Origin of the sequence: Sphingobium limneticum (assembly GCF_008710165.1) — a bacterium.
GTDB classification, from domain to species: Bacteria; Pseudomonadota; Alphaproteobacteria; order Sphingomonadales; family Sphingomonadaceae; genus Sphingobium; species Sphingobium limneticum.
The window spans coordinates 56,357-169,086 of record NZ_VYQA01000006.1; the positions used below are offsets into that span (position 1 = coordinate 56,357).

At 64.0% G+C, this 112,730-nt stretch carries 107 protein-coding genes, 1 tRNA gene and 1 pseudogene (1 of these 109 cut by a window edge); 47 read left to right on the forward strand and 62 right to left on the reverse strand.

Annotated features, from left to right (window positions below; all coding sequences use genetic code 11):
- The first annotated feature begins 49 nt into the window (after positions 1-49).
- Entirely contained in the window at positions 50-913 is an 864-nt protein-coding gene (locus F4U95_RS09605) for an FAD:protein FMN transferase (protein WP_150425513.1), read from the forward strand.
- Positions 914-1,331: 418 nt separating this feature from the next.
- Here F4U95_RS09605 and F4U95_RS09610 read toward each other — a convergent pair whose 3' ends face one another.
- The 8 genes from F4U95_RS09610 to F4U95_RS09645 all read right to left on the reverse strand — a co-directional run bounded on the left by F4U95_RS09610 (position 1,332) and on the right by F4U95_RS09645 (position 10,423).
- Positions 1,332-2,015 carry a Fe2+-dependent dioxygenase gene (locus F4U95_RS09610; protein ID WP_120250731.1) on the reverse strand — a complete coding sequence of 228 codons (684 nt, stop codon included), beginning with the start codon at positions 2,013-2,015 and terminating at the stop codon, positions 1,332-1,334.
- Between the two features lie 15 nt (positions 2,016-2,030).
- Positions 2,031-2,723 (reverse strand): energy transducer TonB, encoded by a 693-nt coding sequence (locus tag F4U95_RS09615; protein ID WP_425505053.1) that lies wholly within the window; start codon positions 2,721-2,723, stop codon positions 2,031-2,033.
- Positions 2,724-2,959: 236 nt separating this feature from the next.
- Positions 2,960-5,503 carry a TonB-dependent receptor gene (locus F4U95_RS09620; RefSeq protein ID WP_425505051.1) on the reverse strand — a complete coding sequence of 848 codons (2,544 nt, stop codon included), beginning with the start codon at positions 5,501-5,503 and terminating at the stop codon, positions 2,960-2,962.
- A gap of 81 nt (positions 5,504-5,584) precedes the next feature.
- Complete coding sequence (locus F4U95_RS09625; protein ID WP_120250734.1) at positions 5,585-5,881, reverse strand: ribbon-helix-helix domain-containing protein; 297 nt, start codon at positions 5,879-5,881, stop codon at positions 5,585-5,587.
- The gene (gene phbB / locus F4U95_RS09630) at positions 5,881-6,603 is read right to left on the reverse strand and encodes an acetoacetyl-CoA reductase (protein ID WP_120252153.1); all 723 of its coding nucleotides are present in this window, start codon (positions 6,601-6,603) and stop codon (positions 5,881-5,883) included. Before phbB ends, F4U95_RS09625 begins: the two co-directional genes overlap by 1 nt.
- Positions 6,604-6,630: 27 nt before the next feature.
- Positions 6,631-7,629, reverse strand: coding sequence for a ferrochelatase (hemH, locus tag F4U95_RS09635; RefSeq protein WP_150425516.1), 999 nt, complete (start codon positions 7,627-7,629; stop codon positions 6,631-6,633).
- The gene (locus F4U95_RS09640) at positions 7,626-9,893 is read right to left on the reverse strand and encodes a xanthine dehydrogenase family protein molybdopterin-binding subunit (RefSeq protein ID WP_150425517.1); all 2,268 of its coding nucleotides are present in this window, start codon (positions 9,891-9,893) and stop codon (positions 7,626-7,628) included. The genes hemH and F4U95_RS09640 overlap by 4 nt, the downstream gene beginning before the upstream one ends.
- A 95-nt stretch (positions 9,894-9,988) precedes the next feature.
- Positions 9,989-10,423, reverse strand: a complete 435-nt coding sequence (locus F4U95_RS09645) for a CoA-binding protein (RefSeq protein ID WP_120252154.1) — start codon at positions 10,421-10,423, stop codon at positions 9,989-9,991.
- Between the two features lie 211 nt (positions 10,424-10,634).
- On the opposite strand from F4U95_RS09645, the gene F4U95_RS09650 reads away from it, so the two are divergent.
- Positions 10,635-11,093 carry a GNAT family N-acetyltransferase gene (locus tag F4U95_RS09650; protein WP_150425518.1) on the forward strand — a complete coding sequence of 153 codons (459 nt, stop codon included), beginning with the start codon at positions 10,635-10,637 and terminating at the stop codon, positions 11,091-11,093.
- On the opposite strand, the gene F4U95_RS09655 is transcribed toward F4U95_RS09650, so the two are convergent.
- Positions 11,094-11,879 (reverse strand): Mrp/NBP35 family ATP-binding protein, encoded by a 786-nt coding sequence (locus F4U95_RS09655; protein ID WP_246171560.1) that lies wholly within the window; start codon positions 11,877-11,879, stop codon positions 11,094-11,096.
- A 293-nt stretch (positions 11,880-12,172) separates the two neighbouring features.
- Between F4U95_RS09655 and hflK the strand changes: the two genes are divergently transcribed.
- The 12 genes from hflK (at position 12,173) to F4U95_RS09715 (ending at position 33,317) form a co-directional block, all read left to right on the forward strand.
- Positions 12,173-13,282, forward strand: coding sequence for an FtsH protease activity modulator HflK (hflK, locus tag F4U95_RS09660; RefSeq protein ID WP_120250739.1), 1,110 nt, complete (start codon positions 12,173-12,175; stop codon positions 13,280-13,282).
- Positions 13,282-14,130 (forward strand): protease modulator HflC, encoded by an 849-nt coding sequence (gene hflC, locus F4U95_RS09665; protein ID WP_120250740.1) that lies wholly within the window; start codon positions 13,282-13,284, stop codon positions 14,128-14,130. The genes hflK and hflC overlap by 1 nt, the downstream gene beginning before the upstream one ends.
- A gap of 136 nt (positions 14,131-14,266) precedes the next feature.
- Positions 14,267-15,781 (forward strand): Do family serine endopeptidase, encoded by a 1,515-nt coding sequence (locus tag F4U95_RS09670; RefSeq protein ID WP_120250741.1) that lies wholly within the window; start codon positions 14,267-14,269, stop codon positions 15,779-15,781.
- 166 nt (positions 15,782-15,947) lie between these two features.
- The gene (locus F4U95_RS09675; RefSeq protein ID WP_150425520.1) at positions 15,948-17,594 is read left to right on the forward strand and encodes a helicase HerA-like domain-containing protein; all 1,647 of its coding nucleotides are present in this window, start codon (positions 15,948-15,950) and stop codon (positions 17,592-17,594) included.
- Between the two features lie 34 nt (positions 17,595-17,628).
- The gene (locus F4U95_RS09680) at positions 17,629-18,018 is read left to right on the forward strand and encodes a hypothetical protein (protein WP_150425521.1); all 390 of its coding nucleotides are present in this window, start codon (positions 17,629-17,631) and stop codon (positions 18,016-18,018) included.
- A 971-nt stretch (positions 18,019-18,989) separates the two neighbouring features.
- On the forward strand, positions 18,990-20,294 hold the full coding sequence (locus F4U95_RS09685; RefSeq protein WP_120250744.1) for an MFS transporter: 1,305 nt from the start codon (positions 18,990-18,992) through the stop codon (positions 20,292-20,294).
- Positions 20,291-21,208 carry a cysteine synthase A gene (gene cysK / locus F4U95_RS09690; RefSeq protein WP_150425522.1) on the forward strand — a complete coding sequence of 306 codons (918 nt, stop codon included), beginning with the start codon at positions 20,291-20,293 and terminating at the stop codon, positions 21,206-21,208. Before F4U95_RS09685 ends, cysK begins: the two co-directional genes overlap by 4 nt.
- A 289-nt stretch (positions 21,209-21,497) precedes the next feature.
- Positions 21,498-22,748, forward strand: coding sequence for a cell wall hydrolase (locus F4U95_RS09695; RefSeq protein WP_150425643.1), 1,251 nt, complete (start codon positions 21,498-21,500; stop codon positions 22,746-22,748).
- A 67-nt stretch (positions 22,749-22,815) separates the two neighbouring features.
- A complete protein-coding gene (locus F4U95_RS09700) occupies positions 22,816-24,159 on the forward strand; it encodes an aminotransferase class V-fold PLP-dependent enzyme (RefSeq protein WP_150425523.1) in 1,344 nt (447 codons plus the stop codon).
- A 305-nt stretch (positions 24,160-24,464) separates the two neighbouring features.
- On the forward strand, positions 24,465-28,628 hold the full coding sequence (gene rpoB / locus F4U95_RS09705) for a DNA-directed RNA polymerase subunit beta (RefSeq protein ID WP_150425524.1): 4,164 nt from the start codon (positions 24,465-24,467) through the stop codon (positions 28,626-28,628).
- Between the two features lie 85 nt (positions 28,629-28,713).
- Positions 28,714-33,000, forward strand: coding sequence for a DNA-directed RNA polymerase subunit beta' (rpoC, locus tag F4U95_RS09710; RefSeq protein ID WP_150425525.1), 4,287 nt, complete (start codon positions 28,714-28,716; stop codon positions 32,998-33,000).
- 243 nt (positions 33,001-33,243) lie between these two features.
- Positions 33,244-33,317: transfer RNA gene (locus F4U95_RS09715), tRNA-Gln, on the forward strand.
- 131 nt (positions 33,318-33,448) lie between these two features.
- Here the strand turns inward: F4U95_RS09715 and F4U95_RS09720 are convergent.
- The 4 genes from F4U95_RS09720 to F4U95_RS09735 all read right to left on the reverse strand — a co-directional run bounded on the left by F4U95_RS09720 (position 33,449) and on the right by F4U95_RS09735 (position 38,918).
- Positions 33,449-35,071 (reverse strand): NAD(P)/FAD-dependent oxidoreductase, encoded by a 1,623-nt coding sequence (locus tag F4U95_RS09720; RefSeq protein WP_150425526.1) that lies wholly within the window; start codon positions 35,069-35,071, stop codon positions 33,449-33,451.
- Positions 35,072-35,106: 35 nt separating this feature from the next.
- Entirely contained in the window at positions 35,107-36,345 is a 1,239-nt protein-coding gene (locus F4U95_RS09725; RefSeq protein ID WP_246171549.1) for a PepSY-associated TM helix domain-containing protein, read from the reverse strand.
- The gene (locus F4U95_RS09730; RefSeq protein WP_150425527.1) at positions 36,345-38,366 is read right to left on the reverse strand and encodes a TonB-dependent receptor family protein; all 2,022 of its coding nucleotides are present in this window, start codon (positions 38,364-38,366) and stop codon (positions 36,345-36,347) included. The genes F4U95_RS09725 and F4U95_RS09730 overlap by 1 nt, the downstream gene beginning before the upstream one ends.
- A 141-nt stretch (positions 38,367-38,507) precedes the next feature.
- Positions 38,508-38,918, reverse strand: coding sequence for a DUF2946 family protein (locus F4U95_RS09735; protein ID WP_150425645.1), 411 nt, complete (start codon positions 38,916-38,918; stop codon positions 38,508-38,510).
- Positions 38,919-39,025: 107 nt separating this feature from the next.
- Here F4U95_RS09735 and F4U95_RS09740 point away from each other — a divergent pair, with 107 nt between their 5' ends.
- Together F4U95_RS09740 and F4U95_RS09745 are read left to right on the forward strand one after the other, a co-directional pair.
- Positions 39,026-39,436, forward strand: a complete 411-nt coding sequence (locus F4U95_RS09740) for a MerR family transcriptional regulator (RefSeq protein ID WP_120250752.1) — start codon at positions 39,026-39,028, stop codon at positions 39,434-39,436.
- A gap of 48 nt (positions 39,437-39,484) precedes the next feature.
- Entirely contained in the window at positions 39,485-41,287 is a 1,803-nt protein-coding gene (locus F4U95_RS09745) for an acyl-CoA dehydrogenase C-terminal domain-containing protein (RefSeq protein ID WP_150425528.1), read from the forward strand.
- A gap of 64 nt (positions 41,288-41,351) precedes the next feature.
- Here the strand turns inward: F4U95_RS09745 and F4U95_RS24780 are convergent, their stop codons facing one another.
- Both F4U95_RS24780 and F4U95_RS24900 read right to left on the reverse strand, forming a co-directional pair.
- Positions 41,352-41,507 (reverse strand): hypothetical protein, encoded by a 156-nt coding sequence (locus tag F4U95_RS24780; protein ID WP_170267485.1) that lies wholly within the window; start codon positions 41,505-41,507, stop codon positions 41,352-41,354.
- Position 41,508: 1 nt separating this feature from the next.
- Entirely contained in the window at positions 41,509-41,685 is a 177-nt protein-coding gene (locus F4U95_RS24900) for a hypothetical protein (protein WP_211364657.1), read from the reverse strand.
- A 223-nt stretch (positions 41,686-41,908) separates the two neighbouring features.
- Here F4U95_RS24900 and F4U95_RS09750 point away from each other — a divergent pair, with 223 nt between their 5' ends.
- Entirely contained in the window at positions 41,909-43,195 is a 1,287-nt protein-coding gene (locus tag F4U95_RS09750) for an amino acid permease (protein ID WP_150425529.1), read from the forward strand.
- A 77-nt stretch (positions 43,196-43,272) separates the two neighbouring features.
- On the opposite strand, the gene dnaJ is transcribed toward F4U95_RS09750, so the two are convergent.
- On the reverse strand, positions 43,273-44,421 hold the full coding sequence (gene dnaJ, locus F4U95_RS09755; RefSeq protein WP_120250756.1) for a molecular chaperone DnaJ: 1,149 nt from the start codon (positions 44,419-44,421) through the stop codon (positions 43,273-43,275).
- 65 nt (positions 44,422-44,486) lie between these two features.
- On the reverse strand, positions 44,487-46,388 hold the full coding sequence (dnaK, locus tag F4U95_RS09760; RefSeq protein ID WP_120250757.1) for a molecular chaperone DnaK: 1,902 nt from the start codon (positions 46,386-46,388) through the stop codon (positions 44,487-44,489).
- Between the two features lie 175 nt (positions 46,389-46,563).
- Between dnaK and F4U95_RS09765 the strand changes: the two genes are divergently transcribed.
- The 3 genes from F4U95_RS09765 to F4U95_RS09775 all read left to right on the forward strand — a co-directional run bounded on the left by F4U95_RS09765 (position 46,564) and on the right by F4U95_RS09775 (position 47,955).
- Positions 46,564-47,031, forward strand: coding sequence for a copper chaperone PCu(A)C (locus F4U95_RS09765; RefSeq protein ID WP_150425530.1), 468 nt, complete (start codon positions 46,564-46,566; stop codon positions 47,029-47,031).
- Positions 47,028-47,516 carry a vgr related protein gene (locus F4U95_RS09770; RefSeq protein WP_150425531.1) on the forward strand — a complete coding sequence of 163 codons (489 nt, stop codon included), beginning with the start codon at positions 47,028-47,030 and terminating at the stop codon, positions 47,514-47,516. The genes F4U95_RS09765 and F4U95_RS09770 overlap by 4 nt, the downstream gene beginning before the upstream one ends.
- Before the next feature lie 223 nt (positions 47,517-47,739).
- A complete protein-coding gene (locus F4U95_RS09775) occupies positions 47,740-47,955 on the forward strand; it encodes a hypothetical protein (protein ID WP_150425532.1) in 216 nt (71 codons plus the stop codon).
- A gap of 259 nt (positions 47,956-48,214) precedes the next feature.
- On the opposite strand, the gene F4U95_RS09780 is transcribed toward F4U95_RS09775, so the two are convergent.
- The 4 genes from F4U95_RS09780 to sdhC all read right to left on the reverse strand — a co-directional run bounded on the left by F4U95_RS09780 (position 48,215) and on the right by sdhC (position 51,937).
- Positions 48,215-49,267 carry an ATP-binding protein gene (locus F4U95_RS09780; protein ID WP_150425533.1) on the reverse strand — a complete coding sequence of 351 codons (1,053 nt, stop codon included), beginning with the start codon at positions 49,265-49,267 and terminating at the stop codon, positions 48,215-48,217.
- Positions 49,268-49,350: 83 nt separating this feature from the next.
- Complete coding sequence (gene sdhA, locus F4U95_RS09785) at positions 49,351-51,153, reverse strand: succinate dehydrogenase flavoprotein subunit (RefSeq protein ID WP_150425534.1); 1,803 nt, start codon at positions 51,151-51,153, stop codon at positions 49,351-49,353.
- Complete coding sequence (gene sdhD / locus F4U95_RS09790) at positions 51,150-51,542, reverse strand: succinate dehydrogenase, hydrophobic membrane anchor protein (protein ID WP_150425535.1); 393 nt, start codon at positions 51,540-51,542, stop codon at positions 51,150-51,152. Before sdhD ends, sdhA begins: the two co-directional genes overlap by 4 nt.
- Positions 51,542-51,937 (reverse strand): succinate dehydrogenase, cytochrome b556 subunit, encoded by a 396-nt coding sequence (gene sdhC / locus F4U95_RS09795; RefSeq protein WP_120250764.1) that lies wholly within the window; start codon positions 51,935-51,937, stop codon positions 51,542-51,544. Before sdhC ends, sdhD begins: the two co-directional genes overlap by 1 nt.
- Positions 51,938-52,135: 198 nt before the next feature.
- Here sdhC and F4U95_RS09800 point away from each other — a divergent pair, with 198 nt between their 5' ends.
- Genes F4U95_RS09800 through F4U95_RS09810 form a run of 3 tightly spaced genes read left to right on the forward strand, consistent with a single transcriptional unit; the run spans position 52,136 to position 55,233 of the window.
- Complete coding sequence (locus F4U95_RS09800; RefSeq protein ID WP_150425536.1) at positions 52,136-53,470, forward strand: methyl-accepting chemotaxis protein; 1,335 nt, start codon at positions 52,136-52,138, stop codon at positions 53,468-53,470.
- 39 nt (positions 53,471-53,509) lie between these two features.
- Positions 53,510-54,505 (forward strand): 50S ribosomal protein L11 methyltransferase, encoded by a 996-nt coding sequence (locus F4U95_RS09805; protein ID WP_150425537.1) that lies wholly within the window; start codon positions 53,510-53,512, stop codon positions 54,503-54,505.
- A gap of 11 nt (positions 54,506-54,516) precedes the next feature.
- Entirely contained in the window at positions 54,517-55,233 is a 717-nt protein-coding gene (locus F4U95_RS09810) for a dienelactone hydrolase family protein (RefSeq protein WP_150425538.1), read from the forward strand.
- Positions 55,234-55,253: 20 nt separating this feature from the next.
- Here the strand turns inward: F4U95_RS09810 and ruvC are convergent, their stop codons facing one another.
- Both ruvC and F4U95_RS09820 read right to left on the reverse strand, forming a co-directional pair.
- Positions 55,254-55,745, reverse strand: a complete 492-nt coding sequence (gene ruvC / locus F4U95_RS09815) for a crossover junction endodeoxyribonuclease RuvC (protein WP_150425539.1) — start codon at positions 55,743-55,745, stop codon at positions 55,254-55,256.
- Positions 55,742-56,017 carry an endonuclease domain-containing protein gene (locus F4U95_RS09820; protein WP_246171550.1) on the reverse strand — a complete coding sequence of 92 codons (276 nt, stop codon included), beginning with the start codon at positions 56,015-56,017 and terminating at the stop codon, positions 55,742-55,744. Before F4U95_RS09820 ends, ruvC begins: the two co-directional genes overlap by 4 nt.
- On the opposite strand from F4U95_RS09820, the gene F4U95_RS25110 reads away from it, so the two are divergent.
- Positions 55,943-56,167 (forward strand): hypothetical protein, encoded by a 225-nt coding sequence (locus F4U95_RS25110; RefSeq protein WP_246171562.1) that lies wholly within the window; start codon positions 55,943-55,945, stop codon positions 56,165-56,167. The genes F4U95_RS09820 and F4U95_RS25110 overlap by 75 nt on opposite strands.
- Before the next feature lie 24 nt (positions 56,168-56,191).
- Here F4U95_RS25110 and F4U95_RS09825 read toward each other — a convergent pair whose 3' ends face one another.
- From F4U95_RS09825 to F4U95_RS09840, 4 genes are all read right to left on the reverse strand, one after another.
- Positions 56,192-56,935, reverse strand: coding sequence for a YebC/PmpR family DNA-binding transcriptional regulator (locus tag F4U95_RS09825; RefSeq protein ID WP_120250769.1), 744 nt, complete (start codon positions 56,933-56,935; stop codon positions 56,192-56,194).
- 112 nt (positions 56,936-57,047) lie between these two features.
- The gene (locus F4U95_RS09830) at positions 57,048-57,374 is read right to left on the reverse strand and encodes a heavy metal-binding domain-containing protein (RefSeq protein ID WP_172598776.1); all 327 of its coding nucleotides are present in this window, start codon (positions 57,372-57,374) and stop codon (positions 57,048-57,050) included.
- A gap of 175 nt (positions 57,375-57,549) precedes the next feature.
- Complete coding sequence (locus F4U95_RS09835; RefSeq protein WP_056683669.1) at positions 57,550-57,792, reverse strand: DUF2312 domain-containing protein; 243 nt, start codon at positions 57,790-57,792, stop codon at positions 57,550-57,552.
- A gap of 48 nt (positions 57,793-57,840) precedes the next feature.
- Positions 57,841-58,140, reverse strand: coding sequence for a DUF1244 domain-containing protein (locus F4U95_RS09840; RefSeq protein ID WP_120250770.1), 300 nt, complete (start codon positions 58,138-58,140; stop codon positions 57,841-57,843).
- 110 nt (positions 58,141-58,250) lie between these two features.
- On the opposite strand from F4U95_RS09840, the gene pyk reads away from it, so the two are divergent.
- Positions 58,251-59,708: a pyruvate kinase gene (gene pyk, locus F4U95_RS09845; RefSeq protein ID WP_120250771.1), complete on the forward strand. Its 1,458-nt coding sequence runs from the start codon at positions 58,251-58,253 to the stop codon at positions 59,706-59,708.
- 185 nt (positions 59,709-59,893) lie between these two features.
- On the opposite strand, the gene ykgO is transcribed toward pyk, so the two are convergent.
- Positions 59,894-60,019, reverse strand: coding sequence for a type B 50S ribosomal protein L36 (ykgO, locus tag F4U95_RS09850; RefSeq protein ID WP_004210176.1), 126 nt, complete (start codon positions 60,017-60,019; stop codon positions 59,894-59,896).
- A 211-nt stretch (positions 60,020-60,230) separates the two neighbouring features.
- Here ykgO and F4U95_RS09855 point away from each other — a divergent pair, with 211 nt between their 5' ends.
- Both F4U95_RS09855 and F4U95_RS09860 read left to right on the forward strand, forming a co-directional pair.
- Positions 60,231-60,848 (forward strand): hypothetical protein, encoded by a 618-nt coding sequence (locus F4U95_RS09855; RefSeq protein ID WP_150425540.1) that lies wholly within the window; start codon positions 60,231-60,233, stop codon positions 60,846-60,848.
- The gene (locus F4U95_RS09860; RefSeq protein WP_150425541.1) at positions 60,845-61,975 is read left to right on the forward strand and encodes a M14 family metallopeptidase; all 1,131 of its coding nucleotides are present in this window, start codon (positions 60,845-60,847) and stop codon (positions 61,973-61,975) included. The genes F4U95_RS09855 and F4U95_RS09860 overlap by 4 nt, the downstream gene beginning before the upstream one ends.
- Positions 61,976-62,020: 45 nt before the next feature.
- On the opposite strand, the gene F4U95_RS09865 is transcribed toward F4U95_RS09860, so the two are convergent.
- The 6 genes and pseudogenes from F4U95_RS09865 to F4U95_RS09890 all read right to left on the reverse strand — a co-directional run bounded on the left by F4U95_RS09865 (position 62,021) and on the right by F4U95_RS09890 (position 66,535).
- A complete protein-coding gene (locus tag F4U95_RS09865) occupies positions 62,021-62,299 on the reverse strand; it encodes a DUF2218 domain-containing protein (protein WP_150425542.1) in 279 nt (92 codons plus the stop codon).
- 2 nt (positions 62,300-62,301) lie between these two features.
- Positions 62,302-62,955, reverse strand: coding sequence for a PadR family transcriptional regulator (locus tag F4U95_RS09870; RefSeq protein ID WP_150425543.1), 654 nt, complete (start codon positions 62,953-62,955; stop codon positions 62,302-62,304).
- Positions 62,956-63,048: 93 nt separating this feature from the next.
- Positions 63,049-64,298: pseudogene (locus tag F4U95_RS09875) on the reverse strand (threonine synthase).
- 104 nt (positions 64,299-64,402) lie between these two features.
- On the reverse strand, positions 64,403-64,957 hold the full coding sequence (grpE, locus tag F4U95_RS09880) for a nucleotide exchange factor GrpE (RefSeq protein WP_150425544.1): 555 nt from the start codon (positions 64,955-64,957) through the stop codon (positions 64,403-64,405).
- Complete coding sequence (gene hrcA / locus F4U95_RS09885; RefSeq protein ID WP_120250777.1) at positions 64,954-65,997, reverse strand: heat-inducible transcriptional repressor HrcA; 1,044 nt, start codon at positions 65,995-65,997, stop codon at positions 64,954-64,956. Before hrcA ends, grpE begins: the two co-directional genes overlap by 4 nt.
- A 31-nt stretch (positions 65,998-66,028) precedes the next feature.
- Positions 66,029-66,535, reverse strand: coding sequence for a DUF6438 domain-containing protein (locus F4U95_RS09890; protein WP_150425545.1), 507 nt, complete (start codon positions 66,533-66,535; stop codon positions 66,029-66,031).
- Between the two features lie 133 nt (positions 66,536-66,668).
- Between F4U95_RS09890 and rph the strand changes: the two genes are divergently transcribed.
- Together rph and rdgB are read left to right on the forward strand one after the other, a co-directional pair.
- Entirely contained in the window at positions 66,669-67,385 is a 717-nt protein-coding gene (gene rph / locus F4U95_RS09895) for a ribonuclease PH (RefSeq protein WP_120250779.1), read from the forward strand.
- Positions 67,386-67,503: 118 nt separating this feature from the next.
- Complete coding sequence (rdgB, locus tag F4U95_RS09900; protein ID WP_150425546.1) at positions 67,504-68,133, forward strand: RdgB/HAM1 family non-canonical purine NTP pyrophosphatase; 630 nt, start codon at positions 67,504-67,506, stop codon at positions 68,131-68,133.
- Positions 68,134-68,236: 103 nt separating this feature from the next.
- Here the strand turns inward: rdgB and F4U95_RS09905 are convergent, their stop codons facing one another.
- A complete protein-coding gene (locus F4U95_RS09905; RefSeq protein ID WP_150425547.1) occupies positions 68,237-69,013 on the reverse strand; it encodes a hypothetical protein in 777 nt (258 codons plus the stop codon).
- A 65-nt stretch (positions 69,014-69,078) separates the two neighbouring features.
- Positions 69,079-69,750 carry a CAP domain-containing protein gene (locus tag F4U95_RS09910; protein WP_150425548.1) on the reverse strand — a complete coding sequence of 224 codons (672 nt, stop codon included), beginning with the start codon at positions 69,748-69,750 and terminating at the stop codon, positions 69,079-69,081.
- Between F4U95_RS09910 and hemW the strand changes: the two genes are divergently transcribed.
- Positions 69,749-70,936, forward strand: coding sequence for a radical SAM family heme chaperone HemW (hemW, locus tag F4U95_RS09915; RefSeq protein ID WP_150425549.1), 1,188 nt, complete (start codon positions 69,749-69,751; stop codon positions 70,934-70,936). The genes F4U95_RS09910 and hemW overlap by 2 nt on opposite strands.
- Before the next feature lie 4 nt (positions 70,937-70,940).
- On the opposite strand, the gene F4U95_RS09920 is transcribed toward hemW, so the two are convergent.
- From F4U95_RS09920 to F4U95_RS09955, 8 genes are all read right to left on the reverse strand, one after another.
- Complete coding sequence (locus F4U95_RS09920) at positions 70,941-72,572, reverse strand: M56 family metallopeptidase (RefSeq protein WP_150425550.1); 1,632 nt, start codon at positions 72,570-72,572, stop codon at positions 70,941-70,943.
- The gene (locus F4U95_RS09925; protein WP_056683720.1) at positions 72,569-72,937 is read right to left on the reverse strand and encodes a BlaI/MecI/CopY family transcriptional regulator; all 369 of its coding nucleotides are present in this window, start codon (positions 72,935-72,937) and stop codon (positions 72,569-72,571) included. Before F4U95_RS09925 ends, F4U95_RS09920 begins: the two co-directional genes overlap by 4 nt.
- A gap of 832 nt (positions 72,938-73,769) precedes the next feature.
- Positions 73,770-74,102: a Grx4 family monothiol glutaredoxin gene (grxD, locus tag F4U95_RS09930; protein ID WP_150425551.1), complete on the reverse strand. Its 333-nt coding sequence runs from the start codon at positions 74,100-74,102 to the stop codon at positions 73,770-73,772.
- A gap of 56 nt (positions 74,103-74,158) precedes the next feature.
- Positions 74,159-74,392, reverse strand: coding sequence for a BolA/IbaG family iron-sulfur metabolism protein (locus tag F4U95_RS09935; RefSeq protein ID WP_093020889.1), 234 nt, complete (start codon positions 74,390-74,392; stop codon positions 74,159-74,161).
- Positions 74,393-74,403: 11 nt separating this feature from the next.
- On the reverse strand, positions 74,404-74,727 hold the full coding sequence (locus tag F4U95_RS09940; RefSeq protein WP_120250786.1) for a DUF1476 domain-containing protein: 324 nt from the start codon (positions 74,725-74,727) through the stop codon (positions 74,404-74,406).
- A gap of 58 nt (positions 74,728-74,785) precedes the next feature.
- Positions 74,786-75,382, reverse strand: a complete 597-nt coding sequence (gene leuD, locus F4U95_RS09945; RefSeq protein ID WP_120250787.1) for a 3-isopropylmalate dehydratase small subunit — start codon at positions 75,380-75,382, stop codon at positions 74,786-74,788.
- 109 nt (positions 75,383-75,491) lie between these two features.
- The gene (leuC, locus tag F4U95_RS09950; RefSeq protein WP_150425552.1) at positions 75,492-76,943 is read right to left on the reverse strand and encodes a 3-isopropylmalate dehydratase large subunit; all 1,452 of its coding nucleotides are present in this window, start codon (positions 76,941-76,943) and stop codon (positions 75,492-75,494) included.
- A gap of 89 nt (positions 76,944-77,032) precedes the next feature.
- Positions 77,033-77,719 (reverse strand): glutathione S-transferase family protein, encoded by a 687-nt coding sequence (locus tag F4U95_RS09955; RefSeq protein WP_150425553.1) that lies wholly within the window; start codon positions 77,717-77,719, stop codon positions 77,033-77,035.
- Positions 77,720-77,993: 274 nt separating this feature from the next.
- On the opposite strand from F4U95_RS09955, the gene F4U95_RS09960 reads away from it, so the two are divergent.
- Entirely contained in the window at positions 77,994-79,802 is a 1,809-nt protein-coding gene (locus F4U95_RS09960; RefSeq protein ID WP_150425554.1) for a DUF885 domain-containing protein, read from the forward strand.
- Positions 79,803-80,168: 366 nt separating this feature from the next.
- On the opposite strand, the gene F4U95_RS09965 is transcribed toward F4U95_RS09960, so the two are convergent.
- A complete protein-coding gene (locus F4U95_RS09965) occupies positions 80,169-81,764 on the reverse strand; it encodes an isocitrate lyase (RefSeq protein WP_150425555.1) in 1,596 nt (531 codons plus the stop codon).
- 142 nt (positions 81,765-81,906) lie between these two features.
- On the opposite strand from F4U95_RS09965, the gene F4U95_RS09970 reads away from it, so the two are divergent.
- Both F4U95_RS09970 and F4U95_RS09975 read left to right on the forward strand, forming a co-directional pair.
- Entirely contained in the window at positions 81,907-83,310 is a 1,404-nt protein-coding gene (locus F4U95_RS09970) for a helix-turn-helix domain-containing protein (RefSeq protein WP_150425556.1), read from the forward strand.
- Positions 83,311-83,343: 33 nt separating this feature from the next.
- Positions 83,344-84,375: a glycosyltransferase gene (locus F4U95_RS09975; RefSeq protein ID WP_150425557.1), complete on the forward strand. Its 1,032-nt coding sequence runs from the start codon at positions 83,344-83,346 to the stop codon at positions 84,373-84,375.
- On the opposite strand, the gene F4U95_RS09980 is transcribed toward F4U95_RS09975, so the two are convergent.
- The 7 genes from F4U95_RS09980 to F4U95_RS10010 form a co-directional block, all read right to left on the reverse strand.
- Positions 84,376-84,570, reverse strand: coding sequence for a hypothetical protein (locus F4U95_RS09980; RefSeq protein ID WP_120250794.1), 195 nt, complete (start codon positions 84,568-84,570; stop codon positions 84,376-84,378).
- 31 nt (positions 84,571-84,601) lie between these two features.
- Positions 84,602-85,540 (reverse strand): right-handed parallel beta-helix repeat-containing protein, encoded by a 939-nt coding sequence (locus tag F4U95_RS09985; protein WP_150425558.1) that lies wholly within the window; start codon positions 85,538-85,540, stop codon positions 84,602-84,604.
- A gap of 95 nt (positions 85,541-85,635) precedes the next feature.
- A complete protein-coding gene (locus F4U95_RS09990; protein WP_150425559.1) occupies positions 85,636-86,070 on the reverse strand; it encodes a DUF488 domain-containing protein in 435 nt (144 codons plus the stop codon).
- Between the two features lie 126 nt (positions 86,071-86,196).
- On the reverse strand, positions 86,197-88,797 hold the full coding sequence (metH, locus tag F4U95_RS09995; RefSeq protein WP_150425560.1) for a methionine synthase: 2,601 nt from the start codon (positions 88,795-88,797) through the stop codon (positions 86,197-86,199).
- A 114-nt stretch (positions 88,798-88,911) separates the two neighbouring features.
- Positions 88,912-89,958 carry a homocysteine S-methyltransferase family protein gene (locus F4U95_RS10000; RefSeq protein WP_150425561.1) on the reverse strand — a complete coding sequence of 349 codons (1,047 nt, stop codon included), beginning with the start codon at positions 89,956-89,958 and terminating at the stop codon, positions 88,912-88,914.
- A 94-nt stretch (positions 89,959-90,052) separates the two neighbouring features.
- The gene (metF, locus tag F4U95_RS10005; protein WP_150425562.1) at positions 90,053-90,973 is read right to left on the reverse strand and encodes a methylenetetrahydrofolate reductase; all 921 of its coding nucleotides are present in this window, start codon (positions 90,971-90,973) and stop codon (positions 90,053-90,055) included.
- Positions 90,970-91,941: an ArsR/SmtB family transcription factor gene (locus tag F4U95_RS10010; RefSeq protein ID WP_150425563.1), complete on the reverse strand. Its 972-nt coding sequence runs from the start codon at positions 91,939-91,941 to the stop codon at positions 90,970-90,972. Before F4U95_RS10010 ends, metF begins: the two co-directional genes overlap by 4 nt.
- Positions 91,942-92,170: 229 nt before the next feature.
- Here F4U95_RS10010 and F4U95_RS10015 point away from each other — a divergent pair, with 229 nt between their 5' ends.
- Positions 92,171-92,386, forward strand: coding sequence for a circumsporozoite protein (locus F4U95_RS10015; RefSeq protein ID WP_120250797.1), 216 nt, complete (start codon positions 92,171-92,173; stop codon positions 92,384-92,386).
- Between the two features lie 78 nt (positions 92,387-92,464).
- On the forward strand, positions 92,465-92,707 hold the full coding sequence (locus F4U95_RS10020; protein WP_150425564.1) for a hypothetical protein: 243 nt from the start codon (positions 92,465-92,467) through the stop codon (positions 92,705-92,707).
- A 69-nt stretch (positions 92,708-92,776) separates the two neighbouring features.
- On the opposite strand, the gene F4U95_RS10025 is transcribed toward F4U95_RS10020, so the two are convergent.
- A complete protein-coding gene (locus F4U95_RS10025; protein WP_120250798.1) occupies positions 92,777-93,214 on the reverse strand; it encodes a glycine zipper 2TM domain-containing protein in 438 nt (145 codons plus the stop codon).
- Between the two features lie 189 nt (positions 93,215-93,403).
- On the opposite strand from F4U95_RS10025, the gene F4U95_RS10030 reads away from it, so the two are divergent.
- The gene (locus F4U95_RS10030; protein ID WP_150425565.1) at positions 93,404-94,387 is read left to right on the forward strand and encodes an esterase-like activity of phytase family protein; all 984 of its coding nucleotides are present in this window, start codon (positions 93,404-93,406) and stop codon (positions 94,385-94,387) included.
- Positions 94,388-94,605: 218 nt separating this feature from the next.
- Here the strand turns inward: F4U95_RS10030 and rpmB are convergent, their stop codons facing one another.
- Positions 94,606-94,899: a 50S ribosomal protein L28 gene (gene rpmB, locus F4U95_RS10035; RefSeq protein WP_120250800.1), complete on the reverse strand. Its 294-nt coding sequence runs from the start codon at positions 94,897-94,899 to the stop codon at positions 94,606-94,608.
- A gap of 146 nt (positions 94,900-95,045) precedes the next feature.
- On the opposite strand from rpmB, the gene F4U95_RS10040 reads away from it, so the two are divergent.
- Together F4U95_RS10040 and F4U95_RS10045 are read left to right on the forward strand one after the other, a co-directional pair.
- Entirely contained in the window at positions 95,046-95,267 is a 222-nt protein-coding gene (locus F4U95_RS10040) for a hypothetical protein (protein ID WP_120250801.1), read from the forward strand.
- Between the two features lie 177 nt (positions 95,268-95,444).
- Positions 95,445-95,903 (forward strand): nucleoside deaminase, encoded by a 459-nt coding sequence (locus F4U95_RS10045; RefSeq protein ID WP_150425566.1) that lies wholly within the window; start codon positions 95,445-95,447, stop codon positions 95,901-95,903.
- On the opposite strand, the gene F4U95_RS10050 is transcribed toward F4U95_RS10045, so the two are convergent.
- Entirely contained in the window at positions 95,865-97,763 is a 1,899-nt protein-coding gene (locus F4U95_RS10050; protein WP_150425567.1) for a hypothetical protein, read from the reverse strand. The genes F4U95_RS10045 and F4U95_RS10050 overlap by 39 nt on opposite strands.
- A 45-nt stretch (positions 97,764-97,808) precedes the next feature.
- Between F4U95_RS10050 and F4U95_RS10055 the strand changes: the two genes are divergently transcribed.
- The gene (locus F4U95_RS10055; RefSeq protein ID WP_150425568.1) at positions 97,809-98,225 is read left to right on the forward strand and encodes a GtrA family protein; all 417 of its coding nucleotides are present in this window, start codon (positions 97,809-97,811) and stop codon (positions 98,223-98,225) included.
- 57 nt (positions 98,226-98,282) lie between these two features.
- Here the strand turns inward: F4U95_RS10055 and F4U95_RS10060 are convergent, their stop codons facing one another.
- A complete protein-coding gene (locus F4U95_RS10060; RefSeq protein ID WP_150425569.1) occupies positions 98,283-99,176 on the reverse strand; it encodes an AraC family transcriptional regulator in 894 nt (297 codons plus the stop codon).
- A gap of 176 nt (positions 99,177-99,352) precedes the next feature.
- On the opposite strand from F4U95_RS10060, the gene F4U95_RS10065 reads away from it, so the two are divergent.
- Entirely contained in the window at positions 99,353-100,084 is a 732-nt protein-coding gene (locus tag F4U95_RS10065; protein ID WP_150425570.1) for an SDR family oxidoreductase, read from the forward strand.
- A 225-nt stretch (positions 100,085-100,309) separates the two neighbouring features.
- Here the strand turns inward: F4U95_RS10065 and F4U95_RS10070 are convergent, their stop codons facing one another.
- From F4U95_RS10070 to F4U95_RS10080, 3 genes are all read right to left on the reverse strand, one after another.
- On the reverse strand, positions 100,310-101,110 hold the full coding sequence (locus F4U95_RS10070; RefSeq protein WP_120250806.1) for a LytR/AlgR family response regulator transcription factor: 801 nt from the start codon (positions 101,108-101,110) through the stop codon (positions 100,310-100,312).
- The gene (locus tag F4U95_RS10075) at positions 101,107-102,219 is read right to left on the reverse strand and encodes a sensor histidine kinase (protein WP_150425571.1); all 1,113 of its coding nucleotides are present in this window, start codon (positions 102,217-102,219) and stop codon (positions 101,107-101,109) included. The genes F4U95_RS10070 and F4U95_RS10075 overlap by 4 nt, the downstream gene beginning before the upstream one ends.
- A 180-nt stretch (positions 102,220-102,399) precedes the next feature.
- On the reverse strand, positions 102,400-102,882 hold the full coding sequence (locus tag F4U95_RS10080; RefSeq protein ID WP_120250808.1) for a winged helix-turn-helix transcriptional regulator: 483 nt from the start codon (positions 102,880-102,882) through the stop codon (positions 102,400-102,402).
- Between the two features lie 110 nt (positions 102,883-102,992).
- Here F4U95_RS10080 and F4U95_RS10085 point away from each other — a divergent pair, with 110 nt between their 5' ends.
- The 4 genes from F4U95_RS10085 to rplL all read left to right on the forward strand — a co-directional run bounded on the left by F4U95_RS10085 (position 102,993) and on the right by rplL (position 107,234).
- Positions 102,993-105,098 carry a RelA/SpoT family protein gene (locus tag F4U95_RS10085; protein WP_150425572.1) on the forward strand — a complete coding sequence of 702 codons (2,106 nt, stop codon included), beginning with the start codon at positions 102,993-102,995 and terminating at the stop codon, positions 105,096-105,098.
- Positions 105,099-105,139: 41 nt separating this feature from the next.
- Positions 105,140-105,583: a GNAT family N-acetyltransferase gene (locus F4U95_RS10090; protein WP_343032329.1), complete on the forward strand. Its 444-nt coding sequence runs from the start codon at positions 105,140-105,142 to the stop codon at positions 105,581-105,583.
- A gap of 692 nt (positions 105,584-106,275) precedes the next feature.
- Positions 106,276-106,791, forward strand: a complete 516-nt coding sequence (gene rplJ / locus F4U95_RS10095; protein WP_120250811.1) for a 50S ribosomal protein L10 — start codon at positions 106,276-106,278, stop codon at positions 106,789-106,791.
- A gap of 68 nt (positions 106,792-106,859) precedes the next feature.
- A complete protein-coding gene (gene rplL / locus F4U95_RS10100) occupies positions 106,860-107,234 on the forward strand; it encodes a 50S ribosomal protein L7/L12 (RefSeq protein WP_120250812.1) in 375 nt (124 codons plus the stop codon).
- 207 nt (positions 107,235-107,441) lie between these two features.
- Here the strand turns inward: rplL and F4U95_RS10105 are convergent, their stop codons facing one another.
- On the reverse strand, positions 107,442-108,848 hold the full coding sequence (locus tag F4U95_RS10105; protein WP_150425646.1) for a porin: 1,407 nt from the start codon (positions 108,846-108,848) through the stop codon (positions 107,442-107,444).
- Between the two features lie 250 nt (positions 108,849-109,098).
- Here F4U95_RS10105 and F4U95_RS10110 point away from each other — a divergent pair, with 250 nt between their 5' ends.
- Positions 109,099-110,589, forward strand: a complete 1,491-nt coding sequence (locus tag F4U95_RS10110; RefSeq protein WP_150425574.1) for an ABC transporter substrate-binding protein — start codon at positions 109,099-109,101, stop codon at positions 110,587-110,589.
- A 22-nt stretch (positions 110,590-110,611) separates the two neighbouring features.
- Positions 110,612-111,034: a DUF4112 domain-containing protein gene (locus F4U95_RS10115; RefSeq protein ID WP_120250815.1), complete on the forward strand. Its 423-nt coding sequence runs from the start codon at positions 110,612-110,614 to the stop codon at positions 111,032-111,034.
- Here F4U95_RS10115 and F4U95_RS10120 read toward each other — a convergent pair whose 3' ends face one another.
- Both F4U95_RS10120 and nadC read right to left on the reverse strand, forming a co-directional pair.
- Entirely contained in the window at positions 111,035-111,733 is a 699-nt protein-coding gene (locus tag F4U95_RS10120) for a ribonuclease T2 family protein (protein WP_246171551.1), read from the reverse strand.
- 1 nt (position 111,734) lies between these two features.
- Positions 111,735-112,583, reverse strand: a complete 849-nt coding sequence (nadC, locus tag F4U95_RS10125; RefSeq protein ID WP_150425576.1) for a carboxylating nicotinate-nucleotide diphosphorylase — start codon at positions 112,581-112,583, stop codon at positions 111,735-111,737.
- Positions 112,584-112,677: 94 nt separating this feature from the next.
- On the opposite strand from nadC, the gene F4U95_RS10130 reads away from it, so the two are divergent.
- Positions 112,678-112,730 carry the 5' end (the start) of a type II toxin-antitoxin system Phd/YefM family antitoxin gene (locus tag F4U95_RS10130; RefSeq protein ID WP_093013651.1) on the forward strand. 196 nt of this gene lie beyond the right edge of the window, so only the first 53 of its 249 coding nucleotides appear in the window; the start codon lies at positions 112,678-112,680; its stop codon lies beyond the right edge, outside the window.

Genomic DNA, 112,730 nt, shown 5'->3' on the forward strand with positions numbered 1-112,730 from the left:
GGTTGGGCGACAGCAGCCGGGCGCCATCCTTTCGTTTGGCGGGCCGACCATGGGCACCAGCTGGTCGGCGCAGATCGTGGCGCCGCCCGCAGGCTGCGCCGCCGCGATCGAAGCGGTGCTGGCCCGCATCATCGACCAGATGAGCAATTGGGAAGCGGACAGCGCCATCAGCCGCTTCAACCGCGCACCTGTCGGCGAATGGATGCCGCTACCCGCCGACATGCTGACCGTATTGCGCGCCGGGCTGGACATGGCCCGCCTGTCGCACGGCGCCTTCGATCCCGCGATCGGCCGGCTGGTCGATCATTGGGGTTTCGGGCCGAACGCCTTCGCCTCCCCCTATGCCATCGCGGCACCGTGGCGCCGGATAGAGCTGGAGCGCGGCCATGCCCGACGGCTGGCCGATGTGACGCTCGATTTCTCCGGCATCGCCAAGGGTTTTGCCGTCGATGCCGTGGCGGATGCATTGCTCGACATGGGCGTCACGAATTTCCTGATCGAAATCGGCGGCGAACTGCGCGGTGAGGGCATAAAGCCCGACCTCCAGCCCTGGTGGGTGGATGTCGAACCGCCGACCGACCTGCCCGTCCCCACGCTGCGCATTGCGCTCTGCGACCTGGCCGTCGCCACCTCCGGCGACTATCGCCGCTTCCGCATGCAGGACGGCGCCCGCCTGTCCCACAGCATCGACCCCGCAACCGGCCAGCCGATCGCACAGGGGGTCGCGTCGGTGACGGTGCTGCACGCTCAGGCGATGCTGGCCGACGCCTGGGCCACCGCCATCACCGTGATGGGGCCGGATCGCGGCATGCACCTCGCCACCCGCCACGGCCTGCCCGCGCGCCTGGTGATGCGCACGGCAAGCGGCGCGCAGGAATATATGACGCCGGCCATGGCCGCGATGCTGGATTGAGCGCGTTTTAGGGTGGGAAGCGGATGCTCCCAACATTCGTCACCCCGGACTTGATCCGGGGTCCCGCTGCCGTCTCGAAGCCATAGATTGGAAGAAAGCGGGATCCCGGATCAAGCCCGGGATGACGATATCGCGAATATCCGATCCCGCGCCTCCCCCTTCCACAAAACTTCCAAAGTAGGATTTTCTCTGATCTATCCTCACAGATGGACCAGCCCCATCCTTCCCCGCGAAGGCGTGACCTTCCCGTCGCAAAAGCGGCCCAAGCCTGTCGCGCCAACGGCGCAGCACTGGCGCATCTTCGTCACCCATGTGACGCGTCGGTGACGCCGCACGCGCGCTTCGCGAGCGCAAAAGGCCCCAAAAGGCCCTGCCACGGTGTGAACTTCGTTGGAGAATCGGGCCTGTGACCCTGAGATCAGGCGTCGGCCCAGCGGCGCAGCAGGTTGTGATACACGCCGGTCAGCCGGATCACCTCGTCATGGCCCTGCCCCATGGCGGCGGCGACGCCCTGTACGCTGCGATCGAGATCGAACAGCATCTGCCGCGCGCCATCGTCCCGAACCATCGACTGGAGCCAGAAGAAGCTGGCCACGCGCCGCCCGCGCGTTACCGGTTCGACCCGATGGAGCGAGGAAGAAGGATAGAGTACCGCATGCCCCGCCGGCAGCTTCACCTGCTGCACGCCGAAATGCGTCTCGATCGTCAGTTCGCCGCCATCATAGGCGTCCGGCGCCTCCAGAAAGACGGTGATCGACAGGTCGGAACGCACGCGAAAGCCGGTGCCGGCCTGGATGCGCACGGCATTGTCGACATGCACGCCGAAATTCTGCCCCCCGGCATAGCTGTTGAACAGCGGCGGAAAAATCCTGAGCGGCAATGCGGCCGCGATGAACAAGGGCGATCGACCGAGCGCATCCAGCACCATCTGCCCAGCGCGTTTCGCCGCCTCGCTATCCTCGGGCAATTGCAGGTTGCGCTTGGCAAGCGCGGACTGGTGGCCGGATGTGATGTTGCCATCCACCCAGTCGGCCGCATCGATCAGCGCGCGGATAGCAGCGACGCCGTCAGCGTCGATCAGGTCGGGTATGGCAATCAGCATGGAAAAGCGTGTCCGTCAGGCGGCGTCGGTCCGCAGGATGAAAGGAATTTCGACCACGCCCTTGACCCGCACGGCCTGACCGCTGCGCAGGATCGGCTTCCAGCGCCAGCCCTTCACGGCATCGCGCGCGGCATTGTCCAGCCGGGAAGAGCCGCTGCTCTGCGCCACGCTGATGCTTTCGACCGCGCCGTCCAGCCCGACGATCAGGCTGAGTACGACCGTGCCCTGTTCATGCTTGCGGCGGCTTTCGACCGGATAGCGCGGCGGCTTGCCCGCCACCATCTGCGCGCCGAGGTCGCCGCCCTGCACGATGCTGGGCGGGGCCGGCGGCGCGGCGGGCGCCGGTGGCCCCGGCACGGCCACCGTGACCGCGACGGGCGTGGGGGTCGGCACCGGGGTCGGATCGGGCGTCGTCTGTATCGTCTGGACCGGCACGGGTGTTTGCACGATGGGCGGCGGCGCGACCACTGCGGGCTTGGTCGGCGGTGGCGGTGGCGTCTCGGCGGCCGGGGGCGGTGGTGGCGGGGTCAGGTTGACGACCGTCAGCTTTGCCGCCTCCATGCGCTGCACATGGTTACGCACTTGAACGAGCGCGCCGATCGCCAGCGCGTGAAGGGCAAGAATGGCCGCAATGGCAGGAAGATTGGGCCGCGACCGTGCCCCATAGCGAGCGGCGGCTGGGCCGGAGGCGACCGGCGAACGGGACATGGCGGGCGCGGGCGCGATCGCCTGCTCCGAAATGGCATCATAATCGTCGATCGGCAGACTCGCGGCTTGCAGCATGACAGCGCCTCCCTTTCCGCGCCCATAACGCGAAGCCTAATGCGAATCAATTGCGTCCGAGCAATAATCAGCAAAGTTTGGGCGGCCGGCGACCCGATGCAGATTGCAATAATCGCCGCCCACCCCTTATTTTCTCCCCCGCGCAGCTGGGGATTTCAGGATCAGAACTGATAGTTCAGGCTGAACACGGCCGACCGGGTCGGCGCCGGCTGCGCCCAGCTATTGCCGATCGAGTTGCGGACCGTCGTCACATATTTCTCGTTCGTGAAATTCTGGACGTTCACCTGGGCCTTCAGATTGTCCGTGATCGGATAGTTCACCATCAGGCGATGGATGGTGTAGCTCGGCACATGATAGGCGATGTAATTGCCCGCCGTCAGCTGCGCCAGGGTCGGCTGGTTCATCAGGAACTTGCCCTGATAGGTCAGGCCATAACCCAGCTCCAGACCGAAGGCGAAACGATAGGTGGTGAACAGGCTGCCCGAATGTTTCGGCGTGTTGGTAAGGGCATAGCCCGCCGTGGGATCTGGGAAGGCCGCGCTGTTGGCGCAGGTGCCCGCCGCCGTGCTGATCGAACCCGGATTGTCCAGGCAATAGTCCGAAACGCCCTGTTTGATCTTCGACTTGAGATACATGTAATTGGCGGAAATCGTCCAGTTGCTGGTGATATTGCCCGATGCGCCGAAAGATATGCCTTCGACCCGCTGATGACCGTCCGTCGCCTGATCCGGCAGGGTCGGATCGCCCGATACGACCTTGATCTGGTCGCGATCGTTGCGGAATGCGGCCAGCGTCAGCAGCAGCTTCTTGTCGAACAGATCGGCCTTGGCGCCGATCTCGTAATTTTTGGTGGTCTCCGGCTTCGTAAAGCAAGTGCCGCTGCCGCCGGCCGCATTGCTCGCGGTGCAGCTGCCGTCGACCGATGCCTTGGACGGCAGCTTGCTGTTGCCATAGGCGACATAGAGGCTGGTGTCCGGCGTCGGCTTCACCACCGCACCGATGCGGTAGGAGAAGAGAGTCTCGTCCATGTTCGGCAAGCGGGTAACGGCGCCCGGCTGACCCAGCGCCGCGGAACCGGCGGTCGTGTTGTAGGCGAAGGTGCGGCTGAGGCCCTTCACCTTCTCATAGCGCAGGCCGCCGTTGATCTCGAAAAAGTCGCTGAACTTGACCGTGTCGAACAGATAGGCGGCATAGCTGGTCTGTTCACCCACGGCGTGGGTGGCCTGGATGAAGTTGACCGGGCCGACATAATTGTTGCTGCCATAGATGCGCGCCAGACCCGACGTGGCGGCAGGGCCGGTCACGACCTGCCCCGGAGTGGCGATGCTGACCAGCGGCTGGTAGAGGCCCAGGCTGGCGGCGGCATTATAGGTTGCGGTGGCCGTGCCGGCACCGGTCGCCGGCGCGCTGAACGGCGCGGCATAAGGATCGAAACCGTTGGCGGTGCGGCCAAGGCTGCCCTGACGCTGATCATAGCGTTCCCACAGCGCCGATGCACCCAGCACCAGTGTGTGGCCGATGCCGCCGGTATCGAAATCGGCACTCAGATCGACCTGATTATAGGCGGTTTCATTGGTAATGAAGCGCTGATTCCCGCGCCCGCCGATCGGAACATAATAGCCGACCGGGATGGTCAGCGTCTGCCCGGCCGCGGTCGAACCGATGCGCACGGTGCAGGCGCCGCCAGTATCCGGATTGAAACCACCCGCCGTGCCATTGTCCAGGCAGAAGGTGCCGTTGGGCTGGCTGGTGACGGTATCCTGCTTGATATTCTCATAGCGGGTCAGGTTGCGGATCTTCACGCTGTCGCTGAAGGCGTGGCTGAAGATCGCCTGAAGCGACTTGGTCTTGCTGTTCTGATGATCCAGATTGGCATAGCCATAATAGCCCGACCGGTCGAAATCCTTGACGATGCCGCCCAGCGCCGGGAAGTAGCGCATGCCATATTGCGGCATCGCCTTGTCATCCAGATATTCGCCCTGCAGCGTCAGGCTGGTGGGACCATCGATGCCGATGGTGATGGCGGGGGCGATGCCCCAGCGCTCATAATCCTCGACATCGCGGCCCGGCACATCGTTGCGATGATAGACGGCATTCAGGCGCACGGCGATCAGGTCATTGACGCGCGTGTTGCTGTCGATCGTGGCGCGATAATATTGATCGGTGCCAACGCCGGCGTTCAGGACCGTCTGGTCGTCGGCCAGCGGGCGCTTGGTGACGAGGTTGATCGTGCCGGCGACCGATCCACCGCCGTTCATGACCGAGTTGGCGCCGTTGGTGACTTCGACCTGCTCGATATTATAGACTTCGTTGCGATTGAGGAACGCGCCCGAACGGACGCCGTCGATCGTCACGTCGTTCTTGGCATCCTGTCCGCGCAGGATGATGCGGTCGCCATAGCCGAAGCCGCCCTCGCCCGCGCCGAAGGTGATGCCCGGCACGGTGGACAACACGTCGCGCAGCGTGAGCAGATTTTGTTGCTGGATCGTCGCCTTGCCGATCACCGTGATGGTCTGGGGCGTATCGAGCAGCGGGCGGGTATATTTGGGCGATTCCGCCTTCTCCACCTTGACCGTCGATTCATCGATCGCGCTGTCGGTAACGGTCACGCCGCCAAGGCGCGCGCCCTGTTCCCCGCCCTGTGCGCTGGCATTGGCCGCAAAAGCCATGGCGCCGACGCAGCCCAAAGCCAGAAAGGACGTCATATTCCCGGACTTTGACATGATAACAGATCCCCCTTTTGTAGTTGGAGAAGCTGCTATTGAGAGTCCTTCGCAGAGTCAACGCTATTGCGACTGATTATTACCTATGTTGCAAGATTGTTGCAGGAACAGCCAGCTGCGAATGGCGCTGGCCAGATTGGGTGGATGTGGCACGGCAAGCCGCGCCGCATCGATGCGGGCGACCAGGGCGTTGACGGGCAATTGATGTTGGGCAGCCTGGGCACGCAGGGCATCCCAGAAGATCGGTTCCAGACTGATGGCGGTCTGGTGCCCCGCTATGGTCACGCTGCGCTTGACCGGCGGGGAGAAGGGCGACCCTTCCGGCCCATCGGGGCCATGGTCAGGGTCGCCCCGCGTCATCAATACATATGCTGGCCGCCGTTGATCGACAGGGTGCTGCCGGTCACGAAGCCACCATCCTCACTGCAAAGGAACGCCACGCCGCGCGCGATTTCATGCGCCTGGCCCAGACGACCGACGGGAATCTTCGCCACGATCTTTTCCAGCACGGCCGGCGGCACGGCGGCCACCATGTCGGTGTCGATATAGCCGGGCGCGATCGCGTTGACGGTGATGCCCGACCGGGCGCCTTCCTGCGCCAGCGCCTTGGTAAAGCCATGGATGCCGGACTTGGCGGCGGCATAGTTGACCTGGCCATATTGGCCCGCCTGCCCGTTGATCGAACCGATATTGACGATCCGGCCCCAGCCGCGTTCCCGCATGCCACCGAACGTCGCCTTGGCCATGTTGAAACAACCGCCCAGATTGATGCGCATCACCTCGTTCCAGTCGTCGAAGCTCATCTTCGCCAGCACGCCGTCGCGGGTGATGCCGGCATTGTTGACGACGATATCGACCGGGCCGAGCGCTTCGGTCACCTTCGCCACGCCGTCGAGGCAGGCCTGATGATCGCCGACATCCCATTTGAAGGTCGCGATGCCGGTCTTCTCGGTGAAGGCCTTCGCCTTTTCCTCGTTACCCGCATAATTGGCAGCGACGGTGTAGCCCAATTCCTTCAGCGCCAGGCTTATCGCCTCGCCGATGCCACGCGTTCCGCCCGTCACGATCGCTACTCTCGACATCTGCGCATCCTCTTCCTGTAACAAGGGTCAGTCGATCCAACCCGAAAGCTCGCGGCTCATAAGCCTCTGATAGAGAGTGATAGCTTCCGCCGACGCGTTTAGACAGGGCAAATAGGCAAAATTTTCGCCACCCTGGCGCAAAAAAACCTCTTTCGCGCGCAACGCGATTTCCTCTAGGGTTTCAAGGCAATCCGCCGCAAATCCGGGCGTTACGACAGCAATATTTCGGACACCTTCCTGTACCAATTTGGCGAGCGTCGCTTCGGTTTCGGGTTCGAGCCATTTGGCCCGGCCGAAACGCGACTGGAAGCTCATATGGACCGGCAATGTCAGTGCCTCGCGCAGCAGGCGAACCGTCTTGACCGACTGGCAATGATAGGGATCGCCCAGATGCAAGGTGCGTTCGGGCATGCCGTGGAAGCTGGCAAGCAAAGCATCCGGCACGAAGTCCAGCGCGGCGACATTGGCGTCGATGGACGTCTTCAATGCGGCGATATAGGCCGGATCGTCATGATAGGGCGGCAGGGTGCGCACCGCCGGCTGCCAACGCATCGCCGCCAATGCGGCAAAGGCGGCATCGTTGGCCGTCGCCGTGGTCGCGCCGCTATATTGCGGATAGAGCGGCGCGAGCAGGACGCGATCGCAGCCCTGCGCCTTCATCGCGGCCAGCTTTTCGGCGATGGCAGGATTGCCATAACGCATCGCCCAATCGACCACGACATGCGGCATCGCCTGCTGCAACGCCTGCGAAATGGCGCGAGTATGGACGGCCAGCGGCGATCCTTCGGGCGTCCACACCTGTTGATAGGCATGGGCGGACTTCTTTGGCCGGGTGGTCAGGATCACGCCGTGCAGGATCGGTTGCCAGACGATTTTGGGGATTTCCACCACACGCGGATCGGACAGGAATTCCGCCAGATAGCGGCGCACCGATCTGGCATCGGGCGCGTCCGGCGTGCCGAGGTTGATGAGCAGCACGCCGACCTTGGGCGCGGGGATGACGGGATGATCGGCAGGCAGGGTCATGCGGTTCCTACTAAAGGCAGACTGCGCAGGCGCTGACCTGTCCAGGTATAAAGGGCGTTGGCGATGGCGGGGGCGACCAGTGGCGCGGCAAGATCGCTGACGCCGGCCGGCTCTGCGGTACTGCGCATCAGTTCCACCGTGACCTCCCCGATATCCGCCAGGCGCGGCAGGTTCATGCGGCCCAATATGGCGCGGGTCGGCATGCCCTTTTCATAAGGCACCGACGCGCCCATCGCATAGGCAAGGCCATAGATCAGGCCGCTTTCGATCTGCTGCCGGGCGATGTCGGGATTGACCTGATCGCCGGCATCGACCGCCGCGACGATGCGATTGACGCTCAGCGTGTCGCCATTCATCGCCGCCTCCACCATGACCGCGGCATAGGCGCCGTTCATCATATGGGTGGAAAGCCCCTGCCCGCTGCCTGGGATCCCGCCCTGCCAGCCACCCATGGACGCCGCAGTCGACAGGCAATGGGCAAGGCGCGGATTGCCGCCCAGCATCTGAATACGGAAGGACATGGCCTCCATCCCCGCCAGATGGGCCAGCTCGTCGATGAAGCTCTCCGTAAAGAAAGCCCCATGCAGATGCGCATTGCCGCGCACGAAGCCGAGCGGCAGGCCGACATCGGCCGGGAAATGATCGACCGCCCAGTTGGGAATGGCATAGGGCGGCACCATGCCCGCCACCGCCAGCCGCGTGACCGTGTCCGCCGCATCGGCCGCCGCCTCATGCGGCAATTTCCCGTCCGCGATGCGGGACCATGTCTGGGTCATCGCACAGGGCGCGGCCACCTTCGCCGACCAGCCCTCGATCGCGCCGTTGCGGCCCAGCTTTGCGGCCATGCGCGCGTGAGCCGGGGCGCTGGGACGATCCTGAATCACATCCTCCAGCCGCGACCAGAGCAGTTGCACCGGCCGCTTCATCTCCTGCGCCAGCAGCGCCGCCTGCACGCCGACATCCCAGTCCATGGCGCGCCCGAACGAGCCACCGGCATGCAGCGGATAGAGCGTCACCGCCCGTTCCGACAGGCCCAGCGCATCGGCGATCGCCGCACGGGCAAGGCCCGGCGCCTGCGTCGCCATCCAGACTTCGGCGCCATCGTCCGTCACCCGCGCGGTCGCGCAGGGTGGTTCGATCGCCAGATGCAGGCCGGCATCGACCTGATATTCGCTGGCGAGGATGGTCGCGCCTTCGAACACCGGGCCAAGATCGCCCTGCGCATAGAGGCGACGGCCGGCCGATCCTTCAAAGGCGGTTTCCAGCGCCTGCTCGATGCTGCCGCTACTGACCTGTGGTCCGCGCAAGGTGAAGACCGGATCGGCCAGATCCAGCGCCTTGTTGGCCGCCCACCAATTGCTGGCGACCGCCGCAACCCAGCGCTCCCGCCGGATCAGCCGGAGAAAGCCGGTGACGCCGCCAGCGGATTTTTCGTCCACGCCAGCCAGCAACGCGTCGCCGATCGGCCCCTGCCGGATCGAGGCATAGACCATGTCGGGCAGGCGGATGTCGGCAGCGAAATTATGGCTGCCGTCGATCTTCGAAGGCGTGTCGAGCCGCGGCAGATCCTGCCCCGACAGGCGGCCATCCTGCCCCTGTCGATAGGGCAATATGTCGGGCAGGTCGAAACGCGCGGCATCGGCGACGATATCGCCGATCTTCATGCGATGGGCCGCGCCATCGCTGATGATGCCGTCGGCGATATCGCAGCTTTCCCAGGGGATGTTCCAGCGCGCCGCCGCCGCCTTGCACAACAGCACGCGCGCCGCCGCACCGGCATCGCGATAGGCGTCGCGGAACATGGGAATGGAGGTGCCGCCGCCCGTCAGCATCAGCGCGCCGCGCGTCGCATATTGATTGAGCGCCCAGTCGCCCGCCCCGCCCAGCAACCGCGTCCAGTCGCTCGCCAGCCATTCGCGCGCCAGCAGCCTGTTGGCGTACAGCGGACTGACCGGCGCGCTCTGCACCGCGACCGTCCGCCAGTCCGCGCCCAGTTCGTCCGCCAATATCTGCGGCAGGACGGTCGTGACCCCCTGCCCCATTTCGGTCTGCGGCACGACGACGATGATCTGCCCCGACGCGTCGATCTTCAGGAAGGCGTTGACGATGGTTTCGTTCGCGCCGGCATTGAGATTGGGTTGGTAGCTGCGCGGCCAGACGCCCCAGGCGATCAACAGCCCCGCCGCCGCGCCGCCGCCCACCAGCAGGGTGCGGCGATCAATGCCTGTTTTCGTGCCGGATTGCTTCCGCGGGGTGCGCGCCATGCCTGCCTGATAGAGGCGGAAAAGCGTGCTGCCTAGAGCGTTTTCAAGGCAGGTTCACCTGCCGGCTCGGAAAACGCGACAATCCGGCTTACGCGTTATTCCGCAGCGATCGGCGCGACGCCGAAGCGGGGAATGTCGATCGCCGGGCAACGGTCCATCACCACCTGCAACCCCGCCGCCTCTGCGCGGGCGGCGGCAGCTTCGTTGATGACGCCCAGCTGCATCCACACCGCCTTCGCGCCGACCGCGACGGCATCATCCACCGCCTCGCCTGCCGCTTCGCTGCGGCGGAAGATATCGACCAGATCGATGGGCACGCCGATGTCGGACAGGCGGCCCCAGACGAATTCGCCATGCACATGCTCGCCGGCGATCTGCGGATTGACCGGCAGGACGCGATAGCCATGGTCCTGAAGAAATTTCATCACGCCATAGCTGGGCCGGTCCGGGCGATCGGAAATGCCGACCAGCGCGATGGTGCGGGTGCGGCCGAGCAAGGCGGCGATATCCTCCGGGGCTGTAAGCGGCATGATGATCTCCTTTCCTGCTGACATGGTGAAGACGCTGCCGCATGCAAGACGTTCCCATCACCGCGCGAACCGGTTATTCCCGCATGCGATGGGGCTGCCGCTTGTGACCTGTTCCCCGGCGGAGGCCGGGGTCCAGTTCAAAGGGTGGTACTGGACCCCGGCCTCCGCCGGGGAACCGCATCTTCATTGCTTGTTGGGATTAGTCTGCACCATGTTCGCCATCCGCCCCGACGACCTGACCGATCCGCAGACCCGCGCACTGCTGGCACTCCATCTGTCCGGTATGCACGACCATTCCCCGCCCGACGCCGTCTTCGCGCTGGACCTGTCCAGCCTGCAATCGCCCGATATCCGGCTATGGTCGGCCTGGGACGGCGAGCATATCGCAGGGGTCGGCGCGCTGCGGTTGCTGGACGCCGAGCGGGGCGAGATCAAGTCGATGCGCACCCATCCCGACTATCTGCGCCAAGGCGTGGGCACGGCCTTGCTGCTTCATGTCATCGACGCCGCGCAGGCAAACGGCCTGAAACATCTGAGCCTCGAAACCGGACGCGGCACGGCTTTTGGCCCCGCGCTCGCACTTTATCGCCGCCATGGCTTCGTCGATGGCGGGCCGTTCGGTGCCTATCGGGTGAACGGCTTCAGCCAGTTCCTCCACCTGCGCCTATAGTTACGCAGCCGCCTTCAACCAGTCCGCCACCTTTTGCGCGATGGCGCGGAACGCGTCGGCATGGATGCCCTCGCCCGCCGCCGGCGGGTCGCCCGCGTCGGACTGGCGGCGAATGTCGATCGCCAGCGGAATGCGGCCAAGAAACGGCATGGACAGGTCGCCCGCCGCGCTTTCCGCCCCGCCCTGACCGAAGGGATCGGAAATTTCGCCACAATGGGGGCAGGCATAGCCAGCCATATTTTCGACCAGTCCGACCATCGGCACACCGGCCTGCGCAAACAGGCTGACCGCGCGGGTCGCGTCGATCAGCGCCAGATCCTGCGGCGTGGACACGATCACCGCGCCAGCGGGCTTATGCTTCTGCACCATGGTCAACTGGATATCGCCGGTGCCGGGCGGCATATCGACCACCAGCAATTCGGCGTCGCCCCATTCCGCGTCGATCAGCTGCGTCAGCGCATTGCCGACCATCGGCCCGCGCCAGGCCAGCGCCTTGCCCGGCTCCACCAGATGCGCCATCGACAGCATCGGAATGCCGATCGGGCCGGTCACCGGCACCAGCTTCTTGTCGCGCGCAACCGGCTTCTGGTCCTCGCTCCCCATCAGCTTGGCCTGCGACGGGCCATAAATGTCGGCATCGACCAGCCCGACCTTGATCCCCAGCCGATGAAGCGCGACGGCCAGATTGGCCGACAGGGTCGATTTGCCCACCCCGCCCTTGCCCGAAGCCACCGCCAATATGCGCAGCGGCTTGCGCTCTTCTGTCGGCTTGCGTTCCGCCGTCATCGCTATGCGCACGTCGGTGACGTCCGGCACGGTCAGGCCCCCTTCGCGGATCGCGGCGGTCAGGCCGTCGCGCTGCTGCGGCGACAATCCGCCCACGTCCAGGGCCAGGGTCATGACCCCATCCTTGATGCGCGGCGCACTGGCGCGGCCATCGGTCAGAGCGGTCAGACGGGCGGTGAAATCGGCAAGATCGGTCATGACAAAGCCCTGTAGGAAATAATCGCAGCCATTTGCACTGTTTTTCGGAGAAGAGCCTTCCTATAGAAGACAGTATGAGAAGAATATTCGGGTGGATGCCCGCGATCGCAGCGATGGTCCAAGGCCCCTGGGGCGGCAAGAATGACGGCCCGGACGGGGACGGACAGAAAGGCGGCGACGGCGGCCCGCGCAACCCGTGGACCCAGCCGGGCAAGCCGGCTGCCGGCCAGAAGGGGCCGTCCGCGATCGAGGATCTGCTGCGTCGCGGCCGCGAAAGCTTCGGCCAGGGTGGCGGCAATGGCGGTGGCGGCGGCTTTGGCGGCCTGCCGCCCCGCGCCGCCGGCCGGGCCTTGTGGCCTGTCGCGATCGGCCTGGTGGTCATCTTGTGGCTGGTCCTGACCAGCTTCCACCGCGTCGGCCCGCAGGAACGCGGCGTCGTGACCTTCCTCGGCAAATATAGCCGCACGCTGACGCCCGGCATCAGCCTGACCCTGCCCGCCCCGTTCGAGGCGGTGACGACGGTCGATGTCGAGGAAATCCGCACCATCGACATCGGATCGGCCAGCGCCGAAAGCGAAAATCTGGTGCTGACCGGCGACCAGAATATCATCGACCTCGCCTATTCGGTGCGCTGGAACATCCGCAACCCGGAACTCTATCTGTTCCAGCTGTCGGAACCCGACGCCAGCGTGCGTGAAGTCGCCGAAAGCGCCATGCGTTCGGTCCTCGCCAGCGTCAGCCTGGACGATGCACTGGGCGCGGGCCGCACCGCGATCGAGCAGCAGGTCGAACTGCGCATGCAGGAGATATTGGACGGCTATAAATCGGGCATCCGTATTCAGGGCGTCGCGATCAAGCAGGCCGACCCGCCGACCGCCGTCAACGACGCGTTCAAGGCCGTGTCCGCCGCCCAGCAGACCGCGCAGACCTACCTCAACGAAGCGCGCGCCGCCGCCCAGCAGGTGACGGCCAAGGCGCAGGGTGAGGCTGCGGCCTTCGACAAGGTCTATGAACAATATAAGCTGTCGCCCGACGTGACCCGCCGCCGCATGTATTATGAAACCATGGAGGGCGTGCTGTCGAACGTCGACAAGACCATCGTAGAGGGCAATAATGTGACCCCCTATCTGCCATTGCCCGAAATCAAGAAGAGGGCACAGGCCGCCCCGGCGACAGATGCCGCCACCAGCACGGGAGGCCAGTAATGCCCGCTATCCTGCGTCACCCCGTCGCCCTTGCGCTGATCCTGCTCGCGCTGCTGATCCTGATCGGCAGCACCGTGGCGATCGTGCCGGAAACCAAGCAGGGCGTGATCGTCCGCTTCGGCGATCCCAAGGAACTCATCAACCGCTATCGCCCCAATGAAAGCTTCGGCCAGACCGGCGCCGGCATCATCCTGCGCTGGCCGTTCGTCGATCAGATCGTGTGGATCGACAAGCGCGTCCTGTCGGTCGAAATGGAGCGGCAGCAGGTGCTGTCCACCGACCAGTTGCGCCTTCAGGTCGATGCCTTCGCCCGCTATCGCATCGTCGATCCGCTGCGCATGTATATCGCGGCCGGTAGCGAGGACCGCGTATCCGACGCGCTGCGCCCGATCCTTGGCTCTGCGCTTCGCAACGAACTGGGCAAGCGCCCCTTCGCCGCGCTGCTCAGCCCCGAACGCGGTCAGGTGATGCAGAATATCGAAGCGGGCCTCGACCGGGTCGCGCGCCAATATGGCGCAGAGATCGTCGACGTGCGGATCAAGCGCGCCGACCTGCCCGACGGCACGCCGCTGGAAAGCGCCTTCACCCGCATGCGCACCGCGCGCGAGCAGGAGGCGCTCACCATCCGTGCCCAGGGCGCCAAGCAGGCGCAGATCATCCGCGCCGAAGCGGACGCGAACGCCGCGCGCATCTATGCCGAAAGCTTTGGGAAAGACCCGTCCTTCTACGATTTCTATCGCGGGATGCAGAGCTATCGCTATACCTTCGCGCCCGATCGTCCGGGTCAGACCAACATCATCCTGTCGCCGGACAACGAGTTCCTGCGGCAATTTCAGGGACGACGTTAATCTTTCGTCATGATCCCTCCCGGATCATTACGGAACCAGCGTCATTCAATGAGGGTTAAGGCAAAGCGGAGCATCTGAGGGCTTCTTAAAAGTCCCGCCTTCCTTACCCCTGAAGCTTTGAAGAGGACCGTCACGAGTGCGTTACGCTTATGCCATTACCGGCGCCCTGCTGCTCGGCGGCACCGCCATCGCGGTCACCACCAGTTCCAATGTCGGCGCGCAGACTGCGCAGAATGAAGGCCTGACGGCCGCAGCGCCTGCGGGCGCGCCCGCCAGCCTGGCCGACATGGTCGAAAAGCTGCAACCGGCCGTGGTCAATATTTCGACCAAGCAGCGCGTAAAGGTGCAGAACCCCTTCGCCGGCACCCCGTTCGGCGACCTGTTCGGTCAGGGCCAGCAGGGCGGCCAGCCGCAGACGCGCCAGGCGCAATCGCTGGGCTCGGGCTTCCTGATCTCGGCCGACGGCTATATCGTCACCAACAACCATGTGGTGTCGGCCGGTGCCGAAGGCGCCAGCGTCGATTCGATCACGGTCACCATGACCAACAAGGAAGAATATCCCGCCAAGCTGATCGGCCGCGACCCCGCGACCGATCTGGCGGTGCTGAAGATCGAATCGCCCAAGCCATTCCCGTTCGTCAAGTTCGGCGACAGCACCAAGGCGCGCGTGGGCGACTGGGTCGTCGCGATCGGCAACCCGTTCGCGCTTTCGGGCACGGTGACGGCGGGCATCATTTCCGCCCTGCATCGCAATACCGGCGGCACGTCGGGCTACGACAAGTTCATTCAGACCGACGCGTCGATCAACCAGGGCAACTCGGGTGGCCCGATGTTCGACATGCGCGGCAATGTGATCGGCATCAACAGCCAGATCCTCTCGCCCTCGGGCGGCAATGTCGGCATCGGCTTTGCCATCCCGTCGGAACAGGCCGCACCGATCGTTGATACCCTGCGCAAGGGTCAGGCGATCAAGCGCGGCTATCTGGGCGTGCAGATCAGCCCGCTGGGCGAAGATCTGGCGGACTCGCTGGGCCTTGCCAAGAATCGCGGCGAATTCGTCCAGGGCGTCGAGCCGGGCAAGGGCGCGGAGAAGGCCGGGATCAAGGCCGGCGACGTGATCGTCAGCGTGGCCGGTCAGGAAGTGACCGCCGACCAGAACCTGTCCTCCATCGTCGCCAATCAGGGTATCGGTGCGAAGGTGCCGATCGTCCTGATCCGCAACGGCCAGCGCCAGACCGTGACCGCCATCGTGGGCGAGCGCCCGTCGGAAGACGAGCTGAACAATTTCGCGCAGCCGCAGGGCGATGAGGATTTCAGCCAGCAGGACCAGAATCCGGGTCAGGCGACGCAGCAGGCGCTGGGCATTTCGGCGATCCCGCTGACGCCCGGCATCATCCGCCAGCTCGGCATCGCCGGCGATACCAAGGGCGTCGTCATCACCGCCGTCGATGGATCGACCGATGCCGGTGCCAAGGGCCTGCGTCGCGGCGATGTGATCATCAGCGCCAACAACCGCCCGGTCGCCACCCAGGCGGAACTGGACGCACAGGCCAAGGCCGTATCCTCGCAGGGCCGCAACGCCATCCTGTTGCAGGTGCTGCGTCGCGGCCAGCCGGCGATCTTCCTGCCGGTCCGCCTACGCGACAAATAAATTCCATAATGCCTATCGCCTTGTGGCGAAGGCAGATGTGCGGTTAATTCCGTCATCCCCGCGTAGGCGGGGATCCATCTCCAGCCCTCGCACCAGAGGATAGCATGGGAGATGGGTTCCCGCCTTCGCGGGCATGACGGTTTTTTTGTTGGGGGAAGGATCGGTAATGAGCGACGGTATCTTCATCGGCCTGGGCGCACCGGAGAAGGATGGGCCAGACGGAAGCAAGGGAATCCCCCAGACGCTGAACCTGCGCCGCGCGAACCGACATGGCCTGATCGCGGGCGCGACCGGCACCGGCAAGACGGTGACGTTGCAGGGTATCGCCGAAAGCTTCTCCGCGCTGGGCGTGCCGGTATTCCTGGCCGATGTGAAGGGCGACCTCGCCGGCATTTCCATGGCCGGCTCCCCCACCGCGAAAAATGCCGACAAGCTGGTGTCCCGCGCGGCGGAGGTCGGCATCCCCGACTATAGCTATGCCGACAATCCGGCGATCTTCTGGGATCTTTACGGGCAGCAGGGTCATCCCGTGCGCACCACCGTCAGCGAAATGGGGCCGCTGCTGCTCGCCCGGCTGATGGGCCTTAACGAAACGCAGGAAGGCGTGTTGTCGATCGCCTTCAAATATGCGGATGAGGAAGGCTTGCTGCTGCTGGACCTGGGCGATCTACAGGCGATGCTCGCCTATTGCGCCGAAAATGCCGACACGCTTTCGGCCCGCTACGGCAATGTGACCAAGGCCAGCGTCGGCGCGATTCAGCGGCAATTGCTCCAGCTGGAAAGCCAGGGCGGCGATCATTTCTTCGGCGAACCGGCGCTCGACATCCACGACATGCTTCAGGTCGATGAAAAGGGCCGCGGATATGTGAATATACTGGCCGCCGACAAGCTGATGCAGTCGCCCAAACTTTATGCGACCTTCCTGCTGTGGCTGCTGTCCGAACTGTTCGAGACGCTGCCGGAAGTGGGCGACCCGGACAAGCCCAAGCTGGTCTTCTTCTTCGACGAAGCGCATCTGCTGTTCGACGACGCGCCCAAGGCGCTGACCGACAAGATCGAGCAGGTCGTGCGCCTGATCCGGTCGAAGGGCGTGGGCGTCTATTTCGTCACGCAAAACCCGATCGACATTCCCGAAGATGTCGCGGGCCAGCTCGGCAACCGCGTGCAGCATGCGCTCCGCGCCTTCACCCCCCGCGACCAGCGCGCGATCAAGGCCGCCGCCGAAACCTTCCGCATCAATCCCGACCTGAATGTCGAAACGGCGATCACCGAATTGAAGGTGGGCGAGGCTTTGGTGTCGCTGTTGCAGGAGGATGGATCGCCGGGCATCGTGCAGCGCACGCTGATCGCCCCGCCCCGCTCGCGCCTCGGCCCGCTCGATGCGAAGGAACGGGCGATCATCCAGTCGATATCGCCGGTCGCGGGCAAATATGACACGGCCGTCAACCGGGAGTCGGCAGAGGAAATTCTCGCGGCCCGCGGGCAAGCCGCTGCCGCCGCCGCGCAAGCCTCCAAGGCGCAGGCCGAAGCTGACAAGGCCGCCGCCGCCCAGGCCAAGGTGGAAGCCAAGCAGCGCGAGGCGGAATTGAAGGAACAGGCCCGGCGCGACGCCGTGGAAGCGCGCGAGGCGGCCAAGCCCAGCGCCTTCGACAAGGCGGTCCAGTCCGCCACCCGCGCCGCCGGCTCCTCGGTCGGGCGGCAGGTCGCCAACGAACTGGGCCGCGCGGTATTCGGCGGATCGAGCCGCAAATCGTCATCCGGCGGCATTGCCGGCAAGCTGGTACGCGGTATCTTGGGCAGCCTGTTCAAATAGGCTATCGTCAGGCTGCAACAGGGAGATGATCGACATGAAAGCGACAGCGCGTTGGGCAGGTGCAGCTTTGTTTCTGCTGACCACGCCCCTTCATGCGCAAATCGTCGTCGTGCCACGCCATGTCGTGGGCGCGGCGATCGTCAGCGACATCGTCGCCGACCGGCAGGCCCAGCGCGACGCGCGGCAAACGCCCTATGCAGCGCCGGGCTATGGGTCGATCAGCACCGCCGCCGCCGCGCGGGACGCCTGCGCGGAAAAGGCGCTCCATCAGGCAGGGCCATCGTCACGCCTGATCGGCCCCGCGCGCGCTAGCACCATGTCCACCGGCTGGGAAGTCGAAGGCGTGGTGGGTTCGGGCGACGGCGACATTCCCTTCGTCTGCTCGGTCCGCAACGGATCGGTCAGCGGGATATTGCTGAAATAGTCAGCCGGCAGCGCAAGCGACTGATTTGGGTGGAACCAAGATCCTCCTCCCAAATGCGGGAGGAGGCAACAGGTCCGCTCCGCTCATGGCCGCTCCTAACCTGACACGCTTTCGTCATGCCGGGCTCGCCCCGGCATCCCGCTTTTCCTGCAAATATTGGCAGTAAAAAAGCGGAACCTCGGATCAACGCCGATGTGACGATAGTGGGTGGATTGCGGATGGTCGGCTTATCTTAGCCCTCTCCCGTTTTCACGAGAGAGTTCAAAGCAGGCACGTGACTGCTTTGAAGGGTGAGGGTCTTTCTTCTTTTTGGCAGGAAATGCTTGTCCAGAAAGAAGAAAGACCCTCACCGACTGCGACTAGGCAGCAAGCTGCCAAGTCTCCGTTGCCTCTCCCGCGAAGGCGGGAGAGGGTAACAAGAGCGCCCGCATCTGCTCGTCGCCAGCCATCTCACCGCAACATGACACGCCGCTACCAATGTAGGATAATCTCTGATCTATCCTGTCGGATGACCCGTTCGCCCCTTCGCCCCAGCACGCCCCATGCACCAAATCCGCCCCGCATGCATGACCCGACCGGTGCGCTACTGTGCCCTGGCTGGCGCGGCGCAATAACCCTAATGGCGCGTTGCAGACGCGTGACGGTGACCTTCATGGCGCATTGGCAGCGCATCGCCCTGCATTTTTCGCATTTTCGCGTCGCCAGTGACGGTGTGAACTTCGCGCCACGCTCAAGGCGTGACCCTGGAGTGACCCTGCAAAGCGCTCGGTTCGCCACCGCCATCCCGAATCACCCGGTCGTCCGCCGATCGGGCAGGTCCGCCTGGCCTGCCCGGAACGCAGGCGGCAGCGTGCAAACATGTCGGCCCGCCCCGCTCCCCCTCCCGCTCATAGGTCGCAAAGCAAATCTTGTTGCCTGCTGGGTCGCGGCGCTGTTGCTTCGGCAATATAAGCGCCGCTAAAGCCATCGGCATGACGGCCTCCCCTCCTCCCCGCCACCCGCTGCATTTCGCCAATTTCCGGGCCTATCTGGTCGGTCGGCTATGCGCCGTGCTGGCGCAGTACAGCATGATGATCGTGCTGGCGTGGCAGGCCTATAATATCGCGCGCGAAACGATGACGACGGCGGGCGCCTCGGCACAACTGGGCCTGATCGGGCTGGCGCAATTCCTGCCGCTCTTCTTCCTGACGCCCATCACCGGCTGGGTCGCCGACCATTATGACCGGCGGGTCATCACCCGACTGACGCTGACCCTGCTGACGACGGCATCGGCCTTGCTGGCCTTCGCCACCTATGAAGGCTGGGTCAGCCTGCCGCTCATCTTCGGCATCGCCATCATCGTGGGCATCGCGCGCGCCTTCAACGGGCCGGCCTATGGCGCGCTGGCGCCCAATCTGGTGCCGCCCGCCATATTGCCCACCGCCATCGCCATTTCCAGCGTCGCCTGGCAGACCGGGTCGATCATCGGCCCGGCACTGGGCGGCTATGCCTATGCGATGACGCCATGGGGCGCCTATGCGCTGGCCGCCGCGCTTTATGGCGTTGCCCTGATCGGCATGCTGCTGATCGGGCCGGTGCCCCAGCCGCCGCGCGACACCAGCCGCCATCCCGTGCGCCAGATGATCGACGGCTTTGCCTATGTCAAGGGCAACCGGCTGGTGCTGGCGACGATCACGCTGGACCTGTTCGCCGTGCTGCTGGCGGGCGCGACCGCATTGCTGCCGGTCTATGCCCGCGACATATTGCATGTGGGATCGGCGGGCCTTGGCCATCTGGCCGCGGCGCCGGGCATCGGCGCGGCGGTGACGGCGCTCTGGTTCTCCTTCCGCCCGATGAAGACGGAAGTGGGGCTGAAGATGCTGGCGTCGGTCATCCTGTTCGGCCTGTCCACGATCGCCTTCGGCTGCACCGCCTTCCTGCCGCGCGACATCGCGGTGGAGGCAGGCGTCGCGGCGCTGGTGGTGCTGGGCGGCGCGGACATGGTGTCGGTGTTCGTGCGCCAGTCCCTGGTCCAGCTCCATACGCCCGATGCGATGCGCGGCCGCGTGTCCAGCCTGTCGCAACTCACCATCTCCGCCTCCAACGAACTGGGCGAGGCGGAATCCGGCTTCCTGGCCGCCATGGTCGGGCCGGTCGCGGCGGTGATCGGCGGCGGCATCGGTGCTATCATCATCACCATCATCTGGGCGCGACTCTTTCCCGAATTGCGCCTTGCACGTAGCTTCGATCCACCCGACATCGGGCGAGCGGAAAATAGCCAGGAGAAGCCTTCATGAAAGCTGCCACGATTCTCGAAACCATCGGCAATACGCCGCACGTCCGGGTGAACCGGCTGTTCGGGGACGCTGAAGTCTGGATCAAGTCGGAACGATCGAACCCCGGCGGATCGATCAAGGACCGTATCGCCCTCGCCATGATCGAAGCGGCGGAGGCCAGCGGCGAATTGCAGCCCGGCGGCACCATCATCGAGCCGACGTCGGGCAATACCGGCGTGGGCCTGGCCATGGTCGCGGCGGTCAAGGGCTATAAGCTGGTGCTGGTCATGCCCGAAAGCATGTCGATCGAGCGCCGCCGCCTGATGCTGGCCTATGGCGCCAGCTTCGACCTGACGCCGCGCGAAAAGGGCATGAAGGGCGCGATCGAGCGCGCGCTGGAGCTGGTGTCGCAGACGCCGAACAGCTGGATGCCGCAGCAGTTCGAAAACCCCGCCAATATCGACGTGCATGTGCGCACGACCGCGCAGGAAATCCTGGCCGACTTCGCCGATACGCCGATCGACGCGCTGATTACCGGCGTTGGCACGGGCGGCCATATCACCGGCGTGGCCGAAGTGCTGAAGAAGGCGTGGCCCAATCTGAAGGTCTATGCGGTCGAACCGACCCTGTCGCCGGTCATCAGCGGCGGTCAGCCCGGCCCGCACCCCATTCAGGGCATCGGCGCAGGCTTCATCCCGGCCAACCTGCACACCCAGTTGCTGGACGGCGTGATCCAGGTCGATCCGGCCGATGCCAAGGATTATGCCCGCCGCGCCGCGACGCAGGAGGGTCTGCTGGTCGGCATTTCGTCGGGCGGCACGCTGGCCGCGATCGCGCAGAAGCTGAAGGAACTGCCCGCCGGCAGCCGCGTGCTGGGCTTCAACTATGATACCGGCGAACGCTATCTGTCGGTACCCGACTTCCTGCCGGAATAAGGCGGGATCGCCCCATGCCGTTCGCCTGCAACCATAAGGGCGAACGGCGAAGCGATATGGCGCCCCTCAGCCCGCCTTGTTTCAGCCCCTGTTCCTGCCTAAAGGCAGACCCCGCACAGAGGCACTATGGATGCTGGACCATGTTCAGCATGACGTGGCTTATATTCGGAAACGTGGCGAACCGCGCTGACGACCGATCCGGCGCAGGGCCATCATCCGCGTGAAACGAACCGATCTTTCCACCCTCCTGTCCTGGATCGTCTGGGCCTTGCTGTTCGTGGGCCTGCCCATGGCGGTGGCCGGATGGGAAAGCCACAGGCAGGCGGCCGACGCCCCTGCGCGCGTCGCGGTCGCCCATGCGGCGCGCGGCAAGCGGCCGACGACACCCCCGCCCCCTGTCGAACCAGTCAAGGTCTATGCCCTGGCACGGGATCAGGCCGTGGCCTTCAACGCCGCCATCCCCTTTTCCCGCGACCCCAATCCGGCCGCCCTGCCCTTCCTCTTTTCCGGCACGGAAACGGATATGTCCCGCGCCGTCGATTGTCTGGCCGCAGCGGAAATTTTCGAAGCGGGCGACGATGCCGTGGGTGAGCAGGCGGTCGCGCAGGTCGTATTGAACCGGGTGCGCCACCCCGCCTTCCCCAAGACGGTGTGCGGCGTCGTGTTCCAGGGGCAGGAACGCAGCACCGGTTGCCAGTTCACCTTCAGCTGCGACGGGGCGCTGGCACGGGTGCCGGGACCGGCTGCCTGGGCGCGCGCGCAGGAGATTGCGCGCGGCGCTTTGGCGGGCAAGGTCTACGCACCGGTCGGCCACGCCACCCATTATCATACCGACTGGGTCGTGCCCTATTGGAGCAGCAGCCTGGACAAGATCACGGCGGTCGGCACGCACCTCTTCTTCCGCTGGCGCGGCTGGTGGGGCACGCCCGCCGCTTTCCGCAGGCGCGGCGATGCGGGCGAACCGCTGATTGCGCGGATCGCGGCCTTTTCGATCGCGCATCGCGACGTGACGCTCCCGCTGCCGGGCACCGTCACGCCGGTCGGCGACAGTGCGGAGGCGATCGCCGCGCAGGCGCGACAGGCGATAGGTCTGGACCAGATCGGCAAGAGCGTGGGCGGCGTGCGGCTGATTGCGCTCGCCGACATACGCAGCTTCCTGGTCGAACTGCCGCGCGGGAGCAAACCCGACAGCTGGCCGGAAAGCGCCCGCACCTTTTGCGCGGGACGGCCGCAATGCCGGATCATGGGATGGACCGCGGCGGACGCGCCCAAGGAATTGCCGCTGACCCTGGCCAATCTGACGTCCATGCGATTTTCCTACATTCACGACACGCAGAGCGGGTTGCAGCGGGCGTTGTGGAACTGCGCGGTGACGCCCCGCGCCGCCAAGGCCGAGTGCATGCGCCAGCGCATAACCGCAGCCTCGCCCGCGCCCGTACTGACCGGCGTTCGACGCAAGGATCGGTTCGAAACGGTGAAGATCGTGCCGGTCGCGCCATCGGCCGCCATGCCCGGCGCCGCATCGAACGGTACGCCATGATGCAATAGCGGGTTTCCGACCCTATTCCGTCATGGTATATTATTACATGATTGGACAAGGGTGGCATATGGTGACGCGACGGGCTTTTCTGGGCAGTGGGGGCGTGGTCTGCGGCACGTTGGGGCTGGCATTGAGCGGCGCTGACGGGAGCGCGATGGCGCAGGGTGATGCCGCCTTGCCATGGCCGGCCGAACCGCCCTTCCGCTTTACCGGCGACATGGCCGATTTCGATGCGGCACAGGCGGCGCTGATGCCACTCTATCGGGTGAACCGGGACTTCGCGACCTTCGACGCGGCCTATTATGGCGCGATGACGCTGCCGGTGCAGGCCGCCTATGAGGCGCGGTCCCGCTGGGTGAACCAGAATCATGCGCTGTTCCTGCGCAATGCGGCGCCCGGCCATCCGCGCGACGTCGAACTGGACAAATCACGCGCGGCGGTGGCGAAGCTGCTGGGCGCATCGACCGAAGAGATTGCGCTGGCGGGCGGCGGGACGGAGGCGCTCTACGCCCTGATCGCCAATTACGCGCTGCTGCAACCGGGCGACGCGGTGATCTATGCCGATGTCGATTATGACGAGATGCAGTTCGCCTGCGACTATCTGGAGAAAAGCAGGGGCGCGCGGATCGTGCGCTTCTCGCTGCCGGAGCCGCATGATGAGGCCAACATATTGGCGGCCTATGAGAAGATACTGAGGGACACGCCACGCGCGAAACTGCTGCTGCTGACCCATTTGTCGAACCGCAGCGGGCTGGTGCCGCCGGTCAGGGCGATCGTGGACATGGCGCGGGCGCGCGGTGTGGACACCATATTGGACAGCGCGCAGGCGGTGGGCCACATGCCCTTCACGGTAAGCGACACCGGCGCGGATTTCATCGGCTTTTCGCTGCACAAATGGCTGGCCGCGCCGCTGGGCACAGGGGGCATCTATATCCGCAAGGGCCGGTTGCAGGATATCAGCCCCTGGCTGGGCAATCGCATCCATGGACCGGAGGATATCCGCGCGCGCATCCCCACCGGCACGGTCGATTTCGCCGCACGGCTGACGGTGCCGCGCGCGACGGAGGTGCATCAGGCCATCGGCAGTGCGGCCAAATATCGGCATTTGTTGCGCCTACGCAACTATTGGATCGACCGAGTACGCGATATCAAGGGGCTGGAGATGCTGTTGCCCGACGAGCCTGACCGCCACGGCGCTGTCGCGGGCTTCCGCCTGCCCGGCATGAAGGGGCCGGATGACGCGAAACGGGCGGCGGCGCTATTTCTCGACAAATATCGTCTGCTGGTCGTGGCCAAGGCCGGCCTGGCGTCCGGCCCGGTGCTGCGGGTCACACCAGCCCTCTTCAACAGCAGCGCCGAACTGGACCGGCTGGTGGCCGCGATCCGGGCGGAGCGCGGGCTATTTAGCTGACCCCCTTCACAACCAGGGACATAGCGCCTATATCGGCGTCAATCCGGTCGTCAGGCGACGCTATGCGTTGATGGTCGACCGTCCCCCGGATCGCTCGGGGTCCAGCATCGAATTGCGCGCGAAGCTGGCGGAATTGGGCGACTTTCGACGGGTCATCAGGTGCTGATAGTGCGGATCGGACAGTCCCGGCCCGCACTTTTTTGCGTGGAATAGAGGGTGCGAATCACCCTCTAGTTCATAGCGCTTCGACTGAATTTCCGCCGGGATGCGGAAAAACACGACGAACTGACACAGGCAGGAACCGCATGGCGACCAAGGCTCTCCCCCCCATCAGCAACACCGGCGCTAAGAAGCGCATCCGCAAGGTGTTCGGCGACATCCACGAAGTGGTGCAGATGCCGAACCTGATCGAGGTTCAGAGGGAGAGTTACGAACAGTTCCTGCGTTCCGATCCGTCGATCGGCTATGTGTCGGGCCTGGAAAAGACGCTGCGCAGCGTCTTCCCGATCCGTGACTTCGCCGGCACCGCCGAAATGGACTTCGTCCATTATGAGCTGGAAGACCCGAAGTACGACGTCGAGGAATGCCGTCAGCGCGGCATCACCTATGCAGCGCCGATGCGCGTTACTCTGCGCCTGATCGTGTTCGAAGTCGATCAGGACACCGAAACCCGCTCGGTCCTGGATATCAAGGAGCAGGACGTCTACATGGGCGACATGCCCCTGATGACGGGCAACGGCACCTTCATCGTCAACGGCACCGAACGCGTCATCGTGTCGCAGATGCACCGTTCGCCGGGCGTCCTCTTCGACCATGACCGTGGCAAGACCCACTCGTCGGGCAAGTATCTCTTTGCCGCGCGCGTTATTCCGTACCGTGGTTCGTGGCTCGACTTCGAATTCGACGCCAAGGACATCGTCAACGTCCGTATCGACCGCAAGCGCAAGCTGCCGGTCACGGCGCTGCTGTTCGCGCTCGGCCTGACGCCGGAAGAAATTCTGGGCGAATTCTATAACAAGGTTACCTATGTCCGCGGTGAAGGCGGCTGGGTCATCCCCTATCTCGCCGAAGCATGGCGCGGCCTGAAGCCGGCGTTCGACATCGTCGATGCCGCGTCTGGCGAAGTCGTGTTCGCCGCCGGTCACAAGATCAGCCCCCGCGCCGCCAACAAGGCGGAAAAGGACGGCCTGGCCACGCTGCTGATCCCGACCGAGGAAGTCTATGGCCGCTACAGCGCCTATGACCTCATCAACGAGAGCACCGGCGAAATCTACATCGAGGCTGGCGACGAAGTGTCGCCTGAAAATCTCGAAAAGCTGGACAAGGCTGGCGTCGACCGTCTGGAACTGCTGGACATCGACCATGTCGGCACCGGCGCATGGATCCGCAATACGTTGAAGGCCGACAAGGCCGAAGACCGCGACCAGGCCCTGTCCGACATCTATCGCGTCATGCGCCCCGGCGAACCGCCGACGAAGGAAACCGCCGAAGCTCTCTTCGCCGGCCTGTTCTTCGATCCGGAACGCTACGACCTCTCGGCCGTGGGTCGCGTGAAGCTGAACATGCGCCTCGACCTCGATGCCGAGGATACGGTCACCACCCTGCGCGTCGAGGACATCCTCGCCGTGGTCAAGGAACTGGTGAACCTGAAGGACGGCAAGGGCGAAATCGACGATATCGATAACCTCGGTAACCGTCGCGTCCGTTCGGTCGGCGAACTGCTGGAAAACCAGTATCGCGTCGGCCTGCTGCGCATGGAACGCGCGGTCAAGGAACGCATGTCGTCGGTCGACGTGTCGACGGTGATGCCGAACGACCTGATCAACGCGAAGCCCGCCGTGGCCGCCGTTCGTGAATTCTTCGGCTCGTCGCAGCTGTCGCAGTTCATGGATCAGACCAACCCGCTGTCGGAAGTCACCCACAAGCGCCGCGTGTCGGCACTTGGGCCGGGCGGCCTGACGCGTGAGCGCGCAGGCTTCGAAGTCCGCGACGTTCACCCGACCCATTATGGCCGTATCTGCCCGATCGAAACGCCAGAAGGCCCGAACATCGGTCTGATCAACTCGCTGGCGACTTTCAGCCGCGTCAACAAATATGGCTTCATCGAAACGCCGTACCGCAAGGTCGTGGACAACAAGGTCACCGACGACGTCGTCTATCTGTCGGCGATGGAAGAGGCCAAGCACACGATCGCGCAGGCCAACGCCGAAGTGAATGCCGACGGTCATTTCGTCGAGGATCTGATCTCCTCGCGCGAAGCCGGCGAATTCCTGATGGCGCCGCGCGACCACATCACCCTGATGGACGTCAGCCCCAAGCAGCTGGTGTCGGTCGCCGCATCGCTCATTCCGTTCCTGGAAAACGATGACGCCAACCGCGCGCTCATGGGATCGAACATGCAGCGTCAGGCCGTGCCTCTGGTACGCGCCGAAGCGCCGTTCGTGGGCACCGGCATGGAAGGCACGGTCGCCCGTGACTCCGGCGCTGCCGTCGCGTCCAAGCGTGCGGGCATCGTCGATCAGGTCGACGCGACCCGTATCGTCATCCGCGCAACCGGCGACATCGAAGCCGGCCAGTCGGGCGTCGACATCTACACCCTCCAGAAGTTCCAGCGGTCCAACCAGGACACCTGCATCAACCAGCGTCCGCTGGTGAAGGTGGGCGACCTGATCGAAGCCGGCGACGTGATCGCCGACGGCCCGTCGACCGAGTTCGGCGAGCTGGCGCTGGGCCGCAACACGCTCGTCGCGTTCATGCCCTGGAACGGCTACAACTACGAAGACTCCATCCTGATCTCCGAACGGATCGTGAAGGACGACGTCTTCACCTCGATCCATATCGAGGAGTTCGAGGTCATGGCCCGCGACACCAAGCTGGGACCGGAGGACATCACCCGCGACATCCCGAACGTCGGTGAAGAAGCGCTGCGCAACCTCGACGAGGCTGGCATCGTGTACATCGGCGCCGAAGTGGAGCCGGGCGACATTCTGGTCGGCAAGATCACCCCCAAGGGTGAATCGCCGATGACCCCGGAAGAAAAGCTGCTCCGCGCGATCTTCGGTGAAAAGGCGAGCGACGTGCGCGACACGTCCCTGCGTCTGCCGCCGGGCGTTGCCGGTACCGTCGTGGAAGTCCGCGTGTTCAACCGTCACGGCATCGACAAGGACGAACGTGCCATGGCGATCGAGCGGGAGGAAATCGACCGTCTCGCCAAGGACCGTGAAGACGAACGTGGCATCCTCAACCGTGCGACCTTCAACCGCCTTCAGGAAATGCTGACCGGTCAGACGGCTTCGGCCGCGCCCAAGGGCATCAAGAAGGGCGTTGTCATCGACGAGGCCCTGCTGGGCGAAGTCGAGCGTCACGAATGGTGGAAGTTCGCTGTCGAGGACGACAGCCGTCAGGCCCAGATCGAAGCGATCAAGGGTCAGTATGACGAAGCGGTGAAGTCGATCGTCGACAAGTTCGAGGACCGCGTCGACAAGCTGCAGCGTGGCGACGAACTGCCGCCGGGCGTGCTGAAGATGGTCAAGGTCTTCGTTGCGGTGAAGCGCAAGCTGCAGCCGGGCGACAAGATGGCCGGCCGTCACGGTAACAAGGGTGTCATTTCGCGCATCCTGCCGATCGAGGACATGCCGTTCCTGGAAGACGGCACCCATGTCGACATCGTGCTGAACCCGCTGGGCGTGCCGTCGCGCATGAACGTCGGTCAGATCTTCGAAACGCATCTGGGCTGGGCTGCCCGCGGCCTCGGCCAGCAGCTCAAGCATGCGCTGGAAGACTGGCGTGAGGCCAATCCGAACCCGCAGCCGGGCGACATGCCCGACGCGGTCAAGGAACGGCTGCTGACCTCCTATGGTGAGCGCTATGCCGAGCAGATAGAAGCCCGCACGCCTGAGCAGATCATCGATCTGGCCGAGCATCTCCAGCGGGGCATCCCGATGGCGACGCCGGTGTTCGACGGCGCCCGCGAAGCGGACGTGTCGGACATGCTGGAACGCGCAGGCCTGCACACGTCGGGTCAGTCGGATCTGTATGACGGCCGCACCGGCGACCGTTTCGACCGCAAGGTGACCGTCGGCATCATCTACATGCTGAAGCTGCATCACTTGGTCGACGACAAGATCCACGCCCGTTCGATCGGGCCGTACTCGCTCGTCACCCAGCAGCCGCTGGGTGGTAAGGCGCAGTTCGGTGGTCAGCGCTTCGGTGAAATGGAAGTGTGGGCGCTCCAGGCCTATGGCGCTGCCTACACGCTCCAGGAAATGCTGACGGTGAAGTCCGATGACGTCGTCGGACGTACCAAGGTCTACGAAGCGATCGTCAAGGGCGACGACACGTTCGAGGCCGGCATTCCCGAAAGCTTCAACGTGCTGGTCAAGGAAATGCGCTCGCTGGGCCTCAACGTCGAACTCGCCGCGATGGACGCGACCGAAGACGACGACGGCTTGGCGCAGGCGGCGGAATAAGGGATTTGCGGGCACTGCCTTCCTCAAGGCAGTGCCCCTCCCCTGCCTCGCTCCAGATACTTTACCCTCTAGAGGGACTTGAAATATGAACGAACTGACCAACTTCGCGAACCCGGTCCAGAAGGCCGAAACCTTCGACCAGATCCAGATCGGCCTTGCCTCGCCCGAGCGCATCCGCTCCTGGTCCTTCGGCGAGATCAAGAAGCCGGAAACCATCAACTATCGCACGTTCAAGCCCGAGCGTGACGGCCTGTTCTGCGCACGCATCTTCGGTCCGATCAAGGATTATGAATGCCTGTGCGGCAAGTATAAGCGCATGAAGTATAAGGGCATCGTCTGCGAAAAGTGCGGTGTCGAAGTTACGGTGAGCAAGGTCCGCCGTGAGCGCATGGGCCATATCGAACTGGCCGCGCCGGTCGCGCACATCTGGTTCCTGAAGTCGCTGCCTTCGCGCATCGGCCTGCTGCTCGACATGCAGTTGAAGCAGCTTGAGCGCGTGCTGTATTTCGAAAGCTATATCGTCATCGAGCCGGGCCTGACCCCGCTGGAGAAATATCAGCTTCTCAATGAGGACGAACTGCTCGACGCGCAGGACGAATATGGCGAAGACGCCTTCTCGGCCGGCATCGGCGCCGAGGCCGTCAAGCAGATGCTGATGGACCTCGACCTTGTGGGCGAGAAGCAGGCGCTGCTGGACGAACTGGCCGTTACCAAGTCGGAACTGAAGCCCAAGAAGATCATCAAGCGCCTGAAGGTCGTTGAAAGCTTCATTGATTCGGGCAACCGCCCCGAATGGATGATCCTGGACGTCGTGCCGGTCATCCCGCCAGAACTGCGCCCGCTGGTGCCGCTGGACGGTGGTCGCTTCGCGACGTCGGATCTGAACGACCTGTATCGCCGCGTCATCAACCGCAACAACCGCCTCAAGCGCCTCATGGAACTGCGCGCGCCGGACATCATCGTCCGCAACGAAAAGCGCATGTTGCAGGAAGCCGTCGACGCCCTGTTCGACAATGGCCGTCGCGGCCGTGTCATCACCGGTGCCAACAAGCGTCCGCTCAAGTCGCTGTCCGACATGCTCAAGGGCAAACAGGGTCGCTTCCGTCAGAACCTGCTCGGCAAGCGCGTCGACTATTCGGGTCGTTCGGTCATCGTGACCGGTCCTGAGCTGAAGCTGCATCAGTGCGGCCTGCCCAAGAAGATGGCGCTCGAGCTGTTCAAGCCGTTCATCTACGCGCGTCTGGATGCCAAGGGTCTGTCCATGACCCTGAAGCAGGCCAAGAAGTGGGTCGAGAAGGAACGTAAGGAAGTCTGGGACATACTGGACGAAGTGATCCGCGAACATCCGGTCATGCTGAACCGCGCGCCTACGCTTCACCGTCTGGGCATCCAGGCGTTCGAACCCGTCCTGATCGAAGGCAAGGCGATCCAGCTTCACCCGCTCGTCTGCTCGGCCTTCAACGCCGACTTCGACGGCGACCAGATGGCCGTCCACGTACCGCTCTCGCTGGAAGCCCAGCTGGAAGCGCGTGTGCTGATGATGTCGACCAACAACATCCTGTCGCCCGCCAACGGCAAGCCGATCATCGTGCCATCGCAGGACATGGTCCTGGGTATCTATTATCTGTCGATGGAACGTGTGGGCGAGCCGGGCGAAGGCATGCTGCTGTCCGACATGCAGGAGGTCCATCAGGCCCTCTATGCCAAGGCCGTCACCCTGCATTCGAAGATCATCAGCCGCGTGCCGCAGACCGACGAAAACGGTCAGCAATATATGAAGCGCTTCGAGACGACGCCGGGCCGCATGCTGCTGGGCGAATGTCTGCCCAAGTCGCACAAGGTGCCCTTCGACGCCGTCAATCGCCTTCTGACCAAGAAGGACGTCGGCGACGTGATCGACGAGGTCTATCGTCACACCGGCCAGAAGGACACGGTGCTGTTCGCCGACGCCATCATGGCGCTGGGCTTCCGCCACGCATTCCAGGCCGGCATTTCGTTCGGCAAGGACGACATGGTGATCCCGGACTCGAAGGAAGGCTCCGTCGCCGAAACCAAGGCGCTGGTGGCCGACTATGAGCAGCAATATCAGGACGGTCTGATCACGCAGCAGGAAAAGTACAACAAGGTCATCGACGCCTGGAGCCGTTGCGGCGACGTGGTGGCGAACGCCATGATGGACGAAATCCGTGCCATGCCGATCGATCCGGACACCGGCCGCCAGAAGCAGATCAACTCGATCTACATGATGGCGCACTCGGGTGCCCGCGGTAGCCAGGCCCAGATGAAGCAGCTGGCCGGTATGCGCGGCCTGATGGCCAAGCCTTCGGGCGAGATCATCGAGACGCCGATCATCTCGAACTTCAAGGAAGGTCTGACCGTTCTTGAATACTTCAACTCCACCCACGGCGCGCGTAAGGGCCTGGCCGACACCGCGCTCAAGACGGCGAACTCGGGTTACCTGACCCGCCGTCTGGTCGACGTGTCGCAGGACTGCACGATCGTCGAGGACGATTGCGGCACCGAGAAGGCGCTGGAGATGAAGGCGATCGTCCAGGGCGGTAGCGTTATCGCCTCGCTCGGCGAGCGCATATTGGGTCGCACCACGGCACAGGATATCGTCGACAGCAAGGACGGCACCGTCATCATCCCGATCGGCACCCTGCTGGACGAGCCGATGATCACGAAGATCGAGGCGATCGGCACGCAGGCCGTGAAGATCCGCAGCCCGCTGATCTGCGAAAGCAAGATGGGCGTCTGCGGCAAGTGCTACGGTCGTGATCTGGCCCGCGGTACCCCGGTGAACATCGGTGAAGCCGTCGGCGTCATCGCGGCGCAATCCATCGGTGAACCGGGCACGCAGCTGACCATGCGTACCTTCCACATCGGCGGCGCGGCGAACTTCAACGAAACGTCGAACCTGGAGGCTCTGGCCGACGGTACGATCGAACTGCGCGACATGCCCACGATCACCGACAAGAATGGTCGTCGTCTGTCGCTCGCCCGCAACGGCGAGATCGCGATCATCGACAGCGAAGGCCGCGAACGCGAAACGCACCGCTTGCCGTACGGCGCCACCATCCTGTTCGCAGATGGCGATGCCGTGAAGAAGGGCGACCGCTTCGCCGAGTGGGATCCCTTCACCATGCCGGTGATCACGGAAAAGCCCGGTATCGTTAAGTATGTCGACCTGATCGACAACAAGACGCTGACCGAGCAGACCGACGAAGCCACCGGTATCGCCCAGCGCGTGGTGATCGAACATCGTGGTGCGGCCCGCACCAAGGAAGATCTCCGTCCGCGCCTGACCCTGATGGACGACAGTTCGGGCGAAGCCGCACGCTATATGCTGGCGGTGGGTGCGACCCTGTCGGTCGACGATGGTGCGCAGGTTCAGGCCGGTGACGTGCTGGCGCGTGTCAGCCGTGAAGCGGCCAAGACCCGTGACATCACCGGTGGTCTGCCGCGCGTCGCCGAACTGTTCGAAGCCCGCAAGCCCAAGGACAATGCGATCATTGCCAAGGTGTCGGGCCGCGTCCAGTTCCTGAAGGATTACAAGGCGAAGCGTAAGATCGCCATCAATCCCGAAGATGGCGGCGAGCCGGTCGAATATCTGATCCCCAAGAGCAAGGTGATCGACGTTCAGGAAGGCGACTTCGTGAAGCGCGGCGACAACCTGATCGGCGGTTCGCCCGATCCGCATGACATTCTGGAAGTGCTGGGTATCGAGCCTCTGGCCGAATATCTGGTCGCCGAAATCCAGGAAGTCTATCGCTTGCAGGGCGTGAAGATCAACGACAAGCACATCGAAACGATCGTTCGTCAGATGTTGCAGAAGGTCGAGATCATCGAGTCCGGCGACACCACCTTGCTGGTGGGCGAGCAGATCGACCGCGAGGAAATGGACGAGATCAACGCCAAGCTCCAGCCGGGCTTCGCGCCCGCCGCTGGCAAGCCGGTGCTGCTGGGCATCACCAAGGCCTCGCTCCAGACCCGTTCGTTCATCTCGGCCGCGTCGTTCCAGGAAACCACCCGCGTCCTCACGGAAGCGGCGGTCCAGGGCAAGAAGGACACACTCGTTGGCCTGAAGGAAAATGTCATCGTCGGCCGCCTGATCCCGGCGGGTACCGGTGCCGGCATGAACCGCCTGCGCGTCGCCGCTTCGTCGCGTGACGCGGCGCTGCGGGCCGCACTGCGCGCCTCCAGCCAGGTGGACCTGATCGCTCCCAAGTCGGCTGCCGCCGAACGGGCTGCGGAACTGGCGCAAGGTCCGGAAGCGGCGATCGGCAACGATCCGCTGGCTGCCATCGAAGGGGAAACCCATGGCAGCGACGCGGATGCGGGCGATTACCTGCTGAAGAGCGACGGCGAATAAGCCCTTTGAAAGCATGGGAGCCGCACCCTATATAGAGTGCGGCTCCCATGCCCTTCCCTTCCGCAAGGAAGAGAAGATATGCCCGTCGGACGCACCTGCGCCCGGCGGGCTTTCTTTTTGCGCGGCTGAAAAGTCAGTGGGGGAAGGTCGCAGAAAGTCGCGCAAATATATCAGAAAAGTGCTTGACCGACTCTGCAACCCCGCCTATCTGCGGCCACCCAAGCGCGGCGCGCTCAGGATTGATGCCCGATCCTCTAATGGTAAGAGAGCGGACTCTGACTCCGTCAATCAAGGTTCGAGTCCTTGTCGGGCATCCAAAACTTCCCCGGATTTCAAATAGCGACACGGCCTAGCGGCTAACGATTGGCGGCTATATCGCCGTCAGAGCCTGTCCCTGTCGATATGGCGAATGATCTCCGCCGGCCCATCAAGTTGCATCGTCGATGCGCTACGCCGGTACGATCGCCCGCGCCACCGCTTCCGCCACCTTGATGCCGTCGATCGCGGCGGAGAGGATGCCGCCGGCATAGCCCGCGCCCTCACCCGCTGGGTACAGGCCGGCGACGTTGAGGCTCTGATAATCCTTGCCGCGCGTGATGCGAATGGGCGAGGAGGTACGCGTTTCCACGCCGGTCATCACCGCGTCGGGATGGTCATAATGGGCGATCTGCCGACCGAAGGCGGGCAGCGCCTCATGGAACGCCTCGATCACATAATCGGGCAGGCAGAGCGACAGGTCGGTCGGCGTCACGCCCGGCTTGTAGGAGGGCACGACTTCGCCAAGCTGCGTCGAGGGTCTGCGAGCAAGGAAGTCGCCGACCGTCTGGCCGGGCGCCCAATAAGAGGAGCCGCCCGCCTGATAGGCCAGGCTCTCCCAATGACGCTGCAGCGCAATGCCGGCGAGCGGACCGTCCGGATAATCCTTGGCCGGGTCGATGCCGACCACCAGCCCCGAATTGGCGTTGAATTCCGCGCGGCTATATTGGCTCATGCCGTTGGTGACGACGCGGCCCTCTTCCGACGTGGCGGCGACGACGCGGCCGCCGGGGCACATGCAGAAGCTGTAAACGGTACGGCCGTCGGCGCAGTGATGGGCTAGGCTATAGGCCGCCGCGCCAAGGTCCGGGTGGCCAGCGCAATTGCCGTAGCGGGCGCGATCGACCCAGCTTTGCGGATGTTCGATCCGCACGCCGATGGAAAAGGGCTTGGGTTCGATATGGACGCCGCGCGCGTGCAGCATCTCGAATGTCGGGCGCGCACTATGGCCGACCGCCAGCACGACATGGTCGCTTTCGATCACGCTGCCATCGTGCAGCACCACGCCGCGCAGCTTTTGTGCCCCATCGCCCTGCCGTTCCAGCACCAGGTCGTCGACGCGCTGCTGCCAGCGATATTCGCCGCCCAGCGCCTCGATCTGCTTGCGCATCGCCTCCACCATGGTGACGAGGCGAAAGGTGCCGATATGGGGATGCGCTTCCCAGAGAATATCGTCGGGCGCGCCGGCGGCGACGAACTCTTCCAGCACCTTGCGGCCAAGGAAGCGCGGGTCTTTGACGCGGCAATAGAGCTTGCCGTCGGAGAAGGTGCCCGCTCCGCCCTCGCCGAACTGGACGTTGCTGTCCGGGTTCAGCTCGGCGCGGCGCCACAGGCCCCATGTGTCCTTGGTCCGCTCCCGCACCACCTTGCCGCGATCGAGGATGATGGGCTTGAACCCCATCTGCGCGAGGATGAGGCCCGCGAACAGACCGCATGGTCCGGCGCCGATCACGACCGGGCGCAGACCCTGCCAGCCGTCGGGGACGTGGGTGACGAATTTATAGCTGCTGTCCGGCGTCGGGCGGATGTCGTGGTCGTTCGCGAAACGGGCGAGCAGCGCTGCTTCGTCCGCAACATCGACGTCGAACGTGTAGACAAGCTGGATGGCGGAGCGGCGGCGGGCGTCATTCCCGCGCCGCACCAGACTGTGCCCGCGCAGGTCATGGGGTTCGAGGCCAAGGCGTTCGCAAATGGCGGCGGGGATCGCCTCGGCCGGATGGTCGAGGGGCAGTTTCAGGCCGGAAAGACGGATCATCGCTGTGCCATAGTCCTTCGCGGCCTGAAAATAAACTAGCTGCGCCGCATCCGCCCGACCAGCCATTCGGCGCCCAGCGCTGCCAGCATCGACAGGCCGGTGAGCGGGAAGAACAGGCCGAGGGCAAGCATCAGTCCCGCGACCATGCGCGCCGTGCCCGGTGGCGCGGGCGGCGGCGCGGCGAACCGGCGTTTCCACCAGAGGATCGGCGCGGTCAGGCAGAGCGCGAGCAGGCAGAGGCAGCCCGCCAGCATCAGCAGCCGGTTCACCTCGCCATATTGTTGCCCCTGATGGGTGGCGACGCCCCATTCGACGCTTTTGGCCCCCATGCCGAACTGGCGCCAATCCATGTCCTGCACCACCGCGCCGGTGCCCGCATCGATGGTGATGGCGCGGGCATCGTCGGCACGAGCGGCGAGCGCTGTGATGAGGTAGGGCGCGCTGGGGCTGGCTGGCAGGAACAATTGATAGCCGGAAGCGAGGCCATGGCGGGCCGCGATCCGGACGACCGCATCGACGCCGATGTCGCCCGGACCGCCGGTTGGCGCGTTCCTCTCCCGTAATGTCCATGGCAGCGCCTGCTTGGCCGGCGGCGCCCAGGGATTGACCTTCATCGCCGGGCGGCCTGCGCCATTGGCGGCGATGATCGCGCGCAGACCGCCGCCCCAGACATCGGTCCAGGGCATGCCGGTGACGGCCAGGAACAGGATCACGCCTGCCGACAGGAAACCCAGCGTGCCATGCAGATCGCGCCAGAAGAGCCGCCCACCGGCCCGCCCCCGGATCGCCAGCGCGGGGCTGCCGCGACGGGGCCAGCGCAGATAGAGGCCGGTAATGCAGAGCAGGATCGCCCAGCCCGCCACCACCTCCACTAGCCGGTTCCCGATCGGGCCGGTCAAAGCGAGGCTGTGCAGGTCACGGATCGTCTGCATGATGCCACCGTCGTGCATCCGGCCTTGCAGCCGGCCGCTATAGGGATCGACGAAAGTGACGGTCGATCCGGTCGTGACGCGCCAGCTTTCGTCGCGCTTGGCAGGCACCAATATCTGGGTTGCAGGCGCCCCCGCCACCTGCGCGGCGGCGATGAGGCGTGAGGGTAGCAGCGGCTGCGCATTTGGTGGCGCCGTGATCCGCACCGGATAAAACCATGCCTCTATCTCCAGCTTGTAGAGATAGAGGGCGCCCGTCACCGCCATCAGTGCCAGCACCGGCAGGACGATGAGGCCCGCATAGAAATGCCAGCGCCACATTGCTCGATAAAGTCCCCGCTCCATCAGAAGCGCGCCCTGACACCGGCATAGAAAGCGCGGCGTTCGACGGGGTAGAAGATGGCGCGTCCGCTCGCGGGCAGGGCGGCATAGTTTACCACCGCGCTGATATCGCCGATGGCGCGTTCCCCCGTCAGGTTGCGGGCGTCGAGGAACAGGGTGACGCCATCACGCAACTGCGCCTGCGCGCCAAGGTTGAGCAGCGCATAGCTGCCCACGCGCTTGCTGTTGGCATAATCGACCCAGGCGCCCTGCGGCAGCCATTCGACCGCCGGTGAGACGCTGAGGCGATCCGTGCCCAGTTTCAGCTCCGCGCGATAGACATAACGTGGCACCACCGGCAGGCGGTTGTCGCCGAATTGCGCATCGCCGCGGAACCGGAAGTCGCTAAATTGATAGACCTGTCGCAGGCTGGCCCAAGACGTCAGGGTCAGGTCCAGCCCGGCCTCTATCCCCTGATGCCGGGTCCGGTCGGCATTGAAGGTCGCCGCAGGAATGGTGCCGGCAACGACGCTATATTGCAGCATCTCGCCGCGCAGGTCGGCACGATAGAGGCTGATATCCCAGGCGGCGATGCCCAGCCGGCCGCGCGTGCCGATTTCCGCCGTCCATGCCTTTTGCAGGCCGACGGGCGTGAAGCCCGGTGCGCCACCGGCGGGCGTCTGGCTCAGTTCGCCAAAACCCGGCATTTCGATCGACCGGCTATAATTGGCGTAGAATTGCAGCGTCTCGGCGGGCTGGTAGAGAAGGCCCAGCTTGGGTGCGAAACTGTCGAAGCTGGCGTCGCCGCTGCGCACCGGGACAAGGCGATTGGCGATGCGCCGCTCGCCATGGCTGTAAAGGCCGCCCGCGATCAGCCAGAGGTTCGTGACCGGCGCAATCCGCGCTTCGGCGTAGCTGTTGATCGTCTGCGCCTTTTGCAGGGCATTTGCGGTCAGCGCACCGGACCTGCCGTTCAGGTTGACGAACTGGCGTGCCACCGTGCGGCCGAATCGTGCCTGACTGCCCAGCGTCAATGCCACCGGCATAGCTCCCAGATTGCCCGTCAGGTCGAGGCTGACGAAAAGGCCGCGATCCTCCGACTTCTGATCGATCAGCTGATAGATGGGGTGGGACAGCGACTTGGCATTGTAGAAAAGGCCGAAGGCCAGCGTGCCATGAGCGAGGTCGATGCTGGTGCGATTCTGAAGCCGGATCGAATCGATATCCCGCGCCTGGTTGCCCGTGAAATTGCCCTTGGCGGGATGGTCGATCGCATCCGCCTCGCTAAGCGCACCGGCCAGATGCTGGCGGATGGCCTGAGCGCTGGCGTAGAAGCGGGTTTCGACTCCCTCCCCCAGTTTCAGCCCAACATTGCCGTTGACGCGCAGCGCCTTGCGGTCGCCATGGGCGCGGTCGCTGTTCGACCGATCGCCTGAGACAACGAGATAGACATCTCCGCCATCGTCGGCATGACCATAGGCGATCTTGCCGCGCAGCGTGTCGAAGCTGCCACCATCGATGCGCAGCTCCGCGCCCGGCATGCTGCGCCCGGTCGGCGTAACGGCATTGATCGCCCCGCCCAGCGTCGATCCGCCAAAGCGCAACGCATTGCCCCCGCGATAGACCTCCAGATGCTGAAAGATTTGCGGGTCCAGCTCCTGGAAATCGCCATTATCGTCGGCGCCGTTGATGGGGACACCGTCCTGCAACAAGGTGAGGCCGCGCATATGATAGCCGCGCGACAGGCCTGACCCGCGGATGGAGATGCGCACCTCCTGCCCGAAGCGGGGCTGGGTATAGACGCCGGGGGAGAAGGCCAGCGCATCGCGCAGCGAGACGGCGGCCTTGTCCGGAAACTCTTCGGCAGCGACGACATCGACGCCGCCTGGAGTTTGCTGAACACGAGCAGCCGCTGCTTCGACGATCGGGCTGGCAGTGACGATGATGGCGCCCTGCTCGGCTTCCTCGGCGGAGGCAGGCGTGGCGGACAGGATGAGGGTCAGGGCGCACAGCGGCAGGCTGCGCACGACATGGGAATGACGCATGGAGAGAATGACTTTCTGAAAATACTCGCACGCATCCAAGCGTCGAGCATATGCCTCAAACATAATTTCCGTTCGTGCTGAGCTTGTCGAAGCACGCCCGCGCCCTTCGACAAGCTCAGGGCGAACGGAGGTTAAGTTGGTTCAGAATGTAGCGGGTGGCCCCAAAGATGGCGGCGGGGGCGCGGCAAGGCGCGCGATCAGGCCGGTCTTGAGCGCGAAGGCGATCGGACCGAAGGCCAGTTGCCAGGCGGGAAGCGGCAGGTCGGCCGCGATCAGCGGCGGCACCAGCGGCTGCACCGATGCGGCGAAGGGGCAATGTTGCTGCCCGGTCATGCCGTCATCGGGGCGATGGTCGCCCTTATCCGGCGTGGTTCCGCGCGGCACGACGACATTGACGGGACCGGTGCCGGTACAGAGCGTCACCACAACGCCACGTTCCGTACGCACGGGCATGAAGCCCGACGGTGCGATCAGCTGGATGGCAAGGACGAGCAGAGCCAGCGCCGCCAACAGGCCGCGCGCCTTCTCCGACTGTCTGATCGGCCCCATCATGTCCCCTGACGTAGCGGCGACGGGCCGCCCTGTCATCCGGGCAAAAGGTCCAAGTCGCGCCTTCACTCACCTTGACGTAAACGTAAAGGCGAATTACATCTCATGGCATGAACACGCGCAGCAGCATCGCCGGCATCGAATTGCCCGACCATAGCGAACGGCAAAGCTACACGATCACCGACTTGTCCGAGGAATTCGGGGTCACCGCCCGCGCGCTGCGCTTCTATGAGGATGAAGGGCTGATCTCGCCCGAACGGCAGGGTCTGGCCCGCATCTATTCGCGCCGCGACCGTGCCCGCCTCGCCTGGATATTGCGCGGCAAGCGGGTGGGCTTCAGCCTGACCGAGATTCGCGAGATGATCGACCTCTATGACGCCGACGAAGCGCATGAGGCGCAGCGCCGCGTGACCGTGGACAAGTGCAAGGCGCGGATCGACCTGCTGACCCGCCAGAAGGACGATATCGACGCGGCCATCACCGAACTGGCCAGCTTCATCACGACCATCGAACAGAAATAATCCCCCTCTCCCGCCGGGGAGAAACAGAAGAATAATCAGGAGAAGATCATGCCCAGCTATGCCGCCCCCGTTCGCGACACCCGCTTCGTGCTGGACCATATTGTCGGGCTGGACCGCTATGCCAACTTGCCCGGGTTCGAAAATGCCACGCCCGATCTGGTCGAGGCGATCCTGACCGAAGGCGGCAAGATGGCGGCCGAAGTGCTGTTCCCGCTCAACGCCGTGGGCGACAAGGAAGGCTGCACCCGCCACCCGGACGGCAGCGTGACCACGCCCACCGGGTTCAAGGCGGCGTTCGACCAATTCGTCGCCGGCGGTTGGACCACGATTCATAGCCCGGCCGAATTTGGCGGTCAGGGGCTGCCCAGCGTACTGGCGACGGCGGTGGACGAATATGTGCTATCGGCCAACCAGGCGTTCGAAATGTATCATGGGCTCACCGCCGGCGCGGTCGCGGCGCTGATCGCCAAGGGCAGCGACGAACTGCAACAGCGCTACATCCCCAAGATGGTGTCGGGCGAATGGACCGGCACGATGAACCTGACGGAGCCGCATTGTGGCACCGACCTGGGCCTCATCAAGACCAAGGCCGTGCCGCAGGCCGATGGCAGCTATTCGATCACCGGCACGAAAATCTTCATTTCGGCAGGCGAGCATGATCTGGCCGAAAATATCATCCACCTCGTTCTGGCCAAGACGCCGGATGCGCCGGAAGGCAGCAAGGGGATTTCGCTGTTCGTGGTGCCGAAGATGTTCGTCGGTGACGATGGCACGCTGGGCGACCGCAATGCCGTCTCCTGCGGATCGATCGAGCATAAGATGGGCATCCATGGCAACGCCACCTGCGTCATGAACTATGACGGCGCGACCGGCTGGATAGTGGGCGAGGAGAATAAGGGCCTGGCCGCGATGTTCATTATGATGAACGCGGCGCGACTGGGCGTGGGCCTTCAGGGGCTGGGCCAGGCGGAGATCGCGTTTCAGAACGCCGTCCATTATGCCAAGGATCGTCGTCAGGGTCGCGCACTGACGGGGCCGAAGGAGCCCAGCGAAAAGGCCGACACGCTGTTCGTCCATCCCGACGTGCGCCGCATGCTGATGGAAGCCAAGGCGATGACCGAAGGGCTGCGCGCGCTGATCCTGTGGACGTCGCTGCAAGTCGACCTGTCGCATCATGCCGCAACCGAAGAAGAGCGTCAGGCCGCCGACGACCTGCTCCAGCTGCTGACCCCGGTGGTCAAGGGCTATGGCACCGATCGCGGTTTCGACGTGGCGGTCGCCTGTCAGCAGGTGTTCGGCGGCCATGGCTACATCTGGGAAAATGGCGTGGAGCAATATGTCCGCGACGCTCGTATCGCCCAGATTTACGAAGGCACCAACGGCGTACAGGCGATGGATCTGGTCGGTCGCAAGCTACCGATGAACGGCGGCCGCGCGCTCCAGTCCTTCCTCAAGATGGTGGGCGAGGAAGTCGCCACCGCCAAGAGCGACGAAAAGCTGGCGCCGATCGCCGAAGCGCTGGAAAAGGCGAGCGGCCAGCTGGGCGCGGCGACCATGTGGCTGATGCAGAATGCCATGAAGAACCCCGAACATGCCGGGGCCGGCGCGCATCATTATATGCACATCCTCGGTATCGTCGCGACCGGGCTGATGTGGCTGCGTATGGCCAAAGCCGCCACCGCACTGATCGCGGCGGGCGAAGGCGATACCAAATATCTGGAGGCCAAGCTGGTGACCGCGCGCTTCTTTGCCGAGCGGATCATGCCCGATGCGGGCTCGCTGCGACGGAAGATCGAGGGCGGCGCCGATGCACTGATGGCGCTCGATCCGGACATGTTCCTGGCGGCCTGATCGGGCCTGCCATCCGGTAACCACGCGAAGGGCGGTCCAATGGGCCGCCCTTATCGCATGGACCTTACGCTGCGAGCGGCAGCCGTTCTTCGACCAGAACCGGCGTCACATCGTCGGCAACAGGAGCAGGCGCCTTGGTCTTGTTGAGCGCGGCAATGTAGCGCTCGGCAGAGACGACGTCGCGGCGGTAGGAGAAATAGAGCGCGATCAGGGAAAACATATTACGGCCTTTGTTGATTTTGCTGCGTTGCAGCATCGCAGCCTATCTGGGCTTTTGCGGGCATGTTCGCAAATGCAATGCGGGCAAAGGCGATTGCAGGAAATGTATCTTCCATGCCCGGCTCGCCGCCGGGTGCCTGATCGGGATTACCCGCCGATGGCCAGACGCCATCACCCAACACCCGTTCGGGCTGAGCCTGTCGAAGCCCCGCTCTTTACGCTGAAGCAGCACCATTTGAAAAAGTGCAGCCCCCTGCGGCTGGCTGCCAAGGCACGCGCGCAGGACAGGCTTCGACAGGCTCAGGGCGAACGGATGTTGAGAATGGAAACGTCCGACCCCCGCGTTCAAAGAATGACGGGCGCTGCCTAGCAATCGTTCAGACACGCCTTTAGAACTTCGGAATGAGCCATCCGTCACCTGCGGCCACCGCCGCCCCCTCCTCTTCCCGTACCCTGGGCCTTGCCGCTTGCATTGCCCTTGTCATGGGCAATATGATCGGGTCGGGCGTGTTCCTGCTGCCTGCATCGCTCGCCCCGTTCGGCTGGGATGCGGTGGCGGGGTGGGTGTTCACCATCGCGGGATCGCTGGTGCTGGCCTTCGTGATCGCACGACTGACCGTCGCCATGCCTGACGCCAATGCCTCGCAGATGATCGCCCGCGCCTATGGGCCGCTGGCGGGCTTTGCGATCGGGTGGATCTACTGGATCTCCATCATCATCACCAACGTCACCATCGCGGTGGCGGCGACCGCCAACCTGAGCAGCATCATGCCGGTGCTGACCAAACCCGGCCTGGGCGCGGTCTGCTCCATCGCGTTCCTGTGGGCGATGACGGGGATCAACCTGATCGGCGCGCGCGCCGCGGGCCTGACGCAGATCGCCACCACCTGCATCAAGCTGGTGCCTATCCTCGTCGCGTTGGTCGTGCTGGCGATCATCCTGAGCAACGGCAGCGCGCAAGTCGAACCTTTCCCGGCACAAGGTCTGACCGGGGCCGGCATCACCGCATCGGCCGCGTTGACGCTCTGGGCGTTACTCGGTTTCGAATCGGCGAGCGTGGCGGCCGACAAGGTACGCGATCCCGCGCGCACCATCCCGCGCGCGACGCTGATCGGCACGGCCGCGACCGGCCTTATCTATCTGGTCGTCTGTTCCGGCATCGCGCTGACCCTGCCGGCGGCGGAAACCCAGACCGGGTCACCTTTCGGCGCATTCGTCAGCCATTATTGGTCGGCAGGACCGGCCAGCTTCATCGCCATCTTCGTGGTGATCAGCTGCCTTGGCGCGCTCAACGGCTGGACGCTGCTCCAGGGCGAAGTGCCGCTGGCGATGGCGCGGTCGGGCGAATTGCCGCGCTGGCTGGCTGCTACGGATGCCAAGGGCACGCCGGTGCGCGGGCTGATCCTGTCCACCGTGCTGGCCAGCCTGATGCTGGTCGCCAACAGTCTGCAAGGGTTGGTGGCGCTGTTCACGGCGATGGCGCTGCTGGCGACGTCCGCGACGCTGTGGCTCTATGTCGGATGTGCGCTGGCCAGCCTGCGGTTCCGGCTGGTGGTGCCGGCAGCGGTCATCGGGCTGGGTTATGCGCTCTGGACATTATGGGGCGCGGGACTGGTGGCGAGCGGGTCCAGCATCCTGCTGATGCTGGCGGGCCTGCCCTTTTATTGGTGGGCACGGCGGGGGCGCTGAGAGGCTGTTCCCCGGCAAAGGCCGGGGTCCAGTTCAATGTGTGGGGCTGGACCCCGGCCTTTGCCGGGGAACAGGCCTTAATCCGCCCACAAATCCTTGAGCTTGGAGAAGAAGCCGCTGACCTGCGGGCATTCTTCGCCGGTTTCTGTCTCGCGGAAGGCTTCCAGCAATTCCTTTTGCTTGGCCGTCAGCTTGGTCGGCGTTTCTACCTCGACCTGAATGACCAGATCGCCATGGCCGCGCCCATTCAGCACCGGCATGCCGCCGCCGCGCTGGCGCAACTGCTTGCCCGACTGGATGCCGGTCGGAATCTTGATCTCATGCCGGATGCCATCAAGGCCCGGCACTTCGATCGACCCGCCCAGCGCCGCGGTCGTGAAGCTGACCGGCGCGCGACAGAAGAGCGTCGTGCCATCGCGTTCGAACAGCGAATGGCGCTTCACATGCAGGAAGATGTAGAGGTCGCCCGCAGGGGCACCGCGCGCACCAGCCTCGCCCTCACCCGACAGGCGGATGCGGGTACCTTCGTCCACGCCGGCCGGGATGTTGACCGACAGACTCTTGGGCTTGTCCACGCGCCCTTCGCCACGACAGGATTTACACGGGCTTTCGATCACCTGACCTGCGCCATGGCAGGACGGACAGGTGCGTTCGACCACGAAAAAGCCCTGCTGCGCGCGCACCTGACCATGGCCTTTGCAGGTGCCGCAAGTCTTGACCCCGGTGCCTGGCTGCGCGCCTGAACCTTCGCAACTGTCGCAGGCGGCCGACACGTCGATCGCGATCTCGGTCTTCTTGCCATGATAGGCTTCGTCGAGCGTGATCTCCATGTCGTAGCGCAGGTCCGCGCCGCGGCGATTGGCCTGACGCCCGCCGCCCCCCTGTCCGCCAAAGCCGGACTGGCCGAAAATCGTCTCGAAAATATCGCCAAGGTCGGAAAAGCCGCCCGCGCCACCGCCACGGAAACCGCCGCCGCCACCGCCGCCCGACTGGGCATTGGTATAGGCCGCATGACCATAACGGTCATAGGCCGCGCGCTTTTGCGGGTCTTTCAGGCATTCATAGGCTTCGGACACGGCCTTGAACTTGGCTTCGCTGTCCACGCATCCACCGGTTTTATCCGGATGATACTTCATCGCCATCTTGCGATAGGCGCTCTTGATCACCGCTCCATCAGCGGTGCGCTCGACTTCGAGCAGCTCGTAATAATCAACTTCGGTCGTCATAGAGGCCCCCGCCCGCTTCGCCCGTCATGCCGATACATATCGACATGACGGGCGATGGGCATAGATTATGCCTTGTTGTTATCGTCGACTTCCGAGAATTCGGCGTCGACGACATCGTCGTCAGCCTTGGGCGCGTCCGCACCCGGAGCCGCCGCATTGGCCTGCTCCTTCTCGTAGATCGCCTGACCCAGCTTCATGGCGACCGTGGCGAGTTCCTGCGCCTTGGTCTTCATCGCTTCAGCATCGCCGCCTTCGATCGCGGTCTTGGTTTCAGCGATCGCCGCTTCGATCTCGCCCTTCAGCGATGCGTCGACCTTGTCGCCATGTTCGACCAGCTGCGCTTCGGTCGTGTGGACCAGGCTTTCGGCGTTATTCTTGGCTTCGGCCGATTCGCGGCGCTTCTTGTCGTCTTCGGCAAAGCGTTCGGCATCCTTGACCATCTGGTCGATGTCGGAGTCGCTGAGGCCACCCGACGCCTGGATGCGGATCTGCTGTTCCTTGCCGGTGCCCTTGTCCTTGGCCGACACGTTGACCAGGCCGTTGGCGTCGATGTCGAACGTGACTTCGATCTGTGGCACGCCGCGCGGGGCTGGCGGAATGCCGAGCAGGTCGAACTGGCCGAGGATCTTGTTGTCCGCCGCCATTTCACGCTCGCCCTGGAACACGCGGATCGTCACCGCCTGCTGATTGTCGTCAGCGGTCGAATAGACCTGCGACTTCTTGGCGGGGATGGTGGTGTTGCGGTCGATCATGCGGGTGAACACGCCACCCAGCGTCTCGATGCCCAGCGACAGCGGGGTCACGTCCAGCAGCAGCACGTCCTTGACGTCGCCCTGAAGCACGCCCGCCTGAATGGCGGCGCCCATGGCGACGACTTCGTCCGGGTTCACGCCGGTGTGCGGTTCCTTGCCGAAGAATTCCTTCACGGCTTCGCGCACCTTGGGCATGCGGGTCATGCCACCGACGAGGACGACTTCGCTGATCTCGCTGGCCGACACGCCTGCGTCCGCCATCGCCTTCTTGACCGGGTCCATCGTGCGCTTGATGAGGTCGGCGACCAGACGCTCCAGATCGGCGCGCGTGATCGTCTTCACCAGATGCTTGGGACCATTTTGGTCGGCGGTGATGAAGGGCAGGTTGACTTCGGTCGTCTGGGCCGACGATAGCTCGATCTTCGCCTTTTCGGCCGCTTCCTTCAGACGCTGGAGGGCCAGCTTGTCCTTGGTCAGGTCGATGCTCTCGGCCTTCTTGAAGTCTTCGGCCAGATACTGAACCAGCTTGGCGTCGAAATCTTCGCCGCCCAGGAAGGTGTCGCCGTTGGTCGACTTCACTTCGAACACGCCGTCGCCGATTTCGAGGATCGAAATGTCGAACGTGCCGCCGCCAAGGTCATAGACCGCGATCGTCTTGCCGTCCTGCTTGTCGAGGCCATAGGCCAGCGCTGCCGCAGTCGGTTCATTGATGATGCGCAGCACTTCCAGGCCAGCAATCTGACCGGCGTCCTTGGTCGCCTGACGCTGGGCGTCGTTGAAGTAGGCAGGAACGGTGATGACCGCCTGCGTCACGGTTTCGCCGAGATACGACTCCGCCGTTTCCTTCATCTTCTGAAGGGTGAAGGCGCTGATCTGCGACGGACTATATTCCTCGCCGCCAGCCTTGACCCACGCGTCGCCGTTCGGACCCTTCGCGATGTCGTAAGGAACGAGTTCCATGTCCTTCTTGGTCAACGGATCGTCGAAGCGGCGGCCGATAAGGCGCTTCACCGCGAAAATCGTGTTGTCCGGATTGGTGACCGCCTGACGCTTGGCCGGCTGACCGATCAGACGCTCGCCATCCTTGGCGAAGGCGACGATCGAGGGCGTGGTCCGTGCCCCTTCCGCATTTTCGATGACCTTGGGCTTGCCGCCATCCATGACAGCGATACAGCTGTTGGTGGTACCCAGATCGATCCCGATTACTTTTGCCATCTCTTCCTCTTGTAACCCCAAATATATTCAGCGGTTGACGGCCCATTACCTCACATAAGCGCCAAGGCAAGGCCGGTCTGCAAAGCGGGATATAGGCGCGGTTACGCTTGGCACAAGACGCTGGGGCGTTTACCTGATGGATCGACCGGAAACGAGACAAGTTATGGAGTGTCGGATGCGCGCGCGCTTTGCCCTTTTCGCCCTGGCGGCACCTTTGGCGCTCGGCGCTTGCGGCGACCCCGCGCCATCCTATATCGACCAGGCCTGGGTGCGGCTGTCGCCCAACAAGGACACGCCATCGGCGGGCTATTTCGTCGTCCATGGCGGGGATGCGGGCGTGCAGTTGCGCGGCGTGCTGACCGACTATGCCCTCAAGGTCGAAATGCATGAGACGATCAGCAAGGACGGCATGACCACGATGGAGCGGGTCGAAAGCGTGGACGTACCCCCCAAGGGGCAGGTCGCCTTCGCGCCGGGGGCTAAGCATCTGATGATCTGGGGCATCAATGACACGGCGATCAGCCGGGGCAAGATGCAGTTCACCTTCCTGATGGGCAATGGCGACCGGTTGCTGGTGGACGCGGTGATCCGCAAGCCCGAAGCGGCAGGCACGGCCAAACCCGCCGATGATGCGGCCCATTGACCAGTCGCGCGCTGACGAGGGAAGAAGCGGCGCTGGCCCGGACCTTGTTCGGGGCGGCGATCGACTACGGCCGGGTGCGAGTACATGACCGCAAATGGTGGCCGTTCCAGCCGAAGGACGTGACCATGGCGCCGGACGGCGACCTGTGGTTTCATCCGGATGGCGGCCTGTTCTGCGCCGATTTCTGCGACAGCCCGCTGCACATACAGGGGCTGTTCGTGCATGAAATGACCCATGTGTGGCAGGCGCAGCGGTCCGGGCGCTGGTGGCTGCCGCTGATGCGACACCCCTTCTGCCGCTATGGTTACGACATCATGCCGGGCAAGCCGTTCGAGCGATACGGGATCGAGCAGCAGGCGGAAATCGTGCGGCATGCGTATCTGCTGCGGCGGGGCGACGCGGTGCCGGGCAAGCCGGGGCTGGATGTGTATGAGGCACTGTTGCCGTTCAGAGGTGAGCGGGGGTTAGGGGACGGCCCAACATAATATCGTCATTCCCGCGGAGGCGGGAATCCATCTTCTGTCCTCGCGGCTGAATCAACTCTGGTAAGATGGATCCCCGCCTTCGCGGGGATGACGAAGAGGGGGTGGATTGCAAACTGTCCGGTTTTGGAGAAATAACCGGCGGTAGCTGACGCTGCCCGGTAAAAAATCATTCGGCAGCAACCACTCCACTTGCGGACATTCTCCAATGTGCGATTAAAAGCACATGAGCCGCAGCAAGCACCAAACTCTGAAAGGCGTGATCGACGGCCAGTCCAAAGGGCAGATCACGGCGATGTTCACTGAACGTGACCACGAAGCTATGGAGTGGGTGAAAAAAGGCGCGATCAAGCGCGAAACCCTACGAGATAGGCGTGATGGGCGGATGGCCCCTGCAGATGCTGACGGGCACGTCGCTACGCCAGACGACAGCGACCGCTGACGTCCGCTTTCCATCAAATTTCGTTATTCAACCTTCCACGTGCCATCTGAACGAATGGCCTGTTTCAAGAACCAGGTTGATCTGGCGGAGCGACGAAAAATGGTCGTTTCCAGACCCGAATGTCCGTTCGCCCTCAGCCTGTCGAAGGGCCGTACTTCTTCTGCCGAAATACACCCAGAGGAAAGAGCGGGGCTTCGACAAGCTCAGCCCGAACGGATGTGGGGTGTCCGAACAGGATCGAAGAAAGCCACTCCCTGCCTCACCATGCCCCTGCCAGCATCCCCTCCAGCAGTTGCGCGAAATTCATGCCGTCAGCGCGGGCGGCGATGGCGGACAGACAGTCCTGATCGTCGCGACCAGGACGGCCGGGGCCGGTCATGTTCGGCTTCATGTTGAGATCGAACAGCTTATAGTCGCCGCTGGCGTCCGCGCGGCAGTCGATACGGATGACGGCGCGTGCACCGACCAGCGCCGCTGCCTTGACGCATGCGTCCAGCATCGCCTGCACGACGGGTGAGGCCAGTTCCGCTGCATCGATCGCGACGCTGTTGGCCGTCACTGCGACATCGCCATTGTAGGGGGCCACGCCGTCCATCTGGTCGAAGCGGCGCACCGGCCGCAATGCCCGATAGACGCCATCAACCGGCGGCATCACTGTCACCGTGACCTCTTCGCCGGCCAGATATTCCTCGACGATCAACGTATCGCCGAATTTCGCGTCCGCGATGAGAGCGGTCGCCGCAGACACCAGCCCTGCCAGATCGACTACCCGCGTGACGCCCTGACTGCCGCGCCCGCGCACCGGCTTGACGATCAATGGAAAGGTCAGCCCCGTGTCCGCGATCGCCGCCTCTATATCCGCCAGCGCCCGGACGCCCGGCCGCGCGCTCTGTGCCATCAGGAAGGATCGTGCGACCGGCAGGCCCGCTTCCTCCAGCATGCGGTTGGTGGCGAATTTGTCGTCATAGCGCTGCATCAGTTCGGGCAATTGCCCCACGATCCGCACCTGCCCCAGCACGGCTTCAAGCGGATGACCTTCGAACAATACGCTGTTGGCCCAGAGGATCGTCGCGCCTGCATCTATCGCAGCGGCGATGCCTTCGGCCGTATCGGGGAAGACCCAATCGAGCGGCCGGGCCGGATCGGGATCGGTCACCGGGGTCAAAACCTCATGCGCCCGCCCGCGCAGCACGAAGCCGATATCCGCGCCGCCATCGGAATAGCCGCCGGGCTTGGCATCCTTGCGCAGGCCGTCGATCACTGGCGGCGGCAACGCCTGATAGAGGATGGCAATCACGTCCTGCTGCGTCATGTCGTCTCAATCCCGATCAACGAAAAGGGGGCCAGCCCTGCGGCTCGCCCCCTCCTCAAACTTCTGCCTTGCAACGCAATGCCTTAATAGACGCGCGCCTTGGGCTTCACATATTCGGCTTCGTCGGTCATCGTATAGTCGTGGACCGGACGATAATCGAGCGTCACCTTGCCGCCCGAACCGCCCCAGCCTTCAAACCAGCTGACCGTGTGCTTCATCCAGTTTTCGTCGTCGCGGTCCGGGAAATCCTCATGCGCATGGGCGCCGCGCGATTCCTTGCGCGCATCGGCGCTTTCGATCGTGCAGATCGCCTGGCTGACCAGATTGTCCAGTTCCAGCGTTTCGATGAGGTCGGTGTTCCAGATCAGCGAACGGTCGGTAACCTTGACGTCCTGCAACCGCTTGTTGACCGCCTGCATCTGCGTGACGCCTTCCGACAACAGCGCGCTGTCGCGGAACACGGCGGCATGCTTCTGCATGGTCCGCTGCATGTCCATGCGGATGTCCGCCGTCGGCGTCGAACCCTTGGCATTGCGATAATGGTCCAGGCGACCCAGCGCCAGATCGGCGGCATCGGCCGGCAGCGCCTTGTGCGGCGCGTTGGGCTTCAGATTGTCCTTGAGGAACAGGCCGGTCGCGCGGCCGAACACCACAAGGTCGATCAGCGAGTTGGAACCGAGGCGGTTCGCGCCATGCACCGACACGCAGGCCGCTTCGCCGACCGCGAACAGGCCCTTGACGATGACTTCCGGATCGTCGCCAACCTTGGTCACGACCTGGCCATGATAGTTACAGGGGATGCCGCCCATATTGTAATGGACGGTCGGCGTCACGGGGAGCGGCTGGCGGGTCAGGTCGACGCCCGCGAAAATCTTGCCGCTTTCGGTGATGCCCGGCAGGCGTTCGGCCAGCACCTTGGGATCGATATGGTCGAGGTGCAGGAAGATATGATCCTTATGCTCGCCCACGCCGCGCCCTTCGCGCATTTCCATCGCCATCGAGCGCGACACGACGTCGCGCGACGCCAGATCCTTGGCCGAAGGGGCATAGCGTTCCATGAAACGCTCGCCTTCGCTATTGGTGAGGTAGCCGCCCTCGCCCCGCGCGCCTTCGGTGATCAGCACGCCCGCGCCGTAGATGCCGGTCGGGTGGAACTGCACGAACTCCAGATCCTGAAGCGGAAGCCCTGCGCGCAGCACCATGCCGCCACCGTCGCCGGTGCAGCTATGCGCCGAGGTGGCCGAGAAGTATGCGCGGCCATAGCCACCCGTCGCCAGCACGACCGCATGGCTGCGGAAGCGGTGGATGCTGCCATCTTCCATGCAGATGGCGATGACGCCACGGCATTCGCCATTTTCCATGATCAGGTCGATGGCGAAATATTCGATGTAGAAGTCCGCGTCGTACTTCAGCGACTGCTGATAGAGCGCGTGCAGCATGGCGTGGCCGGTACGGTCGGCCGCCGCGCAGGTGCGCTGCACCGGCGGGCCGGCGCCCATATTCTGCATGTGGCCGCCGAAGGGACGCTGGTAGATGGTCCCATTCTCGTTACGGCTGAACGGCACGCCGGCATGTTCCAGCTCGATCACGGCCGCCGGCGCTTCACGCACCATATATTCGATCGCGTCCTGGTCGCCCAGCCAGTCCGACCCCTTGACGGTGTCGTACATGTGCCAGGTCCAGTGGTCGGGGCTGTTGTTGCCCAGCGACGCGGCGATGCCGCCCTGTGCCGCCACGGTGTGGCTGCGGGTCGGGAACAGCTTGGTGATGCAGGCGGTCTTGAGGCCCGCTTCGGCGCTGCCCATGGTCGCGCGCAGGCCGGAGCCGCCAGCGCCCACGACGACGGTGTCGTAGGTATGGTCGATGATCTTATAGGCTTCGGTCATGGCTTGACGACCCCAATGAAGGCGATCTTGGCGATCGCGAAGACGCCTGCGGCCGCGCCGCCAAAGGCATAGAAATTCAGCACGAGCATGGAGAAGAAGGCCAGTCCCTTGTCATGGACATAATCCTCCAGCATCACCTGCATGCCAAGGCGCAGGTGCATGAAGATGCTGACCACCATCAGCATCAGCGGCACTGCGACCAGCGGATTGTGAATCCAGCTGACGACGCTTTCATAATCCAGGCCGGGCAGGCTGATCAGGCTGAAGACCAGCCACAGGACCAGCAGCAGATTGCCGACGGCGGTATAGCGCTGCGCCAGCCAGTGATGCGCGCCATGCTTGGCGGAGCCGAGGCCGCGAACGCGACCGATGCCAGTACCGGTACCCATCAGAGCGCCTTTCCGAAGATATAGAGCCATACGAAGCCGGTCGTGAGCAGCGACAGGATGAAGGTCGCGATCGACCACATCTTGTTGTTCTTCAGCTCATAACCCGCGCCCATATCGAGCACGAAGTGGCGGAGGCCCGAGAAGAGATGCTGGAAGAAGAACCAGGAAAGGCCGATCATCACCAGATAGCCGATCGGTGAGGTCGCGCACTTCACGAAGGTCGCATAGGCCTCCGGACCGGTCGCAGCGGCCATCAGCCACCAGATAAGGCCGAGCGCGCCAGCGGTCGCCAGACCGTTGCCCGTCACGCGGTGCATGATGGAGACGGCCATGGCCGGCCCCCATTTCCAGATCGTCAAATGCGGCGAGAGCGGCCGGCTGTTGGAACGCGCCATGTCTACCCTAGTCCTTAGATACTTGTCCCTGAGTCCGCTCCCCTTAGGAGCGAAGCGCCACGAGGGCAAGAAGAGGAAGGCTACAGAAAGTTGCTGACGCTTTTCCAATCGCATCGGTCAGGCATAAGAAGTGATTAACCAACCCGCGCTAATGATCGAACGCGAACCGATCATGTCTTCAGCAAGGGCCGTCCCCGCATGCCGTCCAGTCTTTCCCCTGCCGCCATCACATCGGACTATATGGCGGATGTCGATCCCACCGGCGCGATCGCCAGCGCCGCGCGCGAAGTGGGCGAATTGATCGAGAAGGATCTGGGTAGCGTCGGCGCGACGTTCTTCGCCACCTATATGCGTGAAACCGGGCTTCAGGACCGGCTGAGTCGCACCATCATCGCCCGGATCGAGCAGGAAGCGGACGTATATGTGCGCGAAAAGCTGCTGCATTTCGCCGAAGGGCGCTGGGCGCAATCGGCCGCCGACTGCGTGCGCCATGCCCGCAAACATGATGTGTCGGTGCGGTCGGTGATGACCGCCGTGGCGGCCGCCAACGAGCGCGTGACCGATCTGATCTGGGAACGCTGCCATGATGACGGCGCCCGCTGTCGCAAGCTGCTGAGCATGATGTTGCAGATCGCGATGATCGATTCGGGCTTCATGAGCAACGTCCTGTCATCCGACCAGGCCGAAACGCAGCGCGCCGAACGGCAGCGGTACGGCACCTTGTTCGAACAGAGAATCGTGGGCGAGATCGACGGCGCATCGAAGCTGGGCGAATCGCTGCGCGAACAGGCCAAGGATGCGTCGGCCGCCACCCGCGGCATGCTGGGCAAGGCGTCCGAAGTCGCCGCCGCCGCCGAACAATCCGCGCTTGCCATGCGCGAAGCCGCCCGCACGTCCGCCGGCCTGATCCGCGCGATCGAGGACGCCCGCACAGAGGTCGAAAGTTCCGCCGAAGTCGCGCGTCGTGCATCGACCCAGTCGGGCGACGCCGTCGCCATGTCGGCCACCCTGTCCGAACATGCCAAGTCGATCGAATCGATTCTGGGCCTGATCCGCGACATTGCGGGACAGACCAATTTGCTGGCGCTCAATGCCACGATCGAAGCGGCGCGTGCCGGCGATGCCGGTCGCGGCTTCGCCGTCGTCGCGCAGGAAGTGAAGAGCCTGGCGAACCAGACCGCCCGGGCCACCGACGAAATCGCCAGCAAGATTGCCGATATTCAGGCATCGACTCGTCAGTCGGTCGAAACCAACGAGCGCATCCGCGACACGGTGGGTGAAGTACAGGCCAGCGCCGAACGGATCCGTCATGCCATGGATGCGCAGGCGCAGACCGTCACCATGATCACCGCCGCCGTGGACGAAACCGCACTGGCGGCCGATTCGATGTCCACCACCATTTCGGCCATCCGCCAGGATACCGAGGTCGTGGCGTCGGAAATCGACCAGCTGGAACGCGGCTTCGTCAGCGTCGAGGGCAAGCTCGCCAGCCTGCGCCATGCCTCGTCCGACTTCGGGCGGCAGGTGGCGTAAAGCTTCCCCTGCCCCCGCCGCTGGTCTAAAGGCGGCGGGATGAACGAAGTCGCAAACGCAGCCCAAAGCTGGAAAGTCACCCTGCCCTGCACCCGCGCCGAAGCGGAGGCGCTGGACGGCGACATTGCGGCCTTCGCCATCATGGACCGGCCACCAGTGCTGATGACCAGCGAAGCCGCCCCCGATGACGACAATAAATGGCAGCTGGACGCCTATTTCGAGGGCAAGCCCAGCCCGGCCGCGATCAAGCTGCTCAAGACGTTCGTGCCAAGCGCTGCGCGGGTCAAACCGATCGTCGAAGCGCTGCCCGACGAAGATTGGGTGACGCTGAGCCAACAGGGGCTGGAGCCGGTGACGGCCGGCCGCTTCCATGTCCGCAACATCGCCACCGACCCCGAACTGCCCGGCCACGTCAATCTGCTGATCGAGGCGGGCCGCGCCTTTGGTACGGGCCAGCATGAAACAACCGCCGGCTGCCTTGCCATGCTCGACCGGATGCGCCGGGTGGGCATGCGTTTTCGCCATGTCGCCGATATCGGCACGGGCACCGGGCTGCTCGCCTTCGCCGCGCTGCACCTGTGGCCGCGCGCCCATGCGATCGCATCGGATATCGACGCGGTCGCGGTGGAGATCAGCGCCGACAATGCGCGGACCAACGGCGTGAAGCTGGGCGATGGAGCGGGGCGGCTGGCGCTGGTGACGGCGGCCGGCGGCAATCATCCCGCTTTGATCGGCCGGGCGCCCTACGACCTGCTGATCGCCAACATATTGGCCGGGCCGTTGATCGAACTGGCGCCTGCGCTCTGCGCCTTGGTGGAAGAAGGCGGCAGCATCGTGCTCGCAGGCCTGCTCAACGAACAGGCCGATGCGGTGATCGCCGCCTATCGCGCGCAGGGCATGCGTCTGGCCGAGCGCAGCGACCGGGGCGACTGGCCGACATTGCACCTGCGCAAGCGGCCCGTCATCGGCTGGAAACGCCCCAAGCGTATCGACAGCGCCGCACGCGGCGAAGCCCCCGGTTTCGGCAGCATCTGAAGGAATAGCGCATGAGCATCACCCGCACCGTCATCGTCCAGGATATGGCCGGCGAACCGTTCGAGCATGTCGTGGTGGCCGCCAGCGCCGCTGGCGCGCGTCCCGGCATCCTGCTCTTCCCCAATGTGCTGGGGACGAAGGAAGCAGACTTCGCTTATGCGGAAAAGGTCGCGGCGCTGGGCTATACGGTGCTGGTCGCTGACATGTTCGGTCAGGGTAAGCGCACGACGCGTGCGGACGCCGATCCGGCGCTCTACATGAACGCATTGAACGCCGACCGCGCGCTGTTGCGCGACCGGGTGAACGGCGCCCATAGCCTGCTCAAGGGGCTGGAGACGGTGGACGCGACACGGACGGCGGCGATCGGCTTCTGTTTCGGCGGCAAATGCGTGCTGGATCTGGCGCGCTCTGGCGCAGACATCGCCGGCGGCGTCAGCTTCCACGGAGTCTATGAAGCCCCGCCCTTCGCCAATGCCAAGATTACGTCAAAGCTACTCATCTGCCATGGCTGGGACGATCCGATCGCGCCGCCGGAAGCCACGGTCGGGCTGGCGAAGGAACTGACCGAGGCCGGTTGCGACTGGCAGATCCATGCCTATGGCCATACCGGCCACGCCTTCACCGACGAAGCGGTCAACATGCCGGAAAAGGGGCTGGCCTACAGCCCGGATGCCGACCGCCGCAGCTTCCGCGCGATGACGAATTTTCTGGGCGATCTGTTCGGGTAACGCGAACGCGGATAGATGGGTCAGCGCGTGGGAATACGCCGCGCGCTGGCGAGATGATGGGCATGGGTGATCGCCACGGCGAGCGCATCCGAAGCGTCCGGCCCCGCGATCTTCGCGCCGGGCAGCAAGCGCTGCACCATGGCATGCACCTGATCCTTCGACGCATTGCCGACACCGACGACCGATTTCTTGACGAGGCGGGCGGCATATTCGCCGACCTCCATGCCCGATCGCGATGCATTGAGCAGGATCACCCCGCGCGCCTGCCCCAGCTTCAGCGTCGATTGCGGGTTTACATTGACGAACACCTCCTCGACCGCCGCGCCATCGGGCTTATGCTCAAGGATGAGGTCGGTTAGCGCCAGATCGAGCGCCAGCAGCCGCGTCGCCAGCGACATGGTGCTGTCGGTCTTGATCTGGCCATTGCCGATATGGGTCAACCGATTGCCATCCGCGGCAATCAGGCCCCAGCCGGTCGTGCCAAGTCCAGGGTCAAGGCCAAGAAGGATCATGATTGCTCTTTATCTAGCCCCTCCCCTTCAGGGGAGGGGTTGGGGTGGGGCCAGCGATCCGGCAGTGATGCAAGCCGTGCGACGATCGACGCCAGAACGCCATCTATATTTTCAGCCACGTCCCGATTGCAGATGTGCAGAACGGTAATGCCCATCCCGATCAACTCTGCATCTCTGACTGCGATTTCGTCCGCATCATGCGTATCACCGTCTACCTCCAGCGCAAACGTCTTGGCGGGGCAAAAGAAATCGATGATGCGATTTGCGATCACATGCTGGCGGCGAAATTTGAAGCCGAGCTGCTACCGGGAAAGGTGACGCCAAAGAATCACCTCAAATGGCGTGGCGTCGTGACGCATGGACGCCGCATTTTTAAGCAATCGCGGGTTTTGCGCCATTCCCCACCCCAACCCCTCCCCTGAAGGGGAGGGGCTATTTCGGGCTTTTTAGCCCAATTTCTCCATCACTTCGTCCGAGACTTCGTAATTGCCCCAGACGGTCTGGACGTCGTCATCATCTTCCAGCGTGTCGACCAGCTTCATCAGCGTGGCGGCGTTGCTTTCGTCAACGTCGACGGTGGTGGTCGGCTTCCAGGCCAGCTTCGCGCCGTCGGCGGCGCCCAGCGTGGCTTCCAGCGCCTTGGCGACTTCGTGGAGCGCGTCCATCGCGGTCCAGATTTCATGCTCGTCCTCATTGGACGACACGTCCTCCGCGCCGGCTTCCAGCGCCGCTTCGAAGATCGCTTCGGCGTCCCCAGCGCTGGCGGGATAAGTGATCAGGCCAAGGCGATCGAAGCCATGGCTCACCGCGCCCGACGCGCCCAGATTGCCGCCATTCTTGGAGAAGGCGGTGCGCACGTTGGTCGCGGTGCGGTTGCGATTGTCGGTCAGCGCTTCGACGATGATGGCGGTGCCGCCGGGGCCATAGCCCTCATAGCGAACTTCTTCGTAATTTTCGGTGTCGCCCTTGCTCGCCTTGTCGATGGCGCGCTGGATATTGTCCTTGGGCATGGACTGCGCCTTGGCCGCGTTGACCGCCAGGCGCAGGCGCGGGTTCATGTCCACATCGGGCATGCCCATCTTGGCCGCGACGGTGATTTCGCGGCTCAGCTTGGAGAACATCGAGGAGCGCTTCTTGTCCTGCGCGCCCTTGCGATGCATGATATTCTTGAATTTGGAATGGCCTGCCATGGTCCTGAATTCTTATCTGCCGTTGAAATAGGATGGGCGCCCTTACACCAGCGGCCGCCCAAAGGGCAACCGCCAGAGCAAGTCAGCCGTCAATCGCTGGCCTTTTACAGGATCAATAGAGGATCGCGGTGCCCGAAGCCGACACCATCAGCATCGACCCGTTGGAGCCGATCACTTCATAGTCCAGGTCCACGCCGACGACGGCATTGGCGCCCAGGCTCGCCGCGCGCGTACGCATTTCGGCGATCGCCTGCTCGCGGGCACGCTGAAGCACATCCTCATAGGCGCCCGATCGCCCGCCCACGATATCGCGGACGCTGGCGAACAGGTCGCGAAACAGGTTGGCACCCACGATCACCTCACCGGTGACGATGCCGAGATACTCCTTCGCGGGCCTCCCCTCCAGACGGCTGGTGGTGCTGACGATAATCTCGGCCATGGGCGCTTCTCCTTTGACGAGGAATCCGGCCTCCGCCGGATTGCCGCACCGGCCCTCTCCCCCACCCAGCCACCCATATGATACTACCGTTGCGTGGCCGGGTGGGGGAGAGGGCCGGTACAGTTCAAAGATACGCGTGAGCGTATCTTACAAAGCGTATCTTACAAACAGCGCCTTATTCCATGCCCAGCGCGGAAAGATAAGTCTGGAGGATCGCTTCCATTTCCTGCCGGTCATGCGGCTGCATCTTACGCAGGCGAATGATCTGACGCATGATCTTGGCGTCGTAACCGGTCGCCTTGGCTTCAAGATAGACGTCCTTGATATCGTCGCCGATGCCCTTCTTTTCCTCTTCCAGGCGCTCGATGCGCTCGATGAGAAGACGTAGCTGGTCGGCTGCGACGTTGCCCTCGCTCATGGGAATCTCCGTTCGTTGTGAAAATGTGAATCAGGTTGGCGGACGCCTCTAATGATTGTCCGCGTTCTTCGCCACACTCTCCTGCATCTTTGCGATCTGCTGAGGCGTGGCTTCGCCCTGATGCTGCGCTTTCCATTGCGCAAAAGGCATGCCGTGGATGATTTCGCGTGCCTGATCCCGCGTCAGATCGCCGTCCGCTTCCGCAATCCAGTCGGCCAGGCAGTTGCGGCAAAAGCCCGCCAATCCCATCAGATCGATATTCTCCACATCGGTGCGATGCTGCAAATGCGCGACCAGACGGCGGAAGGCGGTTGCAGCAACGGCATCTGTGACTATGGTATCGGACATCGGCGCGAGAGACCCTTTCGCTGAAAACTACATCATCCTGTCGTGCAGCATGGATAACGCATAACCTCGCCCCGGCAAACCGGGAGCGATCATGACGCTCAGGAGACGATATGACGACACTACCGCCCCGCTCTCGCAAGGTTCGCATCCTGGCGACCCTTGGTCCCGCGAGCGATACGCCCGAGATGATCCGGGCGCTGTTCGTCGCCGGGGCCGACGCCTTCCGCATCAATATGAGCCATGGCGCGCATGAGGATCATGCCGCGCGCATCGCAATCATCCGCGATCTGGAAAAGGAATTCCATCGGCCGACAACGATCCTGGGCGACCTTCAGGGACCAAAGCTGCGCGTGGGCACGTTCGAAAAGGGCCTGGCCATATTGGAAACCGGCGCGCCCTTCATCCTGGACCAGGACGAAACGCCGGGCGACGCGCGCCGCGTCAACCTGCCCCACCCCGAAATCTACGCCGCGCTGGTGCCCGAAACGCGCCTGTTGCTGGACGATGGCAAGCTGGTGCTGCGGGTCAAGACGATCGGTGAGAATCGCATCGACACCATCGTCGAGGTCGGCGGCACCCTGTCCAATCGCAAGGGCGTGAACGTGCCCGACGTGGTCGTGCCGGTGCCGGCGCTGACCGACAAGGACCGACGCGACCTCAGCTTCGCGATCGAACAGGGGTGCGACTGGATCGCGCTCAGCTTCGTGCAGCGGCCCGAGGATCTGGCCGAAGCGCGCAAGCTGATGGGTGGCTATGGCGCGCTGATGGCGAAGATCGAAAAGCCATCGGCCGTGCAACGGCTGGAAGAGATTATCGAACTGGCCGACGGCGTGATGGTCGCGCGCGGCGATCTGGGCGTCGAACTGCCGCCGCAGGCCGTGCCGCCGCTGCAAAAGCAGATCGTCGCCACCGCGCGGCGCATGGGCCGACCGGTGGTGGTCGCGACCCAGATGCTCGAATCGATGATCAAGTCGCCCTCCCCGACTCGCGCCGAAGTCTCGGACGTCGCCACCGCGGTCTATGACGGCGCGGACGCCATCATGCTGTCGGCGGAAACGGCGGCGGGCGACTGGCCGGTCGAGGCGGTCGCGATGATGGACAGCATCGCACACAGCGTCGAGCGCGATCCCGGCTATTTCGGCCGGCTCCACTATACCGAAACGCGCCCGGACCCGACCACCGCCGACGCGCTGGCCGAAAGCGCCGGCAATATCGTCGATGTCGTGGGCGCCAGCGCCATCACCTGCTTCACCTCGTCGGGCAGCACGGTGCGCCGCGTGGCGCGTGAACGGCCCTCAGCCCCGATCCTGGCGCTGACGCCGCGATCGGACACGGCGCGCAAGCTGGGCTTGACCTGGGGCGTGCATGCCATCCGCACCAAGGATATCGGCAATTTCGAAGAGATGATCGGCAAGGCCCGGCGCATGGCGTTGCGCCATGGCATGGCCGAAAAGGGCGGCAAGATCGTCGTGCTGGCCGGCGTCCCCTTCGGCACGCCTGGGTCGACCAACGTGCTGCACGTCGCAGCGGTGCGCGGCGACGAACTCAAAGGCCGCGACGAAGGCTGAACAAACTGGGGGAGAGGCGCGTGCCTCCCCCATCCTGCCGTCTGGCTCGAACGAAGAATAAGGGAAGGCGATTCGCGCGAATCGCCTTCCGAACCGCGCACAGACGAACGCAGAAAAGCGCCCGATCCACGACCGGGCGCTTTTCTGCGTTACAAGACCTGCACCCGAAGGGGCAGCGCCTGCTTTTAGCCCTGGCGGGCCTTGAAGCGACGGTTGGTCTTGTTGATGACGTAGGTACGGCCGCGACGACGGATCACGCGGTTGTCCCGGTGGCGTCCCTTGAGCGACTTGAGCGAGTTGCGGATCTTCATGGCTAGGCCCTTGATGGAATCTGAATTTGTTCGAAAATCGAAGCGCAGCCCCTATGGGTGAGACGGACCAAAGTCAAGGGCGGCAGCCGCTCTTTTGACTCTGTTCATCCTCCATGCAGCAAGTTCATGGCTTCACGCGTTGGAGGGGATTATGGCCCCCACACCGTCTATAGCACGACATAATAGCCGAATGCCCGTTGGAGTTGAACCCATGTCGAAGCGCCTTCTTTTCCTCGCCGCCATCGCCCTTCCCTTCGGCGCGTGCGCGACGGCCGCCCCGCGCGTGGAAGTGACGCGATTCCATATGGGCAATCCTGCCCGGTCCGGCACTGTCGCGGTCGAGGAAATGCCCGGCAATCCGGACATCAGCCTGGAATTTCGCACTTATGCCGGCGCGGTATCGCAGGAATTCCAGCGAGTCGGTTTCAGCGCCACCGGCGACGGGGCGCAGAGCGACTATGTCGCGCTGGTCAGCTTCAGCCGCACCTTTCGCCCGTCCGGCCCCGATCGCAGCAGCGATCGGCCGGTCAGCGTGGGCATGGGCGGCGGCATCGGCTCGGGCGGTGGCCGTCGTGGCGGCACGTTCGGAGGTCTGGGCCTTGGCGTCGGCATCAACCTGTCGGGCAAGCCCAAGGATATCGTGACGACCGAACTGCACATCCAGCTGCGCCGCCGGTCCGATTCGACTGCGATCTGGGAAGGGCGCGCCTCGACTCAGGCGAAGCAGGGTTCGGCCGCCGCTCAACCCGCTGCCGCCGCGCAGAAACTCGCCGCAGCGCTGATCGGGGGCTATCCCGGTGAATCGGGGCGCACTATAATGGTCAAATGACCATCAGCATCTCCAGCGGCTTTGACAGCGGCAATATTCGCACCCTCTCCATCACCGAGTCTCCCGCCGGCGTCCGCGCCGAGCTGGAGATCGTGACGGATCATCAGAGCGACTTCTACCAATGGTTCCATTTCCGCCTTGCCAATGCGGCCGGTCGCGCGGTGGAACTGGCCATCGTCAATTGTGGCCAGTCGGCCTATCCCGATGGCTGGGCCGGCTATAGCGCCCGTATCAGCGAAGATCGCGAAAATTGGCTGCTGGCCGACACCAGCTATGCCGATGGCACGCTGACCATCCGGCTGGAGCCGGACAGCAATGCCGTGTGGATCGCCTATTTCGCGCCCTATTCGATGGAGCGCCATCACGACCTGATCGCCTGGGCCGCCAGCCAGCCGGGCGTCGAGCATCGCGAACTGGGTCTGACGCTGGACGGCCAGCCGCTCGACAAGCTCACCATCGGCGAAGGCCCCAAGCAGGTGTGGCTCTACGCCCGCCAGCATCCCGGCGAATCGATGGCGGAATGGTGGATGGAAGGCGCGCTGGAGCGGCTGGCCGACGAGGAAGACGCCGTCGCCCGCCTGCTGCGCCAGAAAGCGACGATCCACCTCGTGCCCAACATGAACCCGGACGGCAGCCGTCGCGGCCATCTGCGCACCAATGCGGTGGGCGTGAACCTCAATCGCGAATGGCATGAGCCGACCGCCGAGCGTAGCCCCGAAGTGCTGCTGGTCCGCAATGCGATGGACGAAAGCGGCGTCGATTTCGCCATGGACGTGCATGGCGACGAAGCGATCCCCGCCGTCTTCATCGCAGGGTTCGAAGGCATTCCCTCGATCACTGACAAGCAGGTCCAGCTTTATCATCGCTATCGCGACACGCTGGCCGCGCGCACGCCCGATTTCCAGACGCGGCTCGGCTATCCGGTGGCGGGCGCTGGCAAAGCGAACCTGTCCATGTCCACCAATCAGGTGGCAGAGCGCTTCGGCGCGGTGGCGATGACTCTGGAAATGCCGTTCAAGGACAATGACGACCTGCCCGACGCCGACTTCGGCTGGTCCCCCGCCCGCTCCATCCAGCTGGGCAAGGATTGCCTGGCCGTGCTGGCGGAGATGATCGAAGATATTTGATTGTTCCCCGGCCTTCGCCGGGGAGCGACAAACTGAGCCTGACCTTTACTGCCAATCGAATGGCAGCGGGGCTTCTCGGAAGGCGAAGCGGTCGAGGTGATCCGCGACCACTTGCTTGAACTTCTCCACATCAACGTCAGCGTTCGGCTCGAGCGTCACCACCAGTGCCTCGGGCTGCGCAGCCATCCGGATCGGCCCCATGGGGAAAGCGATAACGCCCTGCTCGGGGCTGAAGTCCGTCTCGAACTTGTGACTCCAATGCTTGCACAGCTGCTGAAGATAGCGGCTGCCATTGGTGGTCGGCACGGTGGCGGTCAGGGTCATATTCAGAGCCTTTCGATCTTGGCGACGGCTTCGTCGATCAGGGCGGCGACGTCGAACATGGTCTGGTTATCCGCGCCTTCCTTTTCAAGGCGTTGCTGGATGGCGAAGCGCAAATTATGCATCGCGCGGCGGACCGGGCCGCCATCGACCCGCTCGGCCTTCTGCGCCATCGACGCCAGCCGCTCCAGCGCCAGGTCGAGCGCCGCCTTGCGCTCTGCGATCTGCGCACGACCCGCGTCGGTGATGGCGAAGCGTTTGCGGCTGCCCTCGCTCGGCTCTTCGACGATCAGGTCCATTTCGGACAACAAGGTCAGGGTCGGATAGACGACGCCGGGGCTGGGCGCATAGGCCTCACCCGACAGTGCCTCGATCGCGCGGATCAGTTCATAGCCATGGCGCGGTTCGTCGGCGATCAGCTTCAGCAGGATCAGCCGCAGCGTCTCATTGTCGAACAAGCGCCGACGACCGCCGCCACCGCCGCCGCGTCCACCGCGACCGCCACCGCGCGGACCGTCCTCACCAAAAGGATCGCCGCCGCCGAACGGGCCGCTATGGCCGCGGCCGAAACCACCGGGGAAAGCGAAGCGGTCATGGCCATGCAAACCGCGATGATGGCCGCCGTGGCGACCGTGAGAATTGTGGGGGTTACGCATCATTTGCTCTTTCATATATGTCATGATGCTTTGCGATATATCTTAAAAATCTCGCTCGTCAAGAGTTAAGATAGATCTTAATTGTATCAAGATATCTTAAAGTGTGGAAAAATCGATCGGCGCGTGCCGGTCCAGCGTGCGGCTCTGATCCTCCAGCGGATATTTGAGGCCACTGGCGCAGTTGAACAGCACCGCTCGCTCATCCCGCCCGATCAGGCCTTCGTCCAATGCACGCTGATAAGCTGCCAGCGTCGCGCCACCTTCGGGACAGAGCAGCAACCCGTCATCGCGCGCCACATCCCGCACCGCCGCCCCGATCGCCGCGTCGGACACCGCCAGCGCCGCCCCACCACCCCACCACTTTCCCGCACAGCCCGCAGGATCAGGAAATCGCCCACCGCCTTGGGCACGCGGATGCCCATGGCGATGGTCTGGGCATCCTCCCAACGCTCGGCAAATTCCACGCCCTGTTCGAACGCCCGGACCATCGGCGCGCAGCCTTCGGCCTGTACCGCAAACATCTTGGGACGCTTGGAGCCGATGAAACCGATCTTCTCCAGTTCGTCGAACGCCTTCCACATGCCGATCAGGCCGGTGCCGCCGCCAGTGGGGTAGAAGATCGCATCGGGTAGTTCCCAACCGAGCTGTTCGGCCAGTTCCAGCCCCATCGTCTTCTTGCCCTCGATCCGATAGGGTTCTTTCAGCGTCGAGAAGTCGAACCAGCCGCGTGCCTTGACGCCCTGCCCCACGATCGCGCCGCAATCGTCGATATAGCCGTTGACGCGATAGACGCGCGCGCCCTGCGCCGCGATTTCCCGCACGTTGATTTCGGGCGTGTCGGCGGGGCAGAAAATCACCGATTCCATACCCGCGACGGCAGCATAGGCGGCCAGCGCCGCGCCGGCATTGCCGTTTGTGGGCATGGCGACCTGCGTCACACCCAGTTCCTTCGCCATGGACACGGCCATGACAAGTCCGCGCGCCTTGAAAGAGGCGGTCGGCAGCCGCCCTTCATCCTTGGCCAGTAGATGCGCGCCACCCAGCCGCTTGGCCGTGCGCGGCAGCGGAATGAGCGGCGTCGCATTCTCGCCAAGGCTCACGATATTGGCCGTCTGCCGCACCGGCAGCAATTCGCGCCAGCGCCAAAGGTCCATCGGCCGCTCTGCCAGCGCGTCCTTGGTCAGCGTCGCGCGCACGCCGTCCAGATCATAGCGCACCAGCAACGGCTTCCCCGCCGCCGACAGCCCATGCAGCTTGTCCGCCTCATAGCGCTCGCCGGTCAGCGAACATTCGAGATGGGTGACGAAGGTCGGGCGGTCGGTGGTGAGGTTGAGGTCGTGAAACACAAGAATCTCCGTTCGGGCTGAGCCTGTCGAAGCCCCGCCCTTCTCTTTGAGAAAGTGGGGCCTTTCGGCAGGCTCAGGGCGAACGGGATATACAACCCGGTTGGTTAGTCCGGCTTCTTCGCCACGCTGACCATGGCGGGGCGCAGCAGGCGGTCCTTGATCATGTAGCCGGCCTGCATTTCGACCAGCACGGTGCCCGGCTCGGCATCGGCCGACGGGATTTCCATCACGGCCTGATGCTTGTTGGGGTCAAGCGGCTGGCCGACCGACTCCAGCTTGGTCACGCCATTGCGACCGAACACGCTGTCCAGTTCGCGGCCGGTGGCCTCCAGGCCCACGACCAGGCTCTTGAATTTCTCATCATCCCGCAATTCAGCCGGGATCGCGGCCAGCGCACGGCTCAGATTGTCGGCGACCGACAATATGTCGCGCGCGAACGCGGTCGACGCATAGGACCGCGCATCGGCCAGCTCCTTTTCCAGCCGGCGGCGCACATTCTGCGTGTCGGCGTGGGCGTAGAGAATATCCTGCTTCGCGGTGGCGAGTTCGGCCTCCAGCGCGACGATCTTCTCCGCTGCGGCGTCTCCGGCCGGTGCCGCATCCTCGGGCAGCGCGTCCACGACTTCGGTGTTTTCGATATTGTCTTTGTCTTCGCTCATCTCATCAATCTCGATAGCGTCTGTGCTGTGAAATCCACCATGGGGATCACCCGCGCATAGTTCAAGCGTGTGGGGCCGATCACGCCGACCACGCCGACGACCCGGCCGTCCGCGCCACGGTAGGGCGCGGCTATGACCGAAGAACCCGACAGGGAAAAGAGCTTGTTTTCCGAGCCGATGAAGATTTTGGTCGCGCTGCCGGCCAATGCGCCGCGCAGCAGGTCCAATATTTCCTGCTTGCCCTCCAGCTGCTCCAGCAATTGCCGCGCCCGTTCCAGGTCGGCGGCCGCGCCATCGTCCAGCAAATGCGACTGGCCGCGCACGATCAGCACCGGCCGATCGTCGGCATCATGCGACCAGATGGCGAGGCCCCGCGCCGCCAGATCCCGTGCGCTATTGTCGAGTGCGTGCCGCTCCGCCTCCATCTCCCGCGTCAGCGCCTCGCCCGCCTGCCGCAGCGTCAGGCCGCCGAACCGCGCCGACATGAAATTGGCTGCTTCGTTGAGCGCGATCGGGCTGACGCCTTCGGGCAGGTCCAGCACGCGATTTTCGACCGACCCGTCCTGCCCCACCAAAACGGCAAGCGCCTGACGCGCATTCAACGGTACGAAACCGAACTGGCGCAGCACCGGCTCGCGCTTGGGCACCATGACGATGCCGGCACAGGCCGAAAGGCCCGACAGCGTTGCCGTGGCGGCGGACAGCGCTTCCTCGATCGGCCCGCTTTCGGATATGCCCGCCTCGATCGCGCGGCGCTCCTCGGCCGACGGCTCGGCCGCCTGCATCATGCCGTCGACGAACAGCCGCAGCCCCGTCTCGGTCGGCATGCGCCCGGCGGACGTATGCGGCGCGGCGAGCAGGCCCAGCTCCTCCAGATCCTGCATGACGTTGCGGATGGAGGCGGGCGACAGGCTGAGCGAGGCCATCTTGCTGATGGTGCGCGACCCCACCGGCATGCCCGTGCCCAGATAGCTTTCCACCACCAGGCGAAAGACATCGCGCGCGCGATCGTTCAGTTCGGATATGGGGGTGATCGACATGCTGTCTATCTAGGCAGGTCGGTGCGCGCGCTCAAGGCGTCACCGCCTTGGGATTGAGCATATGCTGCACGTCCAATATCTTGGGCACGGACGCGATCGCCACGCGCAGCTTGCCATGGCGCGGGTCCATGCAGCCCGACTGGAAATCCAGCCGCGTCGGCTGCTGCCCCGGCCGGCTCCATTCCACGCTATAGCTGGGCATATCCGTGGCGAAGCGGGTGCAGCTTTTCTGGTCGATCTTTTGCGTGGTGCCCGTCGCCGGGCGATGCGGCGCCAGCGTCGCCAGCAGCTTGCGATATTGCACCCGGCTGATGGTGAAGCGCGTCGGCCCCGGCACAGATGTGAAGCGTTCCGGCGTCAACAGGCCCGCGCCATCGGGCGACACCTGCACCGTATAGGCCGGGCATGCCCCGAAGCAGCGCCCCGCCGTAAAGCGGATCACGTCGCCCGGCGCCTTGGGCGGCTCCAGCCCTTCCTGCTCCGCCATGCATCCCGTCAATGCCAACAGCCCGGCTGCGACCCAGATTTTTATCGTCATAACCCTTCATATCGTCCAAATTGCGGTCTGGACACTGGCAACTCGTCCCATCGACCGCTAAGCGGCGCTTTAAGTGCGCCGTTGGGCGCATTGGCGGCGCCTGTCGCCTCTCAAACGCTTCGGAGTAGAAATTATGCGTCCTTCCGGCCGCGCGCCCGACCAGATGCGCGATATCACCATGGAACCCGGCTTCACCATCCACGCGGAAGGGTCTTGCTTGATCAGCTTCGGCGATACGCGCGTGCTCTGCACCGCCTCGATCGAAGAAAAGGTGCCCCCCTTCCTGCGCGGCAAGGGGTCGGGCTGGGTCACGGCCGAATATGGCATGCTGCCCCGCGCTACCCACACCCGCGGCAGCCGTGAAGCGGCCAAGGGCAAGCAGTCGGGCCGTACCCAGGAAATCCAGCGCCTGATCGGCCGCTCGCTGCGCACGGTCGTGGACTTGAAGAAGCTGGGCGAGCGCCAGATCGTGGTCGATTGCGACGTGATCCAGGCCGATGGCGGCACGCGTACGGCGGCCATTTCCGGCAGCTGGGTCGCGCTGCGCATCGCAGTGGACAAGCTGCTCGCCTCGGGTGCCCTTACCGAAGACCCGATCATTCAGAAGGTCGCGGCGATCAGCTGCGGTATCTATAACGGCACCCCAGTCCTCGACCTCGACTATGCCGAAGACAGCAATGCCGAAACCGACGCCAACCTGATCCTGACCGGTGACGGCAAGTTCGCCGAAGTGCAGGCGACGGCTGAAGGCGCGGCCTATGACGAGGAAGAGCTGCTCCGCCTGCTCCGCCTCGCCCGCATCGGTTGCGCGAAAATCTTCGCGGCACAGGATGTGGCGACCGGGCGTTAAGCAATTGCCGTCACCCCGGGCTTGAGCCGGGGTCTCGCTTTCCTTTGACTGGCTCGAAGAACAAGCGAGATCCCGGCTCAAGGCCGGGGTGACGAGATTAAGAAGGCAAGGGTAGACAATGAGTGACGATTTCGGACAGGAACAGGCGATCCGCAAGCTGAAGCCGGGCAGACTGGTGATCGCCAGCCACAATCCCGGCAAGGTACGCGAAATCGCCGCCTTGCTCGGCCCCTATGGGATCGAGCCTATTTCCGCCGCGTCGCTCGACCTGCCCGAACCGGAAGAAACCGGCACCACCTTCATCGCCAATGCGGAATTGAAGGCGATGCAGGCGGCCGACCTCTCCGGCCTGCCCGCCCTTGCCGACGATAGCGGCCTGTGCGTCGAAGCACTGGGCGGCGATCCCGGCCTGTTTTCGGCACGCTGGGCCGGCCCCACCAAGGATTTCGGCATGGCGATGCAGCTGGTATGGGACGGCGTGCAGGCCAAGGGGCCGGACGCCAGCCACAGCGCCCATTTCGTCTGCGCCCTCGCCCTCGCCTGGCCCGACGGCCATGTCGAGGCGTTCGAGGGGCGGATCGACGGCACATTGGTCTGGCCTCCGCGTGGCCAGAATGGCTTCGGCTATGATGCGATGTTCCAGCCGCTGGACCACGCCATCAGCTTCGGTGAGATGGACCCGGACGCCAAACATGCCATGAGCCACCGCGCCAAGGCCTTCGAGCAACTGGTCGCGGCGGTCATTTAAGAAGGCGGGATAACGTCCTGCCGGATCGTCATCGCGAGCGTAGCGAAGCAATCCATAGTCGCGCCAGTGGATTGCTTCGCTACGCTCGCAATGACGGCGCGGATCAATCCCAACCCGCGGGCACCGCCTTCAGCTTCGCCTGGCCGATATGCCAGCGCAGCTGGGCGGGCGTGGCGCCGTCCACATCGTTGACGCGCCGCACCACATAATCGCCGACGAAGCGCTGGCGCGTCCCGTCCAGCAGCTGCGAATCGACCGTCACCGGCACCGTCTGGTAAATCGAACCCGCGCCACCATCGCCCGGCGCCAGCTTGCTGCCGATCGTCACCCGCGTCGACCGGGTGCCGGCAAAGCCCGCCTGAAACTTGTCCAATGTCTGGTTGGGCGGACCATCCTCCCCCCATTGTGCCCAGGCCGTGGCATAGTCGCGGGCGTTGATGGCCGAATAATAACGCTGCACCACCGCGACCGCCGCCGCCATGCTCTTGGGCGCGGGATCGCATCCCTGCATCGGTTCGCCCTTGCCATCGAACAGGGCGCAGCTGCGGGCAATCTCATCCTCGATCATGGCGCAGCTGTTGGCGGCATTGCAGGGTGGCCGGGTGGCGGGCGAAACATTGCGGCAGACGGCGACCCGCTTGGCTGCTGCTGCGGCCCCGATATCGGCGGCACAGGACAACGGTTCTGCGTCTTGGGCAACGGGTGCGGGCATCGGGCTTTGTGCGGCACCCGCATTGACCGGCGATGGGGCCACCGGTGCAGCGTCATTGGCGCTGGCTACCGCGTCCGCCTTATGCTCCGGCTGCGACGGCCCGCCACAGGCGCCGAGCGCCAACAGCGCACAGCCCGAGATCATCCATGACAGTGCTGCGTGGCGCATCCTCTTCTCCTCTGGCGGCTTCATCTGCTCAATGCCCACCACCAGGAGAAATATCCATCGCCGCCTTACGGACCGACGCTGGCGACCTGCGTTTGCGCCATCGGTGCTGCATCATCCGCGTCCAGCGGACCCTTGCCAAAGGCGTTGCCGGCCGGGAAGTATCGGCAGACCAGATAGTCCGCATTCGCCCCCTCGCCCAGCGCGCAGCCGACCTTGCGCGTCCCGCGCCAGATCATCTGGGTATAATGGCCGACATCCTGCCAGCGCCCGGTGGCGCTCATGTCGGGCAGCTTGCCCGCGATCCGGGTCAGCCGCTTTTCCTCCAGAAACGATCCGACCATCGCCCCATAGCCGTAGAGGCGGCGCGGGCCCATCCACAGATTTTCGCCGCTGGGGATGGCGCGGCCGGTGCGGGGCGAATGGCGGAACAGGCCGCTACGCGCCATATCGTCGGCATAGCGGGCGGCATCGGCCGCCAGCGCATCGTCCCAGTCCAGCAGCGGCAGGCCGAGCGAGGCACGCTCCTCATTATGCGCGTCGAGCATGACCGACCGCAGCAACGCGGTCCCGCGCGGCGCTTCTTCCATGCCATAATAAGCAGCGGGCATGACCGTGCCGGTGGCGAGTGGCGCGACCAGTGCTGCACCATCCGACGCCGCCTGCGCACCCGTCCCACAGAGCATGATCGCCACCCATAGCGAAGCGCGCAAAAATTCTTTAGGGCTGCCCCCAGCCATGTCGTCTCTTAACCCCCAAATCGCAACGGTCCCAGACCATGTCCGCGCCGACGCTCAAGCCTTATATATCCATTGGCCCTTTTGCGTTTCCAAATGTCCCTACTGCGATTTTAACAGTCATGTCCGCGACGGCGTGGATATTCCGGCATGGGAGGCCGCGCTGCTGGCCGACATGGCGCATGAGGCGGCGCTGACACCAGGCCGTCCACTCTCCTCCATCTTCTTTGGCGGCGGCACCCCCTCGCTGATGCCGCCCGCGCTGGTCGAAACGCTGATCGGCGCGGCGGAGCGCCATTGGGGCTTCACCCCGGACATAGAGATCACGCTGGAGGCCAATCCCAATTCGGTCGAGGCGGCGCGCTTTGCGGATCTGGCCGGCGCCGGGGTCAACCGCACCTCGCTCGGCCTTCAGGCGCTCGACAATCAGGCGCTCCATTTCCTCGGCCGCGCCCATGACGTGACGGAGGGGCTGGCCGCGCTCGACACGGCGCAGCGCGTGTTCGATCGGGTGAGCTTCGACCTGATCTACGCCCGTCCCGACCAGAGCGAAGCGGATTGGGAAGCGGAACTGGGGCGCGCCCTCTCCTTCGGCACCGGGCATCTGTCGCTCTATCAGTTGACGATCGAGCCGGGCACGCGCTTTGCCACTTTGGTGGCGCAGAACAAGCTGACGCCCGCCGATCCCGATCATGGCGCCACGCTTTATGAACTGACGCAGGCGATGACCGGTGCGGCCGGCATTCCCGCTTATGAAATCAGCAACCATGCCCGGCCGGGGCAGGAAAGCCGCCATAACCTCGTCTACTGGCGCTATGGCGACTATGCCGGGATCGGGCCAGGCGCGCATGGGCGGCGTGGCGGCATGGCGACGCTGCGGCACAAGAAGCCGGAAAACTGGATGGGTGCCGTATCCCGCAACGGCCATGGCATTCAGAGCGAGGAGCCATTGGTGCCGGAGGACCGTGCCCGTGAGGCGTTGCTGATGGGATTGCGGCTGGGCGAAGGGGTGGATCTCGCCCGGATCGCCGCCCAGTCCGGAATCCGGGCGGACCGTCTGGTAGACGAACGGGCCATCGCCCAACTGACCGACCTTGGCCTCATCCGCCTGACCGGCGACCATTTGCAGGTGGCGCCGGCAGGGATGCTCCTGCTCGACGCCATCCTGCCCGAAGTTGTGGCGGTCTGAACAATCAGTTCCTGTTGCGATCCAGTGCTGCAATTTCATCGTCGATGTCGCGCAGAGCGTCAGCCTGATCCTTGGCGGGCATCCGGCTGTTGGCGATCTGGATACGTGCGTTCATCAACCCGCGCCGTGCCGCCAGCTTGCCCATGCGTTCAGCCCGCGCACCTTCACGTTCGGCCAGTGCGGCCTGCCGTTCTGCCAAAGCTTCGGCGCGACTGGCCTGCAATTCCGCACGGCGGGCCTGCGCCTCGATCGCGGCGTTGCAAATGCGGACACGGATTTGCCGCTGCCCCTTGGCATCGACCCATTCACGATGCGTGCTAACCTGGCTCGCATTCCCGTCGCATCCATCGCGAACATCGACATTCGGCACCATGCGGGCAATCTCTGCCTCGGTCGGAATACGATGGGTTTCGACGCGGCCGTCGGCATGGGTGACGGTGATGCGATTCTTTTCGCTGCGCACGATCGGCGGCGCGGGCGGTACGGGCGCGACCGGGGCGATCATGTCGGCGGCGGGCACGATCGGCGCCGGCGGAACCATGGGCGCAGGCGAGGACCATGCGTCATCGCCAGCCTTCACCGCAGGGACGGCAGGCATAGTCGGTACGGCGGGGACCGCCGCAACGCTGGCTGTCGCCGGCACGCTGGCGGTGGCGGGTTGCGACACCAGGTCGGACAATTTGGCGAAGTCGGCGCTTTCCACCTTGTCGGTGATCGCCGCCATCTGCTGCGCGGCGCGGCTGCCCGATGCGGTGAGCGCCAGGCCAGCGGCGGTGACGATGGCGACGGCGGCCATGCCCCAGCTGATGCGCTGAAGCGAAATGTCATGGTTGGACAGCATTTTCAGCCTCCCCTTGAGCGTGGTGATACGGGTGAGATGGCAGGCCCCGGCAAATTGCCGACCGCCGGCCGCCTTCAATATGGCGCGACCATAGGCATGCGCCTGATCGCGGCCGTAAAGCGAAAGGACGCGCGCGTCGCAGGCGGTTTCCTGATCGGCGCGATAGGCGCGATAGGCGCGATAGGCGACGGGATTGCACCAATGGACGGCCAGCAACAGCAAGGCGATCATGTTGGCGGCCAGATCGCGCCGCTCATGATGCGCCCGTTCATGGGCGATCGCCATATCCTGTTCCTGCGCGTCGTAGCGCAGGGCGAAATCGGCCGGCAGCACGATGTATGGCCGCCACACGCCAAAGGCGAGCGGGCCGGACGCATGCGGGCTGGAGATGAGGCGGATGCGCCCTTCCTCCCCGATCGGGGTGGCGCCGTCCAGCATATGGCGGCGGAAACGGGTATAGCCCACCGCCTGCACGATCAGAAAAACGACCATGCCGGCGAACCAGAGCGAAAGGCCAGCCTCCAGCCAGGGGAAGGTCGGGGCCATGGCGACGACAGGCGTAGCGGGCGGCACGGTCAACAGGTCGGGCAGACCCGCCTGATCGACCGCCAGATGCAGCGGCGAAGGATCGATGTCGCAGGGCAAAGCCGGCATCACCATCCGCGCCAGCGGCAGCGCCCAGAGCAGATAGGCCGCCCCGGCCCCCAGCCAGCGCGCGACCGGCCGCCGCAACATCATGACCAGCGCCATCAGCAAGGTGGTGGCGATCAGCGTTTCGGCCAGCCAGACGCTCATGATTTCAGCCCCTTCAGGATTGCCTCAAGCTCGGCGATATCGTCCGCCGTCAATTGATCCTGTTGCGCCAACTGGGCGACCAGCGGCGATATGCGCCCGCCGAACAGCCGGTTGACGAGACGCCCGCCTTCACCGGCGACATAATCGTCGCGGGCCACCATCGGGCGATAGAGAAAACGGCGGCCATCCTGATCGGCAGCGATGACATCCTTGGCCATCAACCGCGACAACAGGGTCTTGACCGTTTGCAGGCTCCAGTCGCGGTCGGTGGCGACGCGGTCGGCAACGTCATTGGCAGTCTGCGGCGCGGCTTCCCACAGCGCCTCCATCACCACCAGTTCCGCTTCGCTGATCTTCTCGCTCACGTCTTCTCACCCGCTGGCCGGATACCCGACTCGATGTTTAACAACCACAGATGTAGTCGCATTGATTACAGATGTAGTCAATAGCCGTTCGCAGGCCTGTCCTTGAATGGCTTCACGTTGAAAAAGCCGGAAAATGTCGGAAATTTTGACAGATGGCGCGGACCGTCTCGGCGCGTTAACCTTTAGAACCCGCAGCTTCCCGCGATCGCCCCAAATTGGCACGGCCATTGCGACTTTAGTCGCGTTCCCACCGTTCAACTACCGGGGGATGCAGGCAGTCTCCGCTCCGCATCCCCCACCCGGTGGCCCTCCCCCCATTTCAAGTCACACCAACGCGACGCGCGAAGTTCACACCGTTGCAGGCCCCTATGCGTGCACGAAGCGCGCGCGAGGCTTTCGCCAAGTATCACCGGCGCGACAGGCGCACGACATCGGCGCGCCATCGGCGTTACAGCGACGCGACGCGCAAGCGTCCGTTGGTAACGGGCCGCGGGCCATTGGCGGGTGGATGAGGATGGCGTCATCCCGCAGGATAGATCAGAGAAAATCCTACATTGGAAGGATGATGGCGTCGCGGGCACTCATCCTTCTCCCCTGGAGGAAGAAGGATACGAAGCCTTGGCGCGTAGCGTCTAGGCGGAGTTGGATGAGGGGTTGGCGCAAGGTTGGCATATTATCGTGAGGCTGCCCCCTCACCCAGCTTCGACTAAGGCAGCAAGCTGCCAAGTCTGCGCAGCCCTCTCCCCCTCGGGGAGAGGGATAAAAGCCCCCCGCCAACAAAAAAGGCGGCCCGTTCCCGGACCGCCTTCCCTATTCCCGATCATACCCCCGCTCAGTTGGCGGCGGCGATGCCCTGGTCGGTCAGAAGCTGGCTCAGTTCGCCCGCTTCATACATTTCCATCATGATGTCGCTGCCGCCGACAAATTCGCCCTTCACATAGAGCTGGGGGATGGTCGGCCAGTCGGAGAAGGCCTTGATGCCCTGACGCACGCCCTGGTCCTGCAACACGTCGACCGTTTCATAGGTCACGCCCAGATGCTCCAGGATCGCGATCGCGCGGCTGGAAAAACCGCATTGCGGGAAGAGCGGCGTGCCCTTCATGAAAAGCACCACGTCATTGCTCTTGACGATGTCGGCAATCCGCTGCTGCACGGCGTCGGTCATGTGAAAAGTTCCATTCCTGTCTGGCGCCCATCCGATAGGCGCGAATCTCTGTCCCGTTAGTTGGGAACGGCGGTGGTCAGTTGCAAGGCGTGAAGCACGCCCCCCATCCGTCCGCCCAGCGCCGCATAGACGGCACGCTGCTGCGCAACGCGGCTAAGCCCACGAAAGCTTTCCGCCACGACCTTCGCCGCATAATGATCGCCATCGCCGGCCAGATCGGTAATTTCGACCTGCGCGTCGGGAATGGCGGCGCGGATCATGTCCGCAATATCGTCGGCTGCCATCGGCATGGGATTAAGCCTTACTGTACTTCGATGAACTGGCGGCGGGCGATCACGGCCTGCTCGTCCAGTGCGGTGCGCACGCCCGCTTCGTCGATATCCACGCCGGCCGACGTCATATCGCCCACCAGCTTGCGGATGACATCTTCGTCGCCCGCTTCCTCGAAATCGGCCTGCACCACCGCCTTGGCATAGGCGTCGGTTTCTTCCGGGGTCAGGCCCATCTTGACCGCCGCCCATTCGCCCAGCAGCCGGTTGCGGCGCGCCTGGATGCGGAACTCCAGTTCCTGGTCATGGGCGAACTTGTTTTCGAACGCCTTTTCGCGATCGTCGAAAGTGGTCATGCGTCAAAAGCCCTGTTGCAAGCGGTATCTGAGCCAAGAGATAGGCAGAAGCGTCGCATTACGCAACGGCAGCAGGCACGATCCAGGGACGATCCTGCGCCTGCCTGGCTTCATAGCCGTCGATCACGTCGCTCTGATCCAGCGTCAGGCCAATTTCGTCCAGACCGCCGAGCAGGCAATGTTTGCGGAACGGGTCGATCTCGAACGCGAACCGGTCCTGAAACTGGGTAGTGACGGACTGCGATTCCAGATCGACATGGATAGGGTCCGTCTTCGCCACTTCCAGCAGCCGATCCACCGCATCCTGCGGCAAAACCACCGTCAAAATGCCGTTCTTGAACGCATTGCCGGAGAAGATGTCGGAGAAGCTGGGCGCGATCACCACCTTGATACCCAGGTCGCCGAGCGCCCAGGCGGCATGTTCGCGGCTGGAGCCGCAGCCGAAATTGTCGCCCGCGATCAGGATCGGGCTGCCGGCATATTCGGGATCGTCGAAGACGTTGCCCGGTTCCTTGCGCAGCACTTCGAACGCGCCCTTGCCAAGGCCGTTGCGCGAAATGGTCTTCAGCCAATGGGCCGGGATGACGATGTCGGTGTCGACATTCTTCATCCCGAACGGATAGGCCCGGCCGTCTACGGTCGTCAGCTTGTCCATCAGTGAACCTTCTTCGCCTCAACAGCCGGCGTATCTTCGGCCCGGCCCAGGGTCGCGGCCATCGCCGCGCTCGCCAGCGCGCCCAGCGTCAGCAGCCAGAAAATCTTCTTCATGCGACCACACCCTCTTTTTTGTTCAACAGTTCGCGCACGTCCGTCAGCCGGCCGGTGATGGCCGCCGCCGCCGCCATTTCGGGCGACACCAGATGGGTGCGCGATCCCGGTCCCTGACGGCCCATGAAATTGCGATTGCTGGTCGATGCGCAGCGTTCGCCCGCGGGCACCTTGTCCGGGTTCATGCCCAGACATGCCGAGCAGCCCGGCTCGCGCCATTCGAAACCGGCGTCCAGGAAGATGCGGTCCAGCCCTTCGGATTCGGCCTGTTGCTTGACCAGACCGGAGCCGGGCACGACCATCGCATGCTTGATGCCGGCGGCGACATGGCGCCCCTTCAGCAATGATGCGGCGGCGCGCAGATCCTCGATCCGGCTGTTGGTGCAGCTGCCGATGAAGACATGCTCGATCGCGACATCGGCCATTTTCTGCCCGGCGACGAGGCCCATATAATCAAGCGACTTTTGCGCGGCGGCCTGCTTGGACGGATCGGCGAAGCTCTGCGGATCGGGGACCACGCCGGTCACGGCCACGACGTCTTCCGGGCTGGTGCCCCAGGTGACGTTGGGCACGATGTCGGCCGCGTCGATCTCCACGGTCTTGTCGAAGACGGCGCCTTCGTCGGTGACGAGCGTTTTCCAATAAGCGACGGCCGCGTCGAAATCCGCGCCCTTGGGCGCCATCGGGCGGCCCTCGATATAGGCGAAGGTCTTTTCGTCCGGGGCGAACAGGCCGGACCGCGCGCCCGCCTCGATCGACATGTTGGCGACGGTCAGCCGCCCTTCGATCGACATGTCGCGGAACACGGAGCCGCGATATTCCATGACATAGCCGGTGCCGCCCGCCGTGCCGATGGTGCCGCAAATCGCCAGCGCCACATCCTTAGGCGTGACGCCCGGCGCCAATATGCCTTCGACCACGACTTCCATCGTCTTCGACTGTTTCAGCAGCAACGTCTGGGTCGCCAGCACATGCTCGACCTCCGACGTGCCGATGCCGAAGGCCAACGCGCCCAGCGCGCCGTGCGAGGACGTATGGCTGTCGCCGCACACCAACGTCGTGCCGGGCAGCGTAAAGCCCTGTTCCGGGCCGACGACATGGACGATGCCCTGCTCCAGATCGGCGTCACCGATCAGGCGGACGCCGAATTCGGGCGCATTGCGTTCCAGCGCGGCCAGCTGCTGCGCGCTTTCCGGATCGGCGATCGGGATGCGATGGCCATCCGCGTCGCGCCGCGGCGTGGTGGGCAGATTATGGTCCGGCACCGCCAGCGTCAGATCGGGCCGGCGCACCTTACGGCCGGCAAGGCGTAGCCCCTCGAACGCCTGCGGGCTCGTCACTTCATGGACGAGATGGCGGTCAATATAGATGAGGCAGGTGCCATCGGGACGCCGTTCGACGACGTGCGCGTCCCAGATCTTTTCGTAGAGGGTGCGAGACTTTACCATAATGTCCACCCCCTAGACCCGTCCGCCGGATCGGGAAAGGGGGTGAACGACCGATTTGCCCTGTTTTTCCTATCGGGCGGGCAAGAATGTTACACTGCCCGATAGTCCTCTATGATCTTGCCGGCCGCGCCGATCTCCGCCTCATGGCTGTCCTCGCGCCATGTTTCGGCCAGCGCCTCCCTTTCCCACTGCTGCATGGCGGGATGGGCGAGCATATGGTCGACCCAGGCCTGCGCGATCGGGCCGACATCCAGCCCATAGGTGCGCACGCGGAAGGCGACGGGCGCATAGAAGGCGTCGATCGCGGTGAAGGTCTTGCCCGCCAGGAAAGGGCCGCCGAACCGGTCCAGCCCCTGCTCCCACAATTCGCGCAGCCGGGCGATGTCCTTGTTCAGCGCGGGCGAGGGCAGATGCGGCTCCACCCGGACACCGACATTCATGGTGCAATCGTTGCGCAATGTGGTGAAACCGCTGTGCATTTCCGCCGTCGCACATTGGGCGAAAGCGCGCGCGGCCTCGTCCGCCGGCCAGACGCCGGGATGGCGATCGGCCAGATAGAGGATGATGCCTAACGAATCCCAGACAGTGCGATCCCCGTCCACCAGCGCGGGCACCTGCCCCGTGGGCGAAAAGCTGCGGAAGGCGGCATAGTTGGTCGCGGCAGCGAAGGGTTTTAGCCGGTCCTCGAACGCGATGCCCAGCGCCGTCATCAGCACCCATGGGCGCAGCGACCAGCTGCTGTAATTCCGGTTGGCGGTGATCAGCGTGTAGGACATCGGCTTTCCCCTTTCTGTAAGGCATGCGCGCCATATCGCAGGAGCAAACGGCGGGACAGCCGCAACGATCCATGATGCTCACAAGCTGGGCTTATCAGAACGCAAAGCCCGTTCGGTTCGAGCCTATCGAGAACAGCGCGCAAAGTTCTCGACAGGCTCGAACCGAACGGGGGTTAGTTGCAGGTCTAGCCAAGCTGTTGAACGCTCGTCAAAAGAGCGCATCGCGGGCGGTGCCCCCTTGCCGCCCATCAATCCCATAATGGAGTCCCTTGTCGTGAACCGACGCCAATTTCTCGCCACCAGCGGCGCCACCGCCATCGCCGCCGCCACGCCCAACGCCTTTGCGCAAGGTGCCAGCGCGGACGCGCGGTTCCGCGCGATGCTGGACGATTTCTTCTACGGACGGCTGGCCGAATCGCCGGAGCAGGCCACCCGCCTCGGCCTCGACACCGGCGCGCGGGCGGCGTTGCGCGGCAAGCTGTCCGATACCAGCGCGGCCGGCGCGGCCAAGGATCTGGCCCGGACCAAGGCACAGGTGAAGCAACTGGCCAGCGTCGACCGCGCCAAACTCAGCCCCGCCAGCCAGCTCGACTATGACGTCGTCGCCTATCAGATGGATCGCGCCGTGGGCGGCGAACGTTTCGGCTATGGCGAAACGGCGGGCCGTTATGCGCCCTATATCCTGAGCCAATTGACCGGCAGCTATCGCGAAGTGCCCGACTTCCTCGATTCGCAGCACCGGGTGAAGGATGCGACCGACGCCGACGCCTATCTCTCCCGCCTCGAAGCCTTCCCCGCCGCGCTGGACGGCGAGCTGGCCCGGCAGAAGGCGGACGCGGCCAAGGGCGTATTCGCGCCCGACTATATTCTCGACACCACGATGAAGATGCAGGCGTCCCTGCGCGACCAGCCCGCCGCGCAGACCGTGCTGGTCGCATCCTTCGCGAAAAAGCTTGCCGCCGCCAACCTGCCGCCCGAACGCGCCGCCCAGGCGGAAAAGATCGTTGCGGAGAAGATCTTCCCCGCCATCGACCGCCAGCGCGCACTGGTGGCGCAACTGCGCGCCAAGGCCAGCCATGACGCAGGCTGCTGGCGCCTGCCCGATGGCGAAGCCTTCTACGCCGCCGCCGCCGAGGCCGCGACCACGACCAAGCTGACCGGCGATGAAATCCATCAGCTGGGCCTCGATCAGGTGGCGGACATCTCTGCCCGTATCGACGCGATCCTGAAGGGCGAAGGGATGAGCCAGGGCAGCGTCGGCGATCGTCTGGTCGCGCTCAACAAGCGCCCCGATCAGCTGTATCCCAACACCGATCCGGGCCGCGAAGCGCTGCTGGCGCAACTCAACAGCCAGATCATCGCCATGCAGAAGCGTCTGGGCGAATCCTTTAACACCGTGCCCAAGGCGCCGGTGGAGGTCCGCCGCGTTCCGGTGACCATTCAGGCGGGCGCGCCGGGCGGCTATTATCAGAACGCCTCGCTCGACGGGTCGCGCCCCGCCATCTATTTCATCAACCTGCGCGACACGTTCGACCGGCCAAAATTCGGCCTTGCGACGCTCACCCATCATGAAGCGGTGCCGGGGCACCATCTTCAGGTGACGGTGGCGCTGGAATCGGATTCCATCCCGATGATCCGCCGCCGTGGCTTCTACAGCGGCTATTCGGAAGGCTGGGCGCTCTATTCGGAACAGCTGGCCGACGAAATGGGCATGTATGAAGGCGATCCGCTGGGACAGGTCGGCTATCTCCAGTCGCTCCTGTTCCGCGCCACCCGTCTGGTCGTGGACAGCGGCATGCATGCCAAGCGGTGGAGCCGGGAAAAGGCGACCGATTATCTGATCGCCACCACCGGCATCGCGCGCGGCCGCAGCCAGGGCGAGATCGACCGCTACACCGTCTGGCCGGGTCAGGCGTGCAGCTACAAGATCGGCCACACCGTGTGGACGCAGCTGCGCGACGAGGTGAAGGCCAAGCAGGGCGCGCAGTTCGACCTGAAGCAGTTCCACGACGTGCTGACGCTGGGCGCGATGCCGCTCGACATATTGAAGCAGGCAGTGCGGCAGCGGGCGGGAATTGCCTGAACGACGCACTGAGTTATCCCCTTAAACTCCGTTCTGGCTGAGCTTGTCGAAGCCCCGTCTTTTTCTTCAAGGACGGCCCTTCGACAGGCTCAGGGCGAACGGAGTTTAGGGTAGTTGGCACACACAAAAAACGACCCGGCGGTGTGTCGCCGGGTCGTCCAGTTTCTTCCACCCAAACACGCGAAGGGAGTGTCGAAGTCCCCGCGCTTTGGCTTTTCTTGCGGCCTGCACGCCGCAAAAACGGCCGTCATCCCCGCGAAGGCGGGGATCCATCTCACACCCTTGCGGCTGGGGATAAGGCAGGAGATGGGTTCCCGCGTTGGCCTACGACCGCCCTTCGGGTCGCGGGAATGACGTGCTTAGAGATTACGCCGCGAACTGGTTCATCGTATTGTGTGCGCCGCCGGCCTTCAGCGCAGCTTCCCCGGCGAAATAATCCTTGTGATCGTCGCCGATGTCGCTGCCCGACATATTCTGATGCTTCACGCAGGCAATACCCTGGCGGATTTCCTTGCGCTGCACGCCCTCGACATAGCCCAGCATGCCAGCCGCGCCGAAATAGTCCTTGGCCAGGTTATCGGTGCTGAGCGCCGCCGTATGATAGGTCGGCAGGGTGATGAGGTGATGGAAGATGCCTGCCCGCGCCGCCGCATCCTTCTGGAAGGTGCGGATCTTCTCGTCCGCCTCGACGCCCAGTTCCGTGCCATCATAATCGGCGCTCATCAGCTTCGCCCGGTCATAGGCGCTGACATCCTTCCCCGCCTCGACCCAAGCGTCATACACCTGCTGGCGGAAGTTCAGCGTCCAGTTGAAGCTGGGCGAATTATTATAGACCAGCTTGGCGTTGGGGATGACCTCGCGGATGCGGTCGACCATCGACGCGATCTGCTCGATATGCGGCTTTTCCGTTTCGATCCACAGCAGGTCCGCGCCATTCTGGAGCGACGTGATGCAATCGAGGACGCAGCGATCCGCCCCGGTCCCTTCGCGGAACTGGAACAGGTTGCTGGGCAGGCGCTTGGGGCGCAGCAGCTTGCCGTCGCGGTTCAGGATGACGTCGCCATTCTTCGCCGTCGCCGGGTCGATCTCCTCGCAATCGAGGAAGCTGTTATACTGGTCGCCGATGTCGCCGGGTTCCTTGCTGACCGCGATCTGCTTGGTGAGACCCGCGCCCAGCGAGTCCGTACGCGTGACGATGATGCCATCGTCCACGCCCAGTTCCAGGAAGGCGTAGCGGCAGGCGCGCACCTTTGCCAGGAAGTCCTCATGCGGCACGGTGACTTTGCCGTCCTGATGGCCACACTGCTTTTCGTCCGAAACCTGATTTTCGATCTGGAGTGCGCAGGCCCCCGCCTCGATCATCTTCTTGGCGAGCAGATAGGTGGCTTCCGCATTGCCGAAGCCCGCGTCGATATCCGCGATGATGGGGACGACATGCGTCTCATAATTGTCGATGGCGTGGGTCAGGCGCTGGGCCTCGACCTCGTTGCCGGTTTCGCGCGCCTTGTCGAGATCGCGGAACAGCATGCCCAGTTCGCGGGCATCGGCCTGCTTCAGGAAGGTGTAGAGTTCCTCGATCAGCGCAGCGACGCTGGTCTTTTCGTGCATCGACTGGTCGGGCAAAGGCCCAAAATCGCTGCGCAACGCGGCAACCATCCAGCCGGACAGATACAGGTACTTCTGCTTGGTCGTGCCGAAATGCTTCTTGATCGCGATCAGCTTCTGCTGGCCGATAAAACCGTGCCAGCAGCCCAGCGACTGGGTGTAGTTGGCCGGGTCGAGATCATAGGCGGCCATGTCGCGGCGCATGATGCCGGCAGTATATTTGGCGATATCCAGACCCGTGTTGAAACGGTTCTGCAACTTCATGCGGGCGACGGATTCGGCATTGATGCCGTCCCAGCTGCCGGGGTGGCTGCCGATGAGGCTCTGCGCCTTCGCGATATTGTCCTGATAGGTCATGGCCGTTGTCCTTGCGTCCGGTGATCTGTTGCCACCTTGCCTAATCGCCTCTGTTGCAGTGCGGCAGTCCTCCTGATGTTCAGTTGTCGATCTTTACAAAAATCTGCTGTAAAGTTGTAAAGCCTGCACAGGAGTCGCGCACATGGCCAAGGATCGTCCCGTCTATATGGGGCCGCGGCTGCGGCGGCTGCGGCGCGAATTGGGCCTGACGCAGGCGGACATGGCGGCCGATCTGGAAATCAGCGCCTCCTATGTCGCTTTGCTGGAACGCAACCAGCGACCGCTGACCGCAGACATGCTGTTGCGGCTGGCGCGGACCTACAAACTCGACATGGCGGAAGTGGCCGGGGACGGCGGCGCGGAGCAGACGGCGCGGTTGCAGGCGGTGCTGAAAGACCCGATGTTCGCCGACATAGACCTGCCCACGCTCGCCACTGGCGACGTGGCGGTCAATTATCCCGGCATCACCGAAGCGCTGCTGCGCCTCTATACCAGCTATCGCGAGGAGCATCTGGCGCTGGCGGATCGCGGCGCGGGCGTGGATGCGCCGCCGCAGGAGGATATGGCCGACCCCGTCGCCGAATCGCGCCGATTCCTCGCCGCCCGGCGCAACAGCTTCCCCCTGCTGGACGATGCGGCGGAAAAACTGGCGGCGGAAGCAGAAGGGGAAGGCGGCCTCATCGCCTGGCTCAAGGCGAAGCATAATCTGCGCGTTCGCCGCCTGCCATCGGACGTGATGGCCGGCTCCATGCGACGGCTCGACCGGCATCGCGACGCGGTGCTGCTGGACGATGCGCTGGACGGTGCCAGTTCGCAGTTCCAGCTGGCGCTGCAAATCGCCTATCTGGACCTGCGCAAAAGTTTCGACGCCATTCTGAAGGACGGCCAGTTCGCCAATGAAAGCGGCCGCCGCCTCGCCCGCCGCGCGCTCGCCAGCTATGCCGCCGCCGCGATCCTGATGCCCTATACCGCTTTTGCCAAGGCGGTGGAGGCGCGCCGTTATGATGTGGAGGCGCTGGCCCGGCAATTCGGGGCGAGTTTCGAACAGACCGCCCATCGCCTGACCACCCTGCAAAAGCCGGGGCAGGAGCGCGTCCCCTTCTTCTTCCTGCGGGTCGATCCGGCAGGGAATGTGTCGAAACGGCTGGACGGCGCGGGCTTTCCCTTTGCGCGCCATGGCGGCTCCTGCCCGCTCTGGTCGGTCCACCGCGTGTTCGAAACCCCGCGTGAGGTGGTGACGCAATGGCTGGAGCTGCCCGACGGCCAGCGTTTCTTCTCGATTGCCCGCACGGTGACGGCGGGCGGCGGCGGCTGGGGCGCGCCGAAGGTGGAGCGCGCTATCGCTTTATGCTGCGCGGCCGACCATGCGCATCGGCTGATCTACACGCAGGATGCGCCCGCGCCCGATCCGACCCCGATCGGCGTCACCTGTCGCCTGTGCCATCGCGCCCAGTGCATGGCCCGAGCCGCCCCGCCGATCGGCCGCGACATGCTGCCCGACGATTATCGCCGCACCCGCGCGCCCTTCGGCTTTGCGGATGGTTAACGGCTTTTTAGGCCGGCCAGGCGAAACAGGGGCATGACCGCCGACAGACCCCGCATCGCCGCGACGCTCATCATGCGTAACGAGTCGCGCTGCATCGCCCGCTGCCTGGACAACGTGCGGCCCCATGTCGATGCCATGGTCGTGCTGGATACCGGATCGACCGACGACAGCGTCGCCATCGCCCGGGCGTGCGGCGCGCAGGTCCATCATCTCGACTGGCCGGGCGATTTCTCCGCGGCGCGCAATCATGTGCTGGCGCTGGCCGATGCCGACTGGAACCTGATCGTCGACGCCGACGAATGGATCGCGGAGGGCGGCGAGGCTTTGCGCGACTGGTGCGACGGGCCGCCACGGCTGGGCGCCATTTGCATCCGCAGCAGCTTCGACCTGCCGCAACAGGCGGGCGCCGCCCTGCCCTCGACCCGCAGCTGGATCGCCCGACTATTGCCACGCGGCGCTCGCTATGCCGGGCGCATCCATGAACAGCCTGTATCCAGCCTGCCGGTCGAGCGCATCGCCCTCATCCTCGACCATGACGGCTATGAGGATGCGCAGGCGGCGGGCAAGCGGGATCGCAACACGCCGATGTTGCTGGCGGAATTGCAGGCCGATCCCGGCAATCCCTACCTCCTCTATCAATTGGGCAAGGAGGCGGAGACGGCGCGCAACTACGCCCGCGCAGCCGATTGGTATGAACAGGCCAGCGCCCGCACCCCCGATGGCGCAGCATGGACCCATGCGCTGCTGATCCGCCGGCTGCATTGTCTCGGCCAATCGGGCGCGTCGGAACATGCCATGGCCATCGCCGGCGAACAGATGGCTCATTGGCAGGACTCGCCCGACTTCTTCTTCGTCCTGGGCAATCTCGCCATGGATCGGGCGCTGGCGGAGCCTGCCCATGCGCTCACCGAATGGCTGCCGCTGGCGGCCACGGCATGGGAACGGTGTCTGGAGATTGGCGAGCGGCCCGATCTAGACGGATCGGTCGAAGGACGCGGCAGCCATCTGGCGCAGCATAATCTGGACGTCATCCGCCAGCAACTCGCGCTGCTGGGCAATGGCTGACTATTCCTCGATCAGGTCCAGATAGGCGACCACATCATTGTCGGTCGCCAGATACAGCCCATCCTGCACCTCGGCCGGCTGCTGCTCCGCGACATGCAAAGCCTGGCTCAGCGGCCCATACATGATCGTCATGGCCGCCCCATCGTCGCCCAGATGATAGAGGCGGACGGTCGCGCTGTCATAGGTGGTTCGCATGATGCACCCCTATCATGCCAGCGCGGCCAAGTCAGCGTCGGTCCTTGACCTTCATGGATGGCGCCAGTTGGTTCGCCCCGATCCGCACCGCATCTTCGGTGAAATTGGCGACGAAGGTGGAGCCGCGCTCCAGCCCCGGCACGAAGCCTGCCTTGTTCCCCTCGATCACCAGCCCCGCGCTCGAATGTTCGCGGCCCTCCGGAGCCACGGTGATGAAGGCGGACCAATTATCCTTGTCCTTGCCATGCACCATTTCATTGCCGGTGATGGAGCCGGTCGCGCCATTGGACAGGTCGATCATGTAATTGGTCAGATGCCCGCCGCTATCGTCGAAGCTGTTGCCGCTGATGGTGACGCGGGCGGTGCGGGTTTTCAGATAATGGCCGCCATCGCCCTGATCGAAGCGGCTGTTGGTGACGGACAGGCTGGCGAGGCGACCGATATAAATGCCATGCGCGCAGTCGAGATCCCGATCGCAGCGGCCCAGCTTGCGGAAGGTCGACTTGTCGATCACCACTTGCCCGCCATCATAATCGCCGGTCAATATGCCTTCCTCGCTGTTGCGGAACAGGCTGTTGCGGACGGTCAGATTGCCGCTTTCCAGGCGGATGCCCGCGCCATTGCCGTCGGGCACGCGGATATTCTGGAAGATGATGCCGTCTACGCTGCTGGCCTGGCCGCGCAGAACGAGCGCGCCCTTCCCTTCGCACACGGCCCCGTCGAAGATCGCGGTGCCGGGCGTCGCCGCACGGATGGTCACGTCGCCGCCCTGCTGCACGCCGCATTGGCGATAGGTGCCGGGCGCCACCACCACCGTGCCACGCCGGTCGCCGATCGCGGCCAGCGCATCGCCGATGGTGGCAAATCCCTGCCCCGTCTCGGCGACGGTGAAGGGAGCGGCGTTGCCCTGCGCCCAAGCGCTGGAAACGATCGCGGCGGAGACGAGGAGCGTGGTGGAGAGGATGCGCATGGGGGCCAGCATAAGGCCCGGCGGCGACAGCACCAAGGCGCCAAAACCCGCAATCTGCCGCTGCCCCGCTATGGGACAGGGTGAAGGCCATGTCTTTACGCGGGGAACAGGTCGATCCGCTCCGCATCCGGCAGCACCGCGTCGATCAGCAGCGAGCGGTGGCAGCCCGACGGATCACGCTCGAAGCAAAGCAAGGCGGTGGGCTGCTCCGCCGCCATGTCCTTCAACTGTTCGGCCTGCACGATCGCTTCGGGCAGGTCGAGTTGGCGCGCGTAGATTTCGGCCAGCCGCGCATGATGCCCCTTGCGCGCAGCCTCACGCCCCTCCGCCGGCGTGCCCAGCGCCTTGAGGCCGACATAGTCTATCCCCGCCTCGCGCAGGCCGGCGGCCAGGATATTCTTCGAGAAGCCGGGCCGGCGCGACAGCGGCACCGCGCGGACATCGGCGAGCAGCCGCACGCCGGCGGCTTGCAGCGCGGCGATCAGGTCCGGCTGCGTCGTGCCTTCATAACCGATGGTGAAGATTTTCATGGACGCAAGATAGGGAGGGGATGGCGCGTTTACAGGCACGACCATCCATAGGCCGTTCCCCGGCGAAGGCCGGGGTCCAGTTCAGCCCTTTCGACTGGCCCCCGGCCTTCGCCGGGGAACAAGTGCTTAGTCCAGATTCGGCCGCAAATAGCGTTCCGCCGTCTCCAGATCGATGCCGCGCCGCTGGGCATAATCTTCCAGCTGATCGCGGCCTACCCGCGCAACACCGAAATATTCGGCCTGTGCATGACCGAAATAGAAGCCGCTGACCGCCGCCGTCGGCAGCATCGCAAAGCTTTCCGTCAACGTCGCACCGGTCGCATGATGCGCGTCCAGCATCTCGAACAGGATCGGTTTCAGACTATGTTCCGGGCAGGCGGGATAGCCGGGCGCCGGGCGGATGCCGCGATACTGCTCCTTGATCAGCGCTTCGTTGGTCAGCTGCTCGCCCTCGGCATAGCCCCACAATGCGGTGCGGACATAATGGTGCAGCCGCTCGGCGAATGCTTCGGCCAGACGATCGGCCAGCGCCTTCAGCAGGATGTCCGAATAATCGTCGATCGCATTCTTGAACCGGGCCAGATGCGGTTCGATGCCGTGGATCGACACGGCGAAACCGCCCATCCAGTCGCCATCGGGACTGATGAAGTCGGCCAGGCACATATTGGCGCGCCCTTCCCGCTTCTGAATCTGCTGGCGCAGCATCGGCAGGACGTAATGTTTCTCATCCTCGACATGGACGATGATGTCGTCGCCCTTGCGCCGGCACGGCCACAGCCCAGCGACGCCGCGCGCGGTCAGCCATTTGTCGTTGACGATCTTGTCCAGCATCTTCTGCGCGTCGGCGAACAGGCTGGTGGCGCTTTCACCCACCACCGGATCGGTCAGGATCGCGGGATAATTGCCCGCCAGTTCCCATGCGCGGAAGAAGGGCGTCCAGTCGATATATTGGATCAGATCCTTCAGATCCCAGTCGGGGAAACGATGGACACCGGGCAGGCGCGGGCGCGGCGCCTTCAGGCTTTCGTCGATCTCGAACCCGTTGTCGCGCGCGTCCGCGATGCTGATCAGCGCGCTCTGCCCCTTGTTGGCGCGGGCGACGCGGACATGCTCATAATCGTCCTTGGTCTTCTGGACGAAATCATTCTTCTGCGTTTCGGAGACGAGCGCGGTCGCCACGCCCACCGCGCGGCTGGCGTCCAGCACATGCACGACCGGGCCAGTGAAGGCCGGGTCGATGCGCAGCGCGGTATGCACGCGTGACGTCGTCGCTCCGCCGATCAGCAGCGGCATGGTCATGTTCGCGCGCTGCATTTCGGCGGCGACCGTCACCATCTCGTCGAGCGACGGGGTGATGAGGCCAGATAGGCCGATCATGTCGGCGTCATTCTCGTTCGCGGCCTTGATGATGTCCTGCCACGGCACCATCACACCCATGTCGATCACGTCGAAGCCGTTGCATTGCAGGACCACGCCGACGATATTCTTGCCGATATCATGCACGTCCCCCTTCACGGTCGCCATGATGATCTTGCCCTTGCCCTTGGCGCCCGGTTCCTTCGCCGCCTCGATATAGGGCAGCAGATGGGCGACCGCCTTCTTCATGACGCGCGCGGATTTCACCACCTGGGGCAGGAACATCTTGCCCGCGCCGAACAGGTCGCCCACGACATTCATGCCGTCCATCAGCGGCCCTTCGATCACATGGATCGGCTTGTCGGCGGCGAGGCGGCATTCCTCCGTATCCTCCACCACATACATGTCGATGCCCTTGACCAGCGCATGTTCCAGCCGCTTGGCGACGGGCCAGCCGCGCCATTCCTGCGCCGCCTTTTCCGATGCGGCGTCCTTGCCTTTGAAACTTTCGGCGAGCGTGACCAGCCGGTCGCCCGCTTCGGGATCGGTGTTGAGGAGGACATCCTCGCACGCCTTGCGCAGCGCCGGATCGATCGCGTCATAGACGTCGAGCTGCCCGGCATTGACGATCGCCATGTCGAGGCCGGCGGGAATGGCGTGATACAGGAACACGCTGTGCATCGCCCGGCGGACGGGTTCGTTGCCACGGAAGGAGAAGGAGAAGTTCGACAGGCCGCCCGAAATATGGACGTGCGGGCAGCGCTTCTTGATCTCGCGACATGCCTCGATGAAGTCGACGCCGTAATTATTATGCTCCTCGATCCCCGTCGCCACCGCGAAGATATTGGGATCGAAGATGATGTCTTCGGGCGGAAAACCGATCGTCATCAGCAGCTTGTAGGCGCGCTCGCAAATCTCGACTTTTCTGGCCTGTGTATCGGCCTGCCCCGTCTCGTCGAACGCCATGACGACCACCGCCGCGCCATAGGCCATGCATTTGCGGGCATGGAACAGGAAGGCCTCTTCGCCCTCCTTCATGCTGATCGAGTTCACGACCGGCTTGCCGGACACGCATTTCAGGCCCGCTTCGATGACTTCCCACTTGGAGGAGTCGATCATCACCGGCACGCGGCTGATGTCCGGTTCCGACGTCATCAGCTTGAGGAAGGTGGTCATCGCCTCGACCGCGTCGAGCAGACCCTCGTCCATGTTGACGTCGACGATCTGCGCGCCATTCTCCACCTGCTCGCGCGCGATGTCGATGGCGGCGGCATAATCGCCCGCCATGATCAGCTTCTTGAACTTGGCCGATCCGGTGACGTTGGTGCGTTCACCGATATTGACGAAAGTGGCGGTGCTTTTCTGAGTCATTCCCTGAATTTCTTTCTTTCGTCATCCCCGCGAAGGCGGGGATCCATCTCCGGACATCGCACCAGCGGCAAGGCCGGGAGATGGATCCCCGCCTTCGCGGGGATGACAATTATCTTACGCCGCGATGTGCATCGGCTCCAGCCCGGCAAGCCGCGTCACGACCTCCAGTTCCGGCACCACGCGCGGTTTATGCCCGTCCAACGCCTTCGCCACCGCGCCGATATGCGCAGGCGTCGTGCCGCAACAACCGCCGACCATGTTGACCAGCCCCTCATCCACCCAGTCGCGGATCAGCTTCGCGGTGGTTTCGGGCAGCTCGTCATATTGCCCCAGTTCATTGGGCAGGCCGGCATTGGGATAGGCCAAGATCAGCGTGTCGGCATTCTTGGACAATTCGCTGAGGTACGGCCGCAACAGATCCGCGCCGAACGCGCAATTCACGCCGATGGTCAGCGGCTTCAAATGGCGCAGCGAATACCAGAAGGCGTTGATCGTGTGGCCTGACAGGTTCCGGCCCGACATGTCGGTGATGGTGAAGCTGAGCATCAGCGGCACGGACCGGCCCGCCGCTTCCTCCGCTTCGCGCGCGGCCATGCCCGCCGCCTTGGCATTGAGCGTATCGAAGCAGGTTTCGACCAGCAGAAAGTCCACGCCGCCGGCGATCAGCGCGTCGCACTGCTCGCGATAATCGGCCTTGAGCGTGTCATAATCGACCTCGCGAAAGGCCGGGTCGTTGACGTCGGGCGAAATGCTGAGCGTCTTGTTCGTCGGGCCGATCGAGCCGCACACGAACCGGGGCTTGCCGTCCTTCGCCGTGGCTTTCTCGCAGGCCGAACGGGCCAGCTTGGCCGCCGCGATATTGATGTCCCACACCAGATGTTCGCAGCCATAATCGGCCATCGCGATCTTGGTCGAACTGAACGTGTTCGTCTCGATCATGTCCGCGCCATTGTCGAGATAGGCGGTGTGGATGCCCTCCACGATGTCCGGCCGGGTCAGGCACAGAAGGTCGTTATTGCCCTTCTGATCCTTCGCCAGGTCCAGGTCGCCGCGATAATCGGCTTCGGTCAGGCCATGTTTCTGGATCGACGTGCCATAACCGCCGTCGAAGATCAGGATCTTGTCGGCAGCCAGTTGGCGCAATTGGTCTTCGGCGGTCATATGCTCCCTCTCCCCGTTCGGTTCGAGCTTGTCGAGAACCCTCGCGCAACCGGTTCTCGACAAGCGCGAACCGAACGGAGGGGGTTAATCCGTATCAGGCGTTCACCGCCACCTTCGCCCGAAGCCCGAGCAGATGGCAGATCGCAAAGCTGAGTTCCGCCCGGTTGAGCGTGTAGAAATGGAAATCGCGCACGCCGCCTTCATACAGCTTGCGGCACAGTTCGGCAGCGATCGTCGCCGACACCAACTGGCGTGATGCGGGATGTTCGTCCAGCCCTTCGAACAGGCGCGCCATCCACAGCGGCACGTCGGTATTGCACATGGCCGCCATGCGCTTGGTCGCGGCGAAATTGCTGACCGGCATGATGCCTGGAACGATGTCCGCCGTGATGCCCGCCGCGCCGACCTTGTCCATGAAACGGAAATAGGCGTCGGGCGAGAAGAAGAATTGCGTGATCGCGCGGGTCGCCCCGGCGTCCAGCTTGCGCTTGAGGTTATCGAGGTCGCTCTGCGCACTCGCGGCATCGGGATGCACTTCGGGATAGGCCGACACGCTGATCTCGAACGGATGGCGCTTCATCAACCCTTCGACCAGATCGGCCGCGCCGGTATAACCGTCAGGATGTGGCTCGAACCGGCCGCCCACTTCGGGCGGATCGCCACGCAGCGCCACGATATGACGCACGCCCGCATCCCAATAGGCGTCGGCAATTTCGCCGATCTCGTCCTTGCTCGCAGCCACGCAGGTCAGATGCGCGGCGGCGGCCAGCGACGTTTCCTTCGCGATGCGCGCGACCGTATTATGGGTGCGCTCCCGCGTGGAGCCGCCCGCGCCATAGGTGACGGACACGAATTTGGGCGCCAGCGGGGCCAAAGTCTCGATCGCCGACCACAGCTGCGCTTCCATCTTCTCCGTCTTGGGCGGGAAAAATTCGAAGCTGACGCGGGCATCGCCGGCCAGATCCGCATAAAGCGGGCCAATAGGCGCGTTGTGCGTGGGATCATTCAGGGTCATGCGGAAATCCGTCCTTCGATGGGCAGAACATTGGCGCTCTGGCGCCGTCCCAGCCACAATACTACCGTCAATTCCTGGCCGGGCAGCGTTTCCACCCGTTCCAGCGCCAGCCCCGCCTGCGCGAACCAGCCGCTCACCTGTTCGTCGGAAAAGCCCAGCCGCGCATGCTGGTCGCGCAGGCGCAGCTCTTCGCGTTCATGCGCCGCGAAATCAGCGATCAGCACCCGGCCGTTCGCCGCCGCGACCCGCGCCGCCTGCGCGATCACCAGTTCGGGCGCCTGCGCATAATGCAGCACCTGATGCATCACCACCGTATCGGCGCTCCCCTGCTCAAGCGGCAGGTCCAGAAAATCGCCCAGCAGCAGCGCATATTTGTCGCCGGCATCCTGCGGCAGCTTGGCGCGCGCCAGACGCAGCATGTCCGGGCTGCGATCCAGCGCGGTCACCTGATCCGCATCGCCGCCGAACAATTCGATCATGCGCCCCGTGCCGGTGCCGATGTCCAGCAGATGACCGATCGGCTCGCGCCCCAGCAGGGCGACCATCGCCGCCTCCACATCGGCCTCGGCGACATGGAGCGACCGGATCGCATCCCATTCCTCGGCATGTTCGGCAAAATAGCTTTCGGCGGCCCGCGCCCGGTCTGCGCGCACGGCGGCCAGCCGCGCCAGATCCGCCGCCTGCCACAAAGCTTCGCTCTCGGATGGCTCCAGCCGGTCGAACAGGGTCAGAAACGGCACGACCGACCGGTCCTTGCCCAGACGCAAAAAGACCCAATTGCCTTCCTTGCGCCGCTCCACCAGACCCGCTTCGGCCAATATGCGGACATGGCGTGACACGCGCGGCTGGCTCTGCCCCACGACCTGCGCAATCTCCCCCACGGCCAGTTCCATCGCCCGCAACAGGTGGATGATACGCAGCCGCGTCGGGTCGCCAAGTGCCCGGAATATATCAAGTGCCGCATGCATGATCATGTCATATAAAGAAATCTTTATATACGTCAATGCCAGTGAATTTTCTGTGCATTTTTCATCCATAAAGCGATGAAATGGCGGACATCCTATGGTTTCGCCCCATGAATGGGATTGCCTTGCCCGGTTCAAGGCAGTACGAATCGGCCCGCAGGCGCAATGGGGGGTGAGCTTTTCTCCGAGAGTGGTCTGCATTTTTATTTTTCTCAGAGAGGGGTTTTAACCCATGACCAAGTCGATTGCTCTTTCGCTCGTTCTCGCCGCTTCGCTCGGCCTGGCCGCTTGCTCGGGTGGCACTGAAAACGCCGCCAACAACGCCGCCAACTCGGCCGAAAACGCGTCGAACGCTGCCGACAACGCCATGAACGCCGCGCTGAACGCTGCCGACAACGCTGCGAACGCCGCTTCGAACGCGACCAACAACGCTTCGAACGCGATGTAATTCAGTCCCGTTCGGGTCTAGAATTTAGGAAAGGGTCGCACCGACAACGGGGCGGCCCTTTTTCTTTTGGAGCACATCATGGTCCGTCCTCTCCTCCCCCTTGCCGCCCTTTCGCTGCTGGCCGCCTGCGGATCGGGATCGCAGGATGGCGTCGGTGGCGTCAGCGCCGGCGAAGCCCAGGCGCTCAATGATGCCGCCGCGCAGCTGGACGCCCGCACCGGCGCGGCCCAGAGCGCCGACCCCGGCCTCAATCCCGCCGCCTTCACGGCCGCAGGCGCCGACCGCAAGCGGGTCGCGCCGCAGCCCGCCCCGCACCCCTGACTCCGGCCATGACGCGAAAAGGGCCGCCCCACATGGGACGGCCCTCCTTTTATCCGATCAACGTCGGGTTTAGCAGTTGCGGTCGATCGCCCGGCCGGCCAGCGCACCCACGCCTGCGCCGAGGATGGCGCCCGTGGTGCCGTCGCCACGACGGCCATAGCGGCCCGAACCCTTGCCGACTTCGTTACCGAGCAGACCACCGGCGATCGCACCGATGATGGTGCCGCCCGTACCATTGTCCCGGCAGCGATAGCCGCCACGATAGCCACCGCGATAATTGTTGCGATAATAGCCGTCGCCGCGATAGCCGCGGTCACCCCGCCAGCCACGATCACCGCGATACCCACGGTCGCCACGATAACCACGGTCATAGCCGCCGCGATAATAGTCGCCACGGTCATAGCCGCCGCGATAATATTGCGCGTTGGCCGGCGCGGCCGTCACCACCAGGGAAGCGGCACCCATCGCGAGAGCGGCTCCCAGATTAACAAGAAACTTCATCTTCATGGCGCTTCTCCTCATATGCCATCCTCTTGGGCGGCCGTTGAAAAGAACGGAATTGCCCTTCGATTGATATCCTTATGATCGAGTCGCCTTGAGCCGAGCCTGAATGGGGGTGTCAGCCCCCGTTCACCTGCCGACCGTCCATCACGGCCCTGCTGCGTCCTGTCGGATTATGCCCTATGGCGGGCGGCGATGCAGCGAATCCTGATCGTCCTCCTTCTTGCCATCCTGCTATTGCCGGCCCCGCATATGGGGAAACCGGAAGTAGTGCGAAGCGGCACGCTCCTGGTGACGGCGCGCGCCCTGCCCCTTAGCAGCATCGACCCCGACCTTACCCATGTCGGCGCGCTCACCTATCTGGGCGGCTGGCAGCTGGAGAGCGACAATCCAGGCTTTGGCGGCATTTCCGCGCTGCTGGTGTCGCCGGTGGGCGATATATTGGGCCTCAGCGATTCCGGCATATTGATGGGCTTTCGTATCGCGCCGGGCGAGGGCCGGGGCCATCCCTTCATCGCCCCGCTGCCGATCCGCGCGCAGGACCGCTATCGCCCATGGTGGGCATGGGATTCGGAAAGCCTGACCCACGATCCGGCGACCGGCCGCTATTGGGTGGGCTTCGAACTGCAACAGGCGATCTGCCGCTACAGCCCCGGCTTCGCCCGGGTAGAGGCCTGCCGCACCTGGCCGGAGATATTCGCCTGGCCCAAGACCGGGTCGATCGAATCCCTCGCCCGCCTGCCCGACGGCCGCTTCCTGGCGATCGGGGAGATGGGGATGACGGCGGACGGGCATCATGACAGCCTGCTCTTCGCCGGCGACCCGGCGGAAAAGGACACGCCCGACCCCATCCACCTGCGCTACACCGCGCCGCGCGGCTATCGCCCGACCGATGCGGTGGCGCTGGACGACCGGCACCTGCTGGTGCTGAACCGTCGCCTGACTATGGAGCAGCTGTTCACCGGCGTGATCGCCATCGTCGACCTGCCCGAAAAGCTGGAGCCGGGCACGGAGCTGAAAGCCCGAACCCTTGCCAGACTGGCCCCGCCGCTGCTGGCCGACAATTTCGAGGGGCTGGCGGTATCCCATGAACATGGCCGCCCGGTCATCTGGATCATATCCGACGACAATCACGAATTCTTCCAACGCACGTTGCTGCTGAAATTCGGGATGAATTGAACGACCAGATTGTTCCCCCTCCCGCTGGCGGGAGGGGGCTAGGGGGTGGGCTGGACGTCGCTACGGCCCACCCCGCTGCGACTAGCGCGCTACGCGCGCAAGTCTCGCTGCCCCTCCCGCAAGCGGGAGGGGTGGAATATCATGGGCCACCAAATTCAAACGCAAAAAAGCGGCCCGGTGAGGGGCCGCTCCTTATGCCGAAACGAATCGGTCGAGAATTAGGCTGCGACGGCAGCCTTCTTCTTGACGATGTCGCGCTTCAGGCGACGGGCCTTGAGCGAGAGCTTGTCGTCGTTGGTCTTGACCAGCCAGTTGTCCAGGCCGCCATTATGTTCGACCGAACGCAGACCATGGGTCGACACGCGCAGCTTGACGGTGGTTTCCAGCGTCTCGGAGATCAGCGACACGTTCTGCAGGTTCGGCAGGAACACGCGCTTGGTCTTGTTATTGGCGTGGGAAACATTGTGACCCACCTGGCGACCCTTACCGGTCAGCTCGCAAATGCGCGACATAGTCAATCAACCTTTGAAATTCGGGTTCGTTCGGAAAGCCGCGCCGATAACGAGATTCGTCGTCCCCGTCAAGCCGCAGCAAGGCAGGATCGCAACCCTCTGCGACCCCACGCGTTGAAAGGGCAACTAACCCAGAGGAGGGACAAATGCGAGTCATTGGTGGAATATTGGTCATCATTTTGCTGGTTCTGGCCGGCGGCATCGCCACCGGCTTCATCGATCTGCAAAAAACGCAGGAAGGGCGCCTGCCCGCAATCGCGGTAAAGGAAGGCGCGTTGCCCAAATATGAGGCGAACGTCGCCAAGGTGGAAGTCGGCACCCGCAAGGAAACGGTCGATGTTCCCACGGTGGACGTGAAGAAGCCCTGACAGCATCCGACGCTGACACTTCCCTGTAGTGGACGTTCCCCGGCGCAGGCCGGGGTCCAGTTCCACTCTCTGGCCTGGACCCCGGCCTGCGCCGGGGAACCGACAGCTAGAGGTTGGCGTCATTGCGCCGTCGTATAACTTCCTTCTGCGCGCATGATCCTGTAACGGGCGGGGCTGATGGCTCCGCCCTTTCCCCTGCCCGCGCCCATGCGCCGTGCCCTCGATCTCGCCCGCGCGGCCGAGGCGGCGGGCGAGGTGCCGATCGGCGCCGTCGTGACGAAAGATGACGCCATCATCGGCGAGGGCGAGAATCGCAACCGCCGCGACAATGATCCCACCGCCCATGCCGAAATCGTCGCGATGCGCGCAGCCGCCACGCATCTGGGCGACTATCGCCTGACCGGCTGCGACCTGTGGGTCACGCTGGAACCTTGCCCGATGTGCGCGGGCGCAATCTCGCACGCCCGCATCGCCCGGCTTTATTATGCGGTGGGCGATCCCAAGGGCGGCGCAATCGAGCAAGGGCCGCGCCTGTTCGCCCAGCCGCAATGCCTGCATCGGCCGGATGTCTATGGCGGCCTCGCCGAAGTCGAAGCCTCAGCGCTTCTCCGCGACTTTTTCGCCGCCCGGCGCTGAGTAATTGATGCGATAGAGCTGATAGGGCAGCGTCATGCCCGTCTTCAGCGTCACCGGCACCAGCCAGTTCGGGATCGTCCCGCGCATCAGCCCGGCATAGAAGCCGCGCGGGCTGCGCGACTGATAGATCGTCCCTTCCGGGAAATTCGGGCAGGCCAGCAGGTAAGTCGCATGATGCTTCGCTGCGATCGTGCGGAATCCGTCCGCCGGACCGTCATAGGCATGGTGCATGTCCAGGATCGTCGCCCCATTGCGATGATAGGGGCCGGCGATCGCGCTATGATGCGTCGTCGCGATCAGGCGCGGCCCCAGATCGACCATGGTGAAGATGGTCGCGGGCGGCAACTGATCCAGCACCTCCAGCGCCGGCAGCGTGCGGCATCGCCCATTCGCTTTCTTGATCGCATCGGTGCGCGCGATCGCCGACGGGCGCCAGGGCTTGGGCTTGCTCCCCGTCGCCTCCTGATACAGCTTCACCAGCTGCGGATAGAGCGGATAGGCGCAGGCGATCGCCGCCAGCAGCGCCACGCCCACCCCGGCGGCGATCCGCACCCGGCGCGTCCCCGTCAGGATCGCCGCGATCAGCCGATGCGCGGCCCAGGCGGCGGGCGGGATCGCCAGCAACTGCGCCGCCGGCCCGGCCCGCAACTGCCAGAACAGCAAGGCGGTGGAAAAGACCATCATCGCGCCCACCGTCGCCCAGGCCCAGAGCCGCTCGCTGTCCCGCCGCGCATCCCACAAGGCCCAGAGCAGACCGATCAGCCCCGCCGCCGGCACCGCCAGCAACGGCACCACCATGGACTGCGCCTGCGCCGTGATCGGCTTGGCCTCTCGAATATTGGCCAGCCACAGCCGCTGCAACTCCGGCGAAATCTGATAGGGGGTCAGGCATTGCGGCCAGTTCAGATAGAAAAACGCCGCCACCGCGCCGCCCACCAGCGCGCCCGCCGCCAGCCGCGCCGGCCAGTTGCGCAGCGGCGCGATCGACAGGATCACCATGCCCGCGCCCGCCGCGCCGAACACCGCCACCCAGATCGGCGATATCGCATCGCATACCATTGCGCGATTGGCATAACTGGCGAACAGCACATAGCAAAGCGACGTCGCCCCCGCGAGACTGAGGCCATAGGGCAGCATCCGCCGCTCGGCCCCCGGCCGAAATACCCAACGCAGCGCGATCAACCCGCCGCCCGCCGCCAGATAGACGATCATCTCCATGCCGATGGCGATCGACAAAGCGCTGCTGATCCCCGCCATCAGCCCGCCGCGCAGCCGGTTGCCGTCGATCACCCCCGCCAGCATCGTCACCGCCAGCGCCAGTTGCCAGCCATGATGGTCGATCCGCATCGGCGCATACATGCCCAGCCCCATCTGCGCGGCCAGCGGCGCCAGCACCGCCAGCAGCCAGCCATTCGGCCCCGCCAGCCTCCGTCCGATAAAGCCCAGACTCAGCATCAGCAGCAGCAAGGGCAGCAGCGGCGCGATGCCGCAGGCCAGCCGATCGGCCAGCCCCTGATCGACAAAAGCGCGGAAGAACAGGATCAGCCCCGCGATCGGGATGTCCACCAGCCGCGACCAGTGGATATTCGCCCCGCCCGGCGGGTCCAGCCGATACTGGCGCAGATCATACCAGCCCTGCCCAGCCAGCCAGTCCTTCACCTGCACATAACGGATATTGTCATCCGTATCGCTCAGCACCAGCCAGTGAACGGCGGGCCAGCGCGTCGCGACCATGACGATGGCGATGACGATCCAGATCAGGAAGGTCAGCCATTTCCAGTGCCGCTGGGTGTAAGCGGTCAGGATGGGCGCCCAATGGCGCGCGCGGGCGCACAGGATATCGCGGCTAGGCAAGGTCATGGCTGTCGATTAGACGCTCCGCATCAAAGCGCAACGGGGCCGGCCATGAAATATCTGTCACGACTTTATGCAGAACATGGCGCGCTCTTCTGGCAGATCGTCCGCTATGGCGTGACCGGCCTGTTCGTCACCGCCTGTCAGGCCGCGATCTACTGGAGCCTCGCCGCGCTCGCCGGCTTCCATCCGCAAGCCGCCAATTTCATCGGCTATCTCGCCGCCGTCGCGATCGGCTATGTCAGCCACAGCCTCTTCACTTTCCGCGGCCAAGGCGGCACGGGCAACCACGCCACGCGCGGCGCGAAATTCGTCATCGTCTCGCTGATCAGCTATGCGCTGAACGCCCTCTGGGTATTTTTGTGCGTCACCCATATGGGCTGGCCCGAATGGTCCCCCATCCCCGCCATGATCTTCGTGACGCCGGCGGTGATGTTCGGCCTGAACCGGCAGTGGGTGTTCAAGTGACATCGAGAGCAGGGGATTGTGACCCGAAATGGACATCTACGATATCGTCACCCCCCTCTAAATCGCCATCGCCACCTGCGGCATCGCCCGCAACCGCCCCATATCCCGCACCGGCGGCGCGCCGAAGAGGCGGCGATATTCGCGGCTGAATTGCGACGGGCTGTCATAACCGACCCGGAATCCCGCCTCCGCCGCGTCCAGCCGGTCGGCCAGCATCAGCGTGCGCGCCGCCTGCAACCGCAATTGCTTCTGATATTGCAGCGGCGTCATCGCGGTCGCGCGGCGGAAATGGTCGTGGAAGCTCGACACGCTCATCCCCGCCAGATCCGCCAGTCCCGGTCCGTTATACGGCTCGCGGAAATGCGCCTTGAGCCAGCCAATCGCCCGCGCAATCTGCCCCGTCCGGCTTTCCCCCGCCGTGATCGCGCGCACGATGCCCCCGCTCGGCCCGGTCATCAGCCGCACCAGCAATTCCCGCTCGATCAGCGGCGCCAACAGCGGCGCGCCGGCCGGATCGCCCAGCAAAGCCGTCAGCCGGCTCGCCGCATCCAGCAATTCCGGCGTGATCGGATGCAGCGACAGCGCGCTCCCCTCCGCCACCGGCGCAGCCGGCGGCAATGAAATGGCGATGTCGGACAAAAGCACCGGGTCCAGATAGAGGCAGAAGCAGAGATAGGGCGCATCGTCGCTCGCCTGCGTCACCATACCGGTGATCGGCAGGTCGAGCGAGGCGACCAGATAGCTGGCCGGCCCATAAGCCACCACGCTGTCGCCCAGCATCACCCGTTTGGCCCCTTGCGCGATGATGCAGAGCGCGGGCCGCTGGAGCATATGCACCGGCTCGTCCGCATGGCTCCAGCGCACCAGCGTCAGGCGCGGGATGGCCGTATCGACGATACCATCGCCATCGGCATATCGGGCAATCTGCTGACCAAGCGCATCATGCGACATAAGGCTTCCTCCTTAACCCAATCTCTATCGACCATGCCTTCACCTGAACAGCCCGCTCACCCCATATCTGGAAAATCGTGCAAGCATCGCGCAAGCCCATTCTACCGCCCCCACCCCATGATGGCCCATCCATGGGTCATCGGATCGACGGTCGATCCGCCCAATGGAGACAGGATATGGCAATCGACAACAAGGTCATCGCGATCACCGGCGCCAGCAGCGGAATTGGTGAGGGCACGGCGCGGCTGCTGGCGGCGCGCGGCGCGAAGCTGATGCTGGGCGCGCGGCGCACCGACCGGCTGGCCCGCCTGGCCGACGAACTCAACGCGGCCGGCGGCACGGTCGCCTTCCGCGCGCTGGACGTCACAGACCGCGCCTCCCTCGAGGCGTTCATCGCCGCGACGGAGGCGGAATTCGGCCGCATCGATGTGCTGGTGAACAATGCCGGGCTGATGCCGCTATCGCGCTTCGACAGTCTGAAGGTCGATGAATGGGACCGGATGATCGACGTCAACATCCGCGGCGTGCTGCACGGCATCGCGGCTGCCCTGCCCCGGTTCAAGGCGCAGCGCAACGGTCATTTCGTCAATATCTCGTCGATCGGCGGCTATCGCGTCTGGCCGACCTGCGGCGTCTACAGCGCCACCAAATATGCGGTGCGCGCCATTTCCGACGGGTTGCGCATGGAACATGACGATATCCGCGTGACCGTGGTGTCGCCGGGCGTGGTGGAATCCGAACTGGCCGGCACCATCACCGAAGCGGGCGCCGCCGCCGCGATGCAGGATTTCCGCGCCATCGCCCTCACCCCGGACGCGATCGCCCGCGCCATCGCCTATGCGGTGGAACAGCCCGATGATGTCGATGTGAACGAACTGATCGTGCGCCCGGTGCGGACGATGGATTGATACCGACAAGCGACGATAAGAAGCTTTGCCTCTATGTTCCCCGGCGCAGGCCGGGTCCAGTTCCACGGTCTGAACTGGACCCCGGCCTGCGCCGGGGAACGCTTCCTGAGAAACAAGCTGTCGCGTCTTGGATCGAACCATAGAAAAAGGGTCGCGTCCGATGAAGCGACCCTTTTTCTAAAACCACGTCATTCCCGCCTACGGGGGAATGACGATCGGCTTATGTCAATGGACGAACCGCGCCACCACGTCGCGGTACGACCGGCTGACCTTCACCTGCGCGCCGCTTTCCAGCACCAGGAAACATTCGCCGTTGGTGTGGGGCTTGACCTGCCGCACCTGGCTCAGGTTCACGATGGTGGACCGATGCACGCGCTGGAAATTGCGCGGGTCCAGCCGCTTTTCCAGATCCTTCATCGTTTCCCGCAGGATCAGTGAATTGTCGGCGGTGTAGATGCACATATAGTCGCCCGCCGCGTCGATCCGCTCGATCGAATCCACATCCACGCGGAAAATCTGCCCGCGATCCTTGATGTTGATCAGTTTTTCGAATCGGTTGGACGCCGGCGAGTCATCGTCGGTCACGAAATCGCTCATCGCCTGCGGTGCGACTTCGGCCAGCACTTCGCGCAGTTTCTCGACTTCCTGCACCTGCCGCTTTTCGTTCAGTCGCTGGCGCACGCGGTCCAGCGCGTCGGCCAGCCGCCCTTCGTCCACCGGCTTCATGAGGTAATCGACCGCCTGCGCTTCGAACGCGCGGATCGCATGGTCGCTATAGGCGGTGCAGAAGATGACGAGCGGCGGCTCCACTTCCATCAGCCCCTGGACGACGGAAAAGCCGTCGAAGCCGGGCATCTGAATATCGAGGAACACAAGGTCGGGTTTATGCGTCTTGATCGCGCGGATGGCTTCGCGGCCGTTGTTGCAGGTTTCGATAATTTCGACATCCTCATGCGCTTGCAGACGCAGCTGGAGCCCTTGAATGGCCAGGCTTTCGTCATCGACGAGGATTGTTCTGATGGTCATGCGGCCACTTTCGATGTTTCATCCATGTTAAGCGGAAATTCGATGATGACCGAAAATCCGCCCGGCGTGGAACGCGTTTCGAAGCTCTGTCGTTCCCCGAAGGCCTGAATTAATCGGTCCCGGATGTTCGGCAGGCCCACTCCGGTCCCCTCGCTCATGGGAATGTGCGGCTTCATTCCGCCTTCGTTCAATCCCGGCCCGCTGTCCGATACGACGATCCGGACGTTATCCCCGGCAGGCTGCGCCGTAACCGCGATTTCGGCCCCTTCCTCCTTGGGCGTCACCGCATATTTGATCGCATTTTCGACCAAGGGCTGGAGCAGGAGGGATGGCAAACGCGCAAGGGCGACGGCCGGATCGATGGTGAAGACCGGGCGCAACCGATCCTCGAACCGCATCTTCTCGATCTCCAGATAGAGCTTCAGCGTCTCTATCTCCTGCTCGATCGTCACCTGCGCGGTCGGCTCGTTGATCAGCGTATAGCGCAGGAAGGACGACAGGCGCGACAGCATCGCATTGGCCCGGTCGGTCTGTTTGAGCAGCACCAGCGTAGAGATGCTGTTGAGCGTGTTGAACAGGAAATGCGGGTTCAGCTGGTACCGCAGCATCGCCAGCTGCGCGTTCGCCGCCTGATTCTCCAGCCGCAACAGCTGATCCGCCTGCTCCTCCACCGTCAGGTAGAAGTTGATCGCATAATAAAGCGAGGACCAGGCGCCGAGCAGCGTCATCGACAGATAGAAGGCGCCCAGAAACAGTTGCAGCCCCGCCGTCTCGCTCGCCCGATTTTGCGTGGAAAAGACCCAGGCGTCGATGAACGCGACCAGCCCCGCCGCGAACACCACGGTCACGATCGACACGCCCCAGGTGATGATCGGCCGCTTCTTCACCAGAAAGCGGAACATCACCGCGATCAGCAGCGTCACCGAATAGCCCGAGACGGTGGAGATCAGTACCGGCACCAGGCTGGAAAGCGGCTGGCCATTGGCGATGGTGGACGATCCGCGCAACAGGAAAGCCCCGGCCCATCCCAGCGACTGGAGGTTCCAGAAAGCGCGATTCTTGTCAGCGAAAAAGGGCTGAGGCTTGATGCGGGGGACGGTGACGGACATTGCGTCCAGACTTAGGCGATTTGTGCGCCCGGTCAAAGATGCTTTGCGTCCGGGTGGTCGGATCGGCCTGAGCCTCTCGCTAAGCTCATTGCCACGCCGGACGATGTTTTGCGTGGAAACACAACATCAAGCCCCTTCCTTGAACGGAAGGGGTGACAGCAAAGTCAGCTTCTACCCCCCTCAAGCCGCGACAGCCGGCTCCTCGGTCATCGGCGTCACCTCGTCGGTGCACAGCCAGACCAGATCGGCCAGTTCCAGCGTGCGCCCGTCATGCGCCAATATGCCGATCGGCCGGATCGGATGGCCATCGCGCTTGTCGGCCAGCACCTGGCAGGCGGGCGTGCCGCATCCCCATTTTTCGCCCCACTGGCGCAGCGCGATCATGGCGGGGGCAAGCCCCTGCCCCTTTTCGGTCAGCCGATATTCGACCTTCCGCCGGTCGCACTGCATCGGTTCGCGCACCAAAATGCCATTTTCGACCAGCCGGGCGAGCCGGTTGGCCAATATGTTGCGGGCGATACCCAGCGTCGATTGAAACTCTTCGAAATGGCGGATGCCCGACAGGGCACCGCGCAGGATGAGGAACGACCAGCGTTCGCCCATCATCTCCAGCGCGCTGGGCAGCGCGCATTGTTCCAGATCCTGAGCAAGGTTATGTTTCATGGCCCTAACGCATAGCGTAAAGTCACAGGCGTTGCAAAATCGCCGCCTTATTCATTCAAATGGGATTTTTTTGTTGCACCGCAAGCCCGTTCTCACACAATCGGGCAACGATGCTGCGTCAATATGAACTTGTCGAACGGGTAAAGCGCTACGATCCGGATGCGGACGAAGCGATGATCAACCGCGCCTACGTCTTTTCGGTCCAGAAGCATGGCAGCCAAAAGCGCGCCAGCGGCGACCCCTATTTCAGCCACCCGATCGAGGTGGCGGGGATTCTCACCGACTTCAATCTGGACGACCAGACGATCGTGACCGCGCTGCTGCACGACACGATCGAAGATACGCTCGTCACTTATGAGGAGATCGAAAGCGCGTTCGGCAAGGATGTCGCGCGCATGGTCGATGGCGTGACCAAGCTGTCAAAGATCGAGGCCATGTCCGAAAATGAGCGGGCCGCGGAGAATCTCCGCAAATTCCTGCTCGCCATGTCGGACGATATTCGCGTGCTGCTGGTGAAGCTGGCCGACCGGCTGCACAATATGCGCACGCTGCACTTCATCAAGAATCCCGACAAGCGCCGCCGCATCGCCAAGGAGACGATGGATATCTATGCCCCGCTGGCGGAGCGGATCGGCATGTATGATTTCATGCGCGAAATGCAGCTGCTCTCTTTCCGCGAGATCGAGCCGGAAGCCTATGCCAGCATCACCAAGCGGCTGGAGCAGTTGAAGGAAGGCGGCCATGACAAGGTCGACCGGATCGGCGCCGAACTGCAATTGCTGCTGGCGGGCAAGGGCATGTCGGTCAGCGTGTCGGGCCGCGAAAAGCACCCCTATTCCATCTTCCGCAAGATGCAGGAACGGCATATCAGCTTCGAGCAGCTGACCGACGTCATGGCCTTCCGCGTCATCACCGACAGCCATGAAGACTGCTACCGCGCGCTCGGCATCATCCACCAGACGTTCAAGATGGTGCCCGGCCGGTTCAAGGATTATATCTCCACCCCCAAGCGCAACGGCTATCAGTCGCTGCACACCACGGTCATCCATCAGGACAATGCCCGGATCGAGGTGCAGATCCGCAGCCGCGACATGCATAATGACGCCGAACTCGGCCTGGCCGCGCATTGGGCCTACAAGCAGAAGGGCGACGCCACCGACCATCATGCCGCCTGGCTGCGCGACCTGGTCGAAATCCTGGAGCAGAGCCAGGATGCGGACGAGCTGCTCGAACATACCCGCATGGCCATGTATCAGGACCGCATCTTCGCCTTCTCGCCCAAGGGTGAGCTGCATCAGATGCCCAAGGGGTCGACCCCGGTCGACTTCGCCTATGCGGTCCACACCTCGCTCGGCAACCAGACGGTGGGGGCCAAGGTCAACGGCCGCGTCGTGCCCCTGCGCACCAACCTTGAAAATGGCGATCAGGTCGAAATCCTGAAATCCGAAGGGCAGGAACCGCAGCCCGGCTGGCTGACCTTCGCCATCACCGGAAAGGCCCGCGCCGCCATCCGCCGCTACATCCGCCAGAAACAGCGGGGCGAGGAAATCAAGCTGGGCGAAAAGCTCTATGACGAGATTGTGGGCCGCTTCTCCCCCGACCTGGCGAAGGAACTGGGCGACAAGGCGCTGACCGCCGCGTTGAAGCGCCTGAAGCTGGAGGATCGCGCGTCATTGATGGTGGCGATCGCGACCCACCGCCTGCTCGACAGCGAAGTGATGGAGGCGCTGGTCCCCGGCTCCACCTCGCATGAAGGCATGGCCGAAGCGCATCCGCGCCAGCACGAACCCGTATCGATCCGCGGCCTGACGCCCGGCATCGCCTATAATCTGTCCGATTGCTGCCACCCGGTGCCGGGCGACCGGATCGTGGGCGTGCGCCGCACCGGCGAACCGATCGAGGTGCACACGATCGACTGCCGCTCGCTGGAGGTGGATCAGGACGACGACTGGGTCGACCTGTCGTGGGACAGCAAGTCGAAGGGCGGCACCGCCCGCCTCTCCGTCATCGTCAAGAACCAGCCGGGCGCGCTGGCCGCCGTCGCCAACGTCTTCGGCGCGACCAAGGCGAACATCCTCAACCTGCAACTGGTCAACCGCGAAGGCCCCTTCCACACCGACATCATCGACCTGGAAGTGGCGGACGCGCAGCATTTGAACCGCATATTGTCGGCGTTGCGGGCGATCGACGTGGTGGTGCAGGCGGACCGGGTTTGAGGGAATTGGCGACGTAAATGGAGATAAGGCAGGATAATCCAATGGCTTCGCATGTGGCGGAGCTACTGACCCACCATCTCTCCGAGCTTCAAGCAGTGATGGGCGGCCACGCTTTCGCGCTCGATGCGAGCGGCTTGGCTGCTCCTGGCGTGACGTTCTGGACGGCGTGGCAGGATAGCAAGCTGCTGGGCTTCGGCGCGCTCAAGGAACTGGACGGCGCTCATGGCGAGGTGAAGTCGATGCGGGCAGCCCCGGCGGCGCGTGGAACGGGGGTCGGCCGAGCCTTGCTCGATCACATCATCGCCGAAGCGCGAACGCGCGGATATGCAAGGTTGAGCCTGGAAACCGGAACGGCCGCGCTGCACGTCCCCGCTGTCGCTCTCTACCGCAGCGCCGGCTTCATCCAGTCCGAGCCGTTCGCCGACTACCGGCCGAGCCCGCACAATCAGTTCTTCCATCTCGATCTGGCCGGCGCCAGGTCTTAAATGGCGAAAATGCGCGCCTGCTGATCGCACCGACGGTCGCGGGCGGAGTTAACTTGCCCGAAATCTGTTACCGATTGCCGATTCCCAACATCGTGCGACATTCCCTTTCCTATTAGGATTTTGTCTGATCCATCCTCGAAGATGGATCACGCCTTCCCAGCTCGCGCAGGAACCTTGCACAATTCGCCATCACCGGTGCATCGCGGGCGCGTCCCCGTCGCCACATTGTCGCGCCGGTGTCGCGTTCCTGCGACCTGCCCGCTGTTGGAAGGGACGCGTCGCGAGCGCCTGGCGGAAGCCTTGCGAGCGCTTCGGGCGCTTTTACCCCGGCAACGGTGTGAACTTCGCCCGTCGCGTCGCCGAGCCGTCCCGCCACGCCAGAAACCGCGTGACATCGCCGTCCATTTCCCCTAATGGCGCGCCAGCAGATCGGTGGCTGAACCCCGCCGATCTTCCGTCCGAGACAGTTGGTGAAGGGAATATGCCCTTCTTAATCTCCAGCCTAGACGGGGAAAAGTTCTTTACCGAACGGGTCATGCACCCGATTCGGGTCTGCCTGTTCCTCATGAGGGGACATGGCCGGTCGATCTCTCCCCTTCGGACTTAGTGCCCCGCGCGCCCAACAGGCTTGCGGGTTTTAGCCGTTCGCTTGGACCTTTCCCGGCGAAGCGAACATGAAGTGGAGTAATGGCATGGATCGTAATCAGAAAGCTGATGTCGTTTCCGCGCTGAACGCAGAACTGAACGAAGTTGGCGTGGTCGTCGTGACCCGCAACCTCGGCATGACCGTCGCACAGTCGACCGTCCTGCGCCAGAAGATGCGCGAAGCCGGCGCGACCTACAAGGTTACGAAGAACCGCCTCGCCCGTATCGCCCTTGATGGCACCAGCTACACCGGCCTGAGCGACCTGCTCACCGGCCCGGTTGGTCTGGCCACCTCGGTCGACCCGGTTGCAGCCGCCAAGGTTGCGATCGATTTCGCCAAGACCAACGACAAGCTTGAGATCGTTGGCGGCGCGATGGGTGAAGTGCTGCTCGATGCAGAGGGCGTCAAGGCGCTCGCATCGATGCCGTCGCTGGATGAACTGCGTGCGAAGCTGGTCGGCCTTCTGGTCGCCCCGGCTACCAAGCTCGCAACCGTCACCCAGGCACCGGCTGCGCAGCTTGCGCGCGTCTTCAACGCCTATGCGGAGAAGGAAGCGGCGTAAGTCGTTCCCGACCTGTTTTTTTGACCCTCATCTGACGGGGCATTTCGCCCCAAAAAAGGAAATATATCATGGCAGACATCAACGCTCTGGTCGACCAGCTCTCGGCCCTCACCGTCCTCGAAGCCGCCGAACTGTCGAAGGCTCTGGAAGAAAAGTGGGGCGTTAGCGCCGCTGCTGCCGTCGCCGTTGCCGGCCCGGCCGCTGCCGCCGCTGCACCGGCTGCTGAAGAGCAGACCGAATTCGACGTGATCCTGACCGGCGACGGTGGCAAGAAGATCAACGTCATCAAGGAAGTCCGCGCCATCACCGGCCTGGGCCTGACCGAAGCCAAGGCTCTGGTCGAAGGCGCTCCCAAGGCTGTCAAGGAAGGCGTGAACAAGGACGAAGCCGACAAGCTGAAGAAGCAGCTTGAAGAAGCCGGCGCGACCGTCGAGCTGAAGTAATCGGACTGGCCCCAGTGCGAAAGCGTCGGGGCACACCGATCCGGTTTCAGCCGGAGAAACAGGGGCGGCACCTTCGGGTTGCCGCCCCTTCTTCGTGGGCGCCGCATCGGGGCGTAAAGTGCCGGCTTCGGGTGTGGGACGCTATCCTTGGCCCTCTCCCGTCTTCACAGAAGAGGACGCATAAGGCCGAAGCGCCCCCGCTTCCGATCAATAATTCCACTGCACCTGCGTACGGATCAGGCTACCTTCGGCCCGGCCCACGCGCCGCTCGTCCGCCTCGCTCCGCTTCATCCGGGCATAGGCCAGCGTCCATTCCAGCGCCTTCCATATCTGCCACTCGACACCCAGTTCGAGTTCATCGGTTTCCAGTCGCGGCGCGCTGGTCGATGCCTTCCACCCGCCGCGATAGCGCTGCCAGCGACCATAGGGTATCAACGTACCGACCGTTTCGGTGGGCAGGCGGTACATCATCTGGACATAGCCGCCGCTCAGCTTCTTGGTGTCGATCGACTGGCTGGCCAGGTCATATTCCGGCCCCTTGCCCCAATTCCATTCGGCCTGGATGCCGAAGGGCTGCGGATAGAGCATCGCGTGCAGGCCGACGCGATTATCCTTGTAGGCGACCGGGCTGATGGATCCGCTGCGCAATTCGGGCTGGACATCGTTCAGCATCGCCGATCCGCCGATTTCGACCACCTGCCCGCCCAGGTCGAAAGGCCATGTGGCAAAGGCGACCTTCATCAATCCCCGGTTCTGCTCGGTCCGGTTGATACCCTGACCGTTGAACACGCCGACGCCAAAGGCGCCGTAATTGCCGAACAGCTTTTGCCCGTCATCCCCCAGCCGGTCCCAGATCTTCTGCACCGACGGCGGCGTATAATAAGCGATGACGCCCAGATCGCGCTCGCTGGGCACCGCGCTGTTGATCGCGTCGCTCCGGTCCAGCGTCAGGCGGTTGGACGAGGACTGCATATTCTCCCAGCCATAGGGCACTTTGGACTGGCCTAGGCGCAGGCGGAAATTCTTGTCCTTGTCGATGAAGATGTCGGCATAGGCATCGCGCAATTGGACATAGCCCTCGCGCCGTTCGCTGCCGGCCTGATTGTTCACCGCCGTCGCGAAATCGGATTGGAAATAGAGCGATACGCGATCGGACACATCGCCCTGCAACACCAGCCGCGCCCGACGCAACGAAAAGCCGCCACGATCGGAAATCGCACTGTCATGGACGGACCGCAGGCGCGATACGCCCGCCGGTGCGCTATCGTCGCCGGACAGGAAGGCGTTGTAGCGCATCTGGGTATAGCCGCGCAGCGACAGCTTTTCGTACCAGGCCTTCGACTTGGGCGATGGCGCCGATGCCGCAACGGCGACAGGTGCGGCGGCAGGCGGCGTGGCCGTCGCGGCCAGAGCGGAGGACGCGCCCTCGCCAGCCAAAGGTGCGGCCGCAGGACCGGGCGTCGGACCTGGCGCCGGCGCATTCCTGCTGGCGGCCAGCGCGGACGTGAGCGCCTGCACCTGCGCCTTCAACTCGTCTATCTGCTGCTGCAACGCGGCGTTGCTCTGCGCCTGCGCCACCTCCGGCATCAGGGCGATCAGGCTTACCGCCAGCATCGCGCCTTTCCATCTTGATCCTGTCATGGCCCCGCCTCCGATCCGAATGCGGCGGAGCATTATGTCAGTCTGATGACGTGAAAATGACATTTACATCTCACTTTGATGACAGCGGTGGAGGGATGGTCGAGAAGCGTCGCGGGTGCATGGCGCGTGAGGCCCGTCATCGCTGGCTTATCGCGATGGGCGCGTCTTCCTGCCCGTCGGGTGTTTCCACCTGCCCCCCAAATGCTCTAAGCCTTCGATCAGCATGTTCATCTTCACCCCCTTCGCCCGGTCCTGCCGCCGCGCCACGCTGGTCGCCGGAGTGGGGCTGGCCCTGCTCGCAAGCGGCTGTTCGGACGAGGGCAAGGGGCCGGTCGTCGTGAGCGTACTGGGCGATAAAGACGATTTCGCGAAACCGCTGCTCCATCTGCCCGACCCCGGCGCCAAGCTGATATTGGAGGCGACGGCACAAGGGCTGGTCGCCTTCGATGCCAGCGGCGAAATCCTGCCCGCGCTGGCACAGCGCTGGATCGTGGAGGATGACGGACGATCCTATATTTTCCGCCTGCGCCGCGCTTTCTGGGCCAATGGCGCGCGCGTCACCGCTCCCGATGTCGCCCGCATGCTGATGGCGCGAATCGAATCGCTGCGCCGGCTCGACCCGGACGGCCCGCTCGATGTGGTGCAGTCGGTCGTGCCGATGACCGGCGAAGTGATCGAAATCCGCCTGACCGCCCCGCGCCCCTATGTATTGCAAATGCTGGCTCAGCCGCAAATGGCCGTGCTGTCGCGCGACGGCGGCACCGGCCCCTATCGCCGCGCGACCAGAGGCAACGCTTCTTATCTGACGCCCGTGGACCGCACGAGCGGCGACGACCCCGACGAACCGCCATCCCCTTCCCAAACGCTGGTTCTGCGCGCCGAACGTGCTGCGCTGGCGATCATCCGCTTCCGGGAAAGGGATGCCGCGCTGGTGCTGGGTGGCCGCTTCACCGACCTGCCGCTGCTGGTGCCGGCCGGTGTCGACCGGAACAGCGTCCGGGTCGATCCGGTCAACGGCCTGCTCGGCCTTGCAGTCACCGGTCAGGGCAAGCTGCTGGACGATCCGGCCATCCGCGCCGCGATCAACATGAGCATCGACCGCAGCCAGTTGCCCGCCCTCTTCCCGCTGGGCGGCTGGGCGACCAGCGAGCGGCTGCTGCCCGATCAGATGGACCTTGGCCGCGCGCCCACGGATCCCGATTGGGCAGGACTGCCGCTCGACCAGCGGCGCGCGCAGGCCGGGGCCAGCGTCGCCCGCTGGCGCGCCGATAACGGTGCGCCGCCGCCGCTGCGCATCGCCCTGCCGCGCGGCCCCGGCGCCACCTTATTGTTCGGCATGCTGCGCCGCGACCTCGCCACCATCGGCCTGCCCGTCCGGCGCGTGGCGCTCACCGCCGAAGCCGATCTGCGGCTGGTCGATGAAGTCGCCGCCTATGACAGCGCGCTCTGGTATCTGGGCCGTATCGGTTGCGCGCGCAAAATCCATTGCAGCGATGCCGCCGATGCGCAGCTTCACGCTGCCAGCCTGGCCCCGACCATGGACGAACGGGTCGCCCGCATCGCCGAGGCGGAAGCGCAGATGGTCGGCCATAACGGCTATATCCCCCTGGGCGCCCCGGTGCGCTGGTCATTAGTGTCGAAGCGGCTCACCGGCTTCCAATTGTCCGCCCGTGCGCGCCACCCATTGAACCATCTCTTGCGCACCACCAATTAAGGGGGCCGAGGAGAATTTTCAGATGGCGATTTCCCAGGACCAGTTCGACCGTATCGCGCGCGAAATGCCCGGTTTCGGCCGCGACCCCGCCTCGATCCGCCGTCGGATCGAAGCGATGGAGGCGGTGCTGGAAGGGCTGTTCGTCATTCCGGGCACCAAATATCGCGTGGGCCTCGACAGTCTGGTCGGGCTGGTCCCGGTGGTGGGCGATCTTGCCACCGCCGCCATGGGCGCCTGGATCGTGTGGGAGGCCCGGAACCTCGGCATGTCGAAATGGCAGATCACCCGCATGGCCGCCAATGTCGGCGTGGATACGGTGATCGGCGCCATTCCCTTCGCCGGCGACCTGTTCGACTTTCTCTACAAGTCGAACACCAAGAATCTGCGCATCATCCGCAAGCATCTCGACCGCCACCATCCCGCGACGGTGACGATCGACGCATAATCAGGCCTTCGGTTCGATCCGCAACTGCGCCCGGTCCTTCACCCCGCCCTGCTGCGGCGGGCAGCTGATGTAGCGATAGTTGCGGTTCATGCATATCCACACTTCGCTGAGCGCGCCGTCGCGCGTCACGTTCAGGCGAATGCCGTCCGCGACCATCCCCTTATTCTCCGCTGCAAAGGCCTGTGCGAAATCCCGTGCCGACAAGGTCGGCCGCGCAGCCAGCGCCGCCATGTCGGGATAGCGCAGCCCCTGATACAGCTTGCGCGACAGGGCGAAGAATTTGGTCGGATTGGTCGGCATGCAGGTGCCATGCTTTTCCCATTCATGCTGGATCAGCTGCACCGACGGCGTCGAACAGAGATGATCGCGGACCACCTTGCGCGGCAGGACGCCCGAAGCCTTGCAATATTGCGGCCATTCCTGCCCATAGCCGTCCGGCCACAAACCATGCAGGGTGAAGGCGAAATCATTGCCCGACTGGCACTGAAACGCATCGCGCGCACCACCCCGCGACGTCTTGCAATATTGCGGCGTCCAACTGACGGCCAGCGTATAATAGCCGATCGGCAGCACCCGCTTGGGATCATCGGACGTCGGCCCTTCGACCTTCGGCCGCGCGATCACTTCCGGCAGGCGGCACTGATTGGCCTGTGCCATGGCCACGCCCGGCATGGCGATCGCGATGAGGGGCAGCAGCATTTTAAGCATAAGCGAAATCCAGTCCGATGTCGGCCGCCGGCGCCGACTGGGTCAGTCGGCCGACGCTGATATAGGTGACGCCCGTTTCCGCCTTGGCGCGAATCGTGTCCAGCGTGACCCCGCCCGAGGATTCGGTCGGCACCCGCCCACCGATCAGCGTCACGGCCCCGCGCAGCGTCGGCGCATCCATATTGTCGAGCAACAAATGGGTGGCGCCAGCGGCCAGCGCCGGCTCGATCTGGTCCACCCGATCGACCTCGACGATGATCCGCTCGACGCCTGCAGAAACAGCACGGCGCACCGCTTCGTCGACCGATCCGGCGACGGCGACATGATTGTCCTTGATCATCGCCGCATCCCACAGGCCCATGCGATGATTGGTCGCCCCGCCCTGCCGCGTGGCATATTTTTCCAGCACCCGCAGCCCCGGGATCGTCTTGCGCGTGTCGAGCAAGGTCGCACCCGTCCCCAGGATCGCATCGACATAGGCCCGCGTCATCGTCGCGATGCCGGTCAGATGCTGCACCGTATTGAGCGCGGACCGCTCCGCCGTCAGCATCGCCCGCGCCTTGCCCCGGATGCGCAGGATGTCGGTCCCGGCCGCCACGCGATCGCCATCGCGATGCAACAGTTCGATCTCGACCTCCGGGTCCAGCGCCCGGAAGAACGCCACCGCGATCGGCAACCCCGCCAGCGTCACATCGTCCCGGCTGTCCATCACCCCGTCGAAGATCGCGTCGGCAGGAATCACCGCCTCACTGGTCACATCGCGCCCGTCGGGGCCAAGGTCTTCGGCCAGCGTGGCCGCCACGAAAGCATCAAGGTCGAAACCGGGGAGGGAGAAGGTCATGGCGCTTTCTCTAGCCATATGGCGCATCCCTGCAAACCCCTCTCGAAAGAGGGTCGTGATTGACTTAGTCCATAGCTTAGTCCACCTTTCTCGAATGACCCAGATCATCAACGTCCATGACGCCAAGACGCACTTTTCCAAGTTGCT

Bases quoted from the DNA above. Each gene is read 5' to 3' on its own strand.
- F4U95_RS09605 (WP_150425513.1), top strand. From the start codon at position 50: ATGGGCACCAGCTGGTCGGCGCAGATCGTGGCGCCGCCCGCAGGCTGC.
- F4U95_RS09610 (WP_120250731.1), bottom strand. From the start codon at position 2,015: ATGCTGATTGCCATACCCGACCTGATCGACGCTGACGGCGTCGCTGCT.
- F4U95_RS09615 (WP_425505053.1), bottom strand. From the start codon at position 2,723: ATGTCCCGTTCGCCGGTCGCCTCCGGCCCAGCCGCCGCTCGCTATGGG.
- F4U95_RS09620 (WP_425505051.1), bottom strand. From the start codon at position 5,503: ATGACGTCCTTTCTGGCTTTGGGCTGCGTCGGCGCCATGGCTTTTGCG.
- F4U95_RS09625 (WP_120250734.1), bottom strand. From the start codon at position 5,881: ATGACGCGGGGCGACCCTGACCATGGCCCCGATGGGCCGGAAGGGTCG.
- phbB (WP_120252153.1), bottom strand. From the start codon at position 6,603: ATGTCGAGAGTAGCGATCGTGACGGGCGGAACGCGTGGCATCGGCGAG.
- hemH (WP_150425516.1), bottom strand. From the start codon at position 7,629: ATGACCCTGCCTGCCGATCATCCCGTCATCCCCGCGCCCAAGGTCGGC.
- F4U95_RS09640 (WP_150425517.1), bottom strand. From the start codon at position 9,893: ATGGCGCGCACCCCGCGGAAGCAATCCGGCACGAAAACAGGCATTGAT.
- F4U95_RS09645 (WP_120252154.1), bottom strand. From the start codon at position 10,423: ATGCCGCTTACAGCCCCGGAGGATATCGCCGCCTTGCTCGGCCGCACC.
- F4U95_RS09650 (WP_150425518.1), top strand. From the start codon at position 10,635: ATGTTCGCCATCCGCCCCGACGACCTGACCGATCCGCAGACCCGCGCA.
- F4U95_RS09655 (WP_246171560.1), bottom strand. From the start codon at position 11,879: ATGACGGCGGAACGCAAGCCGACAGAAGAGCGCAAGCCGCTGCGCATA.
- hflK (WP_120250739.1), top strand. From the start codon at position 12,173: ATGCCCGCGATCGCAGCGATGGTCCAAGGCCCCTGGGGCGGCAAGAAT.
- hflC (WP_120250740.1), top strand. From the start codon at position 13,282: ATGCCCGCTATCCTGCGTCACCCCGTCGCCCTTGCGCTGATCCTGCTC.
- F4U95_RS09675 (WP_150425520.1), top strand. From the start codon at position 15,948: ATGAGCGACGGTATCTTCATCGGCCTGGGCGCACCGGAGAAGGATGGG.
- F4U95_RS09680 (WP_150425521.1), top strand. From the start codon at position 17,629: ATGAAAGCGACAGCGCGTTGGGCAGGTGCAGCTTTGTTTCTGCTGACC.
- F4U95_RS09685 (WP_120250744.1), top strand. From the start codon at position 18,990: ATGACGGCCTCCCCTCCTCCCCGCCACCCGCTGCATTTCGCCAATTTC.
- cysK (WP_150425522.1), top strand. From the start codon at position 20,291: ATGAAAGCTGCCACGATTCTCGAAACCATCGGCAATACGCCGCACGTC.
- F4U95_RS09695 (WP_150425643.1), top strand. From the start codon at position 21,498: ATGGCGGTGGCCGGATGGGAAAGCCACAGGCAGGCGGCCGACGCCCCT.
- F4U95_RS09700 (WP_150425523.1), top strand. From the start codon at position 22,816: ATGGTGACGCGACGGGCTTTTCTGGGCAGTGGGGGCGTGGTCTGCGGC.
- rpoB (WP_150425524.1), top strand. From the start codon at position 24,465: ATGGCGACCAAGGCTCTCCCCCCCATCAGCAACACCGGCGCTAAGAAG.
- rpoC (WP_150425525.1), top strand. From the start codon at position 28,714: ATGAACGAACTGACCAACTTCGCGAACCCGGTCCAGAAGGCCGAAACC.
- F4U95_RS09720 (WP_150425526.1), bottom strand. From the start codon at position 35,071: ATGATCCGTCTTTCCGGCCTGAAACTGCCCCTCGACCATCCGGCCGAG.
- F4U95_RS09725 (WP_246171549.1), bottom strand. From the start codon at position 36,345: ATGGAGCGGGGACTTTATCGAGCAATGTGGCGCTGGCATTTCTATGCG.
- F4U95_RS09730 (WP_150425527.1), bottom strand. From the start codon at position 38,366: ATGCGTCATTCCCATGTCGTGCGCAGCCTGCCGCTGTGCGCCCTGACC.
- F4U95_RS09735 (WP_150425645.1), bottom strand. From the start codon at position 38,918: ATGATGGGGCCGATCAGACAGTCGGAGAAGGCGCGCGGCCTGTTGGCG.
- F4U95_RS09740 (WP_120250752.1), top strand. From the start codon at position 39,026: ATGAACACGCGCAGCAGCATCGCCGGCATCGAATTGCCCGACCATAGC.
- F4U95_RS09745 (WP_150425528.1), top strand. From the start codon at position 39,485: ATGCCCAGCTATGCCGCCCCCGTTCGCGACACCCGCTTCGTGCTGGAC.
- F4U95_RS24780 (WP_170267485.1), bottom strand. From the start codon at position 41,507: ATGTTTTCCCTGATCGCGCTCTATTTCTCCTACCGCCGCGACGTCGTC.
- F4U95_RS09750 (WP_150425529.1), top strand. From the start codon at position 41,909: ATGAGCCATCCGTCACCTGCGGCCACCGCCGCCCCCTCCTCTTCCCGT.
- dnaJ (WP_120250756.1), bottom strand. From the start codon at position 44,421: ATGACGACCGAAGTTGATTATTACGAGCTGCTCGAAGTCGAGCGCACC.
- dnaK (WP_120250757.1), bottom strand. From the start codon at position 46,388: ATGGCAAAAGTAATCGGGATCGATCTGGGTACCACCAACAGCTGTATC.
- F4U95_RS09765 (WP_150425530.1), top strand. From the start codon at position 46,564: ATGCGCGCGCGCTTTGCCCTTTTCGCCCTGGCGGCACCTTTGGCGCTC.
- F4U95_RS09775 (WP_150425532.1), top strand. From the start codon at position 47,740: ATGAGCCGCAGCAAGCACCAAACTCTGAAAGGCGTGATCGACGGCCAG.
- F4U95_RS09780 (WP_150425533.1), bottom strand. From the start codon at position 49,267: ATGACGCAGCAGGACGTGATTGCCATCCTCTATCAGGCGTTGCCGCCG.
- sdhA (WP_150425534.1), bottom strand. From the start codon at position 51,153: ATGACCGAAGCCTATAAGATCATCGACCATACCTACGACACCGTCGTC.
- sdhD (WP_150425535.1), bottom strand. From the start codon at position 51,542: ATGGGTACCGGTACTGGCATCGGTCGCGTTCGCGGCCTCGGCTCCGCC.
- sdhC (WP_120250764.1), bottom strand. From the start codon at position 51,937: ATGGCGCGTTCCAACAGCCGGCCGCTCTCGCCGCATTTGACGATCTGG.
- F4U95_RS09800 (WP_150425536.1), top strand. From the start codon at position 52,136: ATGCCGTCCAGTCTTTCCCCTGCCGCCATCACATCGGACTATATGGCG.
- F4U95_RS09805 (WP_150425537.1), top strand. From the start codon at position 53,510: ATGAACGAAGTCGCAAACGCAGCCCAAAGCTGGAAAGTCACCCTGCCC.
- F4U95_RS09810 (WP_150425538.1), top strand. From the start codon at position 54,517: ATGAGCATCACCCGCACCGTCATCGTCCAGGATATGGCCGGCGAACCG.
- ruvC (WP_150425539.1), bottom strand. From the start codon at position 55,745: ATGATCCTTCTTGGCCTTGACCCTGGACTTGGCACGACCGGCTGGGGC.
- F4U95_RS25110 (WP_246171562.1), top strand. From the start codon at position 55,943: ATGCGTATCACCGTCTACCTCCAGCGCAAACGTCTTGGCGGGGCAAAA.
- F4U95_RS09825 (WP_120250769.1), bottom strand. From the start codon at position 56,935: ATGGCAGGCCATTCCAAATTCAAGAATATCATGCATCGCAAGGGCGCG.
- F4U95_RS09830 (WP_172598776.1), bottom strand. From the start codon at position 57,374: ATGGCCGAGATTATCGTCAGCACCACCAGCCGTCTGGAGGGGAGGCCC.
- F4U95_RS09835 (WP_056683669.1), bottom strand. From the start codon at position 57,792: ATGAGCGAGGGCAACGTCGCAGCCGACCAGCTACGTCTTCTCATCGAG.
- F4U95_RS09840 (WP_120250770.1), bottom strand. From the start codon at position 58,140: ATGTCCGATACCATAGTCACAGATGCCGTTGCTGCAACCGCCTTCCGC.
- pyk (WP_120250771.1), top strand. From the start codon at position 58,251: ATGACGACACTACCGCCCCGCTCTCGCAAGGTTCGCATCCTGGCGACC.
- ykgO (WP_004210176.1), bottom strand. From the start codon at position 60,019: ATGAAGATCCGCAACTCGCTCAAGTCGCTCAAGGGACGCCACCGGGAC.
- F4U95_RS09855 (WP_150425540.1), top strand. From the start codon at position 60,231: ATGTCGAAGCGCCTTCTTTTCCTCGCCGCCATCGCCCTTCCCTTCGGC.
- F4U95_RS09860 (WP_150425541.1), top strand. From the start codon at position 60,845: ATGACCATCAGCATCTCCAGCGGCTTTGACAGCGGCAATATTCGCACC.
- F4U95_RS09865 (WP_150425542.1), bottom strand. From the start codon at position 62,299: ATGACCCTGACCGCCACCGTGCCGACCACCAATGGCAGCCGCTATCTT.
- F4U95_RS09870 (WP_150425543.1), bottom strand. From the start codon at position 62,955: ATGATGCGTAACCCCCACAATTCTCACGGTCGCCACGGCGGCCATCAT.
- grpE (WP_150425544.1), bottom strand. From the start codon at position 64,957: ATGAGCGAAGACAAAGACAATATCGAAAACACCGAAGTCGTGGACGCG.
- hrcA (WP_120250777.1), bottom strand. From the start codon at position 65,997: ATGTCGATCACCCCCATATCCGAACTGAACGATCGCGCGCGCGATGTC.
- F4U95_RS09890 (WP_150425545.1), bottom strand. From the start codon at position 66,535: ATGACGATAAAAATCTGGGTCGCAGCCGGGCTGTTGGCATTGACGGGA.
- rph (WP_120250779.1), top strand. From the start codon at position 66,669: ATGCGTCCTTCCGGCCGCGCGCCCGACCAGATGCGCGATATCACCATG.
- rdgB (WP_150425546.1), top strand. From the start codon at position 67,504: ATGAGTGACGATTTCGGACAGGAACAGGCGATCCGCAAGCTGAAGCCG.
- F4U95_RS09905 (WP_150425547.1), bottom strand. From the start codon at position 69,013: ATGCGCCACGCAGCACTGTCATGGATGATCTCGGGCTGTGCGCTGTTG.
- hemW (WP_150425549.1), top strand. From the start codon at position 69,749: ATGTCGTCTCTTAACCCCCAAATCGCAACGGTCCCAGACCATGTCCGC.
- F4U95_RS09910 (WP_150425548.1), bottom strand. From the start codon at position 69,750: ATGGCTGGGGGCAGCCCTAAAGAATTTTTGCGCGCTTCGCTATGGGTG.
- F4U95_RS09920 (WP_150425550.1), bottom strand. From the start codon at position 72,572: ATGAGCGTCTGGCTGGCCGAAACGCTGATCGCCACCACCTTGCTGATG.
- grxD (WP_150425551.1), bottom strand. From the start codon at position 74,102: ATGACCGACGCCGTGCAGCAGCGGATTGCCGACATCGTCAAGAGCAAT.
- F4U95_RS09935 (WP_093020889.1), bottom strand. From the start codon at position 74,392: ATGCCGATGGCAGCCGACGATATTGCGGACATGATCCGCGCCGCCATT.
- F4U95_RS09940 (WP_120250786.1), bottom strand. From the start codon at position 74,727: ATGACCACTTTCGACGATCGCGAAAAGGCGTTCGAAAACAAGTTCGCC.
- leuD (WP_120250787.1), bottom strand. From the start codon at position 75,382: ATGGACAAGCTGACGACCGTAGACGGCCGGGCCTATCCGTTCGGGATG.
- leuC (WP_150425552.1), bottom strand. From the start codon at position 76,943: ATGGTAAAGTCTCGCACCCTCTACGAAAAGATCTGGGACGCGCACGTC.
- F4U95_RS09955 (WP_150425553.1), bottom strand. From the start codon at position 77,719: ATGTCCTACACGCTGATCACCGCCAACCGGAATTACAGCAGCTGGTCG.
- F4U95_RS09965 (WP_150425555.1), bottom strand. From the start codon at position 81,764: ATGACCTATCAGGACAATATCGCGAAGGCGCAGAGCCTCATCGGCAGC.
- F4U95_RS09970 (WP_150425556.1), top strand. From the start codon at position 81,907: ATGGCCAAGGATCGTCCCGTCTATATGGGGCCGCGGCTGCGGCGGCTG.
- F4U95_RS09975 (WP_150425557.1), top strand. From the start codon at position 83,344: ATGACCGCCGACAGACCCCGCATCGCCGCGACGCTCATCATGCGTAAC.
- F4U95_RS09980 (WP_120250794.1), bottom strand. From the start codon at position 84,570: ATGCGAACCACCTATGACAGCGCGACCGTCCGCCTCTATCATCTGGGC.
- F4U95_RS09985 (WP_150425558.1), bottom strand. From the start codon at position 85,540: ATGCGCATCCTCTCCACCACGCTCCTCGTCTCCGCCGCGATCGTTTCC.
- F4U95_RS09990 (WP_150425559.1), bottom strand. From the start codon at position 86,070: ATGAAAATCTTCACCATCGGTTATGAAGGCACGACGCAGCCGGACCTG.
- metH (WP_150425560.1), bottom strand. From the start codon at position 88,797: ATGACTCAGAAAAGCACCGCCACTTTCGTCAATATCGGTGAACGCACC.
- F4U95_RS10000 (WP_150425561.1), bottom strand. From the start codon at position 89,958: ATGACCGCCGAAGACCAATTGCGCCAACTGGCTGCCGACAAGATCCTG.
- metF (WP_150425562.1), bottom strand. From the start codon at position 90,973: ATGACCCTGAATGATCCCACGCACAACGCGCCTATTGGCCCGCTTTAT.
- F4U95_RS10010 (WP_150425563.1), bottom strand. From the start codon at position 91,941: ATGCATGCGGCACTTGATATATTCCGGGCACTTGGCGACCCGACGCGG.
- F4U95_RS10015 (WP_120250797.1), top strand. From the start codon at position 92,171: ATGACCAAGTCGATTGCTCTTTCGCTCGTTCTCGCCGCTTCGCTCGGC.
- F4U95_RS10020 (WP_150425564.1), top strand. From the start codon at position 92,465: ATGGTCCGTCCTCTCCTCCCCCTTGCCGCCCTTTCGCTGCTGGCCGCC.
- F4U95_RS10025 (WP_120250798.1), bottom strand. From the start codon at position 93,214: ATGAAGATGAAGTTTCTTGTTAATCTGGGAGCCGCTCTCGCGATGGGT.
- F4U95_RS10030 (WP_150425565.1), top strand. From the start codon at position 93,404: ATGCAGCGAATCCTGATCGTCCTCCTTCTTGCCATCCTGCTATTGCCG.
- rpmB (WP_120250800.1), bottom strand. From the start codon at position 94,899: ATGTCGCGCATTTGCGAGCTGACCGGTAAGGGTCGCCAGGTGGGTCAC.
- F4U95_RS10040 (WP_120250801.1), top strand. From the start codon at position 95,046: ATGCGAGTCATTGGTGGAATATTGGTCATCATTTTGCTGGTTCTGGCC.
- F4U95_RS10045 (WP_150425566.1), top strand. From the start codon at position 95,445: ATGGCTCCGCCCTTTCCCCTGCCCGCGCCCATGCGCCGTGCCCTCGAT.
- F4U95_RS10050 (WP_150425567.1), bottom strand. From the start codon at position 97,763: ATGACCTTGCCTAGCCGCGATATCCTGTGCGCCCGCGCGCGCCATTGG.
- F4U95_RS10055 (WP_150425568.1), top strand. From the start codon at position 97,809: ATGAAATATCTGTCACGACTTTATGCAGAACATGGCGCGCTCTTCTGG.
- F4U95_RS10060 (WP_150425569.1), bottom strand. From the start codon at position 99,176: ATGTCGCATGATGCGCTTGGTCAGCAGATTGCCCGATATGCCGATGGC.
- F4U95_RS10065 (WP_150425570.1), top strand. From the start codon at position 99,353: ATGGCAATCGACAACAAGGTCATCGCGATCACCGGCGCCAGCAGCGGA.
- F4U95_RS10070 (WP_120250806.1), bottom strand. From the start codon at position 101,110: ATGACCATCAGAACAATCCTCGTCGATGACGAAAGCCTGGCCATTCAA.
- F4U95_RS10075 (WP_150425571.1), bottom strand. From the start codon at position 102,219: ATGTCCGTCACCGTCCCCCGCATCAAGCCTCAGCCCTTTTTCGCTGAC.
- F4U95_RS10080 (WP_120250808.1), bottom strand. From the start codon at position 102,882: ATGAAACATAACCTTGCTCAGGATCTGGAACAATGCGCGCTGCCCAGC.
- F4U95_RS10085 (WP_150425572.1), top strand. From the start codon at position 102,993: ATGCTGCGTCAATATGAACTTGTCGAACGGGTAAAGCGCTACGATCCG.
- F4U95_RS10090 (WP_343032329.1), top strand. From the start codon at position 105,140: ATGGCTTCGCATGTGGCGGAGCTACTGACCCACCATCTCTCCGAGCTT.
- rplJ (WP_120250811.1), top strand. From the start codon at position 106,276: ATGGATCGTAATCAGAAAGCTGATGTCGTTTCCGCGCTGAACGCAGAA.
- rplL (WP_120250812.1), top strand. From the start codon at position 106,860: ATGGCAGACATCAACGCTCTGGTCGACCAGCTCTCGGCCCTCACCGTC.
- F4U95_RS10105 (WP_150425646.1), bottom strand. From the start codon at position 108,848: ATGCTGGCGGTAAGCCTGATCGCCCTGATGCCGGAGGTGGCGCAGGCG.
- F4U95_RS10110 (WP_150425574.1), top strand. From the start codon at position 109,099: ATGTTCATCTTCACCCCCTTCGCCCGGTCCTGCCGCCGCGCCACGCTG.
- F4U95_RS10115 (WP_120250815.1), top strand. From the start codon at position 110,612: ATGGCGATTTCCCAGGACCAGTTCGACCGTATCGCGCGCGAAATGCCC.
- F4U95_RS10120 (WP_246171551.1), bottom strand. From the start codon at position 111,733: ATGCTGCTGCCCCTCATCGCGATCGCCATGCCGGGCGTGGCCATGGCA.
- nadC (WP_150425576.1), bottom strand. From the start codon at position 112,583: ATGACCTTCTCCCTCCCCGGTTTCGACCTTGATGCTTTCGTGGCGGCC.